Source organism: Janthinobacterium salmonicoloratum, assembly GCF_051380845.1.
In the GTDB taxonomy this organism is placed as follows: Bacteria; Pseudomonadota; Gammaproteobacteria; order Burkholderiales; family Burkholderiaceae_D; genus Janthinobacterium; species Janthinobacterium lividum_F.
In genome coordinates, this window is record NZ_JBNYXV010000002.1 from 399030 (window position 1) to 510902 (window position 111873).

The window sequence follows — 111873 nt, forward strand, 5'->3', positions numbered from 1 at the left end:
GGGCGACTTGCGTGCCGTACAGGAAATGCTGGGCCATTCCAGCATCACCTCGACCCAGGTCTACACGGCCCTCGATTTCCAGCACCTGGCGCACGTGTATGACCAGGCCCACCCGCGCGCCAAGCTCAAGTAAGCAGCCGCGCCCGTTGGCTAGCCTGATCCATATCAAGTGCATGGGCGCGCATTTGCAAGCTTTTGCAAAATTCCGGCATAATCGTCCGCATTCTTCCGCTTGCGCGGCGGCACCACCGATTACAGCATAGGCATCCTTCATGGCACTGATTCCAACCACCATCCTCACCGGTTTCCTGGGCGCAGGCAAAACCACCTTGCTCAACCGCATACTGCAGGAAGACCATGGCATGCGCATCGCCGTGATCGAGAACGAATTTGGCCAGGAAAACATCGACAATGAAATCCTGGTGCAAGATAGCAACGAACACATCATCGAAATGAACAACGGCTGCATCTGCTGCACCGTGCGCGGCGACCTGATCGTTGGCTTGACGGAACTGGCGCGCAAGCGTGACGCCGGCTTGCTGGCGTTCGACCGCGTCGTCATCGAAACGACGGGCCTGGCCAATCCCGGCCCCGTGGCGCAAACCTTCTTTGTCGACGAAGAAGTGGGCAACCACTACATGCTCGACGCCATTATCACGGTGGTCGATGCCCGTCATGCAATGAAGCAACTCGATGAATACGAGGAAGCCCAGCGGCAAGTGGGCTTTGCCGACAAGCTGCTGCTGTCGAAAACCGACCTAGTCAGTGAAGAAGACGTGGCAGCCCTGACGCGCCGCCTGAAACGCATCAATCCCCGCGCGCCCATCGCCAAGGTCGATTTCGGCCGCGCGCCGCTGGCCGAAGTGCTCGACATCCGCGGGTTCAACTTGAATGAAAAGCTGGAACTGGACCCGGATTTCCTGGCCACGGAAACGGCGCACGTGCATGACCACGACAAGGCGCACGACCACGATCACGCACATGAACACAAGCATGAACACGGACATGAGCACGCACATGCGCACAGCGACGCCTGCGCCACCGATTGCGGCCATGCCGACCACCACCATGCGCAGCACAGCGACGATATCGCCGCCTTTGTTTTCAAGAGCACGCAACCGTTCGACAGCGCCAAGCTCGACGAGTTCCTCGGTGGCCTGGTGCAAGTGTATGGCCCCCGCATGCTGCGCTACAAGGGCGTGCTGCTGATGCAGGGTGCCGAACGCAAGGTGGTATTCCAGGGCGTACACCAGCTGATGGGCAGCGACCTGGGCGCCAAATGGGGCGAAAACGAAGTGCGCGGCAGCAAAATGGTGTTTATTGGCAAGAATCTACCAAAAGACATTTTTATTCGCGGACTCGAACAATGTTTGGTATAAACTAGCCGGGTTTTGCAAAGTATCCGTTGCAAAGCAGAAACAAAAGGGAAAGTTAAGCACACTTTCCCGCTGTCCGACACCCATCTTGCTGGTATAAACCAACAAGTAGCCGTCTCTGATCGGCTAGGCAACAAATCGGGATGGCAATATAAGGCAAAGCGTGCCAAAATCAGCCACGAAAACGCCCATGTCGTTCGCCTGTCATGAAATGCTGGCAAACTGCCACTGGCCACATGCCAGGCATGCAAGCGATCCACCCAACACGCCCATTGTCGCGCGCATAGCGCGACTGGCATAGAGCGGTAAAAAGTTATCAACATGGCACCATAGCCTGCCGGTAATCCTGGCTTTCGCCGGCAAGCCAAGGTCGCAAGCAGTACAGCGGGACAGCAATGCCAAGCGGAACCTGTACAGTTGCTCGGTATCGCCGCATCAACTGATCAATTTGAAAACTCTGTCGTATCGAAGGTAAGCGAAGTTATGACCAAAACTAATAAATCGACCCCGGCCGCCAACCAAGACATCCCTCTCATCAGCGAAGACCAAATTCGCGCCATGAGCGAAGATGACTACATGAATCCGGCACAACTGGCATTCTTCAAGGCGCGCCTGCAGCAGCTCGAAAAAGACCTGCTGAAAAACGCCGGCGAAACCACGGAACACTTGCGTGAAACCGTGCTCGTACCGGATCCTGCCGACCGCGCCACCATCGAGGAAGAGCATGCGCTGGAACTGCGCACGCGCGACCGCGAGCGCAAACTGCTGAAGAAAGTACAGCAATCGATCGCCAGCATCGACGCCGGCGACTATGGCTGGTGCGAAGAAACGGGCGAGCCTATCGGCATCCCGCGCCTGATCGCCCGTCCGACCGCCACCCTGTCGCTGGAAGCCCAGCAACGGCGCGAACTGAAGCAAAAGCTGTACGGCGACTGATCGCCCCTCCCCTTGCGCGACCGCCCCGGCGGCCCCGCGATGGCGATAAAAAAAGCACACAACCTCGGTTGCGTGCTTTTTTTTCGTCCCGCGCCGACTACACTGAAGCAAGCACGGCAGCGGCAAGTGCCGCTTGCAATTGCCTTTTCCATCCCCACTTTTGAGCCATGGGCGCGCAATCGCATGACGCTGCACGCATAGGCACGAATCTTTTGAGGTCACTATGGAACAATTTCACGGCACCACCATCCTCTGCGTCCGGCGCGGCAAGCAAGTCGCCCTGGGCGGCGATGGCCAGGTAACTTTGGGCAACATCGTCATGAAGGGCACGGCCCGCAAAGTGCGTAAGTTGTATCAGGGCAAGGTCCTGGTCGGCTTTGCCGGCGGCACCGCCGACGCCTTCACCCTGCTCGACCGATTTGAAGGCAAGCTGGAAAAACACCAGGGCAATCTGCTGCGCGCCTCCGTCGAACTGGCCAAGGACTGGCGCACCGACCGTGTGCTGCGCCGCCTGGAAGCGATGCTGCTGGTAGCCGACAGCGAGTCGACCCTGGTCATCACGGGCAATGGCGACGTGCTGGAACCGGAAGACGGCATCGGCGCCATCGGCTCGGGCGGCACTTACGCCCAGTCGGCCGCCAAGGCGCTGCAGGAAAACACGGACTTGTCGCCGGCCGAAGTGGTCAAGAAATCGCTGACCATCGCCGCCGAGCTGTGCATCTACACCAATATGTCCCACATTATCGAAACGCTCGATTAAGCGCGCCCGAGCAAAGAATAGAAAGCCATTATGATCATGAACATGACCCCGTCGGAAATCGTCACCGAACTCGACAAGCACGTGGTGGGCCAGGCCAAAGCCAAGCGCGCCGTTGCCATCGCCCTGCGCAACCGCTGGCGCCGCCAGCAGGTGGCCGAGCCCCTGCGCCATGAAATCACGCCCAAGAATATCCTCATGATCGGCCCCACGGGCGTCGGCAAGACGGAAATCGCGCGCCGCCTGGCCAAGCTGGCCGAGGCGCCGTTTATCAAGATCGAGGCGACCAAATTTACGGAAGTGGGCTATGTGGGCCGCGACGTCGACACCATCATCCGCGACCTGATCGACATCGGCATCAAGCAGACGCGCGCGCTGGAAATGAAGAAGGTGCGCGCACGCGCCGAAGATGCGGCCGAGGACCGCGTGATCGACATCCTCGTGCCGCCGGCGCGCGACTTCGGCTTCACGCCGAATACGCCAGCGGCCGTGGACAGCGGCAGCGGCGACACCACGCGCCAGACCTTCCGCAAGCGGTTGCGCCAGGGCGAGCTCGATGACAAGGAAATCGAGATCGAACTGGCCGAAGCGGGCCCGCAGATGGAAATCATGGCGCCGCCCGGCATGGAAGAAATGACGGAGCAGATCAAATCCATGTTCTCGGGCGTAGGCGGGCAGCGCAAGAAGGCGCGCAAGGTCAAGATCAAGGAAGCCTTGAAACTACTGGTCGAGGAAGAAGCGGCCAAGCTGGTGAACGAGGATGAGCTGAAACAGAAGGCCATCCAGAACGTCGAGCAGAACGGCATCGTCTTCCTCGATGAAATCGACAAGATCGCCTCGCGTTCGGAATCGGGCGGCGCCGACGTCTCGCGCGCCGGCGTGCAGCGCGACCTGCTGCCGCTGGTCGAGGGCACGACCGTCAACACCAAGTACGGCATGATACGCACGGACCACATCCTGTTCATCGCCTCGGGCGCCTTCCACCTGGCGAAGCCGTCGGACCTGATTCCGGAACTGCAGGGGCGTTTCCCCATCCGCGTGGAACTGGAATCGCTGTCGATCTCGGACTTCGAGCGCATTCTCACCAGCACCGACGCCTGCCTGACGATGCAGTACGAAGCCTTGCTGGCGACGGAAAACCTGACCTTGAAATTCGCGCCGGAGGGCATCACGCGCCTGGCGGAAATCGCCTATTCGGTCAACGAGCGCACGGAAAACATCGGTGCGCGCCGGCTGCATACGGTGATGGAAAAACTGCTGGAAGAAGTGTCGTTTACGGCCAGCGAAAACAGCAGCAGCACGGAAAACCTGCTGGTGATCGATGCCGCGTATGTCAATGAACGCCTGGAGGCGCTGTCGGTCAACGAGGACCTGTCGCGCTACGTGCTGTAATCTGGGAGGGAAGCGATGGCAAACAAGGCCTTGGCGACGCGGCAGAAAATGCAGTTCCGCGTCGAACCCTCGCAAAAACCACGCAACCCGGTCGCCACTGCCGCCCTGCAGCGCGCCGCCGGGGCGCACGTAAAAACCGTGTCAGGCCAGCGCCAGCAGGAAAAACGCCTGCTGGCGAAATTACTGCTGAAAGTAGAAACGGACAAATAGGCCGCCCGCGGACACCCCGCTCAGGGGCGTCCGCCATCAGGCCACTCTCTGCCGCAGCAGCATCCCCTTAGAAGCGGTAGGATGCGCCCAGCGAAAACATGTCGACCTTGGTCGTCTGCTTGCTGCTGTACTTGACCGGCACGCGGTCCCAGTCGAGGTGCAGCGCCCAGTTCTTGTTCAGCGCATACGCCGCGCCGATACCGTAGGTCAGGCCGATCTTGTCCTTCTTGTCCGAACCGCCGCCCAGATAATCGACCTTGCCCTGCGTGTAAGCCGCGCCCAAGCGGCCGCTCAGGGTAAACGCGTCAAACTGGTAGCCGAGCACGCCCTGCATGCCGAGGCCCGTGAACTTGCCGCGGCCAGCGCGCCGGCCGGCGTCCGTGTCGAAGCCGGACTTCACCTCGCCGCCCATATACCCCACCAGCTCAATCGAAGGCAGGGCCACGCCGCCCTGAAACCGCAGCGCGTCGAAACTGTAACCCACGTAGGCCTTGCCGTTGCGCTTGCTGCTTTTGTCGCAATCGTTTTGTCCCGGCACGCAGTCGAGGCCGGTACTGGCGCGAAAGCCATAGCTGGCGCCCATGTAGATGGGGCCCGGCGCGGGATCGGCCGCCGATGCATGCAAGGGAGCGATGGCGGCCAGCGCCAGCAGCGCTGCGGGGAAACGTAATTTGAAGGACATGAATAACCTCTACAAGTGGATGAGTTGCCTGGTTGTAGCGCGCCGTGCGAGCCACAAGCGGGAGTGTCATCTCTTTTGCCGTAAAGTACTATCACCTTGTGCAAAGTGCCATTAACGGCTACATTCGGTACCGTCATCCGCTACCAAAATTGCATAAAGGAACTATCGTGAGTTCACCTGAACTGGTTTTGCGCGTGCTGCGCACCCAACTGCGCGCCGCCGGCATCACCTATAAAGTGCTGGCCGAACGCATCGGCATGAGCGAATCGAGCGTCAAGCGCATGTTTGGCCAGCACGACATGTCGCTGTCACGCCTGGCCCTGATCTGCAAGGCCTCGGGCATCGCCATGGAAGACGTGCTGCGCGGTGCGGCCGACATCACGCCGCATGCCGACACGCTCACCCTGGTACAGGAAAAGTCGCTGGTCGCGCATCCGCGCCTGCTGCTGGTGGCGATCTGCTGCCTCGGTCACTGGAGCCTGGAGCAGGTGGTGGAAACGTATGCGCTGACGCAGGCCGAATGCATCGGCTGCCTGGCCGAGCTGGACCGGCTGGGCTTGATCGAACTCAAGCCGCTGAACCGCTACAGTCTGCGCGTCTCGAACGCCTTCCACTGGCTGGCCGACGGCCCGGTGCAACAGTACTTCCGCGAATACGTGGTGGCCGATTATTTCAGCGGGCACTTTGACGGCGCCGGCGAGACGCTGATGTGCATCCCGGCGCGCCTGTCACTGTCGAGCGCGCAGGAACTGGTGCAAAAGATCCGCCAACTGGCCGAGGAACTGGCGCGGCTGCACCAGAACGACCGGCGCCTGCCCCCCGCCGAACGCGATGGCTTTACCCTGCTGCTGGGCTTCCGCTCATGGGAATTTGCCGCCTTCACGGCCCTGCGCCGCAGCACGGCGGCCGCCTCGTCGGCCGCGCCAGGCGCCGTTTACCAGACCGGTCCCAGGAACAGATAGAAGGTGCTTTCGCCGCCCTTCGACGCGCCCGATGCCACGTACACGGGACCGAAGCGCGTATCGACGGAGATGAAGGCGCTGCTGGCCTGCGTGAACTTGCTGGCTTTCCAGCGCTCACTTTGGTCGAAGCCGCCGCCCAGTTCCAACGAAAAACCGGCCCTCACGACGCCGCCCAGGGTGCTGGGCAAGGAACCAATGCGGCGCGCCATCACGAAGCGCGCGAAGGCGATACTGCGTCCTCTCACCGAATCAAATTCCGTGCCGGACAAGCGCAGGAAACCACCGAGATTGAGCGGCGCTTCGTCACGCTGTGAGCGCGCCCATTCGCCATACACGTGACCGGCCCAGTTGCCGCGGCCAAAAGCCTTCAACCCCGTGATGGACGATTGGCCCAGGGCCGCCTCGCCCGCCCCCGTGGTCGTATCGCGCGCCCAGATTGCCTCAAGCAAGACGCCGCGCGTGGGAAAGCCCGGCGAATCGAGCGTATCGGCGCGGAATCGCACGAACTGCGTGGTGCCCAGCGCACGCGACTCCGGCTGCGTAGGGTCGGCCGGAATCGCCAGCTTGCCCTTGACTTCCGTACGAGCGACGCCGAACTGCAGATCGCCCCAGGTACCGAACTGGCGTCCCAGCACCAGTGCAGCTGTCTGGCCGTTATATGCCAGGCGGGCGCTGCGCCGGCCCTGGTCGAACAAATCCATCGCAGACGAGGTGTATTGCAGCTGCGGCGCGATATACCACGGGTTACCGGCGCCCAGCGGTTGCCAGAACTGCACGCCATAGCCGCGCGTATTACCGATCTGCGCCGTGGTGCGCAACTCTCCGCCCCAGCTGTTCAGGTTCGAGCGCGCATGCAGCAGCTTCAGGGCGAAATTATTGCTGTCCCTGAAATCGCTGGCCAATTCCAGGCCCACGCGCAGGCGGTTGCTGGCCCACGGCGCTTCGACCGCCTTGATGGTGACGGCGCGCTGGTCGCCGGCATCGACCACGTCCGTCTCCACGCGCGCCACGTCGCCCCGGCCATACAGCCTGGCCGCCGCCTTGAGCACATCTTCCTGGCTGACGGCCTGCCCTTCCACCAGGCCCGATTGCGCCTGCAGGATGCGCGGATTGATGTCGCCTTCGCTCTCCACGGCCAAGCGCGTGAGCGGCAGGGCCACGTCCAGCAAGGCCGGCGCGGCCAGGCGCAGTCGCTCGCGCGCCGCATACTGTTCCGGCGGCAGGGCCAGCGGCGCCAGACGGGCGGCCAAGGCCTGCGCCGCCTGCTCGCCGGCGCGCATGGCACGCGCATAGTTTTCAAAGTCGAGGAAACTCACGCCCGTCAAATCCGGCGCCACCAGGATATCCTGCGCCTGCAATTCCTTGAGCGAACGCTGCACGTTCTGCTCCGTGAGGATTTGCAGCATCTGCTGCGCCACGCCGATGGCGCTGCCCAGGTCTTTTTCCGGCGCCAGCGGCGTGCCCACGTTGACGGCGATGATGATGTCGGCGCCCATGGCGCGCGCCATATCGACGGGCAGGTTGCGCACCAGCCCCCCATCGACCACCAGGCGGTTATTCACGCGCACGGGCGCAAACACGCCCGGCACGGCCAGCGAGGCGCGCATCGACAGGAACAGGGGCGTGTCGACCAGTTCCACCAGCTCGCCATTGACCAGGTCAGAGGCCACCGAGCGGAAGGGCAGCGGCAGCTGACTCGCGGGGCGGTCGCGCATGCCGGCTGGTAGCAGCCGGTTCAAGGCCATCTCCAGCGCCGCATTGCTGGCCGCGGCCGGCGGCGTGGAAATGCCATTGCGGCTCACGCCAAATTCGATGCGCGACGGCAGCAATAAATCTTCCTCGCGGCGGCGGAACGCCAGCTCGTCGCGCGGCGGCCGGTCGGCCACCACGCGCGCCCAGTTGGTCTCGCGCGCCATCTTTTCCAGGTCCGCCACGGAGGCGCCAGCCGCATACGCGCCGCCCACCACGCCGCCCATGCTGGTACCGACCACCAGGTCGATCGGCACATGCAGCTCCTGCAGCACTTTCAAGACGCCGATATGCGCCAGGCCGCGCGCGCCGCCGCCCGACAGCACCAGGGCGATGCGCGGACGCGCCGACACGGGCGCAGGGACGGCAAGGGTGGAAACGGGGGGAGAAGTAGTGGCGGCTGTGGCGGCGGGAACGTCGGCTGCGGCAGCCGGCGGCAAGGCGCACAGCGCCGCCACGCAGCCCGCCAGGACGGCACGGATCGAGAACATGAAGACTCCTGTGGCGACGGCGGCACAGCGCCATCGGCAAAATACGAAAAAAACAGCGTTAGTTTGACGGCGGAGGCACGCTGCTGCTCACTTGCGGCGCCGGCATCATGGTCGCCGGCCGCTGCTGCTCCATCGGCAGCGGCGGCGGCACCAGGTTACTGACCGGTGCCGGGGCCGCAGCCGGCATTGGGCTGGCGGACACTTGCCCCGGCAAGGCCAGCGCCTTGTCGTCGGCCACCAGGTCGATGCGCTTGCTCACGCCGCCATCGCGCAGCAGCACGTGGCGCGCATGCACTTCCAGCACCGTCACGCCGGGCACCACCTCGGCGCCTTCCGGCAGGGCCACGGAAGGCTTGCCATCGGTCGAGATGATGGCCACGCTGCCGCGGCCATTGCTGGCGGCCACCACGCCCTTGAGCTGGTAGTTGCTGACCGTGGCCACGCTGACCTGGCCGCCGAACAGCGAAGCGCCCGCCTCCACGCTGGCATCCTGCACCACCGGTACGGCGGGTGGATTGATGGGACGCTGCGGCGCCTTGAACAGCTGCATGGCCCAATAGGCCAGCGACACGGACAGCGCCACGACGGCGAGCAAACTTGTAACTTGAGGCAAACGCTTCATGGCTTCCTTGGATTCTTATCTTACGAGCTGATTGATTTCGATAATCGGCATCAGCACGGCCAGCACGATCAGCAACACCACCACGCCCATCGCCAGGATCAGGGCCGGCTCCAGCAGGCCGGCAATCGTCAGGGTACGGCGTTCCAGGTCTTGCTCCTGCGCGCTGGCGGCGCGTTCCAGCATGGCCGGCAACTCGCCCGTGATTTCACCGGCGCGTATCATGTGTATCAGCATGGGCGGAAAATGCTTTTGCGCCGACAGCGCGCGCGCCAGGCTGACACCCTCGCGCACGGCGCCGCTGGCTTCCTGCACCAGTTCCTGCATCGCCACGTTGGTGAGCGTGTCGCGGCTCGTGTCGAGCGCGCGCAGGATCGGCACACCGGACCCCGTGGTAATGGCCAGGGTGCTGGCGAAACGCGCCGTATTCAGGCTGCGCTCGAACTTGCCGTACAGGGGCGCCGTCAGCAGCCAGGTATGCCAGCGCCGCTTCAGGGCAGGCTGCTGCAGGGCGCGGCGCCAGGCCACCCAGGCGCCGACGAGGGCAATCGCCACGACGATGCCGTAGTTGCGCACGAAGTCCGACAGCGCCAGCATGATCACGGTGAGCATGGGCAGCTTTTGCTTGGTATTGGCGAAGACCGAAACGATCTGCGGCACCACATAGGTAAGCAGGAAGATCACGATGGAAAACGCCACCACCGTGACGATGGCCGGATACGTAAATGCCAGCTTGACCTTCTGCACCAGCGCATTGCGCCGCTCGATATAGTCGGCCAGGCGCGACAGCACGCGCGACAAATGGCCGATCTGCTCGCCCGACGCCACCAGCGCCCGGTAAATTTCCGCAAAATCGCGCGGATGGCGCGCCAGCACGTCGGAAAACGCGGCGCCGCCGATCACTTCCGAGCGGATCGAAGCGATCAGGTCGCGCAGATACGGCCGCTCGGCCTGTTCCAGCAAGGCGGAAAACGCCTGCTCCAGCGGCAGGCCCGCTTCGAGCAAGCTGGCCAGCTGGCGCGTAAACAGGGCCAGCTCGGTGCTCGACAGGCGCTCGCCGAAGCCGCGCCGTTTGGTGACGCCGGCGGCATCGACCTGCGCGGCGATCGGTTCGACGGCCAGCGGCACCAGGCCTTGCACGCGCAGCTCGGCGCGCGCGGAACGGGGACTGTCGGCATTGAGCACGCCCTTGCGGGTGGCCCCTTGGGCGTCGACGGCTTCATAGCGGAATGCGGGCATGGTGGCGGGCCTAGTCTTTGGTCACGCGCAGCAATTCAGCCTGCGTGGTGGTGCCGTCGCGCAGCCAGCGTTCGCCGTCATCGCGCATGCTCGTCATGCCGTCCTGCAGGGCCACGGCGCGCACGTCCGCCTCCGAAGCGCGGTTGTGGATTTGCGCGCGGATCTGCTCCGTCGTGCGCAGCAGTTCATACACGCCCACGCGGCCCTGGTAGCCCGTCTGGCCGCACTGCTCGCAGCCGACCGCCTGCCAGTATTGCCCGTCGAAGGTTTTGCAGGAGCCGCACAGCTTGCGCACCAGGCGCTGCGCCAGCACGCCCAGGAGCGACGACGACAACAGGAACGGTTCGATGCCCATGTCGAGCAAGCGCGTGACGGCCGCCGAGGCGTCGTTCGTGTGCAGGGTCGCCAGCACCAGATGGCCCGTCAGCGATGCCTGCACGGCGATCTGCGCCGTTTCCAGGTCACGGATCTCGCCGATCATGATCACATCGGGGTCTTGCCGCAGGATCGCCCGCAGCGCCTTGGCAAAGGTCATGTCGATGCGCGGGTTGACCTGCGTCTGGCCCACGCCTGCCAGGTCGTACTCGATCGGGTCTTCCACCGTCAGGATATTCGTCGTCGTCGCGTTGAGCATCGACAGCGCCGCGTACAGAGTGGTCGTCTTGCCCGAGCCGGTGGGGCCCGTGACGAGCACGATGCCGTGCGGCTGCGTGATCAAGCCATCGAACTGCCCCAGCATGGGCGCGCTCATGCCCAGGTGCTGCAGGTCGAGGCGGCCCGCTTCCTTGTCCAGCAAACGCAGCACGGCCCGTTCGCCATGCCCGGTGGGCAGGGTCGAGACGCGCACGTCGACGGGTTTTCCGCCCACGCGCAGGGTGATGCGGCCGTCCTGCGGCAAGCGCTTTTCGGCGATGTCGAGCTGCGCCATGATCTTGATGCGCGAGATCAGCGAGCCGTGAATGGCTTTACGCGGGCGCACCACGTCGCGCAGGCTGCCGTCGATGCGAAAGCGCACGACGGAGGTCTGCTCGAACGGCTCGATGTGGATATCGGACGCGCCTTCGCGCAGCGCCTGCGTGAGCAGCGCGTTGATCATGCGGATGACGGGCGCGTCGTCGGACGATTCGAGCAAATCCTCGATGGCCGGCACGTCCTGCAGCAGCTTGGTGAGATCGAGGTCGGCGTCGAATTCATCGGCCATCTGCGAGGCGTCGCCGCCGCCGCCCGCGTAGGCGCCGGCGATGGCCGCATCGAGTTCGCCGCGCGGCAGCACCGTCAGCTGAATCTGGCCGAAACGGCGCGACACTTCGGCAATCGCCGCCGGCGCCGTCGATGCGGCCACCAGCACCTCGACGGGGGCGCCGTCGACGGCGCCGGGCCGGGCCAGCAAGCCGAAATCGCGCGCGTAGGCGTAGGGAAGCAGATTACTCATGACTGTCCCATCACTTCTGTGGCTGCTGCGGTTGTTGCTGCGGTTGTTGCTGATATTGCTGCAGCAGCGACTGCGGCGGCGTGGCCGCGTTGGCCGGCGCGCCTGGCGGCGGCGTCGGCGCTGGCGGCACGGGACGCGTCACCATGTTGCCGCCCACAGGCTGGCCATCCTGCAGGGGCGGCAGCACCGGCGTGCCCAGGTCTTTCAGCATCAGATTGCCCGAAGCCGGCACGGCGGCCGTCTCGGCAGAACGCATGTAGTCGTAGCGGTCGGCCGCCAGGCTGCCGCTCTGTTCCTTGTTGCGCACGATGACAGGGCGCAGGAAGATCATCAGATTGGTTTTCTTGCGCTCGCGCGTCTGGTACTTGAACAGGTTGCCAATCAGCGGAATGTCGCCCAGGCCGCGCACTTTTTCCGCGTTGTCGCCCGTGCTGTCTTCGATCAGGCCACCGAGCACGATGATCTGGCCATCGTCGGCCAGCACATTGTTTTCGATCACGCGGTTGTTGATGGTGATGCCGCTGACGGCTGTCGACGTGGATTTGTCCACGCTCGACGTCTCGTGATAGATGCCCAGCTTGATGGTGCCGCCTTCGGAAATCTGCGGACGCACCTTCAGGGTCAGGCCCACTTCCTTGCGGTCGATGGTCTGGAACGGATTCGTGTTGGTGCCGGCCGTGCTGGTGTACTGGCCCGTCAGGATAGGCACGTTCTGGCCCACCTTGATGGTCGCCAGCTCGTTGTCCAGGGTGATCAGGTTCGGCGTCGACAGGATATTCGCGTTGCCGTCCGATTCCAGCGCATGCGCCACGGCGCCCAGGCCCAGCGCGCCATTGATCTGCTTGAAGATGCCCAGGGTCAGGCCGCCCGTCGGCAGCACCTTGCCGCCGCCCAGCGCCAGCTTGGCGATATTGTTGTCGGTCCCGCCGGCGAACGACTGCAGCGCGCCCACGCGGTAGCTGCTGCTGCTGTCGCCGGAAAGCCCCAGCCACTGCACGCCGAACTCGGACGCCTTGGCCGACGTCACTTCGACGATCAGCGCCTCGATATAGACCTGTGCGCGGCGCACGTCTAGCTGGTCGATCACGGCACGCAGGTTGCGGTAGACGGCCTCGTTGCACGTCAGGATCAGGGTGTTGGTGGAAGCGTCGGCCTGGATGAAGCCGGCCGCACCGCCCGACGACAACTGCTGCGGCCCGTTGCTCAGCGAAGCGCCGCCCGAGGTGCCGCTTTGCGTATTGCCGCCCAGGCCAGTGCTGTTCATGCCACTGTTCTGGGTATTCTGGTTGTTCGTATTCAGGCTGTTGTTGGTCGGCTGCTGCGCCGAGGCGGCCGTGCCGTCCGACGTCACCACCGAGCGCAGGGTTTGCGCCAGCTTGGTGGCGTCCGCATTCTTCAGGTACACCACGTGCACATTGCCCAGCTGCGTGGTCGGCTGATCCAGCTTCGAGATCAGCGACTTGGCCAGGTTGGCGCGCGCCGCCGACGGTGCGCGCAGCACCAGCGAATTGGTGCGCGGGTCGGCCAGCACGGAGACCTTGCCCGCGTCGGCCCCTGCGCCGGCACCCGCATTCCCGCCTTCCATCAGTTTGTTCACCATCGAGGCCAGGTCGGAAGCGATGGCATAGCGCACGGGGATCACGTCCAGGTCCGTCGAGGCGGGCACGTCGAGCGCGGCGATGATCTTCGCCAGGCGCTTGAGGTTATCCGCGTAATCGGTGATCACCAGCGAGTTGTTGCCCGGGTTGGCGTTGATCGTGTTGTTCGGCGAGATCAAAGGGCGCAGCACGGCCAGCAGGTTGGCCGACGATTCGTAGTTCAGGTAAAACACCTGGGTGGCGATCTGGTCGCCCTTCACCTGGCTGGCGCCATTGCCCACCTGGGTCGGCACGGACTGCAGCTTGGCGTCCGCTTCCGGCACCACTTTCGCATAGCCGTCGCCGGAGACCACCGCATAGCCCTGCAGGCGCAAGGCCGAGGCCAGCAGCGCGAACGCCTGCGTCTTGCTGATCGATTTTTCCGACACCAGGGTGATCGTGCCCTTGACGCGCGGGTCGATGACGAAATTGATGTTGGTGTAATGGCCCACCGCCTTGATCACGGACTCGATGTCGGCGCCGACGAAATTGAGCGCCGCTTCATCGCCGGGCGCGGCCCAGACGGGTGCCGGCATGCCGGCCACGGAACAGCACAGCAAGGCGGCGGCCGACAGGCGGCGCAGCGAAAAGGAGAAGGTATGGGGGCTCACGGATGGTTTTTTCATTGTCTGAACTCTAAGGCGATGATGTTTTTTTCGCTATTGCTACGGCGCTGTCCCAGCAAATTCAACAAACTCGCCAAGGTCTCTTCATATCCTGCTGCGGCCTGGGCCTGGCCGGAAAACTGCATGCGCCCCTGTTGCAGGCTGCCGCTGCCGTCGAGCAGCAGCGGTCCCTTGATGGAGCGCAGTGTCAACGTCGCCTGCTGCCCCTGCCAATCGAAATCAAGTTCGTAGCTGCCCAGCGGACGCAAGGACGACAGGCGCGACGCCATGTCCGTCATCTGCAAGGTGGTGCGCCCGACGGCGGAAAACTGCTGTTTTTCCAGTGCCAGTTGCAGGGTGCTCCACGACAGGCGCATGCTGCCCGTCGGCGCCACGGTATTTAACGGCGCGCCCAGGCCGCCCAAGCCATCGGCCGGCAGCAGCAGGGCCGCCGGACTGACCTGCCAGTGCGACCACGAGCCGCGCAAATTGACGGCCTGCGACAGCGCCTGCGCATTCTGCAATTCCACGTCGACCGATCCCCACAGCACGGACGGCGAAATGCGCCAGCTGAAGCGCCCCGGCAGCAGTGGCGTCACGGCGCCGTTCGCGCTGGCCGCCCCGCCGATAAAGGCCGAGCCGCGCCACAGGGTACCTTGCGCGTCGCCCAAGGTCAAACGTCCGCCCGTCTGCTTTTCCACGATACTGGCCACCCAGCCGGCCGGGAAAAATACCAGCAGGGTGACGCAGACGCTGACGCAGATGGCCAGCAGCCAGCCGAGCAAGCGCGTCATCGCGCCGCGCCCGGGCTTTGGTGCAGGGTCAGGCTGGCATCGACCAGCCCCGCCTTGCCCTGCGCCGTGATCTTCGCTTCCTGCACCGCCACGCGGCCTTCGCGACGCAAGCCGTCCAGCCACAACATGACGCTGGCAAACGGCACGCCATTCAATTGCACGCGCGCGTACTCTCCCGTCAGCGACAGCGATTGCGGCGTCAGGCCGCGCGCCTTCAACGAGGCATCGATACTGTCACGGCTCATGGGAGCGACCTGCACGGGCGCCTGGCGCGCCAGGTCGCCCGCTTCTCGGGCCAGCGCCTGCAACTGGGCCGCATTCTGACGCAGCTCGGGCAAGCTCTTTTGCAAGGCGATGCGGCCCGTCCACGCCGGCTCGAAAAACACCGCGTAGACGAGGGCCAGCCCCGCCACCACACCGCCGATGGCCAACAGCTTGCGCTCCTGCTGCGTGCGCTCGGCCCAGAACGCCTGCACATTTTGCTGTTGGCCCACCAGCGCGGCACGCGCCTTGTTGACTGCTGCACTCATGCTTTTGCTCCCGTGGCCGGCGTGATCTTCCACACGCCCGGCGCCGTTTCATTCAAGGCCAGCTTGCGCGCAGCCAGGCCATCGCGCACCTGCGCCTGGGCGCTGGCGTCGACCATGTCCGGTTTCAGCCTGACGATCAGGCTGCGCTCGCGGTATTCCAGCGACGCCACCACGCCGCGCCCGGCCAGGCCGCCCAGCGCCTCGCCCAGCGCCGCGCTCATGCTGGTGAAGTCATCCATGCTCGCTTGGCCGCCCTGCAGGCGGGCGGCAGCGATATTGCGCCGCATCTGCTCCGCTTCCAGTCCATACACGGGCGCTTCATTCGGATACGCGGCCTTGAAGGTTTGCTGCATCGAGGTGCGTACGGTGGCTGCCTCACGCTTCAGCCGCATCCATTCGATATTCATGCCGGCCAGGTTGACGATCACGGCCAGCAGCGCCAGGCGCAGCGGCCAGCGCCAGCGGCGCCATTCGGTGGCCGATCCCGTGGCCGTGCCCAGCGCGGCGGCCAGGTCCAGTCCCGCATTTTTGGCGCCGGCGATCCAGTGCGCCCAATGATCCGGCTCCAGCGTCACGCCATCCATGCCGGCGGCGAGCTGTTGATATTGCGCCAGCTCGGCCTGCGCCACGTAGACAGTCAGGGGCACGTCGCCGGCAAACGCGCGCGTCGTCAGCAGCGCCTGCTGCGGCTGGGCCGGCAAAACCAGGCCCAGGCCCTCTTGCGGCGCCTGGCGCAAGGCCAATTCCAGGCCGTCACCGACGGCCTGCAGGGAGGCCGTCACGCTGCCCGGCTGCAAGGGCAGGCACAGCTGCGACGGCAGCAGCGCCACCTTGCGCGCGCCCTGCGCCAGCAAAGCCTTCACGAGTACCTCCGCCCAGGCGCGCTGCGCCACGGCCACCGTGCGCATGCCGGAAGCGTCGGGCGCGCCGGCGGCCAGCAGGCAATCCTGGGTGTCGCCGAGGATGTGTTCTTCCACCAGGCCGGGCAAGGCCGCGCGCAGGCGGGCGCCGGCCAGCGGCGGCGTTTTCAGGCGCAGCAGGGTCACGTCGGCCGCCGCCAGCAGCAGCACCACCTGCTTCGCGCCGGCGATCAGCTGGGCCAGACTGCCCAGCGGCGCGCTGCCTTGCTGCAGCAGGGCGCCGCCGTCGCCGGCCAGCACGAAGGAGCAGGCAGGCGCGCTGTCGGTGGACGCCTTGGCCGGGTGACGGATATACAATATTGTCAAAGTGACTCGCTTTCAGCTGTTAATTTTCCCGCAACCAGACCAGGCTGGTGGTGCGCTGCGGATCCGTTTTTCGATTGATGAGCGCCACGGCATCGAGGGCGGCACGGTCCAGCCGCACGCGGATGACGGTGAGGAAGTAGCGGCTCTTCACATCGAGTTCCACGCCTTCAATCAGTTCAGCATTAATATTATTCTGGAAATTTAACTTATCGACAAACTTTTTACGCGGATTGCTCAAAGTCAGGGCACTGGCCTCGGACAGCGACATCATCGTCACGGCGGCCAGCACTTCGGCCGGGGCCGTATTCACGTTGACCCCCGTGATCTCCGGCAAGATGATGACGACATCGCGCAACTGCTCGATCATCTGCGGCGTATAGCCGGGCACGGCCAGCAAATCCTCGACCTGCGTGAAGGCCACCGGCTCGCTGCCGCCACCCGAGGCGGGCGCGGCCGCAGGCGTCTTGCCGTCGGCGCCACTGTCAGCGGCACGTGGCTTCGGCTTCGCGCGCAGCACGGCATCGGCCGTGGCTTGCGCCAGGCCGCTATCGAGCTTCATGTTTGACAACAGGCGTTGGTAGGCCAGCACCTGTTTCGGATTGATGGTGCCCGTGGCGTCAACGAGGTTGGTAATATTAAACCGCGCCTGCGCATCGAGCGCGCGGCCCGACACGGTGGCGTCGAATTTTTCCGTGTCGACCTTTTCGCGGTCCACATAATCGTCGAGCCGCGCTTCCTCGATGGGCGTGGCCCAGACGCCGTCCAGCGCCGTCAGCATGGGATTGTCCTGGCGCAGCCAGAAGCGAGCGAAGTCGACCATGCCGCGCATGGCCCACTGCGTCTGCAGGCGCAGGCGCTGGTTTTCCATCGAACGCACTTGCACCTGTTGCTGCCAGAACAGGCTGGCGACGACGGTGATGGCCAGCGCCGTCAGCAGCAAAGCCGTGATGACGGCCACGCCGCGCTGGCGGGCGGGGAGCGAGAAGCGCTTCATCCCGGTCCCAATAAAAAGACTTTGGACAGGCCCGCGTCCTGGCCCGGCATCTGCAAAGTCACTTCCAGGCCCGGCACTTGCTTGGAAATGGTGACGCCTGCCGTCAGCACGTTCCAGGCGCCATTGCTCCAGCCGCGCATGACCATGCTGTCGACGCCCTGCATCAGGGCCACGTCGGCGCTGGAGGTATCGGTATCGTCGCGCGCCGCCTGCCACAGGGTGTCGAGCACAGCCAGGTCGCGCGTGCCGTTCGACTCGCGCCGCGTCAGCACGCCGCCGCGCAGGCGGTAAGTGACCACTTGCAACTGCTGCGGCTCCTGTTCCGACGCGGCCAGGCGCACCAAGGTCAGGCGGTCATTTTCCGCCGACAGGTTGATGCGGCCATTCAGCAGGGTATTGCTCTGGCCGGCACCGGCCAGGTGGTCGCAATCGCTCTGCATCTGGGCAAATGCCAGTTGCATGCCGCGCGCCTGCTCAAGCTGGCTGGTCAGCACTTCGCGCGAACGCATGATGCTGTCCAGGCCGCGCCAGCCCAGCACGGCGACCATGGCCAGGATGCCGATCGCCACGAGCAGCTCGATCAGGGTGAAACCGGCGGCGGCGTGATTGCGGCGCGCCATCAGTCGTTGAACGCCAGTAGCACCAGGCGCACGATGCGCCGGGCCGGATATTGCACGTCATACACATTCACGCGTACTTGCCGGATGCGGGGATTCGGCGTGGCCACCACTTCCTCTTCACAGATCAGTTTCAGATCGCCCTGCGGGCAGTCGACCGTGCGCTTGCCCGTCTGCGGGAAAGTCTTCGCCAGGCGCAGGCGCACCAGGTGGTTTTCCGCCGACCAGGTGGCCATCATGGCGCTGCGCAAGCCATCGCTGTTCTGCGTCAGGCTGCCGACGGCGCGCAGCGAGGCGCCCAGGGCCGTGCCGACGATGACGAGGGCGACCAATACTTCCAGCAAAGTGAAGCCGCGCTGGCGGCGGTGACGTGAGAGCCGCATCATTGCTCGACCGTGAAGTGGCCGATGCCGTCGGCGCGGATGGCCACGCTACGTTCGCCGCTGGCCAGGGTCAGCACGAAAGGCTTGTCGACCGGTTCGCGGCCGAAGATGATGCGCAGCGGCTGGGCCACGCTGTTCGAGGGTTGCACGCTGAGCAGCATGGGCGTGTTGGCAAACGCCCGCTCGCGCAGCAAATCGTCCTGCGTCACGGGTTGCCACAGCTTTTCATTGAGGACCAGGAAACGGTATTGATTGTCGTCAGCCTCGAACGCCACCTGCCGGCTGCGCACGATGGCTTCATCGCGCGCCAGTTGCAGCAGCAGCGCGATGCGCTCGGCTTCCTTCTGCAGCGCTTGCTGGCCATTCGGCATGGCGTTCAGCGACACCAGGCCCAGGGTGACGCCGATGATGACCATCACCACCAGCAATTCGATCAGCGTGAAGCCGCTGGCGCGTGGCCGGGGCAGTGCGCGACCGGTGGTCATGGCAGGCATGCAATGGAAAACTTACAGTTCCCAGGAGCCGATATCGGCATCGTCGCCGCTACCGCCAGGCTGGCCGTCGGCGCCCAGCGAGATGATGTCGACTTCGCCTTTCACGCCAGGCGACAGGAACTGATACGGGTTGCCCCATGGATCCTTCGGCATCTTTTCCAGATAACCGCCCGCTTTCCAGCCATTCGCGGCCGGTCCCGTGGTCGGTTTTTCGATCAGCGCCTGCAAGCCCTGCTCGGTAGTCGGGTAGCGCTGGTTATCCAGGCGATACAGTTTCAAGGCTTGCATCACGGTGGCGATGTCGACTTTCGCCGCCGCCACTTTCGACTCGCCCGTGCGGGCGATCAGCTTGGGTACCACCAGCGACGCGAGGATACCCATGATCACCACCACGACCATGATTTCAATCAGAGTGAAGCCGCGCGCGCGGCGCTGGCGTGTCGGATGGTTTGCTGCGTTTTGCATAAGAAAGAGAGAAGAAGGTGAGTAATGAGTGCAGAGTATAAAGCGGAAATATGACAAAGCCTGTCATATAGGGAAAAATTTGTGCGGGGGCTGTCAGCCCGGCAAGACCACTTTGCCGCAAACGGCGCAGCCGGGGTCGCGCGCAACGCGCATGCTGCTCCATTCCATGTGCAAGCCGTCCAGCAGCAGCAGCCGTCCGGCCAGCGATTCGCCCACGCCCATGATCAGTTTCAGCGCCTCGGCCGCCTGCATGGCGCCCACCACGCCCACCAGCGGCGCGAATACGCCCATGGTCGAGCACGCTTCGTCCGTGAACTGCTGCTCCTGCGGAAACAGGCAGGAATAACATGGCTGGGTACCCGTGCGCGGGTCGAACACGCTCACTTGCCCGTCGAAACGGATCACGGCGCCCGACACCAGCGGCACCCTGGCCGCCACGCAGGCGCGGTTGACGGCATGGCGCGTGGCGAAGTTATCGGTGCAATCGAGCACCACCGTGGCGGACAAGACCAGTTCAGCCAGGCGCGCGCCGTCGAGGCGCTCCTGCAAGGCAATTATTTCAATCTCGGGATTGATGCCGGTCAAGGTCTCGCGCGCCGACAGCACTTTCGGCTGGCCCACGCGGGCCGTCGTATGGGCAATCTGACGCTGCAGATTGGTCAGGTCGACCGTGTCGTCATCGACGAGGGTCAGCTTGCCGACGCCGCTGGCGGCCAGGTACATGGCCGCCGGCGAGCCGAGCCCTCCCGCGCCGATCACCAGCACATGCGCATCAAGCAAGGCTTGCTGGCCTTCGATGCCGATCTCGTCTAACAGGATGTGGCGCGAGTAGCGCAGCAACTGATGGTCGTTCATGGCGGCGACTACGGTTTTCGCACAGGAATCTTCTTGTCATCGGCCTTGATATCGGAAGCAATTTCCGGCTTGGCGCTGATTTTCTCGCCCTTGGCCTCGACCTTGGCCAACTGCACCGGCAAGCCCTGGAAGTGGTTCAAGGCTTGCTGCAATTGAAAATCGTCCTTGGCGCCGTATTCAAGCGGCTTGCGCTTTTTCGCCGTGGCGATCAGGCGCTGCTCTTCTTCCAGCTGTTCGTGCATGCCTTCCATCGTCGGCTTGGCCGCTTCCGGCTTGCCATCGTTGCTGCTCAAGTGTTTTTCCAGGTCCGCCTCGCGCACGCGCAGGCTATTCCAGCCGTCGCCTTCGGCCGTTTCATCGACCAGCAAGTCAGGCACGATGCCGCGCGCCTGGATGGCCCGGCCTTTCGGCGTGTAGTAACGGGCCGTCGTCAGCTTGACGGCCGTGTCGGCCGTGATCTGGCGCAAGGTTTGCACGGAACCCTTGCCAAACGTCTGCGTGCCGATAACGGTGGCGCGCTGGTAGTCCTGCAAGGCGCCGGCGACAATTTCCGACGCGGACGCGGAACCGGCATTGACCAGCACCACCAGCGGCACGGTTTTCAGCGCGGCCGGCAACTTGGCCAGCGGGTCGGCCTTGGCGCCCGGCGGTGCATAGAATTCGCGGCGGCCATAAAACACTTGTTTCGATTCCGGCAACTGGCCCTTGGTGGAAACGATCACGGAGTTACCCGGAAGGAAGGCTGTCGCCACGCCGATGGCGCCCGGCACGACGCCCCCGGGATCGTTGCGCAAGTCCAGCACCAGGCCCTTGAGCTTGGGGTCTTGCGCGTACAGCGCGTTGATCTTTTTGACCATGTCATCGACGGTCGGTTCCTGGAACTGGGCGATGCGCAGCCAGGCATAGCCGGGCGCGACCATCTTGGCCTTCACGCTTTGCACGCGGATTTCCTCGCGCACGATGGGGAAGACCAGCGGCTTGCTTTCGCCCTTGCGCGACATCGTCAGCACCAGCTTGCTGCCAGGCTGGCCGCGCATCTTCTTGATGACTTCTTCCAGCTGCAAGCCTTTCAGCGGAATGTTGTCGAGACGGGTGATCAGGTCGCCCGCCAGGATGCCGGCCTTGGCGGCGGGGCTGTCCTCGATGGGCGAGACGACTTTCACATAGCCGTCTTCCATGCTCACTTCGATGCCGATGCCGACGAACTTGCCCTGCACGCTTTCGCGCATTTCCTTGAAGGCATTCTTGTCGAGGTAGACGGAGTGCGGGTCCAGGGACGAGACCATGCCGGAAATGGCTTCCGTCAAGAGTTTCTTGTCTTCCACCTTCTCGACATAATCGGACTTGATCAGGCCGAAGACGTCGGACAACTGGCGCAGCTCGTCGAGCGGCAGCGGGGCATTCGTGATTTTTTGCGCCACGGCCGGAAACTGCAGCGACATGCCGATGCCTGCCAGTACGCCGAGACCGATCAGGCCGATACTTTTGACTTTGATACCCATGTATTCTTCGCAATCTACAAATTCGCTGCCGCAGCAATGGTGGGAACTTAAAACTTCACCCAGGTGGCGGGATCGAAGGCGCGGCCCTGATGACGCAATTCAAAGTATAGCCCTGATTCCTCGTTGCCGCCGCTGTTGCCCGCGCTGGCAATGGCGTCGCCGCCCTTGACGGCGTCGCCCACCCGTTTCAGCAAGGATTGGTTATTGCCATAAATACTCATGTACTGGCCGCCATGGTCAACGATGATCAAATTGCCGAAACCGCGCAGCCAATCGGAAAACACGACCCGGCCGCCGGCGATGGCGTGGATCTCGCTGCCTTCGCCCGTGCGGATGAATACGCCCTTCCAGCTGGGGCCGTCGCCGCGCTTGCTGCCGAAGCGGGCGGCGATCTTGCCCGCCACAGGAGCGCGCAGCTGCCCTTTCAGGCTGGCAAAGGCGCCGGATGGCGCGGCCGGGCCCAGGCTTGGGCGTTCCGGCTCCGGTTCCGGCTTGGGCTTAGGCGCCACCTTGGCCACCTGCGGCGGCTCGTCATCGTCGATCGGTTCCAGTTTCACGGGCGGCGGTGGCGGCGTCTGCGGCTTGATCTTGCCCGATTTGTTTTGTTGCTCTTTCGCAAGGCGTTCGCGTTCGGCCTGCGCCTGGGCGGCCTTGGCGCGCGCGGCCAGCAGGCGTTCGCGTTTTTCCGCCGCGATCTTGGCGTCGGCGGCCGCTTTTGCGGCGGCCCGCTGCTCGGCCAGCAATTGCTGGCGTTTCTTTTCGGCCGCTGCGGCGGCGGCCTGCTCTTCGATCAGTTTCGCCAGCTTGTCGACCAGATTGCCCATGCGCTGTTCGTCGCGCTCGACATTGCCCACTTCCTTGCGCTGCGCTACCAGGCGCTGCGACAAACTCGTCAGCAAGGCGGCGCGGCGCGCCTTCTCTTGTACCAGCAGGGCCTTCTGGTCGCGCTCTTCCTGCGCGATTTCTTCCAGTTCATCCTTGGCGTTCTGCACGTCCGCCTGGTTTTTCTCCACGGCCAGCAAGTTGGCGCGCAAGGCTTCCAGCAGGCGCGCCTGCGCCTGCGACACATAGGCCATCAATTGCAAGTCACGGTTGATGCGGTTCGGGTTATCGCCCGACAAGAGCAGCTTGATGCGGTCTTCGTTGCCGGCGACATATTGTTCACGCAGCAATTTCGACAGCTGCGTTTTTTGTTTCTCGACGGTGGCCGTCAGCTGCTGGTGCTCTTGCCCCAGCGCATTGAGTTTCACGCCAGTCTCGCTTTGCTCCTGCGCCAGGTCGCGCAAGGCGCGGTTGGCGTTGGAAATGGCCTCTTCCGACTCGGCCAGAGTATCGGCCGCGTCATCCTTGGCGCTTTCCGTGCGGCTGATGTCGCGCTTGAGCGCCGTCAGTTTTTGTTGCAATCCAGCACGTTGTGCTTCCGCGGCTGCCTTCTGCTTGCTGCGTTCGGTGGGCTTGGCGCCCTGCGCGGCACCGCTGGAAAGCAGCAGCGCCAGGCACAGCATGGCACCGGCGCGCCACGCCGGCAGGGGTCGTTCAGCAGAGGGGGCGATCGCTGTGCCGCGGAAGAAAGACGACAAGTTACTTGGCCTTCCCTTGGTTCGCCACGGCAGCTTGTGCTGCCGCAATCGCTGCCGGGTCGCCCAGGTAGTAATGACGAATCGGTTTCAGGTCGGCGTCCAGTTCATACACGAGCGGCTGGCCATTCGGGATGTTCAGGCCAACGATATCGCTGTCGCTGATGCCGTCGAGCATCTTGATCAGCGCTCGCAGGCTGTTGCCGTGGGCCGAAATGATGATCTTCTTGCCGGCGCGGATGGCCGGGGCGATTTCCTCGTCCCAGGACGGCATCACGCGCGCCACGGTGTCCTTCAGGCATTCGGTCAGCGGAATCGACGCTTTCGGCAAGCCGGCGTAGCGCGGATCGTTGAACGAGGCGCGGTCATCGTTCGCTTCCAGCGGCGGCGGCGGCGTGTCGTAGCTGCGGCGCCATACCAATACTTGCTCGTCGCCATACTTGGCGGCCGTCTCGCCCTTGTCCAAGCCTTGCAGGGCGCCGTAGTGGCGCTCGTTCAAGCGCCAGTCGTTCTTGATTGGCAAATACATCATGTCCATCTCGTCGAGCGCCAGCCACAGGGTGCGGATGGCGCGCTTCAGGACGGAAGTGTAGGCCACGTCGAACGTAAAACCTTCCTGTTTGAGGATCTGGCCAGCGGCCTTGGCTTCGTTGACGCCCTTTTCCGTCAGATCGACGTCGGTCCAGCCGGTGAAGCGGTTATCGAGGTTCCAGGTGGACTCGCCGTGACGCATGAAAACGATTTTGTACATAGTTCTATCTTCTCAAGGGGTTCAAATCAAAAAAGCAAAACGTAAAAAGACCTCGTCCAGCTTCTATTTTATAATGCGCGGATTGACTTAAACCATTGGACCCTACGTGAAATTCATTATCGACCACATTTTTCTGTTTGCCATCGTCATTATTTCCGGCGGCGCCCTCCTCTGGCCACTGCTGTCGATGCGCGGCAAGCGCGCGACCGTGCTGGAAGTCACGCAACTGATCAACCGTGGCAAAACCATCATCGTCGATGTGCGCAGCGCGGAAGAATTCGCCACGGGCCACTTGCCTGACGCAAAAAATATTCCGCTGCCGGAACTGGCAAAACGCCTGGGCGAGCTGGAAAAATTCAAAACGCGCCCCATTGTAGTGGTTTGCCAGAAAGGTTCGCGTTCGGCAACCGCCGTCGGCCTGCTGACCAAAGCCGGTTTCGTGGAAGCCACCAGCCTGGAAGCCGGCCTCGACGAATGGAAAAAGCAAGGTTTGCCATTGAAAACCTTGTCGCTGGCGAAGTAAGCCGGCCTTAACTGAAGGAATGATCATGACCGTACCTGTTATTGTTTACAGCACCGCCGTGTGCCCGTATTGCGTGCGCGCCGAGCGCCTGTTGGAATCGAAGGGCGTGGCAGTACAAAAGATCCGCGTCGACCTCGACCCGGAAGAGCGCATCAAGATGATGGAACGCACGGGCCGCCGCACCGTGCCGCAAATCTATGTGGGCGATACCCACGTGGGCGGATTCGACGATTTGTATGCGCTCGATCAAGCCGGCAAGCTGGACCCCTTGTTAAATGGCACGGCAGCCTGATATAAAGCGGGTTCGAGAAATTGCTTGGTTTTTTGTCGTATTGTTTTGATACAATTGCCCTCGCACCTGATCTGGCCGCGCCTACCCGGCGCGGTTTGAATACCGCAAGCACCATATTTGAACGGTGTGCCGTTCTTGTCCTTTACAACGAAAGCGTTCCATGTCTGACGAAAACCTGCAACCAGTCTTCCAAATCCAACGCGTCTACCTGAAAGACATGTCGCTGGAACAACCAAATTCCCCAGCTATTTTCCTGGAACAAGAAGCACCAGCCATCGAAGTGGCACTGGACGTGGGCGCTGCGCCTCTGGCCGACGGCATCTTTGAAGCCACCGTGACCATCACCGTGACCGCCAAAGTCGGCGAAAAAGTCGCTTTCCTGGTTGAAGGCAAGCAAGCCGGTATCTTCGAAGCACGCAACATTCCTGCCGATCAACTCGATCCGCTGCTGGGAATTGGCTGCCCGAACATCATCTACCCTTACCTGCGCGCCAACATCGCCGACGTGATCACCCGTGCCGGCTTCCCGCCAGTGCACCTGGCCGAGATCAACTTCGAAGTGTTCTACCAACAACGTCTGCAAGCTATTGCTGACGCCGCTGCCGCAGCACCAGCAGCCAGCGAAACGCACTAAGAACCCGTCACAAAACCTGCTGCGCGGCGCGCCTTGCGGCCTGTGATGCTCGCTGTGCTCTAGCACAGCTGCGCTTCTCGGCCACAATGCACTGCCGCTCGCGACGGTTTTGTGAGTGTTCTATACTGCAGGTAAGAAACGGCGGCCTGGCCGCCGTGTTTCGTTAAGGTTCAAAAATATCATGTTGAAAAGTGCGCTCTTGAGCAAGTTCCGCTGGATGGCCGGCGCCGTGCTGCTGCTGGCGACCGCCGCCAGCCACGCCGTCGATTTCAAAACGGTGGGCGCAGCTCCCGTGATCCTGTACGACGCGCCATCCTCCAAGGGCGGCAAGCTGTACGTGGCGCCACGCGGCATGCCGCTGGAAGTGGTGCTCAGCTACGGCGAATGGGTCAAGGTACGCGATGCCAGTGGCGAAATGGCCTGGACGGAAGCCAAGGGCCTGTCGGCCAAGCGCAACGTCGTGGCGCGCGCCGCGAACCTCAAGGTTCGCGCCAGCCCCGACGACACCGCCTCGCCCCTCATTCTCGTCGACAAGGGCGTGCTGCTGGAAATGAGCGAACAGCCGAGCTCCGGCTGGGTCAAGGTGCGCCACAAGGATGGCCAGAGCGGCTACGTCAAGACCAGCGAAGTGTGGGGCCTGTAAGCATCGTAAGCACCGCCAGATTCATCCGGGCAACGGCCAGCCGCGCCGTGCCCCTCCCCCTGCCAGACTGAGGTTGCATGCAAGTTTCCCCTGAAAACACTCCCGATACCACCGCATCCACCAAGGCCGCCCCGTGCCGCATAACCGTGCTGGGCGCCGGCGCCTGGGGCACGGCCGTTGCCATGGCCCTGGCCGGCCGCCATGACGTGCTGCTGTGGGGCCGCAACAGCAAGGCCATGGCCGCCATGGCCGCCAGCGGCGAAAACAGTTATTTGCCAGGCTTCCCATTACCGCCGCAACTGCGCATCAGCGCCGATTTCGACGCCGCCGTCGCGCATGCCAGTGGCGAGCACGGCCTGCTGATCGCCGCCTGCCCCGTGGCGGGCTTGCGGCCGATGCTGCATCAATTAAAAGACAAGGCCATCGGCAAGCTGGTGTGGCTATGCAAAGGGTTTGAAGGGGGCACGGGCCTGCTGCCGCACCAGATCGTGCAGGAAGTTCTAGGCGACACAGTGGCCGGCGGCGCCCTGTCCGGCCCCTCGTTCGCGCAGGAAGTGGCGCGCGGCTTGCCGTGCGCGCTGACCATCGCCTCGCACAGCGCGGCCTTGCGCGGCGTCGTCGTCTCGGCCTTGCATGGCGGCACCATCCGCGTGTATGCGAGCGAAGACCTGGTGGGCGTGGAAGTGGGCGGCGCCGTCAAGAACGTGCTGGCGATCGCCACGGGCGTGGCCGATGGCCTGGGCCTGGGCTTGAATGCGCGCGCCGCGCTGATCACGCGTGGCCTGGCGGAAATCACGCGCCTGGGCACGGCCCTGGGTGGCCAGACGGAAACGTTCATGGGCTTGACGGGCATGGGCGATTTGATTTTGACGTGCACGGGCGACCTGTCACGCAACCGCCGGGTCGGCCTGGGCCTGGCGCAAGGCAAGGCGCTGGCCACCATCGTGGCCGAACTCGGACATGTGGCCGAAGGCGTGCCCTGCGCCAAGGCCGTGCGCGAACTGGCGCGCCGCATGGGCGTCGACATGCCGATCACGAATGCGGTGGCCGGTGTGCTGTTCGATGGCGATTTGCCGCACGTGATGGTGCAGCAGCTGCTGTCGCGCGATCCGCGCGCCGAGGCGGCCTGACAGGAAAAAACTAGCGCCCCGCCTTGGCCATCAATATCGTCAGCAGCAACAGGCTGTCTTCGCGCGCTTCCAGGGCGTGCGCCTGGCCTCCGAGCAGGTACAGCATCTGCCCCGGCCCCAGCACTTGCACGCCGCCATGCGCTTCCACCGCCACCTGCCCTTGCAGGCATAGCAAGGTGATTTCGCCGAGCACATGATGCTCGGGCATGGTCTTGCCCTTGGGCATACACATGCGGATCAATTCCAGTTCATCCGTTTTAGCCAGCGCAATGGCGGAAAACTGCGACAGGTCGTCGCCGTCCCTGCGCAGCACCTCGATCACCTGTCCTGAACTTGCGTGCTCCAGTGCCATCATGTGCTCCTTCAGCAATTACTCGGTGACTTCCTCCGGCTCTTTCGCGCCGCGCATCCACTCAACCAGCGGCCACGCATCCTTCAAGCCTTCCGCCAGGGTCGGCAGCAGTTTCTCGGGTTCATTCACGGGCAGCGGCACTTCGGTCCAGACAAAAAAGCTCTTCAGCTTGATGAATTCGATATGTTCGGCGTCCGCCTCGAAACCCTTGGGCGGGCGCTGCAACTTGCCCTCGTTCTGGATGGTGCCGAAACGCGCTTTCAAACGCTTATTTTTCAGCACTTTGGAAAAACCTGGCGCGTCGTTGACCATGTGTTCGCGCAGCGCCTTCAAGCGGCCCGGCGGCGGCATGTATTCGCCAGCGCCGAACAGCAGATTTCCCTGGCCATCGATCTGCAGATAATACGTGGGGCCGCCCGCCTTGCTGGGACGGCGCATGTCGTTCGGCGCGATGGCGGCCGAAAACCGCGTCTTGTACGGGCTCTTGTCGTGCGCGAAACGCACGTCGCGGTTGATGCGGAACAAGGCCTTCTTCGGATTGCAGTACTTCACGGCCGGGTCGAACTTGCCGAGTTCAGCAATGAGTGACGTCACCAGCGCAAGGAACTCCTCACGCAGGATGTCGTAGCGGGGCTTGTTCATGACAAACCAGGGACGGTTGTTGTTGTCGCTCAGTTCACGTAAAAATTGGGTCAAATCACGCACATGCATGTGTCAAATTCCGATCAGCAACTATTTGGAAAGCTCTTTCGGGAGGGGGCGCTTGCCCACCATCACGTCGAGCGCCGCTTCGCGATTCTTGCGCAGCACCGTCATTTTAGCTTTTCCGCCGGGCGGCAGTTGGGCGATCAGGTTGAGCATTTCCGTCGTGTCGCCGACGGGCTTGCCTTCCACCGTCAGCAGGATGTCGCCGGGCACGATGCCCGCCTTGTCGGCCGGGCCGTTACGCACCACGCCGGCGATGATGGCGCCGCTCGTGCGCTGCAAGCCGAAGCTTTGCGCCAGCTCGGGCGTGATGTCCTGCGTTTCCACGCCGATCCAGCCGCGCACCACGTGGCCATCCTTGATGATGGCCTCCATCACCGTCTTGGCCGTCGAGACGGGAATGGCGAAGCCGATGCCGACGGAGCCGCCGCTTTGCGAGTAAATCGCCGTATTGATGCCGATCAGATTGCCGCGCGTATCGACCAGGGCGCCGCCCGAATTGCCAAAGTTGATGGCCGCATCCGTCTGAATAAAGTTTTCAAAGCTGTTGATGTGCAAGTTGTTGCGGCCCAGGGCGGAGATGATGCCCATGGTCACCGTCTGTCCCACGCCGAACGGGTTGCCGATGGCCAGCACCACGTCGCCCACGCGCGCCAGTTCCGACTGGCCCAGCACGATGACGGGCAGCTTGTCGAGGTCGATCTTGATCACGGCCAGGTCCGTTTCCGGGTCCAGGCCCACCACCTTGGCGGGCGCTTTGCGGCCATCGGTGAGCACCACTTCGATTTCGTCGGCGCCCTCGACCACGTGGTTGTTGGTCAGCACATAACCTTCATGGCTGACGATGACGCCCGAGCCGAGGCTGTTTTTCAAGTCCTCGTCATCGTCGCCGTCCGGGTCACGGTCGCCGAAGAAACGTTTAAAGAAGGGATCGCGCGCCAGCGGATGGGCGCCGCGCTTGGGTACTTGCAGGGTGAGGATATTGACGACGGCGGGCATGGCGCGCGCCGCCGCGTCGCGGTAAGAGCCTGGCGCCAGGCTGCTGGACGCCGTTTCCACCACAGGCACCGGCTTCGCAGCAGAGCCCAGTTGCTGTACCCGGCTGGCCGGGCGCAGCGCGCCGTACACAAAGTACAGCGCCAACGCGATCGTCACGGTTTGCGCAAACAATAACCAGAATCGTCGCATACAGTTCTCTGCCCAGGTCAGCCGGCCGTTGCCGGAACGACTTATTTTGCCAGATCGTTGCTATTCTGTCCGTTCTTCTGCAGGGAGTCGCGGATTTCACGCAGCAGCACGATGTCTTCCGGCGTGGCCGGTGCTGGCGCCGGCGCGACCGGTTCGCTGCGGCGGGCCTTGTTCATCAGGCGCACCATCTGGAAGATGATGAAGGCGAGAATGACGAAGTTGAGCAAGATGGTCAGGAAGTTACCGTAGGCCAGCACGGCGCCCGCCTTTTTCGCCTCCACCAGGGTCATCGTCGTGGCCTGGCCATTCAGGGGCAGGTAGTAATTGGCGAAATCGAGGCCGCCGAAAATGCGGCCGACGGGCGGCATGATCACGTCTTGCACCAGGGAATCGACAATCTTGCCGAAGGCGCCGCCGATAATGACACCGACCGCCAGATCGACGACGTTGCCTTTCATTGCAAATTCTTTAAATTCTTTCATCATTGCCATGAATTTCTCCTTCGGATATGTATAAAAAACATGCCGATCATACTATTGATTCCCGGTGCCACCAACTTGTGGTTGCTGGCGAGACCAATTCCGGCACAGCCCGGCGCATCTAGTTCGAAAGAACTAGCCACCTCCTGCAAAAGTATATAAATTATGGTACAAGCAACGTTTTTGTTCTATTCGTTGTTTGCTTCACTTATAATTTGCGGTTGCCAGAAGTGGCTTTTTCACTTCCGGATAATCAACAAGAAACTGGCACGGGCTGCGCCATTGGCCGAAGTTCCGCAGGGATGTTGCCACTTTACCGTACAAAGATGCGGGTTGCGGCAATCAGTGGGAAAGAGCTTCGGCGACGGGTTTTTCGCGGCTGCCACTCATAATAAAGATTCGCATTTTGACTGATTGGGGTTTGCATGAGTAACGAAAAGCAGGTCGATTCAGGCCGTCGCGGCTTGCTCGTCGCCACGTGCGCGGCGGGCAGTGTAGTTGGATTGGCAACCGCGGGAGCCTTGGTAAGCACCTTCCAGCCGTCGGAGCGCGCGAAAGCGGCTGGCGCGCCGGTTGAAGTAGACATCACCACCTTGCAACCCGGCGAAATGCGCACCGTCGAATGGCGCGGCAAGCCGGTCTGGATTCTGAAGCGCACGCCGGAAATGATCGAGTCCCTGAAAAAGACTGACGGCAAAGTCGCCGATGCCAATTCCCAACGCAATCCCGCCGAATTCACGCCTGAATACTGCATGAACGAAGCGCGCTCGATCAAGCCTGAAATTCTCGTCGCCGTCGGCATCTGCACCCACCTGGGCTGCTCCCCTTCCTCTAAATTTACCCCCGGCCCGCAACCGTCGCTGCCCGATGACTGGGAAGGCGGCTTCCTGTGCCCTTGCCACGGCTCTACCTTCGACATGGCTGGCCGCGTGTTCAAGAACAAGCCGGCGCCGGACAACCTGCAAGTGCCGCGCCATATGTATTTGAGCGACACCAAATTGCTGATAGGTAAAGACGAGAAAGGCGAGGCTTGATCATGGCTGCTTTCAAAGAAACGAAATTTCCGGCAGACGCTCCCGTCGCCGAAAAAGCACTGGGCTGGGTCGATGACCGCTTTCCCCTGACCAAGCTGTGGAACGACCAATGGGGCAAATACTACGCCCCGAAAAACTTCAATTTCTGGTACATCTTCGGTTCGCTGGCCATGCTGGTGCTGGTGCTGCAGATCGTCACCGGCATCTTCCTGACCATGCACTACAAACCGGATGCGGCCCTGGCCTTCAATTCCGTCGAGTACATCATGCGCGAAGTACCGTGGGGCTGGCTGGTGCGCTATATGCACTCGACGGGCGCCTCGGCCTTCTTCATCATCGTCTACCTGCACATGACGCGCGGCCTGCTGTACGGCTCGTACCGCAAGCCACGTGAATTGATCTGGCTGTTCGGTTTCGCCATCTTCCTGTGCCTGATGGCCGAAGCGTTCTTCGGCTACCTGTTGCCATGGGGCCAGATGTCGTACTGGGGCGCACAAGTGATCGTCAACCTGTTTGGCGCCATCCCGCTGATCGGCCCTGACCTGTCGCTGTGGATCCGCGGCGACTACGTCGTTTCCGACGCGACCCTGAACCGCTTCTTCGCCTTCCACGTGATCGCCATCCCGCTGGTACTGCTGGGCCTGGTTGCAGCGCACTTGATCGCCCTGCATGAAGTCGGCTCGAGCAATCCGGACGGCATCGAAGTCAAAGAAAACCTGGGCGCCGATGGCCACCCGGTCGATTCGATTCCATCGCATCCTTACTACACCGTGCACGATCTGTTCGGCGTGTCGATCTTCCTCGTCATCTTCAGCGCAGTCGTCTTCTTCGCGCCGGAAATGGGTGGCTACTTCCTGGAATACAACAACTTCCTGCCCGGCGATTCGCTGAAAACCCCGCTGCACATCGCGCCAACCTGGTACTTCACACCGTTCTACTCGGTGCTGCGTGCCACCACGGCCGACTTCATGTACGTGCTGATGGGTGTCGTGGCCGCCTACGTGGTGTTCATCTGGCTCAAGTCGCGCCTGTCGACGACCGTCAAGTCGGCCATCGCCGGCATCGCCATCGTCGCCATCATCGGCATGCTGCCGCAGGTGCTCGATGCGAAATTCTGGGGCGTGGTGTTCTTCGGCGGTTCCGTCGTGATCCTGGCGTTCCTGCCATGGTTAGACCATTCGCCGGTGAAATCGATCCGCTACCGTCCGACCTGGCACAAATACATCTATGCCATCTTCGGCCTGTCGTTCCTGATCCTCGGCTACCTCGGGACCCAGGCGCCAACGGATACGAAAACCATCGTGTCGCAAGTGTGCACCCTGATTTACTTCAGCTTCTTCCTGTTGATGCCATGGTGGAGTGCAATGGGCAAGTTCAAGACCGTGCCGTCGCGTGTGACGTTTCACCCGCACTAAGCCGCTCTCACGCCACGCTCAAAGGACATACATCATATGAAGATTGCAAAAAAACTGCTCGCCATCCTGGCCTTCGTGCCTGCCATGGCTCTCGCCAGCGAAGGCGGCTTTCCGCTGGATAAGGCCCCTGACCGCCAGACCAACATGGCAGCGCTGCAACATGGCGCCAAATTGTTCGTCAATTATTGCTTGAATTGCCACGCCGCCGTGTCGATGCGCTACAACCGCCTGCGCGACCTGGGCTTGACGGAAGACCAGATCAAGCAGAATCTGTTGTTCTCAGGTGATAAAGTAGGCGACCTGATGACGACAAGCCTGGCGCCGCAGGACGCCAAGGCCTTCTTTGGCGTCGTACCGCCGGATTTGTCGGTAATTTCGCGCGCGAAATCATCTTCCGCTGGCACTGGCGGCGACTACCTGTATACTTACCTGCGTACGTTCTATAAAGACGACACTCGTCCGACCGGCTGGAACAACATGGTCGTGCCGAATGTTGCCATGCCGCATGTATTATGGGAATTGCAAGGTGTCCAGACTGCCAAGTTCGTGGAAGAGAATGATCCGCACGAAGCTGGCAAGAAGATCCACAAATTTGCCGGCTTCGAGCAGGTCAAGCCAGGTACGTTGAACAAGATCGAGTATGACAATGCGGTAGCCGACCTGGTCGGCTACATGGAGTGGATGGCCGAACCGGCACAGCAAACACGCAAGCGCCTGGGCGTTTGGGTGCTGCTGTTCCTGTCAGTCTTTGCTCTGCTGGCATGGCGCCTTAACGCGTCGTTCTGGAAGGAAGTCAAATAAGTGAGGCGCCGGCCATAGGCCGGTTTATGCCTGTTTCTGCGTTGTCCGCATGAGTGGACAAGCGACCTGGGGTGAGCCGTTCGCGGCTTCACCCCCTTTGTTTCTAAGGAACTATAAAAAATGATGGTTCTCTATTCGGGTACAACCTGCCCATTTTCGCAACGCTGCCGCCTGGTCCTGTTTGAAAAAGGCATGGACTTCGAAGTGCGCGACGTCGACCTGTTCAACAAACCGGAAGACATTTCGACCATGAATCCGTATGGCCAGGTGCCTATCCTGGTCGAGCGCGAACTGATTCTGTATGAATCGAACATCATCAACGAGTACATCGATGAGCGCTTCCCGCATCCGCAACTGATGCCAGCCGATCCGCTGATGCGTGCCCGCGCGCGCCTGATGCTGTTCAATTTCGAAAAAGAACTGTTCGTGCACGTGCACGTGCTGGAAAGCGAACGCGCCAAGAGCAACGACAAGGCCCACGACAAGGCACGCGCGGAAATCCGCGACCGCCTGACGACCTTGGCGCCACTGTTCCTGAAAAACAAGTACATGCTGGGCGACGAATTCTCGATGCTCGACGTGGCTGTCGCGCCGCTGCTGTGGCGCCTGGACCACTACGGCATCGAACTGTCGAAGACGGCCGCACCGCTGATGAAATACGCCGAACGCATCTTCTCGCGTCCTGCGTACATCGAAGCGCTGACCCCATCCGAGAAAGTGATGCGCCGCTAAAAGATATTCCCGGCAGGCAGCGCCTGCCGGGACATCTTGCGTCAGCAGCCAGTCTTTTGAACTACCGGTGCGCCCGCCTCATGCTTGACGGAGGGCGCTCCCGCCTCACAGTGTCTACCATGTCTGAAATCTCAACCAAACCTTATATGCTGCGCGCCATCTATGAGTGGTGCACCGACAGCGGCTACACGCCTTATCTCGCGGTCAAAGTCGATTCGCGCACCACGGTACCGATGGAATACGTGAAAAAGGGCGAAATCGTGCTCAACATCAGCTTCGGCGCCACCAGCGGCCTGAAGATGGACAACGACGCCATCCGCTTCCACGCCCGCTTTGGTGGTGTCTCGCGCGAAATCTATGTACCGGTCGACAACGTGATGGCCATCTACGCCAACGAAAACGGCCAGGGCATGGCCTTCGAGCCCGTGCTGGGCAACGACGATCCCGATGCGCAACCGACCGACAGCCCCGCCTCGGCCGACGTCCCGCCGCCAGTGCTCGCCCCCGTCGCCAGCGGTCCAACCCTGTCGTCCGTGCCAACCGGCTCCCCCGAACAACGCGACAGCGCCACACCCGGCGACGACGAGCCACCAAAAAAAGGCGGCCGCCCGACCCTGACACGCATTAAATAGCGTATAATTCGCAACGCGCAGTTTTTGCCGACTTAGCTCATTTGGTAGAGCAGTTGATTTGTAATCATCAGGTGGCCAGTTCGAAACCGGCAGTCGGCACCAGAATTCAGTAGGAAATCAAAGGCTTACCCGCTATAGCGCGTAAGCCTTTTCACTTTTTGCGTTTGACAATCTCCATATCGGCACCAGCTAGGCAAATTCGATTTGTCGATATTTGGTTGCCCATAAACAACCATTCTTGGTCGAGCAGTGTTCGATTGCGGATTATCCTTGACAATTTGCTATCTCCCCTCATACTGACACCATGGATTCTCGCTTAAACACTCCGCAAATTACGCGCGCTGTAGAAGCTCTTAACCTGAGCTATGATGATTTGGCCCGCCGGTTAGAAGTCCTGCCAGCCTCAGTCACTCAGTGGTTGTCTGGCGAGACTTTTCCCGCAGCTAATCGATTGTTGAAGCTGTCGTTCATTCTGAACATGTCCTTTGATGACATGATTGTCAATTCATTACCAAAACTACCAGAACCAATAGTAGCGTACCGAAGAAAAGCCCAGAAGAAAACAACTGAAGTTGAGATCGAACTCGCCAAAACTAAGGGGCGATTACTTCGGCCGCTCGCGCAATACATGGGTAATCGTCACGTCTCTGCAGCAACTTTCCGCGCCCCATCCAAAGACTACAGCTATGTACAACAGGTTGTAAGTGATTTGCGTAAATCGTTAGGTATGTCCGATGAAGACATTATTGGGTATAGCAATCTTATTGGTAAGTTCAGTGAGCTTGGCGCAGTATTGATTCCAGTGATGTGGGGAGAGAGAGAGACGCATGGCAACGCCCTGCACATTTTGCTCCCCGAATGCAATGCGACATGGGTATATCTGAATCTTGACGCTAACGTATGCGACTTCAATTTCTGGATGGCCCATGAATTGGCACATGTATTCACACCTAATTTAGCAGGCACAGATGAAGGCGAGGATTTCGCCGACGCGTTCGCTGGTGCGCTTCTTTATCCTCGCGCATGTGCAGCAAAGTTGTATCCGCATTTGACTGGCAAGCATGAGGGAGTCGTGGTGAACATGATCAAGGCTGCTGCCAAGGAGCGTGTTATCTCGCCTTATACCGTGTACCTGGCCGTGAATAATTATGCAAAGGAACATCGGCTTCCAGAATTTAAGTTCAATATTTTTGGAGCGATGAAGAACTTTGAGAAGCAATTTCCCGACGTCACACATTTACTATTCCCAGATAGCGCGCCAGATGCAGCAACATATATTGCCCTCACAAAATCTGCGTTTGTAACTCCCTTTTTCGATATTGTAACGAAGCATTTACAAGAATCTGCACAAGGTCCGGGCTGGCTTTCTGACCTGCTGGAAACATCCATCCTCGATGCCAAAGCAATATATTTGGCACTCGGCGGCGACGCACACTAATCACGGTAGAGCTAAAGTTGCTATATTTACTTGACACCTGCTCTTACCTTCGCCTTGCCTATAGCATTAATCCATTGCTAGGAAGCAATTTTTATTCTGTACCTGAAAAGGCCGTAGTTACCCCTGAGGTACATACGGAGTGGACAAGAGCTCCGCGCTTGAAGAATAAATTTCACTGGGCAGGAGACCCTCCGTATGTTTCCAACCGCCTTCTAAATTTGATTCCACTAGACGCTGGAAAATCTGCACAGATAAAGACAATCCGCAGCAACATTCAAGCTCATTCATCGGCAAGTGAAATTGCAATCAAGGCAAGCAGGTGCACGCTTCCATCTAGAACAGACTGCGAAGTCTTGGCTCATGCATATGTATTCACCAATTCAGGTATTCCAACCACAGCTGTGAGTGACGATGGCGGTATGGGGTGGGTAGCAGGCAGTCTACAAATCCCCTTCATTACTACGTTAGACTTAGTCCATCGAATGGTAGTAGCACAAAAACAGACGCTGGCTAACGTAAAGGCTATAGCCGGATATCTGAACTATGAAGGCGACCTACCTCCAAACTGGCGAAGAAACGGTTTTGCGCTGTTCGGCATTCAGTTACCATAAGAATGAATCCGGTCGCATCGGCTTCACGACACCTAGGATGTTAGCGCACGATATACCCTCGCTGACGCTCTCATCCTTCTCATACTTGACGACGATGTCGCCCCGCTTGCTCGGCAATGATCTTCGACGCCTGCCCAAGCCCTTGCCTTCGCTCTTGGCACGGGCCAATCCCGACTGCGTACGCTCGACAAGAAAATCCCGCGCTATCTGTACCACCGCCAACATCGTTAACATCATATTGCCGGCGGCAGATGCCAAGTCCAGCATATCGAGCTGAAGTAAAATGACAACGATTTTCCGCGCGGCCAGCAACTTGACTGTAGCGCCGACGTCTCGGTCGCCGCGTCCCAGTGACAACCCAGCGCTTCCCCACTGTGAAGCTAAACTAAGAGCGCCGACGAACTGCGGTTTGCTTCCAGCGTCAGTGCCATCTTCATGTAACCGCTGTGTAACTCAATTCAGAAAATCAGCGCGGTAACCTTTGTGTTAGTCGATACTTGAGTAGCTCTAAATACTCAGTTTCTCATTTCGAATTGTTCGTTATCAACAAACATTACGAAGGAAGTTCCTTTTACGAGAATTAATGCCGAAGGTCGATACGCGTATAAGTAAGAATAACCTGTGCACTTAAGGACTTTATTGTTGTCGAAAATAATCACTCTCCCGTAGCTACAGCCTTCGAACGAATCGCCCTTTTTCTTCTCTCCATCTGTATCCTGCCAACCAGTGATGGTCATTGTTCCTACTATCGTATAGCCGGCCAATCTTGCAATGTTCGATACCGAAATATCAGCCAGTGCTGGACTTAGTGCCAACGATAGAAAGGAGGCGAAGATTATTTTTTTCATTTTTCAACCATTTTTCGGCAAAGGTGTGCCGTTGCGCAGTGGAATTAAATTGCTTATATTGCATCAAATAGTAACATGGTGAAATTCGCTGCCTTAAATCTTTTTTGTCGTTCGTTGATCCGTCCGTTCCAGCATATCGCATCTAAGTACACCAATGACGAGCCATTGAAGTAGCCACCTTGAGCGAAGATTTTGCGCGCATTGCTGCGCCGCGCAATGACGTCCAGCGCATTTAGGCGCACTATGGGCACTTGCTGGCGAAGAAGAACTTTCCAATGTCTGGCTTGCCTACCTGGGGAAACATCATGTCCGCACATACTTACAAGCTGATCGAACTGGTTGGCACGTCGACCGAGAGCAGCGATCAGGCGATACGCGATGCCATTGCCAAGGCGGCGCTCACGGTCAAGCACATGGACTGGTATGAAGTGAGCGAATCACGCGGCCATATCGTCGATGGCAAGGTGGCGCACTTCCAGGTCACGCTCAAGGTCGGCTTCCGGCTCGAGTAACGGGATCGAGTAAGGCAGGCGGCGCGTTCATCGCCGCCCGACCACTGCCCGGCTTTCCAGCCACTCCCGGCCGCCGTTGTCCAGCGCGGCTTGAATCACCTTTTCCGGCAAGCTGTAGACGGTCGCCCAGCTGGCGCGACCGTCCTGCGTATTCGCGGGGAAACTGTGCGTTTCAATCGGCCAGTGGTATTTGCGTTTGAGCGCTTTGACGATGGCGGCCAGCGAGACGCGGCCTTGCAGCGGTTCGGCGCCGGACTGGTCGCGGTTCGACAGCAGCACGGCCAGGACCTGGCCGCGGCCCGTGCGTGCGCCGGGGAAGGTGGGGGGTTTGTTTGCCATGGCCTATTTTACCGGGCGAGGTGCGATGTGCCGCACCTTTGATATGGCGCAAGCGCCGCAGCGGCTTTACGGCCAGGATGATCATTTCACCAGGCGTGCCAGCGCCCCTCCGGCAGCCTGGACCGATCATCACGGGGCACAGGAGCCTATCATGCACAGCCTGAACATCCACGCCATGCAATGGCAGCCCGTTGCCGATATTTCCGCCGTCGACCCGCTGCTGCCCGAAGACCTCGCCTGCTTTCGCGAACTGCGCGACGTGCTGCAACGCTATGGCGCGCTCGACCGCTTCGGCATATCCCTGATCCACCGCCATTTCGACATCGCCGACGACGAGGAACTGATGGAGTACACGGATGTGGAACAACGCACGCTGACGGTGAAACCTGTCAAGAAAAGCGACATCGACTGGCAGCACACGACGATTACCAACTGGAAATTGACGGAAGGCGAGGAAGTGGCGCGCACTGGTTGCGGTTGCGCGCGCAATTCGGGCGGCCACCTGGGCTATCACCGGGGCACCTGAGGCTGGCGCCGCCCGCCAAGCGGCGTCGGCCTTTCTTACACTTGGCTTCCGCAAGTTCAGTCCGCCTTGCGCAAGCACTTGATTCCATGTGATTTTTTTGTGTGGCATGCAAGCTGCTTATCTGTGTCAACGAGATGAATCCAGGCAAAGCATTCTGGATTCTTTACCCCCCGGATTTTCCGAGACTGACCACGATAAGAGGCTGCGATGAATGTCGATCACACACGAAGCAAGACCCTGGCCTGGCTGGGTGCACTGGCGGCGGCAAGCCTGCTGGCCAGCGGCCAGGCGCAGGCCGGCGCGTACGGCCTGGCCGTCAACGACTTGAGCAATTTCCGCATCACCAGCAGCGCCGGTAACTTGTCGCTGGCCGGCGCCAACCGCAACGCCAGCGACAGCGCGTTTTTCGAAGGCGGCGTGGCCGTCAATCCGCGCGCCGTCAATACGGGGCCGGCCGCCAACGCGGACGTGCTGCAAGTGTGCTCGGGTGGCGGCTGCCGCGGCTTGCCGCAAAATCACTATGCACCCAGTCCCAGTTCCACCCTGGAGTTCGCGCGCGGCGATGCGCATGCCTTCGGCAACATGCTCAATGGCGGCGCCACTGTGCAAGCGGTGGCGGAAGCACAGCGCAACACGGTCGGCGCCGCCACGGCCACGGCCAGCGACTCACTCACCGGTTCCGTCAACCTGACCCTGTCGAGCGCAGGCTTCATCACCTTCAGCTTCATGGGACGGCGCGACCTGCGCACCAGCGTGACGACCTTGGGCGACAAGTCGAACGTGTCGATCATGGATATCTTCAATATCTCCTGCAACAGCGCCAGTCCCGTCGGCTGCCTGTCGAAGGCGAACGCCGATGGCGTGATCTTCCAGTTTGCCCCCGACGGCAACCCGAACAATGGCAGCGATGTCAACGGTAACCATGGCGCCGGCAGCCTCGACCCGTTCAGCCTGAACATGACGGCCGGCACCAACGACCCGGCCACCGGGCGCGCCTTCACGAATGGTTTTGCGATGTTTTCCCTGACCTCGAATTTCGCCCTGCCCGCCGGCAGCTATACCTTGAACTTTTCCAAGTCCACGCGCACCGACATCGTCGTCATCGATCCCCTGGCCGTGCCGGAACCTGGCACCCTGTTCCTGCTGGGCATGGGACTGGCGGCCCTGGCCTTCACGCGCCGCCGCCGGCCGGCATAGTCACCGGTATGCCAAAAAACGCGGCGCCCGCAAAAGGCGCCGCGTTTTTATGCCGGCAGAGTCTTCTTAACCGAGCCGCGCCAACGCCTGGCGCGCCAGTTGCAGCTGCTGCAGATAATAGCGGTGCAGCATGGCAGGATCGCTCAGGTCGCGCCCCAGTACCAGGCGCAGCTCGCTGGCAGAACAATCGGCGGCCTGGATCTGCACCTGGGTCTGCACCTGTGCACCCAACTGGCGGGCCAGTTGGCGCGCCGCCTGCTCCTGCGCGGGCCGGTATTCGACACGCGTGCGCGCCACCTGGAAGCTGCTTTCATTGGCCAAGCGCACCACCTGCACGGGAGCACCGACCAGGCTGCGCGCCAGGGCGGCGGCCAGGCCAGGCACGCCGTTGCCGTTCACAATTTCCAGGCGCGGACGGGGCACGGCGGCGGCCGGCATGGACCGCTCCGCCACGGCAGCGGCTGCCGGCACGCGCTGCAAGCGGGCCATGCCGTCGCCTTGCGTGATCTCGATGCGCGCCATGGCGGGCGCATCCTGCGGCGGCACGGCTGCGGGCACACCCGGCTGCGGCGCCGCGTTGCGCAATACAGCCAGGTCGCGCCGCAGGTTGTGTTCCTGCAGGCTCTGCGCCTGGCGCCGCATGAGGGCCGCGCGCTCGTGCTGGCCCAGCCGTTCCAGTACCTGCGCCAGATGCTGCCAGGCCAGCGCATTGAGCGGATCGAGCAAACACGCCTGTTCCAGCGCGGACAAGGCTTGCGCATCGCGCCCGCTCAGGGAATAAGCATGACCGAGATTGCTGAACAGATATGCCTGCTGCGGCTGCGGCGGCCTTGCCTCCTGCGTCAAAGCCAGCCAATAGGCGATCGCCGCGTCGTGTTCGCCGCGCTGCGCGTGCAGCACGGCCAGGCCGTTGCGCGCGTTCACATGGTGCGGCGCATGGCGCAAGGCTTGCTCATAGGCTGCTTGCGCCGCGGGCAGGTCGCCTCGCTCGAAATGCTGGCGCCCCGCCGCATAGGCGCCATCAGCATCAGGCCACGCCGGCACTGGCACGTGCGCCAACTGCGTGGTACAGGCGGCCAGGCCCAGGCAGGCGCAGGCGGCGGCCAGGCGGGAAATCGTCAAGCGCATGGTAGCTCCTTTCAGCGGCTGGCCATGGCCGGCACGAGCACGCGATAGACTTCGATCACGGCCGGCCCCATGAGCACCAGCATCAGGGTGGGAAAGACGCAAAAGATCAGCGGGAACAGCAGTTTCAGGGCGATCTTCGCTGCCGCCTCCTCGGCTAGCAGGCTGCGCTTGCCGCGCAGGTTTTCCGAATGCACGCGCAGCGAATCGCCCATGCTGGTGCCGAAGCGTTCCGATTGAATCAGCATGGCGACGAGGGTGTCGACATCTTCCACGCCGCTGCGCAAAGCAAGGTTGCGCAGCGCCTTTTCCTTGGAAAAGCCGGCGCGCATTTCCATCAGCACCAGTTGCAATTCCTGCGCCAGCACCACGCTCTTGATATGGATTTCTCCCGACACCTTCACCAGCGCGCGCTCCAGGCTCAGGCCCGCTTCCACGCACACAGTCAGCAAGTCGAGCGCATCGGGAATGTTTTCAAAGATGTCGCGCTGGCGCCGCTTGGCCGTGCTGGCCAGCACCAGGTTCGGCAGGTAATAGCCGATGGTGGCGCTGACGCACAGCAGTAACAGCAGCACGCTGCGCAACTGCGCCGCCATGGCGCTGGCCGCATACAGGCCCAGCACGGTAGGGCACAGAAGGGCCAGCACGGTTTTCGCGGCAAAATACAGGGCCGGCGCGCTGGCTTGCCGCCAGCCCGCGTTCATGAAGCGCGTACGCAGCGGCGAGCGCTCCCAGCCCTCTTCCGGCAGAGACAGCTTGCTGAACGGCTGCGCCACGCGCGCCACGCGCTCCACCCAGCCAGTGTCGGCTACCTCCTCGTTGGCGACCGGCGCCATGGAACCGGACAGGCGCTGGCGCAAGGCGCCGGGAAAGAAGATCAGCCACGCCAGCAGGGCCAGCGCCACCACCACGGCGAAGACGATCACGAGAAACAGCAGTTGCGAACCGCTCATGCCACCCCCTGTTTTATATGCGGATGCGGATGACGTTGCGCATCCACACGACACCCAATGCCACCATGCCGGCCGCGTACCACAGCAACTTGATGCCGCTGGGATCGGTCCACAGCAGGCGGATGTATTGCGGGTTGACCAGCGCCATGACGCCCATCATCACCACCGGCATCAGTCCCAGCACCCAGGCCGACATGCGCCCCTCGGCCGACAGCACGCGCACCTGCCCCAGCAATTTCAAGCGGGCGCGGATGATGCGGGCGATGCTGACCAGCACTTCGGCCAAGTTCCCCCCCGATTCGCGCTGCACCAGCACGGCGATGACGAGGTAGCGCAAGTCCGTCAGCGGAATGCGCGCGGCCAGGTTTTGCAACGCCTCGTTCATCGGCACGCCGTAATTGATTTCTTCGTGCGCCATCTTGAATTCACCGCTGATCGGCTCATTGAGTTCATCGCCCACCATCTGCAGCACATTCGAAAACGAGTGCCCGGCGCGCAACGCGCGGGCCAGGAAATCGGCCGCTTCCGGCAGTTGCGCCTCGATCTTTTTCAGCCGCGCCGCGCGCGCGCGCAGCACGACCATGTAGGGTCCGCCGCCCGCCACGCCCAGCAGCAGCAAGGCGCCCGGCAGCGGCATGGGCCAGATGGCCAGCCACAGCAGCGCCGCCAGCAGCAGGCCGCCCGCGCCGCCAAAAAACTGCGCCACCGACCAGGACAAGCCCGATTGCAGCAGCAGACGGTCCAGCCGTGCCGCGTGCGGCACGCGCCGCAGCAAGCGCTCCAGGCTGGGTGAGCGCGCATAGCGGCGCTGCTTGAGGATGGACACCCGCTCGCCGCCCGCCTCGCCGCGCGCCGCCATCAGCAGCAAGCGCCGGTTGATGCGCCGCGCCGCGCTGCCGTGCGTGCCCGACCACCACAGCCAGGCGCCTTCCACCATCAGGATGCAGGCGGCGAACAGCAGTACGGCGAAGCCGTAGAAGACCAGGTCCATGTCCCCTCCCCTTACTCGTAGATGCGATCCGGGTCGAACACGCTGTCCGGCACCGGCGCGCCAAACATGCGCAAGCGTTCCGTGAAACGGGGCCGCACGCCCGTGGCGCAAAAGTGACCGAGCACCTTGCCGTCGGCATCGACGCCCGTCTGCTCGAAGCGGAAGATTTCATGCATGGCGATGATGTCGCCCTCCATGCCCGTCACTTCCTGCAGGCTGACCAGCTTGCGCGCGCCATCCGTCAGGCGCGACACTTGCATCACCACCGTCACGGCCGAACAGATCTGCTGGCGCGTGGCGCGTGGCGTCAGGTTCACGCTGGCCATGCCGACCATGTTTTCCAGCCGCGCCAACGCGTCGCGCGCCGTGTTCGAGTGGATGGTCGCCAGCGAACCTTCATGGCCCGTGTTCATCGCCTGCAGCATGTCGAGCGCCTCGGCGCCGCGCACCTCGCCCAGGATGATGCGATCGGGCCGCATGCGCAGCGCATTGCGCACCAGCGCGCGCTGGCTTACCTCGCCCTTGCCCTCGATATTCGGCGGACGCGTTTCCAGGCGCACCACGTGCGGCTGGCGCAGCGCCAGTTCGGCCGCATCCTCGATGGTGACGATGCGCTCGCTGCCGGGAATGAAGCCGGACAGCACGTTGAGCAGGGTCGTCTTGCCGCTGCCCGTGCCACCCGAAATCAGGATATTGACCTTGGCCTGGCCCAGCGCCTGCAGCACCTGCACCATGGGCGGCGTTAGGCTTTTGTAGTCGAGCAGGTTGGCAATCGTCAAAGGCTGCACGGCAAAGCGCCGGATCGATAAAATCGGGCCGTCGACGGCCAGCGGCGGAATGATGGCATTCACGCGCGAACCGTCCGGCAGGCGCGCGTCGACCATCGGGCTCGATTCGTCGACGCGTCGTCCCACGCGCGAGACGATCTTTTCGATGATCTTCATCAGGTGCGCATTGTCGTGGAATGTCACGTCCGTCAGCTGCAGCCGCCCGCCCCGCTCCACATATACCTTGTCGCAGGTATTGACGAGGATGTCGGACACGCTGGCATCGGCCAGCAGGGGTTCGAGCGGGCCAAAGCCCAGCATCTCGTGCTGGATGTCGAGCACCAGACTATGGCGTTCGTGCTGGTTCAGCACGATGCGCTCTTCCTCGATCACGCGCTGCACCAGCAGCGCCAGCTCGTGCTTGAACTGCTCCGCCGTCAGGCGTTTCAGCCGTTCCAGATCGATACGGTCGAGTATCGTCTGGTGCATGGTTTTTTTGAGTTCCTGGTAGGCGTGCAGCGCCAGCGCGCCTTGTCCATTGCTGGCGGGGCGCACCGTTTCATTCGCCGCCAGGCGTTCGCGTAAAGTCATCTCGGCTCCCATGATGGCCCCCGGCGGGAGCCTTGACACCCATCAGCTGCTGCCCCGTCAAGCCTCGCTGCGGCTGAACAAACGGTCGAACAGACCGCGGCTTTCCGTCACGCGGCGCGCCGTCACCAGTTCCACCAGCTCGGCCAGGCTGCGCGCCAGGGCGCTGGTGCGCGACAGTTGCAGCAGCGGGATGCCCTGGTTGACGGAATCGGTGGCGGCAATGTAATCATTGGGCACCGTGTGCACCACTTCCGCACCCAGCGCCTGCTCCAGGTCCGCCAGGCGCAGCCGCCCGCCCTTTTCATAGCGGTTGACGATCAGGCGCAAGCGCTCGCCCGGATAGCCGAGCGAGCGGAAAATGTCGAGCAGGCGGCGCCCGTCGCGGATATCGGGCAGAGCCAGCTGCAGCACCGGATAGATGGCGTCGGCGTTGTCGAGCGCGCGCAGCGACAGCGCATCGATCTGGCGTCCCACGTCAAGCACGATGTAATCGTAATGCTGGCGCGCCACGGCCAGGATGCGGTCCATGTGCTCGGGCTGCATGTCGACCTTGTGCGCGGGGTCGTCGGCCGCCGCCAGCACACCGAAGTTCGGCGTCACGTGCACCAGGCACGAGGCGAGAAAGGCGCCATCCATGCGCGCGATCTGGGCACAGATATCGGACAAGGTCATGGCAGGCTTCTGGTCCGAGACATACAGGGTCGCATCGCCGAACTGTCCGTGCAGGTCGATCAGGAGCACCTTGCAGCCGGCCAGGCTTGCCAGCGCATAGGAAAAATTCGTCGATAAAAAGGTGGCGCCGCTGCCACCCTTGCACGAGATGAAGGCGAGCACTTTGCCGTCGCGCATCTGCGTCACGCCGGCCTGGATATCGACCCTGTCCATCGCCTCGTGGAAGGCCTTGTGCACCAGCGGCAGTTGCAGCACTTCGCGCATGCCGGCGCGCATGGCGCGTATCAGGACATCCTGCTGCTGGCCGCGCGTGAGCAGCATCAGCACGGCCAGCGGATACTGGCGCGCCAGGCGCTCGAGCAGGTCGGCTTCGTCGGCATCGATGCCGCTGGCGTCGACGATCACCAGCTCGGGCGCTTCGGGCAGCATGCGCTCGACGGCGTCGCGCAAGCCGCTGCGCCGTTCCAGCAGCCGCAGCACGGGCATGCGGGCCGCGCCTTGCGCCGCGATTTCGTCGTGCAAGCTGGCGTCGCGGGTAATCATCAAGGCTTTCATCACCCCTCCTTCATTCAATGCAATACATTCGGCTGCGCCGACGGCTTGGCGCTCATGGACAAAAACCGGGATTGTCCGGATAGCCCAGCGACTCGGCCACCGCCATGGTGGTCCCGCTGGGCAAACGGATGGCCCCTGCGCCGGAGGGAAACATCATCCCCAGCAGCGGCAGGACGGGCCGGTAGGGCACGCCCTCGCAGCGTGCGCCATTGCTGGGCTGGCACAGGCGCGCGCGCACGAAGCGGATGCAACTGGCGCCATGCGGATCGTCCAGGCAATTGATGCGGTTGCGCTGCGGGCAACCGGGCATCACCGTCACCGGTACTGCCGCCAGCGCGGCGCCACCACCGCTTTCCGACAAATAATCGATGCGCACATGCGCGTCGCTGATGCCGCCGCCCAGCGGCAGCGTTCCCGGCGTGACGCGCAACACGGCTTGCGTGCGCACGGCCTGCAAGGCGCCGGCATTGCTGAAATCGGTGACGGCGGCAGCCCGCGCCGCGCGCCGGGTAATCTCATGCACCATGTTCCACACGTACACGGCACGCGCCATTTCCAGCATGGCAAACAGGAAGAGGAAGAACAGCAGCGCCAGCATGGCGAATTCGACGGCGAAGACGCCGCGCTGGCGCTGCCGGCGCTGCTGGATAGGCAGGTTAATGGACATAGCGCAAGGTCGCGTTGGCGCGCAAGGGAATCGGCGCCAATTGCGGCAACCATTTGCGGGTCAGCGCAGGCAGGAAATCCACCGGCATGTCGGCGGTGACCTTGATGCGCACCTGCAGCGGCGCCGTCGCGTAACTGCCGCAGGCATAGGAATCGTCGGCGTACACGCAGTCCACATTGACCCATGCGGGATTGATGCTCGGCCAGCTTTCCGCCATCGCCTCGGCCACCATCTCCCGTGCCAGCGCGGCGCCCTGGCTCGCCGTGTCGAACTTGCCCATCTGCGGCAGCGGCATGGTCGCCATATAGCGCGCCGCATCGTGCGCGCTTTTTTGCAGGGCCGTGTACACCAGCAGCGCGCGGCCAAACAGCAGCACGAAGGGCAGCAGCCCCATGAAAAACAGCAGGATCAGCGCCAGCTCGATGGCGGCGACTCCGCCCTCGCGGCGCGCAATACGGCAGGGCAGCCTCATTGCAGCAGCTCCGCGGGGCCGACCAGCGTCCCCTCGTCCACTAGCCCGGCAAATTCGGCGCTTAATACGCCATTGCTGGCCGGCGCCGTCATGAAGAAGCGGCCGATGCCGCGCACCTGTGCCAGCACGTCGCTGCCGGGCGGCACGGGACAGGCCAGCAGAGGAATGTGCAGCAGGCGCCGCTGCGCCACGCCCGTGTTGCTGGACGGTGCCGTCTGGAATCCCAGCGTCTGGTAGGGCGCCGTGGCAGGATAGCTGGACTTGGCGGCCGGCGCGGCCGGGCTGGCCGGATACAGCTTGGGCCAGTCGCTGGTGGCAAACGGCACATAGCCGCCGGCCGGCTTCGGGTTGCTGTACCTGGCCGCCCTGGAAAACGACCACAGCGGTCCATAACTGCCGACGGCGGGCGGCGTCGCGTTCGATTCCGGGTCGGCCACGGACAGCAGCGGATTGCCGGTGCTCAGGGCGCTCGGCGCGTCGGGTGCGTTCGTCATCCACCAGCTCGCGGCCGTATTCGGATAGGCGCGGATATTCGTGTCGGGCGGCGCCGTGACGGCATGGCAGCCGCTGCCCGCATGCTGGTTGAAGCGCGCATTGAAAGCCGTCCACAGCGCGGCGGGAAAAGGCCGGTGCACATGTAGCTGGGCGCTGCCGATGCGCGGATACAGCACCGTGCCACTGCAGACAAACGGCAACACGCTCGCTTCGCCGACCTGCTGCGACGGCCCCAGCAAGCCCGGCTGGCTCAGCGGATTGAGCACGAAATGTTCGGCCGCCGGGCCGTTCGGATTGAGCTTCAACAAGTTATATGCCACACCGCGGCGAAAGCCATATTCCAGCAACTCGACGGCCGGCAGCAGTGCCGCATTCGTGCGCGGGCTGGCGGCACTGCCCGACAGTGCGCAGACAGCCAGCGGCATCAGGTGCAAGCTGGTACGCCCCGCCACGGCGCGCGCCCCCGTGTCCAGGGTGCGCAGCGCTGGCGACCAGGCACCGAGGAACGCCGTCGCCACCCGCCCCAGCGCGGGTGTAGTGGCCTGCGTATCGACGCGCACGAACAGCGCCGTGGCGGCGTCGGGCACGGCGCCAGCCGCATGCCACTCGCTGGCAGGCGCCTCTGGCGCGCTGGCGAAGCGGATACTGGCGTCCGACAGGATGGCACCCTGCATGCGGCGCTGCCATGCGCTCCTGTCGGCCGCACTGTTCTTGGCTTTTTCCACGGCAATGAGCAGGCCCTCGGGCGTGCCCACCAGCTCCGCGGCGGCCGCCAGCGCCGCGTTGTCGGCCAGGTTCTGCAGTTCCGTCTTGCGGCCGATGACCTGGCCCACATCGAGCGCCAGGCCGATAAAGCCCAGCACCACGATGAGCAGGATGGAAAAGGCGATCAGCATCGCGCCGCGCTGACCCTGGCGTCTATTTGCCATTGCCGCCTCCCAGCATGAACTGCACCGGCTGCGGCGCCTGGCCGTTCGGTTCGACGAACGACGCGCGGTAGCGCTGCATGACGGCGTGCGCGCTGGGGCCGTCGAGGCCGTCCACCGGCGTGCGCTTGCCCGCGCTGGCCGGATCGCGCACCTGCTGCGCCATGGCCAGGCGCACGACGTCGCCGAAGCGCCGGTCCAGCTGCGGCGTGCTGCTGTGTGCGCAGGCGGCCAGCTGCGAGGCCAGGGCCAGGGTTGCCAGGCGCCGCAGCAACGTCAAGAGTGAGTTCGGCATGGCGTATCTCCCCGTCTCATTTCAACTCGAAACCGTTGGCCGCGCGCGGTGGCGGCAGGGGTGGCGGCACGGAGCCTTCCATCTTGCCGCCCAACATCAAGTCCGTGCGCGAGGGCGGCGCCAGCTGCGCCGTCGGCAGCACGACATCGGCCGGCAAGGGTTTGACCAGGTGCGCGGTGATGACGAACAGCAACTCCGTGCGGTCATGCTGGAAGTCCGTGCTGCGAAACAGCGCACCGAGGATAGGCACTTCGCTGAGCCAGGGCACACCCGTGATGTTGCTCACCTGGTTGTTCTTGATCAAGCCGCCGATGGCGTAGCTCTGGCCGTCGTACAGCTGCACCGTGGTCGAGGCGCGCCGCGTGGTGATGACGGGCAAAATTGAGCGTCCGCTGACGCCGGCGGCGGAAATGCCGACCCCCTCGCGCGACAGTTCCGACACTTCCGGCGCCACCTTCAAATTGATGCGCCCGCCCGACAGCACGGTGGGGGTAAAGCGCAGGCCGACGCCATACTCGCGCTCTTCCAGGGTAATCTTGTTGTTGTCCTGGCCGACGGGAATGAAGATCTTGCCGCCGGCCAAAAAACTGCCCTCTTGCCCGCTGATCGCCATCACTGTCGGTTCGGCCAGGATGCGCACCAGCCCATCCTGTTTCTGCGCCTCGATGGTCAGCTGCTGGCGGCCATTCGACTTGCGCACGTCGAGCAAGCCATTGGCCGTACCGCTGAGGAAATTCGACAGCAAGGTGGTGGCCCAGCTGCCGGAAGCGAAGCGCAGGGTGGCGCCCACTTCCAGCCGTTCCAGCAGGGACTTCGACACTTCGGCGATCTGCACGGCCAGCATCACTTGCTGCGGCGCGCTGACGTCGAGCATATTGATGATGCGGCTGTGCGCGCCACCCGCGCCGCCAGCGGGCGCCGTGGCGGCGACCGGCATGGCGGCGCCATCCGCAGGCTTGGGCAGCGCCAGCGGCACCGTAGCGCGGCGCACATAGGCATGCGCCAGCTCGACGGCGCGCAGCACGGCGCCCGCATCCTGTACCGTGCCCGACAGCACCAAAGTATCGGCCACGGCCGTCACGCGGATGGCTTTCTCTTCCGGCATGAGTGCCGCCAGGGTCGTTTGCAAGCCGGCCGGATCCATGCTGACGCTGACGTTCACCACGCTGCACAGGCCGCTGCGGCCCTGGATGATCATGTTGGTGCTGCCCACGTCGACGCCGACCACATATAAAGTGTCGGGCGCCACCAGCATGGCTTGCAGCACGGCCGGATTACCGACGCTGCGCTGTTGTACCGCTTCAGGCAGGCGCAGCATGCTCGACTTGCCCACCTGTAGTTGCAGGTTGCCGGGCGAGGCCGCTTCACCGCCGCAGCGCAGGCCAGGATCGGCCGCCGCGCCGGCAAGCGGCGACAGCAGGCAGCACAGTATCAGCAGGGCGCGGTTCATGAGCGTGTCCATGGTTGAGCAAGGCAGCTAAAAACATTCGCGCGACTGGCGCGTCCCGTCGATGACGCCGCTGCACAGGCGCGTCGCTTCCGACTGCGCCTTGAGCACGCGCGCCGGACGCGGCGCCACGGCCAGCACGGGCGCGGCGGCAGGAGCGGGCTCGGCTTCGTGCGGTCCGCCCAGCAAGGTCAGCTTGGTAGCGCCCGCCGTCACGCCCGGCTGCGGATCGACCTGGTTGCGCAGCACCAGCGACAGGCTGCCCACGCTGCGCGCCAGGTCCAGGTTTTCCGCCTGTTCCGGCGTCACTTCCAGGGTCACCGCATTGACCACGCGCGGCTTGGTCTCGTCGCGCCCCACTTCCTGCGCCACGGCCAGCACGAGGATGCGTTCGAGCACGATCTTGGAAATGTTGCGGCTTTGCGGAAACGCGCGGTCGCCGGCATCCTGCTGGGTGCTCACGATGATGTCGACATAATTGCCCGGCAAGGCGAAGCCGGCCACGCCGATCACATCGTTGACGCGCACGGTGATGGCGCGCCGCCCTTCCGTGATCAGGGCCGACAGGCCGCCCAGGGTGCCGGCCGGCGCCAGCTTGGCTTCGCTCAGCGGCTCGCCGCGCAGTACGCTGGTTTTCAGTACCCGTCCCGCCAGTTTCGCCGGGTCTTGCAGCGCGCCCTGCGGCAAGCTTTCCGCCGGCCATTCGGCCAGGCGCAACATCTCGGGCGTCAGGCGCTGGCCCAGGTTGACATCGCTGGCGGCCACGACGATCTTGCCCTTGCCGGCCGGTGTCTGGCCCAGCAGCCAGTGCGAGGCCAGCAGCACGGCCAGCAGGCCCAGCACCACCGCCAGGCCCATCATCAAGAGGGCGCGCCGGTTTTTCATGCGATACGCTCGCACAGGCTGGCGGCCGGCATGTCGCAGCTGGCAAACAGGCTGCTCCAGGCCTGTTCCAGGGCGCCCACCGTCAGGCACGCTTCGCTGCCGGCAAAGCCGGCGAAGTCGCCTATGCGCGCCAGCAATTCCTGCGGATAGCTGGCCAGCAAGGGCCGTCCCTGCGCGCCATGCAACTGCAGCAAATGGTTCAGGGCCAGCTCGTCGATGGCCATGCCGGCCAGGCGGCATTGCTGGCGGAACAGGGCGCGATAAGCGCTCTCGGCCAGCGGCCCCACCTGCACCTTGTAGCCGATGCGGCGCAGCAAGGCGGCGTCAAACAGCTCGCCCGGCGGCACATTCGTGACCAGCACGAGGGCGTTGTCGAATGGCACGCTGATCTGCACGCCACCGGGCAAGCCCAGCTGGTCGCTGCCGCGCGCCAGCGGCTGCATCAGCCGCGTCAGCAGTGCTTGCGCACCCAGGTGCTGGCGACCCAGGTCATCGATGATCAGCATGCCATTGTTGGCGCGCACATGGGGTGGCGCCTGGTAGCAGCCGCCGCTGGCGTCATGGCGCAGCTCCAGCATGCCGGCGTCGAGCTCGGCGCCCACGTGGATCACGGGGCGCTGGCACAGCACCCAGCGGATGTCCGTGCTGCGCCGCTCCAGCGCCTGGCGCGCATGGCTGACATGCTGCGGCGCGGGCGGCAGGTGCTGGGCCGGATCGTACAATTGGATGATGTCCTGGCCGACGACGATGGCGTACGGCACGGCCACCAGCCCGTGCAGCAATTGTCCCAGCTGCAGCGCCAGGGTCGACTTGCCGCTGCCGGGCGGACCGTACAGCAGCAGCGAGCGCCCCGAATGCAGGGCCGCACCGACCACGTCGAGCATGCCCGGTCCCGCATGGGCGCCGCCCAGCACGGCGGCCAGGTCATCGCTGCCGACGCGCTGTTCCTGCGCCAGCCACGACTGGCGCGCCACCATGGCGCGGTACGCTTCCAGGGTGACGGGGGCGGCGCCGATATATGCGCAGCGTTCGAGGAAGGTGCTGGCGCGCTGCTTGCCGGCGCTCGTCAGCTGGTACTGCACGTCGATCTCGGATTCGCCGCGCCAGTCCACTTCGGCCATCTGCTCCGTCACCATGAAATCGAGTACTTCGCGCAAGACATTGATCGACAGGCGCAAGCGCGTCGTCAGTGCGGACAGATGCGTCTTGCCGCTCACAAACATCAGCTTGGCGATCAGTTCGACGACCAGGGGCCGCTCCAGTCCCGTTTCACGCAAGCTCTTCGGCTGAGGCGGCAAGGGCGGCATCAGGTTCGCATCGGCTGGACGCGGCGCACTCTCGGTGCTCAGGGAATAAACGACCTCGGTCATGCTGCGTCTCCAAGCCGGTTAAGACTGCATTGAACAGAATTCATTCTAGCGAGCGGGGACTGGCGCCCATTGATTCAAAGCAATGAATACCAATCAGAAATAATGCCGACCTTGCACCACCAGGCAGCCCAGGGCAATGGCCAGTCCGTACGGCATGTTGCCCACGCTGGCGCCGCTGCCCAGTGCGTTTGGCGCCAGGGGAATGCCGGCCATGCGCGCGATCATCGGCCACAGCAGCTGTCGCAGATTAGCGAGGCAGGCGCCCCACTTGCGCTGGTACGTGATCATCAGCACGGCCATCACGCCGCCCAGCACAAACGTGGCGAAACAGATCAGCAGCACGGGCCAGGGACCGGCAAAGGCGCCCACCATGGCGATCAGCTTGACGTCGCCGGCGGCCATGCCGCGCAGCACGTACAGAGGGAGGAACAGAAAGAAGCCTGTCGCCATGCCGCCCAGCACCAGTTGCGGCACGCGGTGTGGCCACAGCCACAAATGCAGGGCTAGCGCGGCGAGCATGCCGGCTAGCACCAGCCAATTCGGAATCTTGCGGCGGATCAAATCACTGACGGCGGCCCCCGTCACAAAGCACAACAACAGCAGGTCGCACAAGGCATGAGCAGGCATGGCACACCTCCCGAAAAAACCCGCCACCGGCCGGCCAGCGGCGGGCACCCGCTTAGGGCGTCAACACCAGGTTCGACGAAATGTCGGTGAGGACGGCCAGCAAGTTGGTCTTGATCAGCAAGAAACCGGCCGTGATGGCGGTAGCCATCAACGCCGCAATCAGGCCGTATTCGATTGCCGTAATGCCATCCTCATCCTTGACAAACTGCTGTACTGCCGACAGGAAGGTATGCATGACAAGCTCCCAAAAGTGAATCACAAGTCCCTGGCGCAATCGGGTGTGAAACATTGCCCATTCCTGCTAATATGTTTCCTGCCGTAAATTTCTGCGCCATTGCATTGACTATAAAGCGTCCACGTTTTGGCAAATTGACGCGCCACAAGTTTCCACATGGAAATTATCAAACCTTGTTGATATGACGGCTGGCGCAAACAAATGTTGCGTTCAGGATTGAAAGCCTTCGTCAGGGCAAGTTTTTTGCAATGTAGTGCATGAATCTCATGTATTTACATGAAATATTGCATACGTTAATTGCCTATTAGGCAAAAAGACATTATCCTGCTTAGCTCTTCTTTGGAAAGGCCTCTCGCCCGGCGGTACAGAGCGTCATGCCACCAAATAAATCTTGGCTTCTTGTAGACGGACGCGAATTGCTTGACGCAATGTTGGTATGAAGAATCTTGTGTGACTACTTTCCAGAGATCGACAATGGATTCCCTACTGAAACACATGGTGGACATGACCGGGCACCGCGACCACACGATGCTCGACATCTCCGTGATCTCGGCGGTCCAGGAACTCGCTTCCGCGTCGCAGACCCGTGTGCTGGCCCTGACCACCGTGCGTGGCCAGGTGTTCGTGCGGTCGCGGGCCATCATCGTGGCGGGCAGCGTGGCCCGCATGGAAGAGCATAACGACCCGACCCTGCCGGGCGAACCGCTGTCGGACTACCCGGCGCTGGCCGCCTGCATCAAGCGCCATGAGGCGAGCGCCGATACCCTGTGCGCCGACGGCCGCCACCTGCTGTGGCTGCCCATCTGGATCGGCGACCAGGTCACCACCTGCCTGGAAATCACCAACCCCACGCCGTACACGGGCGCCACCATCCAGGTGATCGGCGGCATCGTCAGCGTGTACCGCAATTTCCAGAACCTGCTCGACTACAGCGAACGCGATTCGCTCACCGGCTTGTTGAATCGCAAGACCTTCGACGACCAGCTGGCAAAAATCCTGCAAAGCCGCGGCGAACCGGAAGCGGAGAAGCCGCGTCCCGTCGATGAAGAACGGCGCCACCATACGGACACGGAACGGCAATGGCTGGCCGTGATCGACGTCGATCATTTCAAACTGGTCAACGATAAGTTTGGCCACCTGTATGGCGATGAAGTGCTGATCCTGATCGCCAACCAGCTGCAAACGTCGTTCCGCTCGCAAGACCGCATCTTCCGCTTCGGCGGCGAGGAATTCGTCGTGCTGCTGCGCTCGATCACCCTGGAAAATGCGCAGAAAATCATCGACCGCTTCCGCACCAATGTCGAGGCACATGACTTCCCGCAGGTGGGCAGAGTGACCGTCAGCGTGGGCTTCGTCAGCATCAACGCCTACGAAGCGCCCGTCATCATCCTCGGCCGGGCCGACCAGGCCTTGTACTACGCCAAGAGCCATGGCCGCAACCTGGCTTGCCATTACGACGAGTTGGTAGCGAAAGGCTTGTTAACGACTATCGCCTCGAACGATACGGCGGAATTCTTCTAGGCATCCGCGAGGGAAATAAAGCGCATGGGATCGACCTGCCACTTGGCGGCCGACTCATGGCCGACGATCTTGTCGGCGCCGCCAAAGCCGAAGCCGCGCGACAGGTCGACCGTTTCCGGCTTGATGTAGGTCTTGCTCTTCGTACTGAAAAACACATTCACTTTCGGCGCCAGCAAATTGCTTTCGTGCGCCTCGACGACGACGGCCAGGCGGCCCGATTCCAGCATCACCATGGTGCCGACCGGATAGATACCCACGCAGCGCATGAAATCCTGCGCGAACACGGGGTTAAAATGGAATTTGCTCCACTCATAGATCTTGCGCAGGGCTTCGGCGGCGGCGATGCCCTTGTGATAGCTGCGGTCGGACGTCAGTGCGTCATACACGTCGACGATGGCGGCCATCTGCGCCAGCTCGCTGATGGCGTCGCCGGCCAGCTGGTCCGGGTAACCGCTGCCGTCGCGCCGTTCGTGGTGATGCAGGGCGATGTCGAGCGGAATGGCACCTACCTCGGGCGACTGGCGCAGGATGTCGTAGCCGTCGCGTGGATGGCGCTTGATCAGGGCAAATTCTTCCGGCGTCAATGGGCCGGGCTTGTTCAGCACGCTGTCGGGCACCAGCGCCTTGCCCGTGTCGTGCAGCAAGCCGCCCAGGCCGGCCTGGTGCGTGATGGCCGCATCGATGCCGCGCGAGCGGCAAAACGCCACCAGCAGCGCGCATACGCTGACCGAATGCAAGAAGGTATAGTCATCCTTGCTCTTGATGCGCAGCAAGCCGACGAGGGCGCCGGGATTGCGCAGGATCGATTCGGTAATATCTTGCACGGTGTGCTGCACGCGGTCGAGCTCGACAGCCTTGCCCAGGCGCACATCGGCCATCACCGTGCGCACCAGGCTCGCTGCCTGCCGCCGCACCTGCGTGGCACGGGCCAGTTCCATGCCCAGCGACACGCGCGTGACCACTTGCGGCGGTGTGGCGATCTGCACCAGTTCGCGCTCGGTGGCTGCCTGCGCCTGCGCCACGGTGGGCGCGTCCTGCACGTCGAGGCCCTTGCCGCTGTCGATCACCACGTCGTGGATGCCGGCCTGCACGATCTTGCGGATTTCATCGTCGCTGCGCAACAGGAAACGGTTGCGCACGAATGGATGCGTCATCCAGTCGCAGCTGAGGTCATGGATATACATGCCCACTTTTAATTGAGACGAATCAACTTTCTTGAGCATGCTGTCATCCCACAAATACGCGGCTGGAGCACCGAAGGCGCTAGAATGAGTATAACAAAATTGTTATTTCTGCTGGCCGCGTTCGGCGCTGCGGCGCAACAACCTGTTTTTCCGATCACCGCACCGCGTCTGGGACCCATGGAACTGCGCCAATTACGCTACTTTGTTGCCATCGTCGACCACGGCTCGCTGTCGCGCGCTGCCCTGATCCTGCACGTAGCGCAGCCGGCACTGACGCAGCAGCTACGCCAGCTGGAAGAGGAACTGGGCGTGCAGCTGCTGCACCGCTCGGCCCAGGGCGTGCTCAGCACGGACGCGGGCAAGGTGTTTTACGAACATGCGCAGGCGATCCTGAAACAGGTGGCCGACGCCCGCTCGGCCGTCACGCAAAGCGCCACGCGGCCGTCCGGCAATGTCACCCTGGGCTTGCCGCACAGCATCTCCGGCGCCCTGGCCCTGCCCCTGCTGCTGGCCGCGCGCGAACGCTACCCCGAGATCACCCTGCAACTGACGGAAGAAATCACGGGCAACCTCAATGAACAGCTCAAATCTGGCCGCATCAACCTGGCCGTGCTGTTCGACGATGGCCAGCTGTCGCCGTTTGCCTGCAGCCCGCTGGTGGAAGAAGAGATGCGTTTTATTTGCCGCAGCGATTCGCCGCTCGCGCCTGCCGGCCATGCCGTGTCATTCCAGCAAGCCTTGAGCGCCACCCTGATCCTGCCGGGCCTGCAGCATGGCGTGCGCCCGCGCATCGACAGCCGCGCGCGCGAACTGGGCCTGGAGACGGCAAACGTGATCGAGATCAACTCGATCGCCATCCTGAAATCGGCCATCCTGGCCGGTATGGGCGCCACCATCTTGCCGGCCGCGCCCCTGCTGGCCGAACTGGACAGTGGCGCCATGCGCAGCTACGCCATCCACAGCCCCGTGCTATCGCGCACGGTGGCGCTGTGCGCCTCAAAAAACATTCCCCTGACGAATGCGGGCAACGCCGTGAAAAACCTCGTGCTGCAAGTGGCCGCCGAGCTGTGCGGCAGCGGGCGCTGGGTGGGGGCGAACGTACTCTCGCCCATGGCATAAGTATTTCTTATACCCCCATCGTCAAAGCGTATTTGCCCACTCCCCTGACTCGTTCTACACTGACCACATTAACTATTTTAAATTTAAACTAGTTATGTGCCGCCCACACGCGGCCATCCCGTCTGCACAGCGCACGCCTTACCGGGCGCGCGCCTTGTACAGCCGCTATCTGAAACACCCTTTTGGAGACAGCCATGTCCGTGACCACGGAAAACGGCTCCGCAGCGTTCGCTAGAAACGCCGGTGCCGCGCCATCTACGCCCCCCGACACTTCCCGTTTGACCACCGTCAGCCTCGACGACAAATACACGGCCACTTCCGGCGCCATCTTCCTGTCCGGCATCCAGGCCCTCGTGCGCCTGCCCATGATGCAGCGCTTGCGCGACCAGGCCGCCGGACTGAATACGGCCGGCTTCATTTCCGGCTACCGCGGCTCGCCCCTGGGCGGCCTCGACGAGAACCTGTGGAAAGCCAAGAAACAGCTGGAAGCGCACCACGTGCAGTTCGTGCCTGGCGTCAACGAAGACTTGGCCGCCACGGCCGTCTGGGGTTCGCAGCAAGTGGACCTGATCGGACCGGCCAAGTACGACGGCGTGTTCGCCATGTGGTACGGCAAGGGCCCGGGAGTGGACCGCTGCGGCGATGTCTTCAAACACATGAACCATGCGGGAACCTCGAAACTGGGCGGCGTGCTGCTGGTGGCCGGCGACGACCATGGCGCATATTCATCGACCCTGCCGCACCAGTCCGACCATCTGTTCTCCGCCTCGATGATCCCCGTCTTGTATCCATGCAATGTGCAGGAATACCTGGACCTGGGCATCCACGGCTGGGCCATGTCGCGCTTTTCCGGCTGCACGGTGGCCTTCAAGGCACTGGCCGACACGGTCGAATCGTCGGCCTCCATCGATGCCGACCCATTCCGCGTGGAAGTGAAGATTCCGCAAGACTTCATCATGCCCGAAGGCGGCCTGAACGCGCGCCTGTCGAGCATCCCGCTGGGCCAGCAGGCGCGCAACCAGGAAGCGCTGATGCAGGACTACAAGATCTATGCGGCCCTGGCCTATGCGCGCGAAAACAAGCTCAACCACACCACCATCGATAGCCCGAATGCCAAGCTGGGCATCATCGCGTCCGGCAAGTCCTACCTGGACGTGCTCGAAGCGCTGGAAGAGCTGGGCATCGACGAGCAGATGGCGGCCGACGTCGGCATGCGTTTGTTCAAGGTGGCCATGCCGTGGCCGCTGGAACCGGACAGCGTGCGTGAGTTTGCGCAAGGTCTCGATGAAATCCTCGTGGTAGAAGAGAAACGGCAAATCGTCGAATACCAGCTCAAGGAGCAGCTGTACAACTGGCGCGACGACGTGCGCCCTAGAGTCATCGGCAAGTTCGATGAAAAAGGCGAATGGGTGGCGCCGCGCGGCGAATGGCTGCTCACTTCCAAGGCGGATTTTTCCGTCTCGCAAGTGGCGCGTGTCATCGCCAGCCGCATCGCACGCCTGATTTCCGACCCCGTTACCTGCGACTTGATCAAGGCGCGGCTGAGTTTCCTCGACGCCAAGGATGCGGTCTTGAAAAAGGCCGTCAACACGCCGTTCCGTCCCGCCTTTTACTGCTCCGGCTGCCCGCACAACACCTCGACCAAGGTGCCGGACGGCAGCCTGGCGCTGGCCGGTATCGGCTGCCACGTGATGGCCACCTCGATCTACCCGGAAATGAACAAGCTGACCACGCACATGGGCGGCGAAGGCGCGCCGTGGATCGGGCAAGCCGCGTTCTCGGAATTGCCGCACGTGTTCCAGAACCTGGGCGACGGCACGTATTTCCACTCGGGCTATCTGGCCATCCGCGCCGCGCAGGCGGCCAAGGTGAACATCACCTACAAGATTCTCTACAACGACGCCGTCGCCATGACGGGCGGCCAGCCCGTGGACGGCTTGATCACCGTGCCCATGATGGCGCAGCAAGTGGCGGCCGAAGGCATCGCCCGCATCGCGCTGGTGACGGAAGATTTATCGCGCTACAGCGACCGCAGCAACCTGCCCGCCCACGTGACCTTGCACGACCGCAAGGACATGGATGCCGTACAGCGCGAATTGCGCGAAGTGCAAGGCGTGTCCGTGCTGATCTACGACCAGACCTGCGCAGCCGAGAAACGCCGGCGCCGCAAAAAAGGCGAGTATCCGGACGTGGCCAAACGCATGGTCATCAACGACGCCGTCTGCGAAGGCTGCGGCGACTGCGGCGTGCAGTCGAACTGCGTGTCGATCTTGCCGAAAGAGACGGAATTTGGCCGCAAGCGCACCATCGACCAATCCTCGTGCAACAAGGATTATTCGTGCGCTAAGGGCTTTTGCCCCAGCTTCGTCACTGTCGAAGGCGGCAACCTGAAGAAAACGAAAACAGGCGCTGGCAAGCCGGGCGACACGGACAACTTCGGCCCCCTGCCGGAACCCGTCCTGCCCGCCTGCGACGCGCCGTACAACATCCTGATCAACGGTATCGGCGGCACGGGCGTCATCACCGTGGGCGCGCTGATGGGCATGGCGGCGCACCTGGAAGGCAAGGGCGCGTCCGTGCTGGACATGACGGGGATGTCGCAAAAGAACGGTTCCGTCACGTCACACGTGAAAATCGCCAAATCGCCTGCGCACATCCGCGCCCAGCGCATCGCCACGGGCGAAGCGGACCTGATCTTAGGCTGCGACATGCTGACGGCCGGCGCGCAGGATGCCGTGTCGAAAATGCGCCCCGGCCGCAGCTTGGCCGTCGTCAACCTGCACGAGCAGCCGCCAGGCACGTTTGCGCAGAATGCCGACTGGCAATATCCAACGGCGGAAGTGCGCCAGCTGATCGAGGAATCCGTGGGCGGCGCGGACGCTGCCGACTTCATCGACGCGACCAAGTTGGCCACGGCGCTGATGGGCGACTCCATCGCCGCCAATCTGTTCATGCTCGGTTACGCCTGGCAAAAGGGCCGCATCCCGTTGACGGAAGCGGCCTTGCTGCGCGCCATCGAACTCAATGGCGTGGGCATCGAGTCGAACAAGAAGAGTTTCCTCTGGGGCCGCCGCGCCGCCGTCGATGTGCGCAAAGTGACACAGATCGCCACGCCGTCGCAAGCGATCATCGTGCAAATGCCGCAAAGCCTCGATAGCGTCATCAAGAAGCGCGTGGAGTTCCTCACCGCGTATCAAAATGCCGCGTATGCGGACGGTTATCTGACCCTCGTCAAACAGGTGCGCGACCGCGAAAACACCCTGGGACTGGGCCAAAAGCTGTCGACGGCTGTCGCCAAGAGCTACTTCAAATTGCTGGCCTACAAGGACGAGTACGAAGTGGCGCGCCTGTACACGGATGGCCGTTTCGTGGAGCAATTGCAGCAGCAGTTCGAAGGCAGTTTCTCCGTGAAATTCAACCTGGCGCCGCCGCTGTTCGCGAAAAAGGATGCGAAAGGTCATCTGGTGAAAGCGGAGTTCGGTTCCTGGATGTGGCGCGCCTTCAAGCTGCTGGCGAAAGCCAAGGGTCTGCGCGGCGGCACCTTCGACATCTTCGGTTATACGGCCGAGCGCAAGATGGAACGCGCGCTGATCGTCGAATACCGCGAACTGCTGGCCGGCCTGCTGGTCAACCTGACGGCAGAGAACCTGTCTACCTGCGTGGAACTGGCCTCCCTACCCGAAAAAGTCCGCGGCTTCGGCCACGTCAAGGAAGCGGCCGTCGACACGTATCGCAAGGACAAGGCGAGATTGCTGGCGGTGCTGGCGGATGGCAGCAAGCACGCGGCCTAAGCCAGTCAAAGGCCTTGAAGGAAAAACGCAGAGCCTCGGCTCTGCGTTTTTTTTCATTCAGGGCAGCGTCCCACCGTCGCTCCCGGCAACAGCACCGGTTGCCAGATTTCCTGCAGCCGTTCCGGCGGCGTGCCCGCCAGCAGGGATTGCAGCATTTCGACCATCTTGGCGCCGGCGCGGCGCAGGTCGGGCTGGTCGATGGTGGTGACATTGATGCCGATCAAGGTGTCTTCCACATTGCCCCAGACGATGACGGAGACCTCCTTGCCGATCTCGATGCCCGCATCCATCAGCGCGCGCACCACGCCCACGCCGGACAGATGATTATCGACGATGACGGCCGTGGGACGGGGCGAGCAGGCCAGCAATTGCTGCATGGCCTGGTAGCCGCTGCGGCGGTCGAAGGTATTGTCGAGCAAATAGTGGGGATCCAGCGGCAAACCCGCTTGCGCCATGCAGCGGATAAAGCTTTCCTTGCGCTCGTAGGCAAAATGCAAATCCAGCGGCGCGCTCAGCAGGGCGATGCGCTGATGGCCATGCGCCGCCAGGAAAGACACGGCCAGGTCGATGCCCGTATCGTTGTCGTAGTCAAAATACGCATACGGCGCGTCGATGCGCGTGCGGCCATTCGCGACAAAGGGAAAGCCCACCTTCGTCAGGTAGGCGATGCGCTCATCGACCACCTTGGTGCGGCCCACCACGAGGCCATCGACCTGGCGACCGCGCACCATGGTTTCATATGAGGGCTGTTCATTCTGCGGCGACACGGGCGCGATGATCAAACTCATCTTCGACGCTTCGACGGCGTCGGACATGCCGTTCACCACGGAAAGAAAGACGCTATCACCCAGGTCGCTGGGCAGCAGGGGATAGATCATGCCCAGCACATTGGTACGGCCAACGGCCAGACTGCGCGCGAGCGGATTGGGCCGGTAGCCGACTTTCTTGGCGGCGGCCAGGACGATTTCACGGGTGCGGGAATTGACTTCCGGATAGCCGTTCAACGCCCTGCTGACTGTCGTTTTCGACATGCCGAGGGCAATTGCGAGGCTCTTGAGATTCATGTTAACTACCTGTCTGTATGGCAAAAGAAACCAACTCTGACCGTCAATTATAGCCCAGAGCGCCAAACAGACCGCGCATTAGCGTGCGCAGACACGGTAGAAAAACAACAACATATTGACTATTTAAAAAGCAATGTTTTTAATGTTGCCACTTTCACCTCTCCGCAACACCATATCGGTAATGACAGCAAAAACAAGGCTACAAACGACAGCAGGTACTCACTTTTACAACTGCCGCACCAGCTTAAGCATGCCAATTTGGCAACACAGGGCACGCACGATAAAATTATCAAGAAAACATAATTTACTGGAAGTGTGCGAGAATTTGTCCTACTCTTGATTCAGGTAAAGGTTACCGCTCGGCATGTTGCGCCTGGCGCAGCACATCGCCCCGGGCTCCCTCTCCTTCTGCACGCCTGGACATACTCTCAAAGGTAAACAATATGGTCACGCTAACGTCCGTCAACAACTTGCAAGCCTCGCTGGCCACGGCACAGCGCCGGGTCGAGCAAGGCCAGAACCAGGTGCAGCGTGACAGTGAACAGCTGGCGCAAAGCCGCCAGTTGCTGGCGCGGGAACAGGAATCGCTGAGCCAGACACAGCGCAGCAGCCAGCAAGCCCAGGCCGATGCCCCGGCCGCCGTCAAGGCGCCGCAACTGGACCAGGCGATCAAGGTGGCCGTGCCGCAGCAGGCGGCCCCCGCCGCGCCGAAAAGCACGCCCCAGCTGAACGGCTATGGCCAGACCCTGGGGCGCCTGATCGACGTGACGGCTTGAGGCACACTTAGCTTACTTCACCATCTCCTCTTCCAGCATCGCCAGCCACCATTTCTCGCCCTTCTTCGGCTGCGCCAGGTCGACCGCCTCGCCCATTTGAGGCGTGGCCAGGTTCACTCCCTGCTTTGCCGCCAGCCCCGTGATGCGATCGAACGGTTCATGCCAGGCGTGCAAACCCAGGTCAAAGGTGCCGTTATGCACGGGCATCAGCCACTTGCCGCGCAAGTCCAGGTGGGCTTGCAAAGTCTGTTCCGGCTGCATGTGTACGTCCGGCCAGAGTTTGTCGTAGGCGCCCGTCTCGATCATGGTCACGTCGAAGGGACCGTACTTGTCGCCGATCTGCTTGAAACCGTCGAAATAGCCGGAGTCGCCGCTGAAAAACACGCGCACGTCCGGCGCATCGATGACCCATGAAGCCCACAGGGTTTGATTGCCATCAAACAAGCCGCGCCCCGAGAAATGCTGCGACGGCGTGGCGACGAGTTTCACGCCAGCAATCGTTGTGCCTTGCCACCAGTCGAATTGCTGCACCTTCTCCTTCGGCACGCCCCATTCGACCAGGGTATCGCCCACGCCCAGCGGCGCGACGAAGTGTTCGGTCTTGGCGGCCAGTTGCAGCACGGCGGCATGGTCGAGGTGGTCATAATGGTCATGCGACAGGATCACGGCCTTAATCGGCGGCAAGTCGGCGATGCTGATGGGCGGCTGGTGAAACCGCTTCGGTCCTGCCCACTGCACGGGCGAGGCGCGCTCTGAAAACACGGGGTCGGTGAGGAAGAATTCATTGTTGAGTTTCAGCAGCAGGGTTGAGTGGCCGAGACGAAACAGGCTGTTGTCAGGCGCGGCCAGCAGCTGCGCCTGGGTCAGCGCTTGCACGGGCACAGCGGCAGCCGGCACCGTGCTGTCCGGTTTATCAAAGAAAAATGTCCACATCAGCTTGAGCGTTGCTGTCGTGCCCAGCTTGTGCATCTGCACGGGATTGCGGAACTTGCCTTCGTGGCGTTGTGGTGACAAGGTTGAGGAAGAAGCGGGCGCAGCAGGTGCAGCGCGCAAGGTGCAAGAACTCATGATGATCAGGACTCCCAAGAATAAGATGCGGTGCAAGTGCATATGCGGCCCGGTAAATAAAATGCAAGGATTAAATTACACTACACAGTGTAGTTCCTATTTCTGGCAAAGTAAACCAAGAGGTGTAAAATATTGTTTTCAAAGGAGATTTTCAGCCATGGCCGCACCGCAACGCCTCACCGACCGCAAGCGCGTCGCCATCGTCGATGCCGCCATCGCCGAGTTTCGCGAGCACGGTTTTGATGCGACCAGCATGGACAGGATCGCTGCCACGGCCGCCGTTTCCAAGCGCACCGTGTACAACCATTTCCCCAGCAAGGACGAGTTGTTCGCGGAAATCCTGCAGCGCATGTGGGAAAGCAGCATGGCCCAGCCTGCCGTACCCTATGTGGCCGACCAGCCGCTACGCCCGCAAGTGCTGGCCCTGGTCGAGCAGAAAATGGACTTGCTGTGCGACCCGGCATTCATCGACCTGGCGCGCGTGATCTTTGGCGAAACCATCCACTCGCCCGAGCGCGCGCAAGCCATGGTGGCGCGCCTGAATGAAAAGGAAACGGGCCTGAATATCTGGATCCGTGCGGCGCAGCAAGATGGGCGCATCAAGGCGGGCGAGACGCTGGAAGTGGCGCACCTGCTGATGTCGCCACTGAAGACCTTTGCCTTCTGGCCACAGATCACCCTCGGTGAGCCTCTGCTGGGCCCGGCGCGCCGACGCGAAGTGACGGAACTGGCCGTCGATATCTTCCTGTGCTACTACGGCGTGGCAAAACAGACGGCATAAACGGGTGGCAAGTGGGCGGACAGCGTCTGCCAATGCTCGCCCTCGTCGCTGGAATACCAGGCCCCGCCCGTCGTCGACGCCATCAATAAACTGCGCCCATCATCGGCCAGCGCCAGCCCGTGGCGGTAGATAAGGTCGTAGCAATGCTGCTGCGGCAATCCCGCGCGCAACACCTCAAACGTTTTTCCGCCATCGCGCGTGCGCGTCACGGCCAGCGCCCCATCGATGGGAATGCGCAACACGTCCGCCTGCGCCGGCACGAACCAGGCCGTGTCGCCATCGCGCGGATGCACGGCCACGGCAAAGCCGAAATGCGACAGCGGCGCCGTGCTCACTTCCTGCCAGTGCCAGCCCGCATCGTGCGAACGCCAGATGCCATTATGGTGCTGGCACCACAGCGCCTCCGGCGTGCCGGCGCTGCGCACGATGCGGTGCGGGTCTTGCACGGCTTCGTTTTCATCGAGTTCGGGTGGCATGTAATCGGCGCGCATGCCCGTCGCGCTCAAGGCCCAGCTGGCGCCGCCATCGCTAGTCTGCCAGACGCCGCCGCAGGACACGCCGAGCAACACCTTGCGGCTGTCGCGCGGGTCGACGCAAATGCTGTGGATGCCGGGCACGTCGTAGCCGCCGCCAAACCACTGCGCCCGTTGCGGTACGTTCCACAAGGATTCCACCAGTTGCCAGCTGTCGCCACGGTCGCTTGAGCGGAACAGGCCGCCAGGCAGGGTGCCCGCCCACAAGACGCCAGGCTGGTCCGCACCGCCGGCCGCCAGCGCCCAGATCTGCCGCAAGGTCCAGTCCACCGTGTCGGTGCTGTCTTCCGGCTTGGCAGGATAGGCGGGCACGGCGACTTCCTGCCACGCGCTGGCGCCTGCGTCGAGACGGTGCAATTTGGCGCCGAAATGGCCCAGGTTCAGGGCCGCGTACAGGGTGCCGTCGCGGCCGTCGTGCAGCAGCATGGAAACGGGATCGCCGGCAAACTGCACCAGCGCCAGCTGCCAGGCGCCGGCCGCATCGACATCGAACTGGAACAAGCCCTTGCGGGTGCCGAGATACGCGCGCTGCGGGACTGCTGTCATGGCGTCAACCTCCTGAAAGTGCCTGCAAGATATACACCTGGCTGTCAGGCCGCAAGACGTCGTCCAGCACGCGCCGCTCGCGGCAGCGGGCGCCGTCGATGAAGATCACCACGTTGGGACGCAACGCGCCCTGCTCATCGAGCACGTAAGCGCGCAGGCGCGGCTGTTGCGCAAACGCGGCATCGAGGGCGGCGCGCAGGCGTGGTGCAGCCACCTCCACCGTGGGGACGTCGAGGAAGCGTGCCAGTTGTTGCGTAAAATGCAGATGCGCCATGCTGCCCTTCGACGTCGTCGGCTTCGACTCATTCTAGTCCCCTTTGCGGCCAATACAATTAAAATAGAGGCAAGCACACAAGGAGGCCAGGCATGACGATTACCCCGGAAGAACTAGCGGTGCTGATGCAGGAAGTGGAAGTGGCCGATCCCATCGATTTTGCCGACCTGCCCTTCGACGAGCAGGAATTGCGCGGGCTGATCGCCAACCACCTGTGCGAGATGGCCGACGCCATGGAAAGTTTCAGCCCGGAAGACCGCAACCTGGCACTGCTGGCCGTGGCAGCCAAGCTGGTGCTGGAAAACCTGGTATTGCACGTGCAACTGTTGCGCCGTCACGGCTTGCCCGTCAGCGACAGCGTGGACGCGCTGCTGCAGCGGCTCAAGGGAGGCAAGTCCTCCTAAGTCAGGCGACCGTGCGCACGGCCCGCGCCTGCACCGTGAGGTCGCTGTCCGCCACGGCCACGCAAGGCAGGATGTAGCCGTCGAGCCGCTCATCAGGGCTGATGCCGGGCCAGTCCACCGTGTAGCGCACCTGCCCCTCTGGCATGTGACAGAGGCAGGTACGGCAGGTGCCGTTGCGGCAGGAACTGAGCAGGCGGATACCGGCCAGCTCGGCGGCGGCCAGGAGAGTCGTACCCGCGTCGGCCGGGAATTGCCAGCCTTGCGGAACGATGGTGATGGTAAAGGAGCGCATGGCTCCAGTGTAACAGTCAGCTTGCCAAGGTCGTCCAGCTCGCGCCATCCGCATGGCTGCGCAGCACGGCTTCGGCAAAGGCCAGACCCGCCACGCCATCGGTGACAGTCGGCAACCAGCTGGCTTCCCTGGGCACGGGCAAACCCGATTGCAACGCGCGAATGCGCAAAGCCGCATCCAGGTACAGCTGGGCGAACGCTTCCAGATAGCCTTCCGGATGGCCGGCCGGCACCCGCGTGGCATGGCGCGCGGCAGCGCTGTCGACCCGGCCCGGACGCAGCAGCTGGCGGTTGCCGCCCTGCGGCGTGAGCCACAGTTCATTCGGTTGTTCCTGGTCAAAGTCCAGCTGCGCCTTGCTGCCAAACAAGCGCAGGCGTACCGTGTTTTCGCAACCCGTCGCCACCTGGCTGGCCCACAGCGTCCCTTTCGCCCCGTTGGCGTAGCGCAGCATCACCTGCACGTGGTCGTCCAGCGTGCGGTCGGGAACAAAGGTCGACAATTCCGCCAGCACAGAGTGCGGCGTCAAGCCGCTGACGAACTGCGCCAGGTGGTAGGCGTGCAAGCCCACGTCGAGCAGGGTGCCGCCGGGACCGGCCTTTTGCGGGTCGTTATGCCAGTTACCCTCGTTCATGCCACCAGCCGCGATCGCGTCGGCCAGCCAATCCTGCGAATACTCGACTTGCACGAGGCGCAGCTCGCCGATGTCGCCCGCCTCGACCAAGGCTTTCGCGTGGCGCAGCAGCGGATAGCCGCTGTAGGTATGCGTGAGCGCAAACAGCAGATTCTTGCGTTGCGCCAGCGCCGCCAGCGCCTGGCCTTCCGCCAGAGAGATTCCCAGCGGCTTGTCGCAAATCACGTGGATGCCCGCTTCCAGGAACGCCGTGGCGACGGGCGCATGCAAGTGATTCGGCGTGACGATGGCCACCGCCTCGATGCCGTCCGCGCGCGCGGCCTCCATCTGCGCCATGGCGCGGTAATCGCTGTAGCAGCGCTCGGGCGCCAGATGCAGCGCGGCGCCGCTCTCGCGCGCACGCTCCGGGTCGGACGACAGGGCGCCCGCCACCAGTTCATACTGGTCATCGATGCGTGCCGCGATGCGGTGCACGGCGCCAATAAATGCGCCCTGTCCGCCCCCTACCATGCCCAGCCGTAAGCGTCGCTGCATGTCGTCTCCTTATTTCAAGCCTAGCAAGTGATGAATTTGATCCTGGTCAACCGCACTGCCCGCAAAATCGTCGAACGCGTGCTCGGCCACGTGGATGATGTGCTCGCGGATGAAGCGCGCCCCTTCGGCCGCCCCATCTTCCGGATGTTTCAAACAGCATTCCCACTCCAGCACGGCCCAGCCGGGAAAATCGTATTGCGCCATCTTGGAAAAGATCGCCTTGAAATCGATCTGCCCATCGCCCAGCGAGCGGAAGCGCCCGGCGCGGTCTTGCCAGTCGCCATAGCCGCCATACACGCCCTGGCGCCCGTTGGGCCGGAATTCCGCATCTTTTACATGGAAAGCCTTGATGCGCGCATGATAAATGTCGATGAAAGCCAAGTAATCGAGCTGCTGCAGCACGAAGTGGCTGGGGTCGTACAAAATCGATGCGCGCGGGTGATCGTTGACGGCGGCCAGGAAGCGCTCGAACGTCACGCCGTCGTGCAAGTCCTCGCCCGGATGCAATTCATAGCAAAGGTCCACGCCGGCAGAGTCGAACGCATCGAGGATGGGCAGCCAGCGTTTCGCCAGCTCCGCGAATGCCGTTTCCACCAGGCCGGCGGGACGCTGCGGCCACGGGTACAGGTAGGGCCAGGCCAGCGCGCCGGAAAACGTCACGTGCGCCTGCAAACCCAGGCGCTGCGAGGCGGTGGCCGCCCACAGCAATTGCTGCGTGGCCCAGGCCGTGCGGGCAGCGGGATCGCCACGCACGTGTTCGGGCGCAAAGCCATCGAACAGCGCGTCGTAGGCGGGATGCACGGCGATCAGCTGGCCCTGCAAATGCGTCGACAGTTCCGTCACCTGCAAGCCGTGGCGCGCCAGCAGGGCCACCACATCGTCGCAATATTGCTGGCTGGCAGCCGCCTGCTCCAGGTCGAACAAGCGCGGCGCCGTGGGCAGTTGCAAGCCCTTGTAACCCAGGCCGGCCGCCCATTGTGCCAGGTGCTCGAGCGAATCGAACGGCGCTTCATCGCCGAGAAACTGGGCCAGGAAAATGGCCGGGCCCTGGATGGTTTTCATATCAATGTCCTGTTAGCTAAAGCCGGGGTCAGACCCTCACTGCCGCTAACGCACAGTTCATTGCTAGCGGGCAAGGGGGTCTGACCCCAGAATTTAAAAAGGCGAGTTCGGAAAGTAAAACTGCTTGGCGTTCTCGCGCGTGATCAGCACCGACGGGATGATGGTGTTGGCCGGCAATTTATCACCTTTCAGGCGCGCTTCCGTCGTCAGCTTGATGGCGTCGTACATGAATTTCGGCGAGTACGACACGTCGGCCACGATCAGCGGATCGGAACCGTCCATGATCTTTTTCACCGCGCCCTTCGCGCCCGCGCCGCCGAACACTTGCTTGATGTCCGTGCGCTTGGCCTGCGCGATGGCCTTTTGCACGCCGATGGCCATGTCGTCATCGGCGGCCCAGACGGCGTCGATATGTTTGAAGCGGGTCAGATAATCCTGCATGACCTTGAAGGCATCGTCGCGGTTCCAGTTGCCGTACTTGGCGTCCAGCACCTTGATCTCGGGATGGCCCTTCATCACGGCAGAAAACGCATCGTAGCGCTCGTTGTCGAGGGTGGTTGGCATGCCGCGCAGCACGACGATATTGCCCTTGCCATTCAGGCTTTTCGCCAGATACTCGGCCGGCAGCTTGCCGAAGGCCGTGTTGTCCCCGGCGATATACGCATCTTGCGACTGCGTGTTCGTCAAGCCGCGGTCGACCACCGTCACATACACGCCCTTGTTTTTGACTTGCGCCACGGGCTGCGTCAGCGAGGCGGATTCGATGGGGAAGATCACCAGGGTGTTGATCTTGTTCACTGTCAACATGTCCTGCAACTGGTTTGCCTGCTCGGGCGCCGTGGCGGCCGTCTTGACGATGATTTTCAGGCCCGGATGGGCTTTTTCCAGCTCCGCCTTGGCCTGGTTCGCCCACCACACGATGCCCGACGTGAAACTGTGCGTGGCCGTGGGTATGGCCACGCCCACCACCAGCTTATTTTCCACATTCGCGGCGGCCTGCGCACTCGGCAGCGCCCACGCCTGCATCACCAGCACTGCCATCCCTGCTACCCGTATAAAGCTCTTCATGCTGCTCTCCTCCAAGGTTGTGGGCGCCCGTTGGCTGCCCTTTCAGAACGCCGCTGTGTTTTTATTTGCGGCCTCGCTGCAGGAAGGCGACGGCGATGATCACCACGCCTTGCACTGCGGCATTCAGGTAGACACTGATGATGCTGGTCAAATTCAGGATATTGCTGATCACGGACAAGAGGATGGCGCCGATCACGGTGCCGACGATGCGCCCTTCTCCCCCCTTCAGGGCCGTGCCGCCGACGACGACGGCGGCAATCGCTTCGAGTTCCCATAGCAAGCCCGTGGTCGGCGTGGCCGAACCCAGGCGCGGCACATACAGCACGGTGGCGATGCCCACGCAGATACCCAGCAGCATGTAGGTGGCGATCTTGACCTTGTCGACATTGATGGCCGCATAGCGCGCCACTTGCTCGTTGGAACCAATCGCCTGCACATGGCGGCCAAACGTCGTGCGGTTCAGGATGATGGCGCCGGCCGCCGCGACGAACAGAAAAATCCAGATCGGTATCGGCGCGCCCAGCACGCTCGTGTAATACACGGGGCTGTACAGCTCGGACAGGGTGGCGTCCAGCGTCAGTGCGCCGCCATCGGCCAGGTAGGTCAGCACGGCGCGGAAGATGCCGAGCGTGCCCAGCGTAACGATGAACGGCTCGATATTGCCCTTGCTGATCAACAAGCCGTGCATCAGGCCAAAGCCCGCGCCCAGTACCAGGGCCATGGCAATGCCCAGCACCAGCATGGTGATCGGCGCCAGGCTCCCCCCCGCGCCTTGCGCCAGCGCATTCATGAAATAGATCATGCAGCCGGCGATCAGGGCCGCCATGGAGCCTACGGACAGGTCGATGCCGCCGGAGATAATCACGAAGGTCATGCCGACGGCGATGATGCCGATGAAGGCCGTGCGCGTAAGCACGTTCATCAGGTTGTCCAGGGTGGCGAAGTCGCCATTGAGCAAGGTGCCCGCGATGCATAGGGCCAGCAGGCCCAGCACGGGGCCAAAGCCCTTGATGCGCGCGCCAAAGCTGGCAACGGCAGCGGCAATCGGGGATACGGTGGTGTCAGTGCGTGCCGGTTGCATGGGCAATCAACTCCTCTTCGGTCAGGTGGTCAGCAGCCAGGGTGGCTTGCAAGGTGCCGGCGCGCATCACCGCCACGCGGTGGCACAAGCCTATCAATTCGATCAGTTCGGACGAGATCACGATCACGGCGCGCCCTTCGGCGGCCAGGCGGTGGATCAAAAAATAAATGTCGCGCTTGGCGCCCACGTCCACGCCACGGCTCGATTCATCGAGCACGACGACACGCGGGTCCGAATGCAGGTATTTGGCCAGCGCCAGCTTTTGCTGGTTGCCGCCGGACAGCATGCGCGCGCGGCTGTCGAGGTCGCCAGTGCGGATATTGAAATCCCCGACGGCCTTGGCCAGCGCCCCCTTTTCCGCTTTCAAGTTCAGCCACGGCCGCGCATAGCGCTCCATCGTCATCATGGTGAGGTTCTCACGCAGCCCCAGGTTCACGTGCAAGCCCTTGCCCTTGCGGTCTTCGCTCAAATACGTCATGCCGTGCTGCATGGCCTGCTTAGGGGTACGGATGTCCACCGGCTGGCCATTGAGCTCGATCGTGCCCGCGCTGCGCGGGCGCAAGCCCAGCAGCGCCTCGAACGATTCCGTGCGCCCCGCACCCACCAGGCCCGCAAAGCCCAGCACTTCGCCGGCGCGCACCTCGAACGACAGGTCTTTCGACCAGCCTGGCACGCACAAACCCTCGACTTTCAGGAGCACGGGCGCGTCGGCGGCCAGCGCGGCTTTCGCGGGAAACATGTCAGACAGTTCGCGTCCCACCATCAAATTGGCCATCTGCTGGCGCGTGAGGCTGGCCGTCGGTTCGCGTGTGACGAAACGCCCGTCGCGCATGACGATGACCTCGTCCGTGTTGCGCTCCACTTCATCGAGCTTGTGCGAGATATACAGGATGGTGACGCCGTCCGCTTTCAGCTGCGCCATCACGGCGAACAATCGCTGTGTTTCCGACGACGTCAGGGTGGCCGTCGGTTCATCCATGATCAAAAAGCGGGCGCGGCGCGACAGGGCCTTGGCGATTTCCACCAGCTGCTTTTCAGCGACGATGAGGTCGCGGATTGTTGTGTCGGGCGACACCTCCAGGCCCACCTGTTTCAAATAGCGCGACGCTTCCTCGCGCATGGCGGCCTCGTCGAGCAGCCAGCCGCGCGTCTTTTCGTGGCCGAGGAACATGTTCTGCGCCACAGTCAGGTGTTCGGCCAGGTTGAATTCCTGGTGGATCAGCACGATACCGGCGCTTTCCGCCGCGCGCGAGCTGGCGAAACGCCGGGGCTGGCCATCGATCAGCAACTGCCCTTCGCTCACGCTCTCGTAGCCGGCGAGGATTTTCATCAGGGTCGACTTGCCGGCGCCATTTTCGCCCAGCAAACCATACACGCGCCCGGGCGACAAGCTGAAACTGACGCCATGCAAGACACGCACGGGGCCGAAATCCTTGCAGACCCCCTCGAAACCGACGGCAACGCTCACTATGCACTCCCTCGCAAGACCAAGTTATGGTTGAGTAACACCCCAGGTACCCGTGCAGCCGGATCCGCCAGCCGCTGCAGCAGCAAGCGCGCCGCCGTCTCGCCCAGCTCGCGCATCGGCTGCGCGATGGTGGTGAGACCGGGATCGATCTGCGCGGCGATGGCGATATCGTCGAAGCCAATGACGGCCACATCCTCGGGCACGCGTTTTTTCAATTGGCGCAGCGCGCTCAGCACGCCGATGGCCAGGGTGTCGGATACGGCAAAGATGGCCGTGGGCGCATCCGGTCCCGCCATCATCCGTAAAGTGGCGGCCGTGCCCGCTTCGTAATCGAGGCTTTGCACCGTATGCACCCACTGCGGCTGCACGGGCAGGCCGGCGGCGGCCAGGGTGTCCAGATAGCCTTGCTGGCGTTGCCGCGCGTACAGATAGCGTTCATCGGAATTAATCAGGCCGATGCGCGTATGGCCGCGCGACAGCAAGTGCGCGACGGCGTCGGAGGCGGCGCGGTGGTTATCGATGCCGACATAGGGCACGGCCACGGCGGGGTCGAATTCGCAGCAAGCCACCCACGGCAGGCTGACGGATTCATGCGACAAGGCATGCTGCACCGTGTCCGGGTCCAGGCAGATGGCGCCATCGGCGCGGTGCATGCGCAGCAAGTCGAAGTAGGAGCGCTCGCGGCCCGCGTCGGCGCCCGTGTCGCACAGCAACACAAAGTAACCGTGTTCGCGCGCCACCGTATCGATGCCGCGCACGATCTGCGCATAAAAAGGGTTGCCCACGTCGGGCACCATGGTCAGCAGCATGCGGCTCTCGGCCGTGCGCAGGCTGCGCGCCAGATGGTTCATGCGGTAGCCGAGCGCGGCCACGGAAGCGAGCACCTTGTCGCGCGTGGGCGCCCGCACGCCGGCCTGCTCGTTCATCACGCGCGAGACGGTGGCTACCGACACCCCCGCATGCGCGGCAACGGCGCTGATGGAGACGGTTTCTGTCGGCAAAGGTGATGGAACGGCTGCGGGCATGGCGCTTTTCAGAAAAATGTAATCGATTACATTTATAAGCCAGTCGCGCGCGCGATGCAAACATTATCGATGCTGCAATGCGCAAAAGAGGCAAGGAAGATGGCAAAAACGGCCCTGCGCGGGCCGCCGCAAGCAGCTATTTCTGGGCTTGCAAGGTGCTCTGCTGCACGGCAAAACCGGCACGCACGGCGGAGAGTGCCGCCACCCACAGGATCAGGCCGGCGCCCAGGCAGCCGACGGGATGGATGGGGCCATGGCGCAAGGTCAGCGGATAGCCGATGGCCCACACGCACAGGGCCATGCCGATGGCCAGGTGGCGGCGCGCCTTGAACAGCCAGGCCAGCGGAAAGAAATGCAGGCCCACGATCAAAATGACGGCAGGAATGAACCACGCCTGCAGCCCCATGTTTTTCAAGACGTTGCCGACGATGAAGATGGCAATCCACTGCCCCGCGTTCACAACATTGAACAGCCGGCCCACGCGCTTGGCCTGCGGCGATTGTTCCGCCGCCGCATGCGCGGCACGGTGGCGGCGAAACTGGCGCCACGCCAGCATGAACAGCAAGACGGTGATGCCGGCAACCGGCAGCAACCTTAACGGATGCGCGCCATACGTCTGCACGCACCAGGCGGCCACCCACAGGCCGCCAAACAGGGAAAAGAACATGGCGCCAATGGCGCTACGGGCAAGAGCGGCGGCAGGGTCGTGTTGTGGCAGGGTCATGGCAGGGTCTCTCGGCAAGTAAAAGTGATTACTTCATCATCGCGCAAAACGTTTCGGGGTTGCCGTCGAGAATAACGCCGCTGGGCCAGCGGTGGCTGCGCTGCTGGGCGCGCAGCAAGGACGCGGCCAGCGCCGAATCGCCATCGACGGCGTAAACGAAGACGGGCATGTTCAGACTGGCCGCGTCGCCCAGCAAATTCGGATTGGCGTCCAGGCTGCGCGCATCCACGTGCACGCCAGTGGGCATGCCGATCTGCTGCTGCACGCGCTGCAGCCACGGCTTGTCCAGCTTGGGCGGACGGGCATTTTTCGCGATGTAGCGGCTGACCCGGTTGGCCCCGGCCGCCTGCGCATTGCGCGCGTCAAACACCAGCAGGCCCAGATAACCCTGCGGGTCGGCGCGACGCGCGCACGCCAGGTTGTTCGGCACGCCCGAGGTCAAGAACCAGTTGCCATGCTTGATGTTCGCGCGCAACTGCGTCACCAGGGTGTTGATGGGCGCGCACGACGCCACGACATCCTTGATTTCCGCATTCAGGGTCTTGGCCGGGAATGCCGTCGCCAGGTCGGCGACATCGCTGACAAAGGGCGGCGTTTCCGGCGTAGCCACGCCACGGTTCTTCATGCTGGCGGCGCGCCAGTCGTCGGCCGTCAACTGTTTCACAGTGCGGGGCGTTCCCGTGTCGACGACTCTCCCCGTCAGCAGATCGTGGTGCACCACCCAACTGCCGTCGCCCAGCAGTTGCAAATCCGTCTCGACGCCGTCCCAGGTGCCGAAGTACGTGTTGCGCAGCGCGCTCAGCGAGTTTTCCGGCGCATTGCCGGCGCCGCGGTGGGCGTGCACCTTCATGCCCAGGCAGTCGGCCTGTACAAACGTGCAGAACGTGCTGAGCAGCAAAGCCAGTGCGGCCGCCTTACTTTTGTTGCGCGTGATAGCCATAGTGAATTCCCTGCAAAACATGGATGCGGATCGCTTCGTTGACGGGGTAGCTGTAGCCCTGCCCTACCGCCACGACGTGCGTGATATTGGCCAGGATGGCCTTGCCGGCGAGATTCCAGCGCGTACTGTCGGGCTCGCCCTGGCGCGTCCAGTCCAGCATTTGCCGGAACAGCTCGCTGCGCGTGACGTTATTGTCGAGAATGGACAGCATGCCCCAGGTGCCCGCAAAAGCCGTCGCCAGCACGCCCGTGGCGATCCAGGCGGAACGGCGGCTCAGCTGACCATCGGCCCCCGCCTGCTCGCCGCGGCGCGCCGCCAGCAACAATAATACGACGGTGGCGACCAGGTACAGCAGTTTCGAGAAGTGGCCGATGGCGCCCAGCAGCGAGAAGAACAGGGCCACGGGCGGCACGATGGCGGCGCGCGCCGCTTCCTTGCCTTCATGGAAGAACCTGCCGCCCGCTTCAAAGTCCGTGCGGCTGGCGCGGTATTCCACCAGTTTTTCCGCCGTCTGGCGATCGAGGAACTGCTCGAACAGGCGCCCGAACTCGGCAGGACTCGCATACGATGCCTGCACCGTAGCACTGGCCGGCAGTTTCAAGGCTTCGCGCAATTCCGCCTGCACGCCAGGGCGCGCGACAAAGGCGGCAAAGGGCAAGCCCGGCGGGATGCGCTCGCCGCGCACGGTGACGCCCTTGCTGGCCGCCTCGGCCGTGTAGCGGCGCTTGACGGCGGCGCGGAAGCCCCGCTCGTCGTCGGTCTGCCAGTTGGCGGGCACGGGCACTTTCTTGCGCACATTATTGACGACGGCCGCCTGGCGCCGCATCGGCACCGAATGCGGCTGCCAGCCACGCCGCGACAGGCTGTTGCGGTATTCTTCCCACGAGGATTGCTGCTTGGCGCGCAAGCCGGCATCGCTGTCGGGAATGATGCCCGCATACAATTCCCACTTGCCGGCCAGCTCGCGCATGGCTTCCTGATACTTGTCATAGTAGCCGGACGGGCCGCCCGCCACCTGGCGCACATTGGCGCGCACCAGCTGCTCCTTGGCCGGTCCCATGCGCTCGTCAAGATGCCGCACCGACACGGCCAGGAAGGGGAACAGGGCCAGGAAAGACTTGCCTTCCGGCTTGGCGAACAGGGTGGGATCATCGACCAGGCCCTGCAATTGCAAGCTGCCGCCTACCAGCGAACGCTGCAGCAAGGTGGTGTTGAAGGCCATGCGGCGAAATTCCGCGTCGCGCGTGTTGACCAGCACATTCACCGTGGTTTTCAGCACGCCGAAGACGACGCCTGCCGTCACCACGCAGCAGACGATGATCTTGGTCCAGCCTGGCCCGCTGCCATTGTTCTTCAGCCGGCGGCGCCACATCAGCTGCAACACCACCAGCGCGGCGGCGATGCCCGACAGGCTGCGGCCATAGAATTCCACCCCTTCCACATCTTCCGGCTTGACGTTGCCGCCCACCACGTCGAGCAAGCGGGCATTGAAGCCCAGCTCGAAGCACAGGTAAATAATCGTCAGGACGATCAGGATCAAGGTCTGCCGGATCTGCAGACTGCGCAAACTCGCGGCCATCTTATTTCCTCAAGTCGATGACGACGGGCTTGATTTCTTCCGTCTGGAAACTCATGGCGGCCGGCACGCGCGAAGCGCTGTCGGCGGCCCGCGCGGCCGGAGCCGACGTTGTCGGGGAGCCTGGCACGGTGCGTGCTGGCGCCGGCGCTTCCTGCGCCACCTGGCGGCGGTTCTTGCTGGTGGTGCGCGTCGCGGGCTTCGCGGCAGGCGCCGGGGCCACGGCCGGCGGCGACGGAATCACGCGTCCGCTGTCGCTGCCAGGCATGGTGGCGATGACGGGGCCGGTGGCGCGCAAGGCGTCGTCGGCAAACGGCTGCGCGCGCGTATCGACGCCGGGCGGCACGGGCACGCTGGCGTTGAGCAGCCGGCTATCCGTGTAGATCATGCGCGACAGGCGGTTGTAGTTGGGGAAGTCGATATTCAGCGATTTCGCATCCGCTGCCAGCTCCACGCGGGGGCGGTCCTTGCAATTGCCGACCGTCCACTGCAGCACGTCCGTGCCCTGGAAAGCCAGCACTTCATAGCGGTAGGCGCAGCCGCGCTCCTGGGTTTCCACGATCACCACGGTGCGCTCGCCCACGTTTTCCACGCGCGCCACGCGGGCCGTGATGGCATTGTCCAGCGGCACGACGCGAAACGCCTGCGACAGCTTGATCGAATATTTGCCCTTCGGATCCTTGCGCAAGGTGCCTTCCGTGCCATCGCGCAAGCGGAAGGTGGAAATCGGCGTGCCGAACAACTCGGCCGTATCCAGGCCCATCAACACGCCGCCACGGCCATTCGGCGTCATGGCGCAGCCCGTCAACAGGACGCCAACTGCCACGCCAGCGATCAACTTGCGCCAGTGCGCTAATGCAAAGTTCTTATACGTTGTCATGCTGGATAACTTTCTCTTATTTCTGAATTCAGGGATTGATGACGGCCAGCGGATTTCCCGGGCCTGGCGGCGGCACGACTTTCTGGCGGTCGCGCGACAGCACAGTGAAGGCGCCCAGGGTGTCCGGGCCGGCGACGATTTCCAGCTGCTCACGCTGCAGCCAGGTGCGGATTTCCGCTTCTGTTGCCTCGGCGCGGAACAGCACGCGCGTGCGCACGCCCGTCTCGACGCCGCTGCGCTGTGGAGCACCGTTGCGGAATTCGGCATTGCCGACGACGGCGTTTTCCTTCGGCAAGAACAGCCACGCCGATTGCACCAGCATCACGCTGGCGGCCACGGCCGTGACGATCTTCAGCCAGCGGCTGGCATTCGCCGCCTGCACCGGCTTAGCTACCGGTGCCAGCGCATCGGCCGTAGCGATCTGCAACTGCTGCAGTCCCTGGCGCAGCAATTGCCGGTAGGCCACGCGGCCATCCTTGCCCAGCTCGCTCGACAGCGGCGTGCCCGTCAGCGCATAGTCGTCGCCAGGCAAGGCCACGCGGGCGATCACGCCAGGCGCCGCAATGGCAGCATTGGCGCGGCCATGCGTTTCCAGCCAGCGCGCCGCCTGCAGGCGTTCCTGGCTGAACACGCCCAGGCAGGCGCCCAGGTCCGTCACGGCCAACGTCACGGGCAGGTCGCACAGCACCAGACCGGCACGCGGGTCGGCGGGCGCGTCGCGCTCCTCGACCACCAGGCCGCAGGCGTCCGCATACGCCGTATCGGGCGTGACGAGCCAGCCGCGCCAGCGCTGACGCGTGCTGTCCCAGGCATCGAGCAGCACGGCGCCAAAGCCGGGGCGACGCGCCAGCAAGTGGATCTGCCCACCCGCGATGGGCCGCGCGGCCAGCGGTGCGGCATCGCTGCGGCGCGCAAAGCGCTCCATCACGTGTTCCGGCACGGCGATGCCGCGCCAGTCGGGGGTATCACCGCTGACATCCGCATCCAGCAGTTCGGCGGCGGACGGCGGCGCTGGCAAACGGGCGGCAACGATGGCCAGTGTGGGCGTCAATGCAGTCATGCCGGTGGCCTTTCATCAGTGTTCGGGTCGGTGGACGCGGGGTCCATGTGCAGGGATAACGCGGCCATGCACAAAATATCCAAAACTATTTGCGCCGCCTGCATGTCGCGCACGGCCAGGGAATCCCCCACGCGCAGCTTGAGCAGGCTCAAGACCCAGCTGCCCAGCAAGGTGGCGCGGTGGGCCGGTTCGACGATCTGGCGTCCCGCGCTATTGATCTCGCCCTTCTGCCTGTGCACCAGGCCCAGCTTGCCGCCGTGATAATGCGCGGAAGCGATCTGCTCGGCCAGTTCCTTGACGGGCATGCCGCCGCAGCCGCAATGACGCAGCAGCAAGATCAAATCACGGGGCAAGGTGGCAATAAAAACGTCTGCCGCTACGCGCACCTGCTGCGGCGTGAGCTGGTAGTCGCGCAGCGGTTCGGCATAGGCGTCGGGCGCGCGCAAGTCGCAGCCCTCTTGCGCATCGGCATCTTCCTCAATACGCTGCTTGCGCAGCTGGTCGATGATGAAACGCTTGAAGTACAAAAACAGGGCGCCCACGTGGTGAGGCGCGGCATCGCTGTCGCTGTGGAGGACTTTTTCGATGAAAAACTGGTGGCGCAAATCGGCCAAGGAATCGCCCAGCGATGCCGCCTCACGCGGGCGGCATGGCGTCAGCGCGGCGATGACGCGCTGGTAAAACTCGCCCAGTTCGCCTTGTGTCAGCTGCGGGCGGCGGGTCCAGAAAGCATGAATCCGTTCAAATTGTTCCGATTGCACAGCCGGTCCGATCGTGTGTTGGGCGGCACGCGCCACTGGCCGGCGGCGACGCGCACCGGCAAACAAGCAATACGCTGGCCAGACAAGAAAAACTTGTCAGTAAGGTAAAATGCATTTAGGCAATTTTCTCATATCACAGTAAAAACCGCTAACTTTTGTTACTTTCACGACAATTCCCGAGACCCCGATGCAACGCCTGATTCCCCTGTTTTTGAGCCTGTTCTTTTTGCTGGGCAGCAACGTAGCGCACGCTGCCATGCCAGCGCCTGTGCAAGCGGCTCCCGGCAAGCGCATCGCCCTGGTGATCGGCAATGCGGCGTATCCGCAGCCCTTATTGAATCCCGTTAACGATGCGCGCGCCATGGCCGAGCGCCTGCGCCGCCTGGGATTTGAAGTACTGCTGCGCACGGACATCAATGCGGCGCAGTTGCAAAAGGCGTCGGCCGAGTTTTCCACGCAGGCGCGCGGCGCCGATATCGCCCTCGTGTTTTACGCGGGCCACGGCGCGCAGGCGGGCGAAGCCAATTATGTGTTGCCGCTGGGCGCCAACATGCATGCGCTGAGCGCCGCCGCGATTGCCGCACAGGGCGTGTCCGTTTCCAGCCTGGCGGGCGATTTGCAGCGCACGGGCGCGCGCGGCGCCGTGCTGATCCTCGACGCTTGCCGCCAGGAATATACGCGCGGTGGCGCCGTGGTGGTTCCCGGCGGCGGCAATGCGGCCAGCCACGGCTTTGCCGATACGCAAGCGCCACGCGGCGTGGTGATCGCCTATTCGGCCGGTCCCGGCGCCCTGGCGCGCGATTTCTGGTCGCGCGATTCGCGCAACAGCCCCTACACGAGCGCCCTGCTCGACGCGCTGGACGCCCCGGGCTTGCCCATGGGCGACGTGTTTTCGCAAGTGGCGGCAAGAGTGGCCGCCATGACGCACGATGTGCAAAAGCCCCGCGTATCGTTTGGCGAAACGTCGGCGCGGCTGGTGCTGAACATGGGCAGCGGCAAGGGCGTCAGCCAGCCGGCGCCGGGCGTACTGGCATCGGGCAACAACGGCATGCGTGCCCCCGTCCCGGCGCCAAGTCCGGCGCCAGCGCCAGCGACGCCGCCCGCCGCCGCCCCGGGAGCGAAAGTGTGGCCCGGCAACGTGCTGCAAGACATCAACTATGAAATCCGCATGCAGATCGCGGCACGGCCGTTTCCCCGCCAGCAGCTGGAAAAGCGCGCGCGCAGTGGCGACCTGGTGGCGCTGACGGCCCTCGGCTATGGCATCGGCGGCGGCGATGCCGGTATCAAGCAGCCGAAAACGGGCATGCAGTGGCTGGAAAAGGCGGCCGCGAAAGACTTTCCCATCGCCCAGACCTATCTGGCGGAACTGCTGATGGTCAAGGGCGACCCCGCCTCATTAAAACGGGCCGGCGTGCTGCTGGACGCCGCCTCGCAGGCAGGCTACACGGCCGCCCATGCGTATAAATTCGACCTGGCCCGGCGCACGGGCGCGCCGCCGCAAGACGCGGCACGGCATTTGCAGGACGCCTTCATGGGCTTGATGAAGGATTACCAGGGCGCTGCCAAGGACTTGATGCAGCCGCAAAAAAATAATTCAAAATAATTTTAGATTTCCCTGAACTGCCCCCGTTATCCGGGGGTACATGCAATACAGCATGACAGTGACCAGGGAAATCCCATGCAAGCATCGAGCACGGCAGCAACCATTACCACCGGCCAACGGGGCCGCATCCTCGCCTACCAACCGAGCGGACAAGGTTCCGTCAGCGTGGCCGGCATTCAACATGCCTTCGACGTCAGTACCCATTGGCGCTCGGACGTGGCGCCCGCCATCAACGCCGTCGTCGACGTGCGCTTCGATGACGCTGGCAGCCTCACCACCGTCAGTGCCGTGGCGACGCAGCAACTGGCGCAGGAAGAGATGGCCGGCGCGGCGAAACTGGCGCGCGACAAGGGCCAGCAGCTGTGGGGCCAGGCAGTCTCGGCGCTGGGCATCAAGGTGCTGGCCAGCCTTGGCGTCTTGATCGCCGGCGCCTTTGTCTTCAACACCATCGGCATCCGCCTGTTCGCCTCCGTCTCGCGCACCTATTGGCAGCTGCTGGGCCTGTCCGCCGACAGCCTGGAAAGCTTTGCCCGCGATGGCGGCGGCGGTTTTACCTCCGCACAATTCTTCTTCCTGCTGGCCATTGCCGGCTGCTGCGCCACCATGGCCAGCAGCCACCCGAAAGCGGCGCTGGGCAAGTGCGCGCCGCTGCTGTTCGTCGTCATCCACAGCAGCTTGCTGTTCATCAAGATCAAGGGCGCCGTCAGCGATGCGGGCAACGCCATGGGCGGCATCATGGGCAGCCGCGCGGCCCGCATGGCCGAGCAGATGGCCAGCGAAATGCTGGGGCAAGTGTGGCAAGGCTTGTCGTTCGGTATCGGTTTTTACCTGGTGCTGGCCGCCAGCATTGTCCTGGCCGCTTACGGTGTTGGCGAATACAAACGCAAAACCGTCGGCTAAGTCACCTCTTACACACCCATACTGAAGGAAATAACATGAACCGCACTTTCCCCGCCCTGCTCGCCATCGCCCTGCTCCTGTCCGCCTGCGGCAAGACGGATAACACCACACCTGCCGCCTCGGCCCCCGTCGCCGCGAATGTCGCCGACATGGCTGCCAAGGCGCAAGTAAAGGCGGCTTCCGCCAGCCTGCCGCAAGCGGACGCTGCCACGCCAACGTCCAGCTATGTCGACATCACTAGCGGCAACCAGTTGATGTACAGCTACATCGCCCTGTCCGGCGTGCCGCCCGATTACGCGGCCGTGGCGCAACGCATCTCGCGCGAATATGCGGGCAGCAACGACGCCTTCCGCAAGCAGGAAGTGCTCGACGCCTTGAAACCGCAGATCGACGCCAGGGTCAGCGAAGCGAAAACCAAACGCTACCTGCGCTACCAGATCAATGGCCAGGGCGCGCTGTCGCCATACGCCATGGACAAGGCCGCCTTCCCCGCCAAGTTCGCCGAAGCGGGCACGTATTACTACATGTACGACAATGGCGACTACAAGCTGGCGTTCACGAATGGCGACGGTTACTCGCTGCTGAAGGTAGACCAGGAGGCGGCGCGCAAGATCGAGGCGGCGCGTAGCGGCTACAAGGATTTCGCCATCGTCGTGTATGCCTACGCCCAGGAAGCGGACATGGCCAGCAAGCAGGTCAAGGCGCAGATCGTCAAGGTGGCGATCAAGCTGAACGGGGAAGAAATTCCTGTGCAGCAAGCGCTGTAAGCACCGGGGCCTTTGCGTTACACTGTTCGCCACATTGCATCGGGATAGCGACATGGGCGAACCAACACAGGCGGAACAACATCTGGCGAAGGGCCAGCAACTGCAGCAGCAAGGCAAGCTGATCGAGGCGATCAACGCCTACCAGGCCGCCTATAAACTGAACCCGGCCCTGGCCGAAGCACAGCATTTCCAGGGACTGGCGATGCTGGAGCTGGGCCAGGGCGCCATCGGCCTGGGCTTGCTGAAACTGTCGCTCAAGCAGCAACCGGAGAACGCCCTGTTCCACTACAACCTGGGCAACGTGCTGCGCGGCACGGACAGCGAAGCGGCGCTGGCCAGCTACGCTACGGCGGCGCGGCTGGCGCCGCACGAGCACGATTTCGCCATCAGCCATGCCGAATTGCTGCTGGGAAAACAGCGTCTGGCCGACACCATCGCCGAGCTGGAACGGGCCCACACCCTGCGCCCGCAGCGCTGGCAAACCCTGCAGGGCCTGGCCGAGCTGTATTACCGCACGGGACAGCAAGATCTGGCGCTGGCAAGCTACGCGCAGGCCCTGGCGTTGCATCCGGCACTGGCGCAAACGTGCCGCATCGGCTTTGCCAGTCCCAGCACTGAAAACACGGAACGGCTGAGCACGCCCGACGTAGCGGCGAGCTTGCACGACTTCCTGCGCGAAACCGACCTGCACATCCTCGACGATTTCCTGCCCGACCCGGCCGCCTGGCGCGCGCAGGCGCTGGCTTTACCGTTCGAGCAGCAGCGCTATGCCGGGCAGAACTACCCGGGCAGCCAGACGGCGGGCCAGCCCAGTCAAGACATCATGGAGCGCATCGCCACGGCGCTGGGCCGCCCCATCCGTTTTATCTCGCCCGACAATGGTTCCTACCGCCTCAGCTATGCGGACGCGATGGCGCGCACGGATATCCACGTGGATAACGAAACGGGCAACAATTTCAATTTCTATGCGGGCGTGCTGTATCTGAACCCGCCCGAACAGTGCCAGGGCGGCACCACCTTCTGGCGCCACCAGCCCAGCGGCTGGTACCGTCGCTTGCCAGAAGCGGACGTAAAAGCGGGCGGCTACGCCAGCTTCAAGGATTTCCAGAAACGCTGGCTGCCGAACAGTAAAGTGCAGAAATTCAATGACTTGCAGGAACAGCGCGACAGTTGGCAAGCGCTGCTGGAAGTGCCGATGCGCCACAACCGATTGATCGTGTACAAGGGCCACTACTTTCACTCGATCAGCAATGTGTTTGGCGACACGCCGGAAAATGGCCGATTGGTACAGCTATTTTTCTTTGAAGTGCCGGACTAATACATATCCGCAGCCGTCGCCCGCACGGCTTTGAGCAGCATATCCGCGCCCGGCGACAGCAAATGATCCTGCTGGCGAATAATCCCGAACGCATCCATCTTGCACGGCAGCTCGATGGGCAAGATGCTCAGCACGTTCAACGATTCGTAGTAATGCGCCACTTCCGTCGGCATCACGTGCAGCGAATCCGTCTGCTGCAGCAAGGACGTAATCAAGAGCAAGGCGGTGGTGTCGACCACGTCGACGGGCGGTTCCTGGCCGGCGCGGCGGAACATCATGTCGAAGCGGTGGCGCAGGATGCTGCCTTGCGGCGGCAAGATCCACGGCTGACCCGCCAAGTCTTTCAGTTGCAGATTCTTGCGCGACAGCAGCGGATGGCCATTGCGCGCCACGGCGCTGGCCGGCTCTTCCGTCAATTCCTCGTAGATGAGGCCAGCGCTGCTTTCCTTTTCCAGGATGCGCCCGATCATGAAGTCCAGGGTGCCATGCTGCAGCATGTCCATCAGGGTGTTGCTGTGCTCCAGGTGCACGCCGATGCGCATCAGCGGCGCCTGCTGCTTGATGCGGGCAATCGCGCGCGGCAGCAAGGCCATGGCCGGCGTCATGATGACGCCCACTTCCACCTGGCCCGTCAAGCCCGACTTCAGGGCGACGATGTCGTCATGCGCCAGCGACAGGCTCGTCAAGGCCATGCGCGCGTGGCGTATCATCGTCTCGCCATAGATGGTCGGCTCCATGCCGCGCGGCAACCTGTCGAACAGGCGCACGTCCAGCATCTCTTCCAGGTCCTTGATTTGCTTGGACGCGGCCGGCTGCGTCATGTGCAATTCTTCCGCCGCGCGGTGAATGTTGCGCTGCTCATCCAGGGCGATCAGCAGCAGCAATTGCCGCGTCTTCAGGCGGGCTCGCAAGAACCAGTTGGGGTTGAGGGTATCCATGAATAAATCATATCATGATCGATATCGGTGTTGACTCAATATCGATATTATAGATATCGGTGTGTCTCCTTTTTGTACTGGGTGAAATGGCTCAGGACGCCTTGCAGGCGGCACTCGGATTGGCCGCCGGGCCAGCCGTCTGCTGGATGAATTCGATCGTGCCATCGGGCTTGTACTTCAGCTCTTCCACGGCCACGGAACGCCGGTATTCGCCGCCACCGGGCAACTTGTCGTTGTGATAGAAGATGTAGGACTTGCCGTTGAATTCGATGATGGCCTGGTGGATGGTTTTCACCACGGCATTCTTGTCCATGATGGTGCCGCGGAAATGCCACGGTCCCGTCGGCGTCGGCCCTGTCGAATACGCCGTTTCTTCCGGGAAGTTGCGCGAGTACGACAGGTAATACGTGCCCGCATGCTTGTGCATATAGGCCGCTTCCGTGAACGCATCCATGCCGAAAGTCAGAATCGGGCCGTCGAGCTCCGTCATGTTGGCTTTCAGTTTGGCGTATTTCAAGACCGTATTGCCCCAGTAAATATAGGCCTGGCCATCCGTGTCGATGAAAACAGCCGGGTCGATGTCGTCCCACGGAATCGCCGTCTGCTTCGTCATGTCGTTCGTGATCAGGGCGCTGCCGCGCGCGTCGACGAACGGTCCGGTAGGGCTGTCGGACACGGCCACGCCGATGGCCTTGCCGGCGATGGTTTTATGGTCGACGGTCGAATAGAAATAATATTTATTGCCGCGCTTGACGATGTCACCGGCCCAGGCATCCTTGCCGGCCCACGCGAAGGTGGAAAAGCGCACGGGCGAGCCGTGATCCGTCCAGTTCGCCATGTCGCACGAGGAATACACGCGCCATTCATTCATGCGGTAATCCGTATCCGTGGCGCTCGCTTCATCGTGGCCCACGTACAGGTAGACCCTGCCATTGTCGACCAGCGCAGCGGGGTCGCCCGTGTAGATATTTTTCACGATGGGGTTGGCCGCCTGCGCGCCGAATGAGGCGCAGGCGAGCGCCGCCGCCGCCATGCCGATGGCTGCGGCAAGTTTATTCTTGTGAAACATGCTTTTAACTCCCGTTGGTATTTTTCTGGCCCATGGCCATCAGTCTTTGCACGACGCAAAAGACAAACAGCAGGCCGCCGATGACGATCTTGGTCCACCACGAGCTGAGCGTGCCGTCGAAGGCGATCAGGGTCTGGATGGTGCCCAGCACCAGCACGCCGGACAGGGCGCCCGCCACATAGCCGTAGCCGCCGCTGAGCAGGGTGCCGCCGATGACGACGGCGGCAATCGCATCCAGCTCCGTGCCTTGCGCATGCAAGCCATAGCCGGACAGCATGTAGAACGAAAACAGCACGCCGCCCAAAGACGCGCAGAAACCGCTGAAGGCATAGATCAGCACCTTGGTACGCCCCACGGGCAAACCCATCATCAGGGCCGACTGCTCGTTGCCACCGATCGCATAGACGGCGCGGCCGAACGGCGTGGCATGCGCCAGCCAGATGGCCAGCAGCAAAGTGATCACGGCGATCACCACGCCCGGCGAGACAAAGCCACCAAGGAATTGCAACTGGGTCTGCGACATGGCCACGAACAGCGGGTCGGCGATGGTGATGGAATTGATGCTGATCAAATAGCACAGTCCCCGCGCCAAGAACATGCCCGCCAGGGTGACGATGAACGGCTGCAATTTGAAATAATGGATCAGCGCGCCCATGCTGGCGCCAAATACGGTGCCCAGCGCCAGCACGGTGACGATCACCAGCAGCGGCGGCCAGTGCGCCACGTTGAGCAGCCAGGCGGCGATCATGGTTGACAGGGCCAGCACGGAACCGACGGACAGATCGATGCCACCGGAAACAATCACGAAGGTCATGCCGACGGCGATGACCAGCAAAAAGGCGTTATCGATCAACAGGTTAAAGATCACTTGCGTCGATAGCAGGCCCGGATAGGCGGCGCCGCCCAGGCCCAGCATCACCACCAGCAGCAAGACCGTGACGAGCGAGGTGAAATAAGGGGTGTGCAGCAGGCCCTTCATGCTTTTCTCCGATGCAGCAATTGCTTGAATTCCGACGATTGCGACAGGCAGACGAGGAAGACGACGACCGACTTGACGACCATGTTCACTTCCGGCGGCACGCCCAGCGAATAGATCGTATAGGTCAGGGTCTGGATGATGAGGGCGCCTATCATGCTGCCCACGAGGCTGAACTTGCCGCCGGCCAGGGACGTCCCGCCCAGGGTCACGGCCAGGATGGCATCCAGTTCCAGCATCAGGCCCGCGTTGTTCGCGTCGGCGCTCTTGATGTTCGAGCTGATCATCAACCCCGACAGGCCAGCGCAGGCGGCGCAAAACACGTAGACGAAAAAGATCAGGGTCGCCGTCTTGATGCCGGCCAGACGCGCGGCGACGGGGTTGATGCCGACGGCCTGGATGAACAGGCCCAGCGCCGTCTTGCGCATCAGCACGGCGGTAATGATAAACACGGCCGCCACGAGGAACAGGGAAAACGGCAAGCCGAACAGGTAGCCGCTGCCGATGAAGAAGTACGGTTGATAGTAGACGGTGACGATCTGCCCATCCGTCAGCAATTGCGCCAGGCCGCGCCCCGCCACCATCAAGATCAAGGTCGCGACGATGGGCTGCAAGCCCAGTCCCGCCACCAGCACGCCATTCCAGGCCCCGCACAGCAGGGCCGCGCCCAAGGCCGCCGCCAGGGCCCAGCCCATGGGGATGTTGCTCACGTAGGTCGGCACGCCATTCTCCATCACCATAGTGCCGCCGATCAGCATGGCGGCCACGGTGCCGGACAGGGCCACGACAGCGCCCACGGAAATGTCGATGCCGCGCGTGGCAATCACCAGGGTCATGCCCAAGGCTGCCAGCATCAGCGGCGCGGCGCGGTTGACGATGTCGATCACGCTGCCGTACAAATGACCATCACGGATTTCCAGATGGAAAAAGCCGGGAATGGCAAAGAAGTCGACCAGCAACAGCAGGAACAGCGCGGCCAGGGGACGGCTCAGGGGATGGTGTAAAACGGTATGCAAGGCGGACGTACCCGTAGTGGAAGCCGGACGCGCCAGTGGCGCGTGCGATGGCGTGGATAAACTCATGTGGCGTCTCCGGCGATTACTTGCAGCACGGAGCTGTCGTCGAGCTCGCCGCGCGCATAGTCGCCACACGCCTTGCGGTCACGCATGACGACAATACGGTCGCTGCAACGCAGCACTTCCGGCAGTTCGGACGAGATGAACAGAATCGCCATACCCTTGCGGCACAGTTTGGCCACATAGCTCATGATTTCCTGCTTGGCGCGCACGTCGATGCCGCGCGTCGGCTCATCTAAAATCAACATGGCCGGCGACGTCACCAGCCAGCGGGCCAGCAGTGCTTTTTGCTGATTGCCGCCCGACAGGCTGCCGATGGGCGTCTCGATGCTGGCCGTCTTGATACCGAGCGCCTTGACGTACTCGTCGGCCAGCGCCTGCTGGCGTTTGAACGGGATGGCACGCAGCAAGCCCGTGCGGGCCTGCAAGGCCAAAATAATGTTTTCGCGCACGGACAGCGACAGGATCGCCCCCTCATGCTTGCGGTCTTCCGAGCAAAAGCCGATATCCTGGGCAATCGCATCGCGCGGCACGTGGAAGTGGCGCGGCTTGCCTTGCATGGTGATGCTGCCAGAATCGGCCTTGTCGGCGCCAAACAGCAAGCGCGCCAATTCCGTGCGGCCCGAACCGAGCAAGCCAGCCAGGCCCAGCAATTCGCCCTGGCGGATGTGAAAATCCATGGGCAGCAAGGCGCCCTTGCGGCCCAGTCCCTGCGCTTCGAGCACGGTGTGGCCAAAGCTGGCAGCGCCCGCTTCTTGCGCCAGATCCAGCGCTTGCTCCTGCGTGTCGGCCGCCACGCCGATCATTTTATTCACCAGCGCCAGGCGCGACAGCTCGCTGCACGCATACTCCCCTTCGCGCTCACCGTTGCGCATGACCGTGATGCGGTCGGAAATGGCGTAGGTCTGGTCGAGAAAATGGGTGACGAACAGGATCGCCATGCCCTGCTCGCGCAGGCGGCGCAGCACGGAAAACAGCAGATTGACTTCCGCCTCGTCCAGGCTGGACGTGGGTTCGTCGAGGATCAGCACGCGGGCCGAAATGTTCAGCGCGCGCGAAATGGCCACCATTTGCTGAATGGCCAGGGGAAAGCTGGACAATTGCGCCGTGACATCGATATCGATCTGTAATTGCTGCAGCAAGGCACGCGCCTGTTGCTGCATGGAACGCCAGTCTATGGGACCAAAACGCGCGCCGAAGCGGCGTGGATAGCGCCCGATAAAGATGTTCTCCGCCACCGACAGGTTCGGGCACAGATTGACTTCCTGGTACACCGTGCTGATGCCGAGCAACTGCGCATCCGAGGTGGACGCGGGTGCGATAGGCTTGCCATCGAGCAGGATCTGGCCGCTGTCGGGCGTGTAGACGCCCGTCAGCACCTTGATCAGGGTCGATTTCCCGGCGCCGTTCTGTCCCATCAGGGTGTGCACTTCGCCCGGATACAGGCGCAGGGCAACATCGCTGAGGGCTTTGACGCCGGGAAAGGACTTGCTGATGCCGCGCAACTCCAGCAAGGGAGCTGGCGCGGCGTTGTGATGCGCTTGCGTCTTCATCATGCGGCAAGCTTAGTACTTACGGTTCGGGAATTCCTTGGCGGCCACCTCGGCAGGGAACACGCCTTCCACCGTCGTGATGCGCGCTGGCACGGGCTTGCCGGCCACCACATCGCGGGCAATGGACATCAGTTGCGGGCCCAGCAGCGGGCTGCACTCGACGGTGACGTTCAGCTTGCCGGCGATCATGGCCTCGAATGCGCCTTTGACGCCATCGATCGAGATGATGATGATGTCCTTGCCCGGCTTCATGCCCGCTTCTTCGATGGCCTGGATGGCGCCGATGGCCATGTCGTCATTGTGCGCGTACAGCACGTTGATTTTCTTGCCTTCGGCCTTCAGAAACGCTTCCATCACTTCCTTGCCCTTGGCGCGCGTAAAGTCACCCGTTTGCGAACGGATGATCTTCAGCTTGGGATTCTTGCCGATGACTTCTTGGAAGCCTTCCTTGCGGTCGATGGCCGGAGCGGAACCCACCGTGCCCTGCAGTTCGACGATGTTGAGGGTCGCATCCGGGGTTTTCTTGGCGTGCTCGAGCAGCCATTGGCCCGCGCGGCGGCCTTCTTCCACGAAGTCGGAACCGATGAAGGTCACGTACAGCGATTTGTCGGCCACGTTGACGGCACGGTCCGTCAAGATGACGGGAATCTTGGCAGCCTTGGCTTCGCGCAAGACGGTATCCCAGCCCGATTCGACGACGGGCGAGAAAGCGATCACGTCGACTTTTTGCGCGATGAACGAGCGCAGGGCCTTGACCTGGTTTTCCTGCTTTTGCTGCGCATCGGCAAATTTCAGGGTAACGCCATCTTTCTTGGCGGCATCCTTGATGGAGACGGTATTGGCGGTGCGCCATTCGCTTTCGGCGCCTACCTGCGAAAAGCCCATGACGAGGGGCTTGGCGGCGAAGGCGGACGAGGTAGCGAAGGTGGTGGCGGAAAAGGCCAACAGCATGGCGCTGGCGAGGAGTGTGCGGCGTGTCAATGTCATTCTTGTCTCCAGTTTTTTTTGGAATACCATCACAGCCGGATGCCGGATGGGCGGTTTTTTATGAACCCATGGTAGGAGAAAGCAACATAGCCATCCAATCAATTCTTTTTCGCTTGCGATACCGATTTGCGTATCACCTGGCACACATCTGCTGACCCCTTACCGTTTGGCAGCCGGCAATTGGCGGCTTTGATAGCGGTTCAAGTCGCGCGGATCGACCTGCGGCCAGCCATCCTTGTCCCACGTCATGGGCAGGATCTTGAGCTTCTGCAAATAATTGTCCGCCGTCTCGTAGGCGTGCAGCACCAGGTAATCCTTGCCATCGAACGTATAGGCACTGTTGTGGCCCAGGCCTTTCCAGTCCTTGTCGCCCTGCAGCACCACCGTGCCGCCGCCCTGCGCCATGTCGCGTCCGTTCTTGTCCAGATACGGACCCGTCACGCTATTGGACCGTCCCACGGCCAGGTGATAGGTGCTTTTCTCCTTCTGGCAGCACAGCCCCCAGGAGACGAAGAGGAAGTAATCCTTGCCCCGCTGGAAGATGAACGGCGCTTCGATTTCCTCGGGCGCGGGCTTGAATTCACCCGCGCGTGGCGGCAGGGGCACGCGACGCGCCAGGGAATGCCACTCTTGAGGTTCCGCAATACGGGTCCAGTCGGGCGTCAATTTCACCAGCTTGATGCCGTTCCAGAAGGAACCGAACGACATCCACGGCGTGCCGGCGGCATCGGTGATGATGTTCGAATCGATGGCGTTCCACTCGTCGCGCTCGGGCACGGATTGCAGCAGCATGCCCTGGTCGACCCAGCGGTAGTCGGGCGAGCGGGGATTGAGCGTGGTGTTGACGGTCACGCCGATGCCGGACGTGTTCTTGCCGAAGCCGGACACCGAGTAGTACAAGTAATATTTTCCGTCATGAAACTGCACGTCAGGCGCCCAGATGTGGTCGTCAAACGATGGCGCGGCCGTCTTGGCCCACGTGGGCTGGCCCGCGAAGACGCGCCCTTCCGGCTGCCAGTCGACCATGTTTTTTGAACTGTAGAAGGTGATGCCGGGGCCTGTGCTGTACAGATAATACGTGTCGCCTTCCCTGGCCATCACGGGGTCGTGCACGCTGACCTGGGCCGCGTGCGCGGCAGCCAGGATCGCCAGGGTGCTCAGGATGGCGGCAGCGCCGCGTGTCAACAAGTGCATCGTCTTCTCCGATATGAACAGGCCGGCCCATCATGCGGGCCGGCCGGATGAATGACAAGTGGCGCAAAGCTTATTCGACAGCCACCACCACGACGGCCTTGGCCGGGATAGACACGGTCAGCTTGCCGCCTTGCGCCTTGGCATTGAACGCCACCGGCTGCACGGCTTGCGGTTGCGCAAAGCTGTTGACGGCGTCCATCTTGCCTGCGGTCAGCACGCGACCATTCACGGCTGTCACTTTTTGACCTGCCAGCGCCACGCTCACGTCAACGGCCTTGTGCGGGTTCGTATTCACCAGCGACAAATACACCTTGCCATCCTTGGCGCGCGCGGCCGAGGCGCTCACTTCAGGAATGCTGACCTTGCCCAGGCTGTACTTGCCATTGCCCTGGATGGCGACCGGCAGGGTCGTGGCATCCTGGAACGGCACGTACATTTCAAACGCGTGATATGTGGGCGTAAGGAAATATTTATCCTTGTCCGTGATGATCATCGCTTGCAGCACGTTGACCATTTGCGCGATATTCGTCATGCGCACGCGGTCTGCATGGGCGTGGAAAATATTGAAGTTCAGGGCGGCGACGAGCGCATCGCGCAAGCTGTTTTGCTGGAACAGGAAACCCGTGTTGGTGCCCGGCTCGACGTCGTACCAGGTACCCCATTCATCGACGTACAGGCCCGTCTTTTTGGAGGGATCGTTCTTGTCGATGGCGGCGATATTGTTTTTGATCAAGCTATCGATGCGCAGGGTGCGGCTCAAGGTGGAAATCCATTCATTTTCGCCAAAGCCCGTGGCGGCGCCCTTTTTTTCCCAGACGCCGGTCGGCACCGTGTAGTAGTGGAAACTGATGGCATCCATCATGTTCGGCTTGATTTCGCGGCTCAGCGTGCTGGACCAGCTGGTGTCATCGTCATTGCCGCCGCTGGCGATAAATTTCGGACGCGCGCTTTCCGGCGTCTTCATGAAGGTGTGATAGTGCTTGTACAGGTCGGCGTAGTATTGCGGGCGCATATTGCCGCCGCAACCCCAGGCTTCGTTGCCGATACCAAAGTAATCGACTTTATACGGCTGGGCGCGGCCATTCTTGCGGCGCAGCTCGGCCAGGGTCGACTTGCTGTCCGAGGTCATGTATTCGAGCCACTCGGACATTTCCTGCGGCGTGCCGGAACCGAGGTTGCCGTTGATATAGGTCTGTGCGCCCAGCAATTCCGCCAGGTCGAAGAATTCATGCGTGCCGACGGCGTTCGACTCTTCCACGCCACCCCAGTTGGTGTTGACTTTGGTCGGGCGCTTCTCGCGCGCGCCGATGCCGTCCTTCCAGTGATATTCATCGGCAAAGCAGCCGCCCGGCCAGCGGACCAGGGGCACGTGCAACTGTTTCAGCGCGCCCAGCACGTCATTGCGCCAGCCCTTGGTGTTGGGAATCGGCGATTCCGGTCCCACCCACATGCCTTCGTAAATACCCGTGCCCAGGTGCTCGGCGAACTGGCCGTAAATGTTTTTATTGATCACGGAACCTGGCTTGGCCACGTCGATGGTGACATTGACGGGCGCGGCAAAGGCGCTGCCGGCGGCCATGGCCAGGCTGAAGGCCACGATGCGGGTGTTGATGAATTTCATGCTGTCTCCTGTTTTTTAGTGAAAAGCAAGGGCCGGGATTACTCCCGGCAATCTGGAATGGCGTAGCCTCTCCTGCCGCGGGGTTGGGGCGGCAAGAGGGGTGTTTCAAGATCGGAGTTGCCGGTCAGTGCCGGCGCGAATAAACGGCGCGGGGGCGCTTAGACCCAGCCGGCGTCGACGATGAATTCCTGGGACGAGCACATCGCGCCGTCATCGGAGGCGAGGAACAGCACCATGGCGGCGATGTCCTGTGGCATCAGCTTGCTTGGCAAGCATTGGCTTTTCTTGATTTCCACTTCGGCCGCCTCGTCGACCCACAGGTCGATCTGACGCTGCGTCATGACCCAGCCGGGCGTGACCGTGTTGACGCGGATATTGTGGGCGCCATAATCGCGCGCCAGACCCCGCGTGAGGCCGACGACGGCCGCCTTGGTGGTGGCGTAGACGGGGTAGCCGCCCGACTTCATGTGCCAGGAAATCGAGCTGACGTTGATGATGGAACCGCCGCCCTTGCGCTTCATGCCCTCAAAGACGGCCTGGCACGTGAAGAACATCGGACGTTGATTGATCGCAATGCGCTCATTCCAGTATTCCAGGGTCACGTCCTGCGCCTGGTGGCGCTGGTCGTTGGCGGCATTGTTGACGAGGATATCGAAGTCGCCCAGTTTCTCGGCCAGTTCGGCCATGACGGCCTGCAAGGATGGGATATCCGTGATGTCGCAATGGCGGAACAAGGGTGCCGTCAAACCCGCTACAGCCAGGCGGCGGCACAGGGCCTCGCTCGCTTCGACGGCGATATCGACAAACGCCACCAGCGCGCCCTGGGCGACAAATTCCACCACCAGGGATTCGCCGATGCCGCTGCCGCCACCCGTGATGAACACGCGCTTGCCCTGCAAGCTGCCATATTTCGCCAATTGCTTCATCTTGTCTCCACCTGTGTATTTTTTATTTTTTGTGATTAAAGTTTGCCCAGCACGCCATCGTGACGGCGCCAGATCCCCAGCGGATTATCATCGCGCAGCGACTCCGGCAGCAAGTCCTGCAGCAGATTCTGGTAGGACACGGGACGCAGGAAGCGGTTGATGGCCGCCGTGCCCACCGAGGTACTGCGGCCATCCGACGTGGCCGGGAACGGGCCGCCGTGCACCATGGCCGTCGACACTTCCACACCGGTCGGGAAACCGTTCGCCAGGATGCGGCCCACGCGGCGTTCCAGCACGGGCAGCAGGCGGCGCGCGTCAATCAGGTCGCCCGCATCCATCTGCAGGGTGGCCGTCAGCTGGCCTTCCAGGCTTTCCGTGATCGCCAGCAACTGTTCCATGTCGCGGCAAGCGACCAGCAAGGAGGCGGGGCCGAAGACTTCGTCGCGCAAGTCGTGCCTGGCCAAAAACGCCTCGCCCGAAGTGACGAACAGGGCGGCGGCGCCCTTGCCTTCATCGCCCGTGTTTTGCACCAGCGGCGTCACATCAGCGTGCTGCGCCAGGGCGGCGACGCCTTTCGCATAGCTGCTGGCGATGCCAGCCGTCAACATGGTGGCGGCCGGCGCCGGCGCCAGCGCTTCGGCGGCAGCGGCGGCAAAGGCCGTGAAGTCAGGGCCTTCCAAGCCCAGCACGAGGCCGGGATTGGTGCAGAACTGGCCCACGCCCATCGTCAGCGAAGCGGCAAAACCGCTGGCGATCGCCGCGCCACGGGCGGCCAAGGCTTGCGGCAGCACAAACACGGGGTTGATGCTGCTCATCTCCGCATATACAGGTATCGGTTGCGCACGTTCCGCCGCCACCTTCATCAGGGCGAGGCCGCCCGAACGCGAACCCGTAAAACCCACGGCCTGGATGGCCGGATGGGCGACCAGCGCCTGGCCGATGCCGTTGCCTGTGCCCGTCAGCAAGGCGAAAACGCCGGCCGGCAGCTTGCAGATGGCAATCGCCTTGACGATGGCGCGCGCCACCAGCTCCGACGTGCCCGGGTGGGCCGAGTGGGCTTTCAAGACAACAGGGCAGCCAGCGGCCAGGGCCGAGGCCGTATCGCCACCGGCCACGGAGAAGGCCAGCGGGAAGTTACTGGCCGCAAACACGGCGACGGGGCCCAGGCCAATCATGCGCAAACGCAAGTCAGGACGCGGTGGCGTGCGCTCAGGCAAAGCCGAATCGATGCGCGCATCGGTCCAGGAACCTTCGCGCAGCAAGCCGGCGAACAGTTTCAGCTGACCGACCGTGCGGCCACGTTCGCCTTCCAGGCGCGCGCGCGGCAAGCCGCTTTCCGTCATGGCGCGCACGATCAGCTCGTCGTCCAATTCCAGAATTTGCGCGGCGATGGTGTCCAGAAAATCGGCACGTTCTGCATCCGTGGTGGCGCGGAACGGATCGAAGGCGGCTTGCGCCAGACGGCACGCCGCGTCGATTTGCGCCACGTCAACCATGTGGAAGGCGGGCGCGATGTGCGCGCGCGCGGCCGGGTCCCACGCTTCGAAGGAGCCGCCATTGCCCTTGACGGCGACGCCGCCGATCAATGCATCACCGGTGATGATAAAACTCATAATGTGCTCACTTTCGCAAATTCGGTTGGGAAGACATCGAGGCGGTTGCGCAAGGCAGGGCCAAAGGCCGGCGCTTCGATTTCAAAGGTTTCGCCCGGCGCCACGCTCACGCCATCGGCAAAGCTTAACGTCGCCGTGCCAAAGAAATGCACGTGCACGTCACCAGGGCGCTTGAACAGCGGATACTTGAAGTGATGGTGTTCCAGGTTGGCAATCGTGTGCGACATATTCTCTTCGCCGCTGACAAAGGCCTTTTCCCAACGCACATTGCCGGCAGTGTCCAGCACGCGCGAGGCGCCAGCGATATGCGCGGGCAATTCGCCCACCAGCAGGGCCGGCCCCACGCTGCACATGCGCAGCTTCGAATGGGCCAGGTACAGGTAGTTCTGGCGTTCCGTGATGTGGTCCGAGAATTCATTGCCGATGGCGTAGCCGACCCGATACGGCTGGCCGTCGTCGCCGATCACGTACAGGCCGGCGATTTCCGGCTCTTCGCCGCCATCGAGGGCAAAGTCCGGCATACGCAGCGGCTGGCCGCCAGCGCGCACGATGGAGCCATCGCCCTTATAAAACCATTCGGGCTGGGCGCCGGCCGTGCCGTCAGCCGGCTTTCCGCCTTCCACGCCCAGGCGGAACATTTTCATCGAATCGCTCAGGGATTCCGCATCGCCGCCGATCTTCTTGTGCATGGCGTCGCGCGCACCGGCGCTGCCCAGATGGGTCAAGCCCGTGCCCGTCACGTAGCAGTGCGCTTCGTCGGCGTGATCGAGCGGCGCCAGCACACGTCCGGCAGCAGCCACGTCCGCATAGGCATGCGTGGTGTTGCCGACGGTGGCGTTGACCAAGTCCGCCAGGCTGACCTTCTTGCGGATGGCGTCTTGCGCCAGCGCATACGTCGTGTTGTAGCCTTCGATGACGCGGATCTGGTCGTCTTGCAGCAGGCCGACGAGGCGGCCGCCGTGTTCATTCGTAAATTGCAGCAACAGCATGGAATTCTCCGCTTAATGTGAGTGGCGCGGCACGGCGGAACCGCGATTGCCGACCAGGAAGTCGAAATCGCAGCCTTCATCGGCCTGCAACACGTGTTCGATGTACAGCTGCTGGTAGCCGCTCTTCGGCCCAGGCGCGCTGCCCAGTTCGCGGGCCGCCAGGCGCTCGGCGATCTCCGCGTCGCTGATGTCGATGTTCAGGCTGCCGGCGTGGCAATCGAGGGCGATCATGTCGCCATCGCGCACGATGCCCAGCGGGCCGCCCGCCATGGCTTCCGGCGCCACGTGCAGCACGACGGTGCCGTAGGCCGTGCCGCTCATGCGCGCGTCCGAGATGCGCACCATGTCGGTGATGCCTTGCGCCAGCAGTTTCGGCGGCAAGCCCATGTTGCCCACCTCGGCCATGCCCGGATAGCCTTTCGGGCCGCAGTTTTTCATGACCAGCACGGAGTTCGCGTCGACATCCAGGTCGGGATCGAGGATGCGCGATTTATAGTGTTCGAAATCCTCGAAGACAACAGCCTTGCCGCGGTGCTGCATCAAATGCGGCGAGGCGGCCGACGGTTTCAGCACGGCGCCGCGGGGCGCCAGGTTGCCGCGCAGCACGCAGATACCGCCATCGGCCAGCAGCGGGTTGTCCAGGGTGCGCACCACTTCATCGTTGTAGATCGGCGCTTCGACGCAGTTGTCCCACAGCGACTTGCCGTTGACGGTCAAGGCATTCTTGTGCGGCAGCAAGTCGCCCTCGCCCAGGCGGCGTATCACGGCCGGCAAGCCGCCCGCGTAGTAAAACTCTTCCATCAGGAAACGACCCGAGGGCAGCAAGTCGACGATGGTCGGCGTGCCACGGCCCACACGGGTCCAGTCTTCCAGCTCCAGCGGCACGCCGATGCGGCCGGCAATCGCCTTCAGGTGGATCACGGCGTTGGTCGAACCACCGATGGCGGCGTTGACCTTGATGGCGTTTTCAAACGCTTCACGCGTCAGCACTTTCGACAGGCGCAGGTCTTCGTGCACCATTTCGACGATGCGGATGCCCGACATGTGCGCCAGCACGTAGCGGCGCGAATCGACGGCGGGAATGGCGGCGTTATGCGGCAAGGACGTGCCCAGCGCTTCAGCCATGCTGGCCATCGTCGAGGCCGTGCCCATGGTGTTGCAGGTACCGGCCGAGCGCGACATGCCCGATTCGGCCGACATGAACTGGTGCAGGGTGATCGATCCCGCCTTCATCTGCTCGTGCAACTGCCACACGGCGGTGCCGGAACCGATGTCCTTGCCGTTGAGTTTGCCGTTCAGCATGGGGCCGCCGCTGACGACGATCGTCGGGATATCGACGCTGGCCGCGCCCATCAGCAGCGCCGGCGTGGTCTTGTCGCAGCCGACCAGCAGTACGACGGCGTCCATCGGGTTGCCGCGGATCGATTCTTCCACGTCCATCGAGGCCAGGTTGCGCGTCAGCATGGCCGTCGGGCGCAGATTCGATTCGCCGTTCGAGAAGACAGGGAATTCCACTGGGAAACCGCCCGCCTCCAGGATGCCGCGTTTGACGTGCTCGGCCAACTGGCGGAAATGCGCGTTGCAGGGGGTCAGTTCGGACCAGGTATTGCAGATGCCGATGATGGGCTTGCCGTGAAACTCGTGGTCAGGTATGCCCTGGTTTTTCATCCAGCTGCGGTACATGAAGCCGTTCTTGTCCTGCGAGCCGAACCACTCGGCAGAGCGCAGGGCAACCTTCTTTTTTGTCTCAGACATGCCATTCTCCTGGTTGTGCTATGCCGGATCTAATGTCGTCGGCCCGGGCAGCGATGTTGGAATACTAAAGAATCCTGCCATGCCTTTCCAATCAATTTTTAATGCGTTCCGATATCGAAAACGATATGACTATGCCCCAATGAAAACGCCCTGCGGGCGCGTGGCGGCAGGGCGTGGGCTGTTTTGGCTGGGGAGCCTACTCGGCGGAAAAGCGGTACACGGTTTGCGTCTGATACACCTGACCCGGGCGCAAAATGGTGCTGGGGAAGTGCGACTGGTTCGGCGAATCCGGGAAATGCTGGGTTTCCAGGCACAGTGCGCCGCGATGGCGGATGGGGCCATGCTTGCCGTGCTGGCTGCCGTCGAGGAAATTGCCCGAATAAAACTGGATGCCCGGCTCCTGCGTGTACACCTGCATCACCCTCCCCGAAACGGGATCGCGCACGGTGGCGGCCAGGTTCAGCCTGTGATCTGCCTTTTGATTGAGCACAAAGTTGTGATCGTAGCCGCGGCCGATGCGGATCTGCCCATGCGGCAAGGCGATGCTGTCGCCGATGACGGTGCTCTGGCGCAAGTCGAACGGCGTGCCGCTTACGTCCGCCAGTTCGCCCGTGGGAATCGACCCCGCGTCAACGGGCAGGTAGCGGTCCGCGTTGATCGACAGCGCGTGGCCAAGGATATCGCCCTGCCCCGCCAGATTGAAATAGCTGTGGTTGGTCAGGTTGACGGGCGTGGCCTGGTCCGTCACGGCGTGGTAGCGCAGGCTCAGGGCGTTGTCGTTGTCCAGTTCGTACACGACGGTGACGTCCAGCTGGCCCGGATAGCCGTCTTCGCCGTGCGGGCTGCTGCGCGTCAACGTCACGCCCACTGCGTCGTCCCTGGTGAACGGCTCGGCCTGCCACATCACCTGGTGAAAGCCCTGGTTGCCACCATGCAAATGATTGGGCGCATTGTTGACGGCCAGCTGGTAATCCTTGCCGTCCAGACTGAAACGTCCCTCGGCGATGCGGTTGCCGAAACGGCCGATGACGGCGCCCAGGAAAGCGCTGTTGGCCAGGTAGGGTTCGATGCGATCGAAACCCAGCACCACGTCGGCAAGAGTGCCGTCGCGGTCCGGCACGTGGATTTCGCTGATGATGGCGCCAAAGTCGAGCACCTTGGCTTGTATGCCCTGGCGGTTCGTCAAGGTAAATACGCTGACGTGCTGGCCATCGGGCAGGATGCCGAACGGCGCTTGCGTCACTGAAACAGAATCAACTGGGGTCATGGCGTCGGGTCCGGTGCGTTACAGGGTCGATGAGCGGCCAAACACGGGCATGCCTTGCGCATCCCAGCGCAGCGGTTTGACAAACGTGTGGCGATCCGGGTTCCACAGCGGGTCGCCGACGATTTTCGTGTAGGTGCGGGCATGGTACACCAGCAATACGCCGTCGCCGTCGTCGTCCGTCGTGAAGCTGTTGTGGCCGGGGCCATAGATACCGTGCTCGTAGCAGGTGGCAAACACGGGCTCTGGCGACTTGGTCCACGAGAACGGGTCCAGCAAGTCGGCCGTGTCATCGGCCCACAACAAGCCCATCGCATAGTTTTCATCGGTGGCGCTGGCCGAATAGCTGATGAATATCTTGCCGTTGCGTTTCAGCACGGAAGGGCCTTCGTTGACCCAGAAGCCGCGGATTTCCCAGTCGAATTCCGGTTTGCTCAGCATCACGGGCGGACCGGCCAGCTGCCACGGCGTGGCCATCGGCGCGATGTACAGGTTCGAATTGCCCTCGATGGCAACATCCTTCTGCGCCCACAGGTAGTACAGCACGCCGTCGTGCTCGAACGTGGTGGCGTCCAGGCAGAAGGTGTCGATGCCCGTGTCGATCTGCCCCATGAATTCCCACTCGCCTTCGAGCGGGTTGGCGTTCGTATTGCGGATCGCATACATGCGATGCTGGAACAATTTGTCTTTGATCTCACGGCTGGGTGCGGCGGCGAAATACACATACCAGGCGCCCTGGTTGAAGTGCAGCTCCGGCGCCCACACCAGTTCGCTGTACGGGCCCGTTTCCGGCTTGTGCCATACGTCGACTGTTTGCGCATCGGCCAGGCCGGCGATGCTGTCGGCGCGGCGCAGTTCGATACGGTCGTACTGGGGCACGGACGCCGTAAAGTAATAATAGCCATCGCTGTGGCGGTAGATATGCGGGTCGGCGCGTTGTTCGATCAGCGGTTTCAAAACGTCAGCCATGTTGTTTACTCCATTCAATTATTCTTACGCAGCCACGTAGCCACGCTTGTGCATTTCGGTTTTCACGCCTGTGTAATAGCTGTCGCTGATGCGGTACTTGAACATCAGCAAGCCCATCAGCAAGTGAAAGAAACCGGGGATGATCGACAGCATCAGGGCGATACCGTTCAGGGCGAATTGCGTTTGCTCATGGTTGGGCCGGTAGTCGAAATACGACAGCAGCACGCCCACCAGGCCGCCCGCCACCGCCATGCCCGCCTTCTGGCAGACGGAGATGCCGCCGAAGGCGAAGCCGGAGACGCGCTTGCCCGTTTTCACTTGACCATAATCGATGGTTTCCGCGATGGCCGACCAGAACACGGGCGCATGCAAGTCCACCACGAAGGACAGCAGGAAATACAGGGCGAATGCCAGCACGGTGTCGCTAGGCTTCACAAAGAAATAGATCGCCAGGCTGATCAGCGCGACGCCGATCTGCGTATAACGGAAAAGTTTTACCTTGCAATAAAACTTGGTGATCCAGGTCGAGGCGATCATGGCCAGGATGGCCGCCACCACGCCCGTGGTCAAAAAGGCGGCCACGGTTTCCGTGCTGCCGCCCAGATAGTATTTCGCGTAATAAATGGCAACGGAGCCGCGCACCACGTAGCCGATGGTGCCCGTGACGCACACGCCGCACAGCACCAGCCACTGGTCGTTCTGCAGCAGCACCTTCAATTGTTCCAGCAAAGATTGCTTTTCCACCACGTGCACGACCCGCTCGGTGGTGGAGAAATAGCAGAACAGGAACAGGGCCACGCCCATGACGGCCATCACGGCCATGGCCGCCTGGTAGCCGACGGCCGGGTTGCCGCCGCCCCAGCGCTGCGACAGGATGGGCACGACGATGGTCACCATGAAGGCGCCGATCTTGGCGAAGAACAGGCGGTAGCCGTTGGCCGACAGGCGGTCCTGCGGGTCGCTGGTCAGGCCGCTGATCAGCGAAATGTAGGGGATGCCCACGCCGGCCGTCATGATGGTCATCAGGATATACGTCGAATATGCCCAGATCAGCTTGGCGTCATACTGCCACTCGGGCGTGCTGAAGACAAAGAAGACGCTGACGCCATACGGCACGGCCAGCCACAGCAGATACGGGCGGTAGCGGCCCGAGGCAAAGCTGTAGCGGTCGGTGATCTGGCCCATGACCAGGTCGGCGATGGCGCCGATGACTTTCACGGCCACGAACAGCAGGGCCAGGTCGGTGGTTTTCAAACCATAGATATCGGTATAGAAAAAGGTGATGATCAGCATCATCGACGAAATGACGACATTGAGCGCCATGTCGCCGGCGCCGAAGCCGACCTTTTCAACGGTAGATAATTTTTGCGTCTCCATGCTTTCCGTCCATTCTTTTTATGATGAATCGTGCGTGACTGCCCAACTGACAGGGGCGTTGCCGGCCGAAACCATGGCAACGCCCTTGATTTTTACTATCTGATCAAGCTACATTTTCCAGCGCAGTGATAACCCTACCGTGCGGTCATAGCGCCGCGTATCGCGCGCATACACGCCCGGCGCGTTCCAGTAATCCTTGAACTTGGTATCGAGCAAGTTATTGCCGTCGAGGGTCACGGTGAACTGGTCGCTGATCTTGTACGACAGCGAACCATCGAGCTGGGCCGTCGGCGCCACTTTCAAGTCCAGGCCGGGACCGCCCTGGTTGTAGCTGTCGATGAATTTCGAGCGCCAGTTGTAGGCCAGGCGGCCCGACCACGCGTCTTTTTCGTACAGCAGCACCAGGTTGTAGGCGTAGCGCGACACGCCCGTGATGGCATGGCTCCCCGTCTCGTCGTCGGTGGTGCCGCTCATGTAGGTGCCGTTCGCCTGCAAGCCCAGGCCGCTCAACAGGCCCGGCAAGCCGTCATAAAACTGCTGGTAGCCAACTTCCAGGCCTTGCAGCTTGCCGGCGGCCGTGTTGTACGGGCGGTCCACGTCATAGGTCTTGCCGGCGATGGTTTCGCTGGCAATGCGTTGCTGGATATAGCCGTCAAACTTGTGGTGGAACACGGTGGCCGTCACGGAACCGGCCGGCGCGAAATACCATTCCAGGGCGGCATCAACATTGTCGCCCGTCACCGGTTTCAAGTTCGGATTGCCGCCCGCGCCCGTCGCCTTGACCGTTTCCGTCGAGTTGACCAGGGCCACGCCCGGGTTCAGCTGGGAAAAGCCGGGGCGGCTGATGGTGCGGCCGGCGGCGAAGCGGCCGACCAGGTCGGCGCGCAGCTTGATTTTCATGGCCACGCTCGGCAACACGTCGGTACTGGCCGTGTCGCTGATGACGGGCGTGTAGACGCCGTCTTGCGAACTGTTGCCTTGCAAGCTTTGTTCGGTGCGCACGACGCGCACGCCAACGGTGCCATCGACGGGGTAGGCGCCCAGCTTGAAGGCGATCTTCGCCTTGGTGTAGATGGAATACGTCTTTTCCGTATCCTTGAAGAACGAGCCCGGATCCATGGCGCGCGCCGCGCTGCTGCCCGTGACGGCTTCGCGGATGGTGCCCGTATTATTGAGCAGGAAGCTGGCGCATGGCGTGTACCACTGCTTCAAGCCATAGTCGGGTCCGCCGCTGGACATCGGTTCCGACAGGCAATTCAAGCCGGGAATCGACGTCACGCTCTGGCGGCCGAACGGAAACGCGGCGCCGGACACGTCCGGTGCTTCCGCATTGCCCTCGAAACTCTTGATCGATTCGGCTTCGCGCTTCACGCCGCGCAGGCCGACGCTGATTTCCTTGAAGATGCCGCCGGCACTCGGCGTGTACGCCAGGTCGGCGCGCACATCGTTCGAGCTGCCCTGATCCTGGCCGTAGCGGTCAAAGAAGCCCTTCAAATAGTAATTTGACGGGTCTTGCAAGTCGATGCCCGTGTAGTCGACGTGCAAGGTGCCATTCTGGTTGGTATTGATGCGGGCGTTCGGCACGACGGTGATGGCGTCGAGAATCGGATTGCGCCAGGTATACGTGCTCTTGGTGCTGGCCACTTCCGATGTGAAACGCCATTCCGGGTTGATATCCCACAAGCCGCCCACGGCAAATTGATGCGTCTTCGTCTGGTTCTTGTTTGCCTGCGTCGACATGATGGTGTTGACGTTGGTGGAGGTCAAGGTTTGCAGCTGGTCGGTGCCGGGAATCTTCGTCGCCGAGACAGGCGTGCCCCACCATGGCAAGCCGACGAAGTAGTCGGATTCTGCATCGAGCAGAAAGCGCGTGGCCATGCCTTCGGCGTACAGTTCGACGTCGGCGTTCGGACGCCATTGCAGCACGGCATTGGCGGTGGTGCGGCGGCGGTCGCCCTTGATCGGCAGCAAGCCCACCTGGTCCGGCCCCGTCAAGCCAGGCGACAGGAAACTTTTATCCACAGGCGCCGTATTGAACGCGCGCTCTTCATGGTAACGATGCTGCTGCTGCGACAAGCCCAACAACGCGCCCACTTCGCCGATGCCCGTCTTCCAGCGGTTCGACAGCATGCCGCTGATATTCGGGTCGGTGGCCTTGGATTTGTCGCTGTAGACGGCGCGCGTATTCACGCTGGCCGTAAACTCCTTGAAGTCAAACGGCCGGTTGGTGCGCACGTCGATGATGCCGGCCACGCCGCCTTCGACCTGGTCCGCGCCCTGCGACTTGTACACGTCCACGCGCTGCAGCATGGTGGCGGGAATGTCGGCCAGGTTGACGTAGCGGCCCGTGGTGGTAAACAGTTCGCGGCCGTTGAGCAGGGTCGTGACATCGCGCAAGCCGCGGATCATGACAGCGCTCGCTTCGCCCGAATCGCGGCGGATCTGGATGCCGGAAATGCGCGCCAGGGTTTCGGCCACGTTGTTATCCGGGAATTTGCCGATATCGTCGGCCACGATGGAATCGATGACCTGGTCCGAGCGCATCTTGATCTGCTGCGAATTTTGCGCCGAGCGGCGCACGCCACTGACGGTCACGACCGACACTTCCGCAGCAGGCTCGGCACTGGCGTCCGCCGCCACCGCATCCTGCGCCCATACCGAAGCCGTGCTCAGCAGGCCAATACCGGCCAATGCCGCAACGGCTGCCTTCAAGGTAAATGGACGAGGGGAAGTGGCCGCGAGCGGGCCGGTGGCGTTGCGCATCATGAATCTCCAGATATTGTATTGATATTTTTATGCTGCTTGCATGTCGTTCGCATGCTCGGCGTTTATCTTAGGGGCTGGACGATAATCTCTCCAATCAATTTTTCCGCAGTTTCGATATCAATTTTGATATCGGCAGCTGGAGCACTTTGGAGGTTGCAATTCGACAACGGCAGGGGCGTCAGGGGAAAGAAAGTGACAGGATGGACGAATACGGAGGAAGAAGCCGGGGGCCTGACAAAAGTCGAGCCCTTCCCGGTGAGAGACATGCTCAGGGAAAACGACGGTAATTACTCGAAAGGCGCCGAATGGGCCTTATATGTAGACGGGATCTTGATCACTGGAAAGAGTTCGGTCGCGTCGGCGCAGATGTTGCGGGGGGCGTTGCAGCAGGAATACGTATTGGCACCGATGTGGGCTTCACACCGGTGCCGATAATACCTCCAGCAACAACGTGCCGTTTAATCGTTCAATTCCACTCCACACATAGCGACTCGGCCTGCTCCAAAATCAGTTGCACCGCCGTATCCTGCTTGACGGGCGGGTACTTATACTTGCGCAGAATTCGCTTCACCAGCAGGCGTAGTTTGGCCCGAACGCTATCGCGTACAGCCCAGTCGATGCTGACGTTCTGCCGCAGGCTCTCTGCCAACTCATGGGCGATTTTCTTTAACGTCTCGTCACCCAGCTCTCGCGCCGAGTCCTCGTTCTCCGCCAACGCATCATAAAAAGCCAGCTCGTCGGTATTGAGGCCAAGGTCGCTACCCCGGCCGACTGCCTCCTTGAACTTCTTCGCCATCGCGATCAGCTCTTCCATGACCTGGGCGGTCTCGATGGAGCGATTCTGATAACGCTTGATCACATTGACCAGCATCTCGCTGAACTTGTTGTTCTGCACCACATTGGTGGCGAAACGGGCCTTGATCTCTCCCTCAAGCAAGCGCTCCAGCAATTCAACCGCCAGGTTGCGCTCGGGCAGGTTGCGCACCTCATTCAAGAAATCGTCATCGAGGATGCCGATATTGGGCTTCTCCAGGCCGGCGGCGTTGAAGATGTCGACCACCTCATTCGAAACCAGCGCCGAACCGATGATCTGCCGGACCGCCAAGTCACGTTCCTCATCTGTTCGCTTTTTGCTGCTGATTTCCTTCTTGGTCAGCAGCACCTTGACGGCCTGGAAGAACGCGACCTCGTCGCGCACGGCCTTGGCCTCGTCGAGCGTGCAGCACAGCGTAAAGGCTTTCGACATGGCCAGTGCAGTATCGCAGAATCGCTTCTTGCCATCCTTCAGCCCAAGTATGTGGTTGGCCGCCTTGGCCAGCATGCCGTGCCCACCCGTCAGGAAACCGCTGTAGTCGATACCATGTAACATGGCACGCAGCACATCCATCATCTCATCCAGCACGGCATACGCCTCGTGCGAGTCTACAGTGGGGCGTCCTCGCCCCTTGCTGGCGGTATACTCCTTCAACGCCTGCTTCAGGTCGCTGGCGATGCCGATGTAGTCAACGACCAGGCCGCCCTGCTTGTCCTTGAATACACGGTTGACGCGCGCGATTGCCTGCATCAGGTTGTGGCCCTTCATCGGCTTGTCCACATACATCGTGTGCACGCAGGGAGCATCGAAGCCGGTCAGCCACATATCGCGCACGATCACCAGCCGCATCGGATCATCCGGGTCCTTGAAGCGCTTCTCCATGCGTTTCTTGATCTGTTTTGAGTAGATGTGGGGCCGCAGCAGCGGCTTGTCGCTGGCCGAGCCAGTCATCACCACCTTGATCACACCCTTCTCTGGATCATCGTCGTGCCAGTCCGGTCGCAAGGCGATGACGGCCTTGTATAGGTGAGCGCAGATGTCACGACTCATGGCCACGACCATGGCCTTCCCGGATTGAGCCTTGTCCCGCTCCTCGAAATGCTGGACCAGATCAGCCGCGACCCGCTGAATGCGCGGCTCGGCACCCACTACTTTTTCCAGCGCGGCCCAGCGGCTCTTGAGCAGTGCCTTCTGGTCGTCGTCTTCTTCGTCCTCCGCCAGCTCATCCACCTCATCGTCGAGTCCGGCAAGTGACTCTTCCTTCAATCCAAGCTTGGCCAGCCGCGACTCGTAATAGATCGCCACCGTGGCGCCATCGTCGCACGCCTGCTGCATGTCGTAGATGTGGATATAGTCGCCGAACACGGCGCGCGTATCGCGGTCTTCGCTCGATACCGGAGTGCCGGTGAAGGCCACGAAGGTCGCGTTCGGCAGCGCATCGCGCAGATTTTGCGCATAACCTACCTGATACCGCTCCAGATACTGCGCTGGCGCCTCGGCGACGCCGAGTTCCGTCGCTGGTAGCGCTCCGGTCCCGAGCACGCTGGCCGGCGCCTTGCGGGTCTTCAACTTGGCCTCAAAACCATATTGGGTACGGTGCGCCTCGTCGGCGATAACCACGATGTTGTGGCGACCCGAAAGCAGCGGATAAGTGTCCTCATCCTCGCCCGGCATGAATTTCTGAATCGTGGCGAAGACAATGCCGCCCGATGGCCGGTTCGCCAGTTTCGCGCGCAAATCCTGCCGCGTAGTGCCCTGCACAGGTTGCTCGCGCAGCAGATCCTGCGACAGCGAGAAAACCCCGAACAATTGCCCATCGAGATCATTGCGGTCAGTGATGACGACGATGGTTGGGTTCTCCATCGCCGTCTCGCGCATCACGCGCGCCGCGAAACAGGTCATGGTGATGCTCTTTCCCGATCCTTGGGTGTGCCATACCACGCCGCCCTTTTGGCTGCCGCCCGGGCGCGATGCAGCGACCACCTGCGCAATCGCCGCGCGTACGGCATGGAACTGGTGATAGCCGGCGATTTTCTTGATCAGCGTGCCATCGTCTTCGAACAGCACGAAGAAGCGCAGGAAATCCAGTAGGTAGGCTGGCGCCAGTACGCCACGGACCAGGGTCTCCAGCTCATTGAACTGGCCCAACGGGTCCAGCGCTACGCCGTCAATGGTGCGCCACGCCATGTAGCGCTCAGCATTGCTGGACAACGATCCCATGCGCGCCTCGCTACCATCGGCGATCACCAGCACCTCGTTGTACTGGAACACGTCGGGTATCTGTTCCTTGTACGTCTCAATCTGGTCGTATGCCCTCCAGAGGTCGGCATTTTCATCGGCTGGGTTCTTCAACTCCAACAGTACCAGCGGCAAGCCGTTGATGAAGAGGATGATGTCAGGTCGCCGCGTATGTTTGGGACCCTTGATCGAAAACTGGTTGATCGCCAGCCACTCGTTGGCGGCTACGTCGGCGAAGTCGATCAGGCGCACGAAGTCGCCGCGCGTCTCGCCGTCGCGCTGGTACTCGACTGGCACACCACTCACCAGCAGACGATGGAACAGCCGGTTCGCCGACAGCAATACGGGCGTATCGAGGTTCAAGACCTGCTGTAACGCGTCTTCACGGGCCACCAACGGGACCGAAGGGTTGAGCCGGGCAATGGCGGCGCGCAAACGCTCAACGAGCACCACCTGCGTGTAATTGGTCCGCTCGGACGCGTCGCCGTCCAAGGCTATGTTCGGCCCATAGACGTGGCTGTAGCCGGTATCGACCAGCCAGGTCAGGGTTTCTTGTTCGAGTTGGTCTTCAGTCATCAAGCAGCCCGCATATGTCGATGAAATCGACACGTTGATAAAATATGTTTAAAAACGGCGCCAAAATCGACACGTTCAACACACGCGCTTTAATGATCGGGAAAGCAATCTTCAATGTGCATTGCTAAATCGTTCTTTTAAGCAACAATATTATTGCATAAATACCAAATTGAAAAAGCTTATGTGATGACAACACCTGGGTATCCAGCGCAGATGACATTAGCGATTGAATGAAAATTATGTTTATTTTCAAAGAGTTACGTAAAAATTCAGGGAGTAATCACGTTTGTAATTAAATGAGTTTATGTCCAATATGGAACGTATTTGACATATCGTTTGGACAGGCTTTCAGGATCGTCCGGTTTGATCTTGTTTTGCTCTACCGCAGTAGCAATAATTTGCGACACGGCAGACACCTTGGCCCGCGTATCGTCAAGCTTGAAGCGCTCCCTCAGGCTTTGATTGCTCATCTTTTCATTGCTGACGTACTTCAGGCAGCAATGCATGTAGCAGGCATTGACACGCTCCTTGGCATCCATATCCACGAATTCCTTGTGCGCAAACAGGACGGCCGTCGTATGCATTGGCGCAACACGAAACTCGGGCGCAGGCAATTGGTAATATTCAGTACTGGACACCACCTTGTCGATCCCACTGCCTTTTTCTTCACAGATGCCAAGGCGGCGCATCAAATCGGCCAGTTTTTCATTGCGCGAACTGTATTCATCAACGAAGCGCTCGGTAGGGATCAATGGCTGGCCGGGGTTGGTAATTTCAATCCTGTCCGCGTAAATCTCGATCATCACCGAACTGCCTGTGGCTTCGAGGTCCTGATGCACCAAGGCATTGGCAATCAGTTCACGAATGGCCAGCTCGGGAAACATGCGCACCTCTTCGCGTAACGCCTGGCCAATCACCTCATTGACCGGCAACTGACCATTGACATAGGTAATCAAGCTTTCAAAGCCTACGGCATATCCCTTCTGTCCAATCAGGTCACGTTCAGTCTGCAACTTGTTGTTGCCCCGATACTTGATCACGCGCACCGTCTTACGCACCAGGGACGCAAACTGGCGCATGTCTTTTGCCAGCAGCAAAGCGCCAAGGTTCGTGATCGCATATTGTCCGGCAAGCGGACGCACCAGCTTTTCACTGACCAGGCGCGTCAAGACGCCCTCGCGCGTTGCCGGCAACGGTAACTTGATCAGATCGAAAAACGTCTGGACATCAAGCGCCGCAACCACTTCGTCCGCATTGATGAGGGCCGAAGCATCGAGTGCGAGAAAATCCGCCTTTCCTTCCGCAAAAATGCGGCCCAGCTGATCTGGCGACATCGGAACCAGTTCTTCCCCTGAACGCATCAGATACATTCCGTTAACATGCCGGGGTGTGCCAATGGGGCGACCGGGAATGTCAAAAACGAGAATGCGGCCGTCAGGATGTTGCAGCTCTTCAATTTCGACCCGAAACTGAAGCGCAGTAAGAATGCGCCCCTTGATCGCACCAGTATCAGGAAACGCCTTAGTGCCAACGACACGCCGCGGAGGTTTATCGCTGACGCCCAGCACCAGATAACCGCCACCTTCGTTGGCAAGCGCCACGCAATACTTGAGCAGTTTGTCCGTGTCGTACTGCTGCTTCGCTTCCTTGAATTCCAGATGCTCGGTTTCAGGCGCGCCAGACAGCCAGCGGTCAACTTGCTCAAGCGTGATCATGCGATGGCTTCCTCAAGGATTGTTTCGGCTTCTGGCAGGCGCAATTGGCCTGAGATCAGGCGGGGAAGCAGCGTATCACGGAGCCGAATATAGGTTTGAACGACCTGTTCATTTTTAAAAACCCTGGCATGAATTAGCGCGACAAGACTATCAAAACGTTCCATCACAATCCGTTCTGGTTTGACGATCCGCAACCGCTTCAGATCTGCAACCGTCACATGGCCCAGCCCCGTCGTCTGCTTGTTCCGAGCAAGTTCAGCGAATGTCGGTCGCAGATGCTTAAGCGTTTGTAGTAAAAATGACCGCTCTTCCGCAGCATGCGGCAGTACCCTGAAAATGTGTTGATTCAGCCAGGCCGCATCGTGCGCCCACACAAACGTATCAATCGATGTGTCGGGATTACCGGACCATGAGAACAGGATATCGCCGGTGAGAATACGGAATTTCTCGGGCATAGCGACGTCAGAATAGGCCGTCTGCGCTGTCACGCCGGCTTTGAGTTCCGCGATTTTTATGATTGGCAATCCACGTTGTTCTAGGTTTGGATCGAATGCCTTGTATGCAGCCCCATTAATATAGGTAGCCAAGTCATAGATCGGGCAGGTAGTCCATCCATTTGGTAGCAATCCTGATTCTGACTCATCAAAGCTATCAGGGAACAACGCCGCCGTCGCATCGTCCATAGCCTCGGGTACACGCCCCTCCAGCTTGGCACGCACGGGATCGAAGTCCACGAACCACGACTTGAACAGGGCTTGAGCGATGGCTTCGAGGGTGGCGTTGGTTTCGCGCAGGAGTGCGATGCGGTCGTCAACGGCTCCGATAAATTCAGAAATAGTATGCCGTTCCAACTCTGGCGGCATGGGAATAGGCAAGGCACGCAGATCCTTTAGATTGATAGTGGTTTGGACCGTCGTATTTGCGCGGCTTCCCAGTAAATGTTGAGAAAGCGGAGATCGAAGGCATAGGGCAATCCACTCAGCCGCAATATGGTCTTTGGGGTGCATCACCGCAACAGCCCTAGCGACGTTGAACCCCGCCAAGCTACTTGGCACAACCGCAACCTGGCCCACCGAGCCAACAATCGTGAGTAAAACCTCGCCCCCCTTTAGACGCGTGCGACTGTACTTCGCTTCGACCTCGGGCGCTATATACATTACGTCTGAAAGCTCCAGTCGTGTACCGTTGAAGTTATTGACCCTAATAAGAGGCACCCCTTCATCGAGAGCCATGCCAGGCTGCACAACCCCATATGTTACCGAGTTTTCTCCGCAACACATGGCCAAAGGTTTGTATATCCAATTATCTGGCAAAACTGGTAAGTCAA

At 62.1% G+C, this 111873-nt stretch carries 109 protein-coding genes and 1 tRNA gene (3 of these 110 only partly in view); 33 read left to right on the forward strand and 77 right to left on the reverse strand.

Going from position 1 to position 111873, the window contains the following annotated elements:
• The 6 genes from ACQ4WY_RS14935 to ACQ4WY_RS14960 form a co-directional block, all read left to right on the forward strand.
• Window positions 1-133: the end of a tyrosine recombinase XerC gene (locus ACQ4WY_RS14935; RefSeq protein ID WP_436504746.1), read on the forward strand. Its footprint begins 815 nt before the window's first position; only the last 133 of its 948 coding nucleotides appear in the window; its start codon lies off the left edge, out of view; its stop codon occupies window positions 131-133.
• Window positions 134-272: 139 nt separating this feature from the next.
• Complete coding sequence (locus ACQ4WY_RS14940) at window positions 273-1379, forward strand: CobW family GTP-binding protein (protein ID WP_436504747.1); 1107 nt, start codon at window positions 273-275, stop codon at window positions 1377-1379.
• A 480-nt stretch (window positions 1380-1859) separates the two neighbouring features.
• Window positions 1860-2312 (forward strand): RNA polymerase-binding protein DksA, encoded by a 453-nt coding sequence (dksA, locus tag ACQ4WY_RS14945; RefSeq protein ID WP_034753066.1) that lies wholly within the window; start codon window positions 1860-1862, stop codon window positions 2310-2312.
• 223 nt (window positions 2313-2535) lie between these two features.
• Entirely contained in the window at window positions 2536-3072 is a 537-nt protein-coding gene (hslV, locus tag ACQ4WY_RS14950) for an ATP-dependent protease subunit HslV (RefSeq protein ID WP_010394217.1), read from the forward strand.
• Between the two features lie 36 nt (window positions 3073-3108).
• Window positions 3109-4461 carry an ATP-dependent protease ATPase subunit HslU gene (gene hslU, locus ACQ4WY_RS14955; protein ID WP_436504748.1) on the forward strand — a complete coding sequence of 451 codons (1353 nt, stop codon included), beginning with the start codon at window positions 3109-3111 and terminating at the stop codon, window positions 4459-4461.
• A gap of 15 nt (window positions 4462-4476) precedes the next feature.
• Window positions 4477-4671, forward strand: coding sequence for a hypothetical protein (locus tag ACQ4WY_RS14960; protein ID WP_034753063.1), 195 nt, complete (start codon window positions 4477-4479; stop codon window positions 4669-4671).
• Between the two features lie 67 nt (window positions 4672-4738).
• On the opposite strand, the gene ACQ4WY_RS14965 is transcribed toward ACQ4WY_RS14960, so the two are convergent.
• A complete protein-coding gene (locus ACQ4WY_RS14965; protein ID WP_436504749.1) occupies window positions 4739-5353 on the reverse strand; it encodes an outer membrane protein in 615 nt (204 codons plus the stop codon).
• Window positions 5354-5520: 167 nt separating this feature from the next.
• Between ACQ4WY_RS14965 and ACQ4WY_RS14970 the strand changes: the two genes are divergently transcribed.
• Entirely contained in the window at window positions 5521-6315 is a 795-nt protein-coding gene (locus tag ACQ4WY_RS14970; RefSeq protein WP_436504750.1) for a helix-turn-helix domain-containing protein, read from the forward strand.
• On the opposite strand, the gene ACQ4WY_RS14975 is transcribed toward ACQ4WY_RS14970, so the two are convergent.
• From ACQ4WY_RS14975 to gpmA, 17 genes are all read right to left on the reverse strand, one after another.
• Window positions 6288-8555: a patatin-like phospholipase family protein gene (locus tag ACQ4WY_RS14975; protein WP_436504751.1), complete on the reverse strand. Its 2268-nt coding sequence runs from the start codon at window positions 8553-8555 to the stop codon at window positions 6288-6290. The genes ACQ4WY_RS14970 and ACQ4WY_RS14975 overlap by 28 nt on opposite strands.
• 58 nt (window positions 8556-8613) lie before the next feature.
• Complete coding sequence (locus tag ACQ4WY_RS14980) at window positions 8614-9177, reverse strand: type II secretion system protein N (RefSeq protein WP_436504752.1); 564 nt, start codon at window positions 9175-9177, stop codon at window positions 8614-8616.
• Window positions 9178-9192: 15 nt separating this feature from the next.
• A complete protein-coding gene (gene gspF / locus ACQ4WY_RS14985; RefSeq protein WP_353659223.1) occupies window positions 9193-10413 on the reverse strand; it encodes a type II secretion system inner membrane protein GspF in 1221 nt (406 codons plus the stop codon).
• Between the two features lie 10 nt (window positions 10414-10423).
• Entirely contained in the window at window positions 10424-11845 is a 1422-nt protein-coding gene (gspE, locus tag ACQ4WY_RS14990; RefSeq protein WP_436504753.1) for a type II secretion system ATPase GspE, read from the reverse strand.
• Between the two features lie 10 nt (window positions 11846-11855).
• Window positions 11856-14108 (reverse strand): type II secretion system secretin GspD, encoded by a 2253-nt coding sequence (gene gspD, locus ACQ4WY_RS14995; protein WP_436504754.1) that lies wholly within the window; start codon window positions 14106-14108, stop codon window positions 11856-11858.
• Window positions 14105-14881 (reverse strand): type II secretion system protein N, encoded by a 777-nt coding sequence (locus ACQ4WY_RS15000; protein ID WP_436504755.1) that lies wholly within the window; start codon window positions 14879-14881, stop codon window positions 14105-14107. The genes gspD and ACQ4WY_RS15000 overlap by 4 nt, the downstream gene beginning before the upstream one ends.
• On the reverse strand, window positions 14878-15411 hold the full coding sequence (locus tag ACQ4WY_RS15005) for a type II secretion system protein M (protein ID WP_436504756.1): 534 nt from the start codon (window positions 15409-15411) through the stop codon (window positions 14878-14880). The genes ACQ4WY_RS15000 and ACQ4WY_RS15005 overlap by 4 nt, the downstream gene beginning before the upstream one ends.
• Window positions 15408-16637, reverse strand: a complete 1230-nt coding sequence (gspL, locus tag ACQ4WY_RS15010) for a type II secretion system protein GspL (RefSeq protein WP_436504757.1) — start codon at window positions 16635-16637, stop codon at window positions 15408-15410. Before gspL ends, ACQ4WY_RS15005 begins: the two co-directional genes overlap by 4 nt.
• Window positions 16638-16656: 19 nt before the next feature.
• Window positions 16657-17631: a type II secretion system minor pseudopilin GspK gene (gspK, locus tag ACQ4WY_RS15015; RefSeq protein WP_436504758.1), complete on the reverse strand. Its 975-nt coding sequence runs from the start codon at window positions 17629-17631 to the stop codon at window positions 16657-16659.
• Window positions 17628-18251 (reverse strand): PulJ/GspJ family protein, encoded by a 624-nt coding sequence (locus tag ACQ4WY_RS15020; protein WP_436504759.1) that lies wholly within the window; start codon window positions 18249-18251, stop codon window positions 17628-17630. The genes gspK and ACQ4WY_RS15020 overlap by 4 nt, the downstream gene beginning before the upstream one ends.
• Window positions 18251-18634, reverse strand: a complete 384-nt coding sequence (gene gspI, locus ACQ4WY_RS15025) for a type II secretion system minor pseudopilin GspI (protein WP_436504760.1) — start codon at window positions 18632-18634, stop codon at window positions 18251-18253. Before gspI ends, ACQ4WY_RS15020 begins: the two co-directional genes overlap by 1 nt.
• The gene (locus tag ACQ4WY_RS15030; RefSeq protein WP_353659232.1) at window positions 18631-19125 is read right to left on the reverse strand and encodes a GspH/FimT family pseudopilin; all 495 of its coding nucleotides are present in this window, start codon (window positions 19123-19125) and stop codon (window positions 18631-18633) included. Before ACQ4WY_RS15030 ends, gspI begins: the two co-directional genes overlap by 4 nt.
• Before the next feature lie 12 nt (window positions 19126-19137).
• A complete protein-coding gene (gene gspG / locus ACQ4WY_RS15035) occupies window positions 19138-19590 on the reverse strand; it encodes a type II secretion system major pseudopilin GspG (protein WP_092713532.1) in 453 nt (150 codons plus the stop codon).
• Window positions 19591-19683: 93 nt separating this feature from the next.
• Window positions 19684-20445, reverse strand: a complete 762-nt coding sequence (locus ACQ4WY_RS15040) for a HesA/MoeB/ThiF family protein (protein WP_436504761.1) — start codon at window positions 20443-20445, stop codon at window positions 19684-19686.
• Between the two features lie 8 nt (window positions 20446-20453).
• A complete protein-coding gene (locus ACQ4WY_RS15045; protein ID WP_436504762.1) occupies window positions 20454-21947 on the reverse strand; it encodes a S41 family peptidase in 1494 nt (497 codons plus the stop codon).
• A 47-nt stretch (window positions 21948-21994) separates the two neighbouring features.
• The gene (locus ACQ4WY_RS15050) at window positions 21995-23452 is read right to left on the reverse strand and encodes a murein hydrolase activator EnvC family protein (protein WP_436504993.1); all 1458 of its coding nucleotides are present in this window, start codon (window positions 23450-23452) and stop codon (window positions 21995-21997) included.
• Window positions 23453-23528: 76 nt separating this feature from the next.
• Window positions 23529-24275: a 2,3-diphosphoglycerate-dependent phosphoglycerate mutase gene (gene gpmA, locus ACQ4WY_RS15055; protein WP_096233264.1), complete on the reverse strand. Its 747-nt coding sequence runs from the start codon at window positions 24273-24275 to the stop codon at window positions 23529-23531.
• 106 nt (window positions 24276-24381) lie between these two features.
• On the opposite strand from gpmA, the gene ACQ4WY_RS15060 reads away from it, so the two are divergent.
• The 5 genes from ACQ4WY_RS15060 (at window position 24382) to ACQ4WY_RS15080 (ending at window position 27497) form a co-directional block, all read left to right on the forward strand.
• Window positions 24382-24798, forward strand: coding sequence for a rhodanese-like domain-containing protein (locus tag ACQ4WY_RS15060; RefSeq protein WP_436504763.1), 417 nt, complete (start codon window positions 24382-24384; stop codon window positions 24796-24798).
• 25 nt (window positions 24799-24823) lie between these two features.
• Window positions 24824-25090 (forward strand): glutaredoxin 3, encoded by a 267-nt coding sequence (gene grxC / locus ACQ4WY_RS15065; protein WP_034753025.1) that lies wholly within the window; start codon window positions 24824-24826, stop codon window positions 25088-25090.
• A 160-nt stretch (window positions 25091-25250) separates the two neighbouring features.
• Window positions 25251-25724 (forward strand): protein-export chaperone SecB, encoded by a 474-nt coding sequence (gene secB / locus ACQ4WY_RS15070; RefSeq protein ID WP_034783580.1) that lies wholly within the window; start codon window positions 25251-25253, stop codon window positions 25722-25724.
• A 181-nt stretch (window positions 25725-25905) separates the two neighbouring features.
• The gene (locus tag ACQ4WY_RS15075) at window positions 25906-26367 is read left to right on the forward strand and encodes an SH3 domain-containing protein (RefSeq protein ID WP_353659237.1); all 462 of its coding nucleotides are present in this window, start codon (window positions 25906-25908) and stop codon (window positions 26365-26367) included.
• Window positions 26368-26444: 77 nt separating this feature from the next.
• Complete coding sequence (locus ACQ4WY_RS15080) at window positions 26445-27497, forward strand: NAD(P)H-dependent glycerol-3-phosphate dehydrogenase (protein ID WP_436504764.1); 1053 nt, start codon at window positions 26445-26447, stop codon at window positions 27495-27497.
• A 10-nt stretch (window positions 27498-27507) separates the two neighbouring features.
• On the opposite strand, the gene ACQ4WY_RS15085 is transcribed toward ACQ4WY_RS15080, so the two are convergent.
• From ACQ4WY_RS15085 to mscL, 4 genes are read right to left on the reverse strand one after another with little or no spacing between them, the layout of a single operon-like run.
• Entirely contained in the window at window positions 27508-27852 is a 345-nt protein-coding gene (locus tag ACQ4WY_RS15085) for a cupin domain-containing protein (protein ID WP_332860606.1), read from the reverse strand.
• 15 nt (window positions 27853-27867) lie between these two features.
• Entirely contained in the window at window positions 27868-28560 is a 693-nt protein-coding gene (locus ACQ4WY_RS15090; protein ID WP_152254122.1) for a DUF2461 domain-containing protein, read from the reverse strand.
• 21 nt (window positions 28561-28581) lie between these two features.
• Complete coding sequence (locus ACQ4WY_RS15095; RefSeq protein WP_353659241.1) at window positions 28582-29742, reverse strand: Do family serine endopeptidase; 1161 nt, start codon at window positions 29740-29742, stop codon at window positions 28582-28584.
• Between the two features lie 41 nt (window positions 29743-29783).
• On the reverse strand, window positions 29784-30233 hold the full coding sequence (gene mscL / locus ACQ4WY_RS15100; RefSeq protein ID WP_353659242.1) for a large conductance mechanosensitive channel protein MscL: 450 nt from the start codon (window positions 30231-30233) through the stop codon (window positions 29784-29786).
• A 413-nt stretch (window positions 30234-30646) separates the two neighbouring features.
• Here mscL and petA point away from each other — a divergent pair, with 413 nt between their 5' ends.
• The 8 genes from petA to ACQ4WY_RS15140 all read left to right on the forward strand — a co-directional run bounded on the left by petA (window position 30647) and on the right by ACQ4WY_RS15140 (window position 36884).
• Window positions 30647-31255, forward strand: a complete 609-nt coding sequence (gene petA, locus ACQ4WY_RS15105) for a ubiquinol-cytochrome c reductase iron-sulfur subunit (RefSeq protein ID WP_353659243.1) — start codon at window positions 30647-30649, stop codon at window positions 31253-31255.
• Between the two features lie 2 nt (window positions 31256-31257).
• The gene (locus ACQ4WY_RS15110) at window positions 31258-32670 is read left to right on the forward strand and encodes a cytochrome b (protein ID WP_353659244.1); all 1413 of its coding nucleotides are present in this window, start codon (window positions 31258-31260) and stop codon (window positions 32668-32670) included.
• Window positions 32671-32706: 36 nt separating this feature from the next.
• Complete coding sequence (locus ACQ4WY_RS15115; RefSeq protein WP_152254125.1) at window positions 32707-33471, forward strand: cytochrome c1; 765 nt, start codon at window positions 32707-32709, stop codon at window positions 33469-33471.
• 120 nt (window positions 33472-33591) lie between these two features.
• On the forward strand, window positions 33592-34203 hold the full coding sequence (locus ACQ4WY_RS15120; protein ID WP_010394154.1) for a glutathione S-transferase N-terminal domain-containing protein: 612 nt from the start codon (window positions 33592-33594) through the stop codon (window positions 34201-34203).
• A gap of 119 nt (window positions 34204-34322) precedes the next feature.
• Entirely contained in the window at window positions 34323-34835 is a 513-nt protein-coding gene (locus tag ACQ4WY_RS15125) for a ClpXP protease specificity-enhancing factor (protein WP_353659245.1), read from the forward strand.
• A 26-nt stretch (window positions 34836-34861) separates the two neighbouring features.
• Window positions 34862-34937, forward strand: a tRNA-Thr gene (locus ACQ4WY_RS15130).
• A 202-nt stretch (window positions 34938-35139) separates the two neighbouring features.
• Entirely contained in the window at window positions 35140-36273 is a 1134-nt protein-coding gene (locus tag ACQ4WY_RS15135) for an XRE family transcriptional regulator (RefSeq protein WP_436504765.1), read from the forward strand.
• A gap of 158 nt (window positions 36274-36431) precedes the next feature.
• The gene (locus ACQ4WY_RS15140) at window positions 36432-36884 is read left to right on the forward strand and encodes a hypothetical protein (RefSeq protein ID WP_436504766.1); all 453 of its coding nucleotides are present in this window, start codon (window positions 36432-36434) and stop codon (window positions 36882-36884) included.
• Here the strand turns inward: ACQ4WY_RS15140 and ACQ4WY_RS15145 are convergent.
• Together ACQ4WY_RS15145 and ACQ4WY_RS15150 are read right to left on the reverse strand one after the other, a co-directional pair.
• The gene (locus ACQ4WY_RS15145) at window positions 36876-37241 is read right to left on the reverse strand and encodes a recombinase family protein (protein WP_436504767.1); all 366 of its coding nucleotides are present in this window, start codon (window positions 37239-37241) and stop codon (window positions 36876-36878) included. The two genes, ACQ4WY_RS15140 and ACQ4WY_RS15145, sit on opposite strands and share 9 nt — an antisense overlap.
• Before the next feature lie 158 nt (window positions 37242-37399).
• Window positions 37400-37732, reverse strand: a complete 333-nt coding sequence (locus ACQ4WY_RS15150; RefSeq protein ID WP_436504768.1) for a hypothetical protein — start codon at window positions 37730-37732, stop codon at window positions 37400-37402.
• Window positions 37733-38037: 305 nt separating this feature from the next.
• Between ACQ4WY_RS15150 and ACQ4WY_RS15155 the strand changes: the two genes are divergently transcribed.
• The gene (locus tag ACQ4WY_RS15155; RefSeq protein WP_436504769.1) at window positions 38038-38244 is read left to right on the forward strand and encodes a dodecin; all 207 of its coding nucleotides are present in this window, start codon (window positions 38038-38040) and stop codon (window positions 38242-38244) included.
• Between the two features lie 27 nt (window positions 38245-38271).
• On the opposite strand, the gene ACQ4WY_RS15160 is transcribed toward ACQ4WY_RS15155, so the two are convergent.
• A complete protein-coding gene (locus ACQ4WY_RS15160; protein ID WP_436504770.1) occupies window positions 38272-38583 on the reverse strand; it encodes a hypothetical protein in 312 nt (103 codons plus the stop codon).
• A 151-nt stretch (window positions 38584-38734) separates the two neighbouring features.
• Here ACQ4WY_RS15160 and ACQ4WY_RS15165 point away from each other — a divergent pair, with 151 nt between their 5' ends.
• The gene (locus tag ACQ4WY_RS15165) at window positions 38735-39109 is read left to right on the forward strand and encodes a hypothetical protein (protein ID WP_353659248.1); all 375 of its coding nucleotides are present in this window, start codon (window positions 38735-38737) and stop codon (window positions 39107-39109) included.
• Between the two features lie 207 nt (window positions 39110-39316).
• Window positions 39317-40306, forward strand: coding sequence for an EDSAP-1 family PEP-CTERM protein (locus tag ACQ4WY_RS15170; RefSeq protein WP_436504771.1), 990 nt, complete (start codon window positions 39317-39319; stop codon window positions 40304-40306).
• Window positions 40307-40372: 66 nt separating this feature from the next.
• Here ACQ4WY_RS15170 and ACQ4WY_RS15175 read toward each other — a convergent pair whose 3' ends face one another.
• From ACQ4WY_RS15175 to ACQ4WY_RS15240, 14 genes are all read right to left on the reverse strand, one after another.
• Window positions 40373-41434 carry a LytR C-terminal domain-containing protein gene (locus tag ACQ4WY_RS15175; RefSeq protein WP_436504772.1) on the reverse strand — a complete coding sequence of 354 codons (1062 nt, stop codon included), beginning with the start codon at window positions 41432-41434 and terminating at the stop codon, window positions 40373-40375.
• Between the two features lie 11 nt (window positions 41435-41445).
• Window positions 41446-42384 carry a type II secretion system F family protein gene (locus ACQ4WY_RS15180; protein WP_436504773.1) on the reverse strand — a complete coding sequence of 313 codons (939 nt, stop codon included), beginning with the start codon at window positions 42382-42384 and terminating at the stop codon, window positions 41446-41448.
• Window positions 42385-42397: 13 nt separating this feature from the next.
• Complete coding sequence (locus ACQ4WY_RS15185) at window positions 42398-43375, reverse strand: type II secretion system F family protein (protein ID WP_436504774.1); 978 nt, start codon at window positions 43373-43375, stop codon at window positions 42398-42400.
• Between the two features lie 11 nt (window positions 43376-43386).
• The gene (locus ACQ4WY_RS15190) at window positions 43387-44733 is read right to left on the reverse strand and encodes a TadA family conjugal transfer-associated ATPase (RefSeq protein ID WP_152254133.1); all 1347 of its coding nucleotides are present in this window, start codon (window positions 44731-44733) and stop codon (window positions 43387-43389) included.
• Between the two features lie 57 nt (window positions 44734-44790).
• A complete protein-coding gene (locus tag ACQ4WY_RS15195) occupies window positions 44791-45960 on the reverse strand; it encodes a CpaE/TadZ family protein (protein WP_436504775.1) in 1170 nt (389 codons plus the stop codon).
• Window positions 45961-46012: 52 nt separating this feature from the next.
• Window positions 46013-46627, reverse strand: coding sequence for a TadE/TadG family type IV pilus assembly protein (locus ACQ4WY_RS15200; protein ID WP_436504776.1), 615 nt, complete (start codon window positions 46625-46627; stop codon window positions 46013-46015).
• Window positions 46617-47099 carry a TadE/TadG family type IV pilus assembly protein gene (locus ACQ4WY_RS15205; protein WP_436504777.1) on the reverse strand — a complete coding sequence of 161 codons (483 nt, stop codon included), beginning with the start codon at window positions 47097-47099 and terminating at the stop codon, window positions 46617-46619. Before ACQ4WY_RS15205 ends, ACQ4WY_RS15200 begins: the two co-directional genes overlap by 11 nt.
• Window positions 47096-48523, reverse strand: a complete 1428-nt coding sequence (locus ACQ4WY_RS15210) for a pilus assembly protein TadG-related protein (RefSeq protein ID WP_436504778.1) — start codon at window positions 48521-48523, stop codon at window positions 47096-47098. Before ACQ4WY_RS15210 ends, ACQ4WY_RS15205 begins: the two co-directional genes overlap by 4 nt.
• Entirely contained in the window at window positions 48513-48815 is a 303-nt protein-coding gene (locus tag ACQ4WY_RS15215; protein ID WP_436504779.1) for a hypothetical protein, read from the reverse strand. Before ACQ4WY_RS15215 ends, ACQ4WY_RS15210 begins: the two co-directional genes overlap by 11 nt.
• Window positions 48816-48831: 16 nt before the next feature.
• Complete coding sequence (locus ACQ4WY_RS15220) at window positions 48832-50265, reverse strand: type II and III secretion system protein family protein (RefSeq protein ID WP_436504780.1); 1434 nt, start codon at window positions 50263-50265, stop codon at window positions 48832-48834.
• Window positions 50266-50292: 27 nt separating this feature from the next.
• A complete protein-coding gene (cpaB, locus tag ACQ4WY_RS15225; RefSeq protein ID WP_436504781.1) occupies window positions 50293-51147 on the reverse strand; it encodes a Flp pilus assembly protein CpaB in 855 nt (284 codons plus the stop codon).
• A complete protein-coding gene (locus ACQ4WY_RS15230) occupies window positions 51144-52517 on the reverse strand; it encodes an ATP-binding protein (RefSeq protein WP_436504782.1) in 1374 nt (457 codons plus the stop codon). Before ACQ4WY_RS15230 ends, cpaB begins: the two co-directional genes overlap by 4 nt.
• Before the next feature lie 93 nt (window positions 52518-52610).
• Entirely contained in the window at window positions 52611-53144 is a 534-nt protein-coding gene (locus tag ACQ4WY_RS15235; RefSeq protein WP_436504783.1) for an A24 family peptidase, read from the reverse strand.
• A 52-nt stretch (window positions 53145-53196) separates the two neighbouring features.
• Complete coding sequence (locus ACQ4WY_RS15240; RefSeq protein ID WP_034752975.1) at window positions 53197-53379, reverse strand: Flp family type IVb pilin; 183 nt, start codon at window positions 53377-53379, stop codon at window positions 53197-53199.
• 474 nt (window positions 53380-53853) lie between these two features.
• On the opposite strand from ACQ4WY_RS15240, the gene ACQ4WY_RS15245 reads away from it, so the two are divergent.
• Window positions 53854-54900 (forward strand): GGDEF domain-containing protein, encoded by a 1047-nt coding sequence (locus ACQ4WY_RS15245; protein ID WP_436504784.1) that lies wholly within the window; start codon window positions 53854-53856, stop codon window positions 54898-54900.
• Here the strand turns inward: ACQ4WY_RS15245 and ACQ4WY_RS15250 are convergent.
• Window positions 54897-56123, reverse strand: a complete 1227-nt coding sequence (locus ACQ4WY_RS15250; protein ID WP_353659262.1) for an HD-GYP domain-containing protein — start codon at window positions 56121-56123, stop codon at window positions 54897-54899. The genes ACQ4WY_RS15245 and ACQ4WY_RS15250 overlap by 4 nt on opposite strands.
• 138 nt (window positions 56124-56261) lie before the next feature.
• On the opposite strand from ACQ4WY_RS15250, the gene ACQ4WY_RS15255 reads away from it, so the two are divergent.
• Both ACQ4WY_RS15255 and ACQ4WY_RS15260 read left to right on the forward strand, forming a co-directional pair.
• Window positions 56262-57203 carry a LysR substrate-binding domain-containing protein gene (locus tag ACQ4WY_RS15255; protein WP_436504994.1) on the forward strand — a complete coding sequence of 314 codons (942 nt, stop codon included), beginning with the start codon at window positions 56262-56264 and terminating at the stop codon, window positions 57201-57203.
• Between the two features lie 194 nt (window positions 57204-57397).
• A complete protein-coding gene (locus ACQ4WY_RS15260) occupies window positions 57398-60994 on the forward strand; it encodes an indolepyruvate ferredoxin oxidoreductase family protein (RefSeq protein ID WP_436504785.1) in 3597 nt (1198 codons plus the stop codon).
• 53 nt (window positions 60995-61047) lie between these two features.
• Here ACQ4WY_RS15260 and ACQ4WY_RS15265 read toward each other — a convergent pair whose 3' ends face one another.
• A complete protein-coding gene (locus ACQ4WY_RS15265) occupies window positions 61048-62058 on the reverse strand; it encodes a substrate-binding domain-containing protein (RefSeq protein ID WP_353659265.1) in 1011 nt (336 codons plus the stop codon).
• A gap of 443 nt (window positions 62059-62501) precedes the next feature.
• On the opposite strand from ACQ4WY_RS15265, the gene ACQ4WY_RS15270 reads away from it, so the two are divergent.
• Window positions 62502-62834, forward strand: a complete 333-nt coding sequence (locus ACQ4WY_RS15270) for a hypothetical protein (protein ID WP_436504786.1) — start codon at window positions 62502-62504, stop codon at window positions 62832-62834.
• 12 nt (window positions 62835-62846) lie between these two features.
• Here the strand turns inward: ACQ4WY_RS15270 and ACQ4WY_RS15275 are convergent, their stop codons facing one another.
• Window positions 62847-63902, reverse strand: a complete 1056-nt coding sequence (locus ACQ4WY_RS15275; RefSeq protein WP_436504787.1) for an MBL fold metallo-hydrolase — start codon at window positions 63900-63902, stop codon at window positions 62847-62849.
• A 157-nt stretch (window positions 63903-64059) separates the two neighbouring features.
• Between ACQ4WY_RS15275 and ACQ4WY_RS15280 the strand changes: the two genes are divergently transcribed.
• The gene (locus ACQ4WY_RS15280; protein ID WP_353659268.1) at window positions 64060-64683 is read left to right on the forward strand and encodes a TetR/AcrR family transcriptional regulator; all 624 of its coding nucleotides are present in this window, start codon (window positions 64060-64062) and stop codon (window positions 64681-64683) included.
• On the opposite strand, the gene ACQ4WY_RS15285 is transcribed toward ACQ4WY_RS15280, so the two are convergent.
• Together ACQ4WY_RS15285 and ACQ4WY_RS15290 are read right to left on the reverse strand one after the other, a co-directional pair.
• A complete protein-coding gene (locus tag ACQ4WY_RS15285; protein WP_436504788.1) occupies window positions 64656-65762 on the reverse strand; it encodes a WD40/YVTN/BNR-like repeat-containing protein in 1107 nt (368 codons plus the stop codon). The two genes, ACQ4WY_RS15280 and ACQ4WY_RS15285, sit on opposite strands and share 28 nt — an antisense overlap.
• Before the next feature lie 4 nt (window positions 65763-65766).
• Window positions 65767-66036: a MoaD/ThiS family protein gene (locus ACQ4WY_RS15290; RefSeq protein ID WP_353659270.1), complete on the reverse strand. Its 270-nt coding sequence runs from the start codon at window positions 66034-66036 to the stop codon at window positions 65767-65769.
• Window positions 66037-66128: 92 nt separating this feature from the next.
• Here ACQ4WY_RS15290 and ACQ4WY_RS15295 point away from each other — a divergent pair, with 92 nt between their 5' ends.
• Window positions 66129-66440 (forward strand): hypothetical protein, encoded by a 312-nt coding sequence (locus tag ACQ4WY_RS15295; RefSeq protein ID WP_035823702.1) that lies wholly within the window; start codon window positions 66129-66131, stop codon window positions 66438-66440.
• Window position 66441: 1 nt separating this feature from the next.
• Here the strand turns inward: ACQ4WY_RS15295 and ACQ4WY_RS15300 are convergent, their stop codons facing one another.
• The 13 genes from ACQ4WY_RS15300 to ACQ4WY_RS15360 all read right to left on the reverse strand — a co-directional run bounded on the left by ACQ4WY_RS15300 (window position 66442) and on the right by ACQ4WY_RS15360 (window position 79542).
• Window positions 66442-66732: a 2Fe-2S iron-sulfur cluster-binding protein gene (locus ACQ4WY_RS15300; protein WP_436504789.1), complete on the reverse strand. Its 291-nt coding sequence runs from the start codon at window positions 66730-66732 to the stop codon at window positions 66442-66444.
• Window positions 66733-66748: 16 nt separating this feature from the next.
• Window positions 66749-67897 (reverse strand): Gfo/Idh/MocA family protein, encoded by a 1149-nt coding sequence (locus ACQ4WY_RS15305; RefSeq protein WP_436504790.1) that lies wholly within the window; start codon window positions 67895-67897, stop codon window positions 66749-66751.
• Between the two features lie 9 nt (window positions 67898-67906).
• Window positions 67907-68959, reverse strand: a complete 1053-nt coding sequence (locus ACQ4WY_RS15310) for a sugar phosphate isomerase/epimerase family protein (RefSeq protein WP_436504791.1) — start codon at window positions 68957-68959, stop codon at window positions 67907-67909.
• A 93-nt stretch (window positions 68960-69052) separates the two neighbouring features.
• Window positions 69053-69985 carry a substrate-binding domain-containing protein gene (locus ACQ4WY_RS15315; RefSeq protein ID WP_436479131.1) on the reverse strand — a complete coding sequence of 311 codons (933 nt, stop codon included), beginning with the start codon at window positions 69983-69985 and terminating at the stop codon, window positions 69053-69055.
• A gap of 103 nt (window positions 69986-70088) precedes the next feature.
• Window positions 70089-71108, reverse strand: a complete 1020-nt coding sequence (locus ACQ4WY_RS15320) for an ABC transporter permease (protein ID WP_426073492.1) — start codon at window positions 71106-71108, stop codon at window positions 70089-70091.
• Entirely contained in the window at window positions 71089-72576 is a 1488-nt protein-coding gene (locus ACQ4WY_RS15325) for a sugar ABC transporter ATP-binding protein (RefSeq protein ID WP_436504792.1), read from the reverse strand. Before ACQ4WY_RS15325 ends, ACQ4WY_RS15320 begins: the two co-directional genes overlap by 20 nt.
• Entirely contained in the window at window positions 72576-73601 is a 1026-nt protein-coding gene (locus tag ACQ4WY_RS15330; RefSeq protein ID WP_426073494.1) for a LacI family DNA-binding transcriptional regulator, read from the reverse strand. Before ACQ4WY_RS15330 ends, ACQ4WY_RS15325 begins: the two co-directional genes overlap by 1 nt.
• Window positions 73602-73737: 136 nt before the next feature.
• A complete protein-coding gene (locus ACQ4WY_RS15335) occupies window positions 73738-74325 on the reverse strand; it encodes a hypothetical protein (protein WP_436504793.1) in 588 nt (195 codons plus the stop codon).
• A 28-nt stretch (window positions 74326-74353) separates the two neighbouring features.
• A complete protein-coding gene (locus ACQ4WY_RS15340) occupies window positions 74354-75265 on the reverse strand; it encodes a glycerophosphodiester phosphodiesterase (protein ID WP_436504794.1) in 912 nt (303 codons plus the stop codon).
• Window positions 75240-76844, reverse strand: coding sequence for a hypothetical protein (locus ACQ4WY_RS15345; RefSeq protein WP_436504795.1), 1605 nt, complete (start codon window positions 76842-76844; stop codon window positions 75240-75242). Before ACQ4WY_RS15345 ends, ACQ4WY_RS15340 begins: the two co-directional genes overlap by 26 nt.
• 1 nt (window position 76845) lies before the next feature.
• Window positions 76846-77721 carry a hypothetical protein gene (locus ACQ4WY_RS15350; protein WP_436504796.1) on the reverse strand — a complete coding sequence of 292 codons (876 nt, stop codon included), beginning with the start codon at window positions 77719-77721 and terminating at the stop codon, window positions 76846-76848.
• Between the two features lie 28 nt (window positions 77722-77749).
• Window positions 77750-78781, reverse strand: a complete 1032-nt coding sequence (locus ACQ4WY_RS15355; protein WP_436504797.1) for a hypothetical protein — start codon at window positions 78779-78781, stop codon at window positions 77750-77752.
• Window positions 78778-79542, reverse strand: coding sequence for a hypothetical protein (locus ACQ4WY_RS15360; RefSeq protein ID WP_436504798.1), 765 nt, complete (start codon window positions 79540-79542; stop codon window positions 78778-78780). The genes ACQ4WY_RS15355 and ACQ4WY_RS15360 overlap by 4 nt, the downstream gene beginning before the upstream one ends.
• Before the next feature lie 187 nt (window positions 79543-79729).
• Between ACQ4WY_RS15360 and ACQ4WY_RS15365 the strand changes: the two genes are divergently transcribed.
• The 4 genes from ACQ4WY_RS15365 (at window position 79730) to ACQ4WY_RS15380 (ending at window position 84130) form a co-directional block, all read left to right on the forward strand.
• Window positions 79730-81145: a caspase family protein gene (locus tag ACQ4WY_RS15365; RefSeq protein WP_436504799.1), complete on the forward strand. Its 1416-nt coding sequence runs from the start codon at window positions 79730-79732 to the stop codon at window positions 81143-81145.
• 75 nt (window positions 81146-81220) lie between these two features.
• Complete coding sequence (locus ACQ4WY_RS15370) at window positions 81221-82045, forward strand: hypothetical protein (protein WP_436504800.1); 825 nt, start codon at window positions 81221-81223, stop codon at window positions 82043-82045.
• A gap of 35 nt (window positions 82046-82080) precedes the next feature.
• The gene (locus ACQ4WY_RS15375; protein ID WP_436504801.1) at window positions 82081-82812 is read left to right on the forward strand and encodes a hypothetical protein; all 732 of its coding nucleotides are present in this window, start codon (window positions 82081-82083) and stop codon (window positions 82810-82812) included.
• 52 nt (window positions 82813-82864) lie between these two features.
• Window positions 82865-84130, forward strand: a complete 1266-nt coding sequence (locus tag ACQ4WY_RS15380) for a DUF6445 family protein (RefSeq protein ID WP_436504802.1) — start codon at window positions 82865-82867, stop codon at window positions 84128-84130.
• Here the strand turns inward: ACQ4WY_RS15380 and ACQ4WY_RS15385 are convergent.
• Complete coding sequence (locus ACQ4WY_RS15385) at window positions 84127-85068, reverse strand: LysR family transcriptional regulator (RefSeq protein WP_034752932.1); 942 nt, start codon at window positions 85066-85068, stop codon at window positions 84127-84129. The genes ACQ4WY_RS15380 and ACQ4WY_RS15385 overlap by 4 nt on opposite strands.
• A 91-nt stretch (window positions 85069-85159) precedes the next feature.
• The gene (locus ACQ4WY_RS15390) at window positions 85160-86137 is read right to left on the reverse strand and encodes a glycoside hydrolase family 43 protein (RefSeq protein WP_436504803.1); all 978 of its coding nucleotides are present in this window, start codon (window positions 86135-86137) and stop codon (window positions 85160-85162) included.
• Between the two features lie 4 nt (window positions 86138-86141).
• On the reverse strand, window positions 86142-87116 hold the full coding sequence (yjfF, locus tag ACQ4WY_RS15395) for a galactofuranose ABC transporter, permease protein YjfF (RefSeq protein ID WP_353659288.1): 975 nt from the start codon (window positions 87114-87116) through the stop codon (window positions 86142-86144).
• Complete coding sequence (locus tag ACQ4WY_RS15400) at window positions 87113-88195, reverse strand: ABC transporter permease (RefSeq protein WP_436504804.1); 1083 nt, start codon at window positions 88193-88195, stop codon at window positions 87113-87115. The genes yjfF and ACQ4WY_RS15400 overlap by 4 nt, the downstream gene beginning before the upstream one ends.
• Window positions 88192-89745, reverse strand: coding sequence for a sugar ABC transporter ATP-binding protein (locus ACQ4WY_RS15405; protein WP_436504805.1), 1554 nt, complete (start codon window positions 89743-89745; stop codon window positions 88192-88194). Before ACQ4WY_RS15405 ends, ACQ4WY_RS15400 begins: the two co-directional genes overlap by 4 nt.
• Window positions 89746-89754: 9 nt before the next feature.
• A complete protein-coding gene (locus tag ACQ4WY_RS15410) occupies window positions 89755-90729 on the reverse strand; it encodes an ABC transporter substrate-binding protein (RefSeq protein WP_071079903.1) in 975 nt (324 codons plus the stop codon).
• Between the two features lie 159 nt (window positions 90730-90888).
• Window positions 90889-91923, reverse strand: a complete 1035-nt coding sequence (locus tag ACQ4WY_RS15415; RefSeq protein WP_436504806.1) for an arabinan endo-1,5-alpha-L-arabinosidase — start codon at window positions 91921-91923, stop codon at window positions 90889-90891.
• A 70-nt stretch (window positions 91924-91993) separates the two neighbouring features.
• Window positions 91994-93544 (reverse strand): alpha-N-arabinofuranosidase, encoded by a 1551-nt coding sequence (locus tag ACQ4WY_RS15420; RefSeq protein ID WP_436504807.1) that lies wholly within the window; start codon window positions 93542-93544, stop codon window positions 91994-91996.
• Window positions 93545-93702: 158 nt separating this feature from the next.
• The gene (locus ACQ4WY_RS15425; protein ID WP_436504808.1) at window positions 93703-94470 is read right to left on the reverse strand and encodes an SDR family NAD(P)-dependent oxidoreductase; all 768 of its coding nucleotides are present in this window, start codon (window positions 94468-94470) and stop codon (window positions 93703-93705) included.
• 35 nt (window positions 94471-94505) lie between these two features.
• Window positions 94506-96083 carry an aldehyde dehydrogenase (NADP(+)) gene (locus tag ACQ4WY_RS15430; RefSeq protein ID WP_436504809.1) on the reverse strand — a complete coding sequence of 526 codons (1578 nt, stop codon included), beginning with the start codon at window positions 96081-96083 and terminating at the stop codon, window positions 94506-94508.
• Entirely contained in the window at window positions 96080-97072 is a 993-nt protein-coding gene (araD1, locus tag ACQ4WY_RS15435) for an AraD1 family protein (protein WP_436504810.1), read from the reverse strand. The genes ACQ4WY_RS15430 and araD1 overlap by 4 nt, the downstream gene beginning before the upstream one ends.
• Window positions 97073-97084: 12 nt before the next feature.
• Window positions 97085-98827: an IlvD/Edd family dehydratase gene (locus ACQ4WY_RS15440; RefSeq protein WP_436504811.1), complete on the reverse strand. Its 1743-nt coding sequence runs from the start codon at window positions 98825-98827 to the stop codon at window positions 97085-97087.
• A 196-nt stretch (window positions 98828-99023) separates the two neighbouring features.
• The gene (locus ACQ4WY_RS15445) at window positions 99024-100094 is read right to left on the reverse strand and encodes an aldose epimerase family protein (protein ID WP_436504812.1); all 1071 of its coding nucleotides are present in this window, start codon (window positions 100092-100094) and stop codon (window positions 99024-99026) included.
• A gap of 18 nt (window positions 100095-100112) precedes the next feature.
• Window positions 100113-101060: a glycoside hydrolase family 43 protein gene (locus tag ACQ4WY_RS15450; protein ID WP_436504813.1), complete on the reverse strand. Its 948-nt coding sequence runs from the start codon at window positions 101058-101060 to the stop codon at window positions 100113-100115.
• Window positions 101061-101084: 24 nt separating this feature from the next.
• The gene (locus ACQ4WY_RS15455) at window positions 101085-102437 is read right to left on the reverse strand and encodes an MFS transporter (protein WP_436504814.1); all 1353 of its coding nucleotides are present in this window, start codon (window positions 102435-102437) and stop codon (window positions 101085-101087) included.
• Window positions 102438-102545: 108 nt separating this feature from the next.
• A complete protein-coding gene (locus ACQ4WY_RS15460) occupies window positions 102546-105203 on the reverse strand; it encodes a TonB-dependent receptor (RefSeq protein ID WP_436504815.1) in 2658 nt (885 codons plus the stop codon).
• A 466-nt stretch (window positions 105204-105669) separates the two neighbouring features.
• A complete protein-coding gene (locus ACQ4WY_RS15465) occupies window positions 105670-108831 on the reverse strand; it encodes a type I restriction endonuclease subunit R (protein ID WP_436504816.1) in 3162 nt (1053 codons plus the stop codon).
• 302 nt (window positions 108832-109133) lie between these two features.
• On the reverse strand, window positions 109134-110546 hold the full coding sequence (locus tag ACQ4WY_RS15470) for an ATP-binding protein (RefSeq protein ID WP_436504817.1): 1413 nt from the start codon (window positions 110544-110546) through the stop codon (window positions 109134-109136).
• On the reverse strand, window positions 110543-111873 hold the 3' portion of the coding sequence (locus ACQ4WY_RS15475) for a restriction endonuclease subunit S (RefSeq protein ID WP_436504818.1). It continues 7 nt past the right edge of the window; the window shows 1331 of its 1338 coding nt (coding positions 8-1338); its start codon lies beyond the right edge, outside the window; it ends in the stop codon at window positions 110543-110545. Before ACQ4WY_RS15475 ends, ACQ4WY_RS15470 begins: the two co-directional genes overlap by 4 nt.
• Window positions 111870-111873, reverse strand: the 3' portion of a protein-coding gene (locus tag ACQ4WY_RS15480; RefSeq protein WP_436504819.1) for a class I SAM-dependent DNA methyltransferase. It continues 1562 nt past the right edge of the window; only the last 4 of its 1566 coding nucleotides appear in the window; its start codon lies off the right edge, out of view; its stop codon occupies window positions 111870-111872. The genes ACQ4WY_RS15475 and ACQ4WY_RS15480 overlap by 11 nt, the downstream gene beginning before the upstream one ends.

What these genes read in the sequence shown, in the direction of transcription:
- ACQ4WY_RS14940 (WP_436504747.1), top strand. Translation starts at nt 273, where the DNA reads ATGGCACTGATTCCAACCACCATCCTCACCGGTTTCCTGGGCGCAGGC.
- dksA (WP_034753066.1), top strand. Translation starts at nt 1,860, where the DNA reads ATGACCAAAACTAATAAATCGACCCCGGCCGCCAACCAAGACATCCCT.
- hslV (WP_010394217.1), top strand. Translation starts at nt 2,536, where the DNA reads ATGGAACAATTTCACGGCACCACCATCCTCTGCGTCCGGCGCGGCAAG.
- hslU (WP_436504748.1), top strand. Translation starts at nt 3,109, where the DNA reads ATGAACATGACCCCGTCGGAAATCGTCACCGAACTCGACAAGCACGTG.
- ACQ4WY_RS14960 (WP_034753063.1), top strand. Translation starts at nt 4,477, where the DNA reads ATGGCAAACAAGGCCTTGGCGACGCGGCAGAAAATGCAGTTCCGCGTC.
- ACQ4WY_RS14965 (WP_436504749.1), bottom strand. Translation starts at nt 5,353, where the DNA reads ATGTCCTTCAAATTACGTTTCCCCGCAGCGCTGCTGGCGCTGGCCGCC.
- ACQ4WY_RS14975 (WP_436504751.1), bottom strand. Translation starts at nt 8,555, where the DNA reads ATGTTCTCGATCCGTGCCGTCCTGGCGGGCTGCGTGGCGGCGCTGTGC.
- ACQ4WY_RS14980 (WP_436504752.1), bottom strand. Translation starts at nt 9,177, where the DNA reads ATGAAGCGTTTGCCTCAAGTTACAAGTTTGCTCGCCGTCGTGGCGCTG.
- gspF (WP_353659223.1), bottom strand. Translation starts at nt 10,413, where the DNA reads ATGCCCGCATTCCGCTATGAAGCCGTCGACGCCCAAGGGGCCACCCGC.
- gspE (WP_436504753.1), bottom strand. Translation starts at nt 11,845, where the DNA reads ATGAGTAATCTGCTTCCCTACGCCTACGCGCGCGATTTCGGCTTGCTG.
- gspD (WP_436504754.1), bottom strand. Translation starts at nt 14,108, where the DNA reads ATGAAAAAACCATCCGTGAGCCCCCATACCTTCTCCTTTTCGCTGCGC.
- ACQ4WY_RS15000 (WP_436504755.1), bottom strand. Translation starts at nt 14,881, where the DNA reads ATGACGCGCTTGCTCGGCTGGCTGCTGGCCATCTGCGTCAGCGTCTGC.
- ACQ4WY_RS15005 (WP_436504756.1), bottom strand. Translation starts at nt 15,411, where the DNA reads ATGAGTGCAGCAGTCAACAAGGCGCGTGCCGCGCTGGTGGGCCAACAG.
- gspK (WP_436504758.1), bottom strand. Translation starts at nt 17,631, where the DNA reads ATGAAGCGCTTCTCGCTCCCCGCCCGCCAGCGCGGCGTGGCCGTCATC.
- ACQ4WY_RS15020 (WP_436504759.1), bottom strand. Translation starts at nt 18,251, where the DNA reads ATGGCGCGCCGCAATCACGCCGCCGCCGGTTTCACCCTGATCGAGCTG.
- gspI (WP_436504760.1), bottom strand. Translation starts at nt 18,634, where the DNA reads ATGATGCGGCTCTCACGTCACCGCCGCCAGCGCGGCTTCACTTTGCTG.
- ACQ4WY_RS15030 (WP_353659232.1), bottom strand. Translation starts at nt 19,125, where the DNA reads ATGCCTGCCATGACCACCGGTCGCGCACTGCCCCGGCCACGCGCCAGC.
- gspG (WP_092713532.1), bottom strand. Translation starts at nt 19,590, where the DNA reads ATGCAAAACGCAGCAAACCATCCGACACGCCAGCGCCGCGCGCGCGGC.
- ACQ4WY_RS15040 (WP_436504761.1), bottom strand. Translation starts at nt 20,445, where the DNA reads ATGAACGACCATCAGTTGCTGCGCTACTCGCGCCACATCCTGTTAGAC.
- ACQ4WY_RS15045 (WP_436504762.1), bottom strand. Translation starts at nt 21,947, where the DNA reads ATGGGTATCAAAGTCAAAAGTATCGGCCTGATCGGTCTCGGCGTACTG.
- ACQ4WY_RS15050 (WP_436504993.1), bottom strand. Translation starts at nt 23,452, where the DNA reads ATGCTGTGCCTGGCGCTGCTGCTTTCCAGCGGTGCCGCGCAGGGCGCC.
- gpmA (WP_096233264.1), bottom strand. Translation starts at nt 24,275, where the DNA reads ATGTACAAAATCGTTTTCATGCGTCACGGCGAGTCCACCTGGAACCTC.
- grxC (WP_034753025.1), top strand. Translation starts at nt 24,824, where the DNA reads ATGACCGTACCTGTTATTGTTTACAGCACCGCCGTGTGCCCGTATTGC.
- secB (WP_034783580.1), top strand. Translation starts at nt 25,251, where the DNA reads ATGTCTGACGAAAACCTGCAACCAGTCTTCCAAATCCAACGCGTCTAC.
- ACQ4WY_RS15075 (WP_353659237.1), top strand. Translation starts at nt 25,906, where the DNA reads ATGTTGAAAAGTGCGCTCTTGAGCAAGTTCCGCTGGATGGCCGGCGCC.
- ACQ4WY_RS15080 (WP_436504764.1), top strand. Translation starts at nt 26,445, where the DNA reads ATGCAAGTTTCCCCTGAAAACACTCCCGATACCACCGCATCCACCAAG.
- ACQ4WY_RS15085 (WP_332860606.1), bottom strand. Translation starts at nt 27,852, where the DNA reads ATGATGGCACTGGAGCACGCAAGTTCAGGACAGGTGATCGAGGTGCTG.
- ACQ4WY_RS15090 (WP_152254122.1), bottom strand. Translation starts at nt 28,560, where the DNA reads ATGCATGTGCGTGATTTGACCCAATTTTTACGTGAACTGAGCGACAAC.
- ACQ4WY_RS15095 (WP_353659241.1), bottom strand. Translation starts at nt 29,742, where the DNA reads ATGCGACGATTCTGGTTATTGTTTGCGCAAACCGTGACGATCGCGTTG.
- mscL (WP_353659242.1), bottom strand. Translation starts at nt 30,233, where the DNA reads ATGGCAATGATGAAAGAATTTAAAGAATTTGCAATGAAAGGCAACGTC.
- petA (WP_353659243.1), top strand. Translation starts at nt 30,647, where the DNA reads ATGAGTAACGAAAAGCAGGTCGATTCAGGCCGTCGCGGCTTGCTCGTC.
- ACQ4WY_RS15110 (WP_353659244.1), top strand. Translation starts at nt 31,258, where the DNA reads ATGGCTGCTTTCAAAGAAACGAAATTTCCGGCAGACGCTCCCGTCGCC.
- ACQ4WY_RS15115 (WP_152254125.1), top strand. Translation starts at nt 32,707, where the DNA reads ATGAAGATTGCAAAAAAACTGCTCGCCATCCTGGCCTTCGTGCCTGCC.
- ACQ4WY_RS15120 (WP_010394154.1), top strand. Translation starts at nt 33,592, where the DNA reads ATGATGGTTCTCTATTCGGGTACAACCTGCCCATTTTCGCAACGCTGC.
- ACQ4WY_RS15125 (WP_353659245.1), top strand. Translation starts at nt 34,323, where the DNA reads ATGTCTGAAATCTCAACCAAACCTTATATGCTGCGCGCCATCTATGAG.
- ACQ4WY_RS15135 (WP_436504765.1), top strand. Translation starts at nt 35,140, where the DNA reads ATGGATTCTCGCTTAAACACTCCGCAAATTACGCGCGCTGTAGAAGCT.
- ACQ4WY_RS15150 (WP_436504768.1), bottom strand. Translation starts at nt 37,732, where the DNA reads ATGAAAAAAATAATCTTCGCCTCCTTTCTATCGTTGGCACTAAGTCCA.
- ACQ4WY_RS15155 (WP_436504769.1), top strand. Translation starts at nt 38,038, where the DNA reads ATGTCCGCACATACTTACAAGCTGATCGAACTGGTTGGCACGTCGACC.
- ACQ4WY_RS15160 (WP_436504770.1), bottom strand. Translation starts at nt 38,583, where the DNA reads ATGGCAAACAAACCCCCCACCTTCCCCGGCGCACGCACGGGCCGCGGC.
- ACQ4WY_RS15165 (WP_353659248.1), top strand. Translation starts at nt 38,735, where the DNA reads ATGCACAGCCTGAACATCCACGCCATGCAATGGCAGCCCGTTGCCGAT.
- ACQ4WY_RS15170 (WP_436504771.1), top strand. Translation starts at nt 39,317, where the DNA reads ATGAATGTCGATCACACACGAAGCAAGACCCTGGCCTGGCTGGGTGCA.
- ACQ4WY_RS15175 (WP_436504772.1), bottom strand. Translation starts at nt 41,434, where the DNA reads ATGCGCTTGACGATTTCCCGCCTGGCCGCCGCCTGCGCCTGCCTGGGC.
- ACQ4WY_RS15180 (WP_436504773.1), bottom strand. Translation starts at nt 42,384, where the DNA reads ATGAGCGGTTCGCAACTGCTGTTTCTCGTGATCGTCTTCGCCGTGGTG.
- ACQ4WY_RS15185 (WP_436504774.1), bottom strand. Translation starts at nt 43,375, where the DNA reads ATGGACCTGGTCTTCTACGGCTTCGCCGTACTGCTGTTCGCCGCCTGC.
- ACQ4WY_RS15190 (WP_152254133.1), bottom strand. Translation starts at nt 44,733, where the DNA reads ATGACTTTACGCGAACGCCTGGCGGCGAATGAAACGGTGCGCCCCGCC.
- ACQ4WY_RS15195 (WP_436504775.1), bottom strand. Translation starts at nt 45,960, where the DNA reads ATGAAAGCCTTGATGATTACCCGCGACGCCAGCTTGCACGACGAAATC.
- ACQ4WY_RS15200 (WP_436504776.1), bottom strand. Translation starts at nt 46,627, where the DNA reads ATGTCCATTAACCTGCCTATCCAGCAGCGCCGGCAGCGCCAGCGCGGC.
- ACQ4WY_RS15205 (WP_436504777.1), bottom strand. Translation starts at nt 47,099, where the DNA reads ATGAGGCTGCCCTGCCGTATTGCGCGCCGCGAGGGCGGAGTCGCCGCC.
- ACQ4WY_RS15210 (WP_436504778.1), bottom strand. Translation starts at nt 48,523, where the DNA reads ATGGCAAATAGACGCCAGGGTCAGCGCGGCGCGATGCTGATCGCCTTT.
- ACQ4WY_RS15215 (WP_436504779.1), bottom strand. Translation starts at nt 48,815, where the DNA reads ATGCCGAACTCACTCTTGACGTTGCTGCGGCGCCTGGCAACCCTGGCC.
- ACQ4WY_RS15220 (WP_436504780.1), bottom strand. Translation starts at nt 50,265, where the DNA reads ATGAACCGCGCCCTGCTGATACTGTGCTGCCTGCTGTCGCCGCTTGCC.
- cpaB (WP_436504781.1), bottom strand. Translation starts at nt 51,147, where the DNA reads ATGAAAAACCGGCGCGCCCTCTTGATGATGGGCCTGGCGGTGGTGCTG.
- ACQ4WY_RS15230 (WP_436504782.1), bottom strand. Translation starts at nt 52,517, where the DNA reads ATGACCGAGGTCGTTTATTCCCTGAGCACCGAGAGTGCGCCGCGTCCA.
- ACQ4WY_RS15235 (WP_436504783.1), bottom strand. Translation starts at nt 53,144, where the DNA reads ATGCCTGCTCATGCCTTGTGCGACCTGCTGTTGTTGTGCTTTGTGACG.
- ACQ4WY_RS15240 (WP_034752975.1), bottom strand. Translation starts at nt 53,379, where the DNA reads ATGCATACCTTCCTGTCGGCAGTACAGCAGTTTGTCAAGGATGAGGAT.
- ACQ4WY_RS15245 (WP_436504784.1), top strand. Translation starts at nt 53,854, where the DNA reads ATGGATTCCCTACTGAAACACATGGTGGACATGACCGGGCACCGCGAC.
- ACQ4WY_RS15250 (WP_353659262.1), bottom strand. Translation starts at nt 56,123, where the DNA reads ATGCTCAAGAAAGTTGATTCGTCTCAATTAAAAGTGGGCATGTATATC.
- ACQ4WY_RS15255 (WP_436504994.1), top strand. Translation starts at nt 56,262, where the DNA reads ATGGAACTGCGCCAATTACGCTACTTTGTTGCCATCGTCGACCACGGC.
- ACQ4WY_RS15260 (WP_436504785.1), top strand. Translation starts at nt 57,398, where the DNA reads ATGTCCGTGACCACGGAAAACGGCTCCGCAGCGTTCGCTAGAAACGCC.
- ACQ4WY_RS15265 (WP_353659265.1), bottom strand. Translation starts at nt 62,058, where the DNA reads ATGAATCTCAAGAGCCTCGCAATTGCCCTCGGCATGTCGAAAACGACA.
- ACQ4WY_RS15270 (WP_436504786.1), top strand. Translation starts at nt 62,502, where the DNA reads ATGGTCACGCTAACGTCCGTCAACAACTTGCAAGCCTCGCTGGCCACG.
- ACQ4WY_RS15275 (WP_436504787.1), bottom strand. Translation starts at nt 63,902, where the DNA reads ATGAGTTCTTGCACCTTGCGCGCTGCACCTGCTGCGCCCGCTTCTTCC.
- ACQ4WY_RS15280 (WP_353659268.1), top strand. Translation starts at nt 64,060, where the DNA reads ATGGCCGCACCGCAACGCCTCACCGACCGCAAGCGCGTCGCCATCGTC.
- ACQ4WY_RS15285 (WP_436504788.1), bottom strand. Translation starts at nt 65,762, where the DNA reads ATGACAGCAGTCCCGCAGCGCGCGTATCTCGGCACCCGCAAGGGCTTG.
- ACQ4WY_RS15290 (WP_353659270.1), bottom strand. Translation starts at nt 66,036, where the DNA reads ATGGCGCATCTGCATTTTACGCAACAACTGGCACGCTTCCTCGACGTC.
- ACQ4WY_RS15295 (WP_035823702.1), top strand. Translation starts at nt 66,129, where the DNA reads ATGACGATTACCCCGGAAGAACTAGCGGTGCTGATGCAGGAAGTGGAA.
- ACQ4WY_RS15300 (WP_436504789.1), bottom strand. Translation starts at nt 66,732, where the DNA reads ATGCGCTCCTTTACCATCACCATCGTTCCGCAAGGCTGGCAATTCCCG.
- ACQ4WY_RS15305 (WP_436504790.1), bottom strand. Translation starts at nt 67,897, where the DNA reads ATGCAGCGACGCTTACGGCTGGGCATGGTAGGGGGCGGACAGGGCGCA.
- ACQ4WY_RS15310 (WP_436504791.1), bottom strand. Translation starts at nt 68,959, where the DNA reads ATGAAAACCATCCAGGGCCCGGCCATTTTCCTGGCCCAGTTTCTCGGC.
- ACQ4WY_RS15315 (WP_436479131.1), bottom strand. Translation starts at nt 69,985, where the DNA reads ATGCAGGCGTGGGCGCTGCCGAGTGCGCAGGCCGCCGCGAATGTGGAA.
- ACQ4WY_RS15320 (WP_426073492.1), bottom strand. Translation starts at nt 71,108, where the DNA reads ATGCAACCGGCACGCACTGACACCACCGTATCCCCGATTGCCGCTGCC.
- ACQ4WY_RS15330 (WP_426073494.1), bottom strand. Translation starts at nt 73,601, where the DNA reads ATGCCCGCAGCCGTTCCATCACCTTTGCCGACAGAAACCGTCTCCATC.
- ACQ4WY_RS15335 (WP_436504793.1), bottom strand. Translation starts at nt 74,325, where the DNA reads ATGACCCTGCCACAACACGACCCTGCCGCCGCTCTTGCCCGTAGCGCC.
- ACQ4WY_RS15340 (WP_436504794.1), bottom strand. Translation starts at nt 75,265, where the DNA reads ATGGCTATCACGCGCAACAAAAGTAAGGCGGCCGCACTGGCTTTGCTG.
- ACQ4WY_RS15345 (WP_436504795.1), bottom strand. Translation starts at nt 76,844, where the DNA reads ATGGCCGCGAGTTTGCGCAGTCTGCAGATCCGGCAGACCTTGATCCTG.
- ACQ4WY_RS15350 (WP_436504796.1), bottom strand. Translation starts at nt 77,721, where the DNA reads ATGACAACGTATAAGAACTTTGCATTAGCGCACTGGCGCAAGTTGATC.
- ACQ4WY_RS15355 (WP_436504797.1), bottom strand. Translation starts at nt 78,781, where the DNA reads ATGACTGCATTGACGCCCACACTGGCCATCGTTGCCGCCCGTTTGCCA.
- ACQ4WY_RS15365 (WP_436504799.1), top strand. Translation starts at nt 79,730, where the DNA reads ATGCAACGCCTGATTCCCCTGTTTTTGAGCCTGTTCTTTTTGCTGGGC.
- ACQ4WY_RS15370 (WP_436504800.1), top strand. Translation starts at nt 81,221, where the DNA reads ATGCAAGCATCGAGCACGGCAGCAACCATTACCACCGGCCAACGGGGC.
- ACQ4WY_RS15375 (WP_436504801.1), top strand. Translation starts at nt 82,081, where the DNA reads ATGAACCGCACTTTCCCCGCCCTGCTCGCCATCGCCCTGCTCCTGTCC.
- ACQ4WY_RS15380 (WP_436504802.1), top strand. Translation starts at nt 82,865, where the DNA reads ATGGGCGAACCAACACAGGCGGAACAACATCTGGCGAAGGGCCAGCAA.
- ACQ4WY_RS15385 (WP_034752932.1), bottom strand. Translation starts at nt 85,068, where the DNA reads ATGGATACCCTCAACCCCAACTGGTTCTTGCGAGCCCGCCTGAAGACG.
- ACQ4WY_RS15390 (WP_436504803.1), bottom strand. Translation starts at nt 86,137, where the DNA reads ATGTTTCACAAGAATAAACTTGCCGCAGCCATCGGCATGGCGGCGGCG.
- yjfF (WP_353659288.1), bottom strand. Translation starts at nt 87,116, where the DNA reads ATGAAGGGCCTGCTGCACACCCCTTATTTCACCTCGCTCGTCACGGTC.
- ACQ4WY_RS15400 (WP_436504804.1), bottom strand. Translation starts at nt 88,195, where the DNA reads ATGAGTTTATCCACGCCATCGCACGCGCCACTGGCGCGTCCGGCTTCC.
- ACQ4WY_RS15405 (WP_436504805.1), bottom strand. Translation starts at nt 89,745, where the DNA reads ATGATGAAGACGCAAGCGCATCACAACGCCGCGCCAGCTCCCTTGCTG.
- ACQ4WY_RS15410 (WP_071079903.1), bottom strand. Translation starts at nt 90,729, where the DNA reads ATGACATTGACACGCCGCACACTCCTCGCCAGCGCCATGCTGTTGGCC.
- ACQ4WY_RS15415 (WP_436504806.1), bottom strand. Translation starts at nt 91,923, where the DNA reads ATGCACTTGTTGACACGCGGCGCTGCCGCCATCCTGAGCACCCTGGCG.
- ACQ4WY_RS15420 (WP_436504807.1), bottom strand. Translation starts at nt 93,544, where the DNA reads ATGAAATTCATCAACACCCGCATCGTGGCCTTCAGCCTGGCCATGGCC.
- ACQ4WY_RS15425 (WP_436504808.1), bottom strand. Translation starts at nt 94,470, where the DNA reads ATGAAGCAATTGGCGAAATATGGCAGCTTGCAGGGCAAGCGCGTGTTC.
- ACQ4WY_RS15430 (WP_436504809.1), bottom strand. Translation starts at nt 96,083, where the DNA reads ATGAGTTTTATCATCACCGGTGATGCATTGATCGGCGGCGTCGCCGTC.
- araD1 (WP_436504810.1), bottom strand. Translation starts at nt 97,072, where the DNA reads ATGCTGTTGCTGCAATTTACGAATGAACACGGCGGCCGCCTCGTCGGC.
- ACQ4WY_RS15440 (WP_436504811.1), bottom strand. Translation starts at nt 98,827, where the DNA reads ATGTCTGAGACAAAAAAGAAGGTTGCCCTGCGCTCTGCCGAGTGGTTC.
- ACQ4WY_RS15445 (WP_436504812.1), bottom strand. Translation starts at nt 100,094, where the DNA reads ATGACCCCAGTTGATTCTGTTTCAGTGACGCAAGCGCCGTTCGGCATC.
- ACQ4WY_RS15450 (WP_436504813.1), bottom strand. Translation starts at nt 101,060, where the DNA reads ATGGCTGACGTTTTGAAACCGCTGATCGAACAACGCGCCGACCCGCAT.
- ACQ4WY_RS15455 (WP_436504814.1), bottom strand. Translation starts at nt 102,437, where the DNA reads ATGGAGACGCAAAAATTATCTACCGTTGAAAAGGTCGGCTTCGGCGCC.
- ACQ4WY_RS15460 (WP_436504815.1), bottom strand. Translation starts at nt 105,203, where the DNA reads ATGATGCGCAACGCCACCGGCCCGCTCGCGGCCACTTCCCCTCGTCCA.
- ACQ4WY_RS15465 (WP_436504816.1), bottom strand. Translation starts at nt 108,831, where the DNA reads ATGACTGAAGACCAACTCGAACAAGAAACCCTGACCTGGCTGGTCGAT.
- ACQ4WY_RS15470 (WP_436504817.1), bottom strand. Translation starts at nt 110,546, where the DNA reads ATGATCACGCTTGAGCAAGTTGACCGCTGGCTGTCTGGCGCGCCTGAA.